The organism is Oleidesulfovibrio vietnamensis, assembly GCF_055388115.1.
In genome coordinates this window covers 2,890,409-3,005,751 of the sequence record NZ_AP042419.1, presented here as the reverse complement: position 1 = coordinate 3,005,751, position 115,343 = coordinate 2,890,409, and the positions used below count along the sequence as shown (strand labels likewise).

Sequence of the window (115,343 nt, the reverse complement as noted above, 5' to 3'; positions counted from 1 at the left end):
GAGTATGCCCGCGGCATCTGGCATGTGGAGCCTCTCGGCAAATAGCCTGCCGCCTTGTACGCTGAACCCGCACGGGATGCATGTTCCGTGCGGGTTTTCTGTGGCGGATATCTGCGGCAGCAGTTCATGTTTTTTCAGGCGTGCTGCGGCGGAAACGGTCCCTGCGCACGGCGTGCGGTTAAGGAAAGAGCGTCCTGCAGGGCCGGGAATGATTTATTTATGTCCGGCAGCGGGCTGTTCCGGGCTGTGCCCGTGCGGAGTTTCTGCGGGCATTACCGGAGATTTTTCTGCCACGCTGACTGTGTTGCGGCCTGCTGTTTTAGCCCTGTAAAGCGCGGCATCGGCCCTGCGCAGCAGCGTATCGGTATTTTCCCCTGCCTCGTGAACGGCTATGCCGATGCTGACTGTAAAACGCACGCATGCGTTGTTATACGTAATGTGTATCTGTTCAACATGGCGGCGGATGCGTTCTGCCGAGATTTGTGCGTCGCGACAGGCGGCATGGGGAAGAACGGCGACAAACTCTTCGCCGCCGGTTCTGCCGAAAAGGTCTGTTTTTCTGAGCTGCTGCCTGCATACTCTGCAGAATGCAATAAGCGCGTCGTCTCCGGCAGCGTGCCCGTAAGTGTCATTGATGGCCTTGAATCGGTCTATATCAAGGCTCAGTATGGACAGCGGTGTGCCGTAACGTTTGCTGCGGTCGATTTCCGCTGACAGAAATTCAATGACCTTGCGGCGGTTGCAGGCTCCGGTCAGCGGGTCGGTGCGGCTTAGTTCCTCAATGTCGCTGAAGGCTTTTTTCAGCTGTTCGTGTCTGATTGCCAGCTCGCGTTTGTTCCGCGAAAGCTCATTGTTTATTATCATGTAGTCTTCAAGCAGCTGCACGTTGTCGCTGCCCGTACTGCGGGCTTCCGCAGCCTTTTTTTGCGTTGCCCGCAGCAGCACCCCCTGTTCATTCAGCATCTGTATGAACTCGCTGAAAATGTTTGTAATATGCGGGGACGATTGCAGCGCGATCATATGAAAGCAGTCGCCTTTGCAGACACCAAAGACGGCAAACTGCCGAACACCTGTTCTGCCGCGCAGAACAAGAGAATCGCACAGGCCGAATCCATCTGCGGTCAGCGTGTCCAGAAAGGCGTGATAGCGTTTTTGTGCTGATGCCGTGGTCAGGTCGTTGATATGCAATGGCAGGTCTATGCCGGCAAACAGGCCTGCATTGTCCGAGACAACGTGCCTGATAACGCCGTTGCGGTCGCAGGTGAAGCGTACCGTATTGGTTTCTGAATGCTGCTTCATATGGTTATGATGTCAGTTGCGTTGCCAGTGCGACAGCCTGCGCGCCGTCGGTTCCCGTGCCGTCGGCCCCTACTGCTGCGGCAAGTCCCGGACTGAGTATGAAGGGCAGTCCCCCCACCAGTATTTTGGGACAGTCTGCGCCCAGCTTTGCGCGGAGAAGTTCTATGGTTTCGCGGGCCTCGGGCACGCCGCGCTGCATGGTTACCGATATGCAGAGCAGGTCGGGATGCTGATCAGACACAACAGTCAAAAAGCTTTTGCCGGGAGTTGCCGCACCCATGAAATAGGTGTCCCAGCCTTCACTTTCAAACAGGTCACAGAGCATATGCAGCCCCAGTTGGTGCAGTTCGCTTCCCAGACATCCCCCCACCATTTTTTTGCCGGTACGTTTTTTGGAAAGAGCATGGGGAAAGATATGGGCCATGGTCAGTTGCGTGGCCGCGGTAATGTAATGTTCCACAGCAATGTCAATGGCGTTGATCTGCCACAGACGGCCTGTTTCATACATCACGGGTTGCAGTACCTTCAGGTAAATGTCGGATAGTGACGCCCCGCGTGCGATGGCCTCCTGAATGCAGCGCAGCGCATCGTTTCTGCGCGCCTGCAGCATAAGCTCCAGATACGTTCCGGCCAGTTTTTCCGCTTCGCAAGGAAGAAATCTGTCAGTTGGCGCCGCCATGCTTTTCTCGCTGTATAGAAGACAAGCTTTCATAAAACGATGCTGTGCTGCCGCTTATGACCACAAAGTCGGCAATATGGCTGCAAAGCCATGTATAAAGAGGAGATATCCTGCTGTATTCGTCTTGCTGTAGGTGTTCTTTTGCGGTGTTCTGCGCTTCGGGCAGCATGGCGTGCCAGTAGCCCGCTGTGAACCCGCGGCTCATGTAGGTCCGCAGCGCCCACAGCACTGTTTCCACAAAGGATGCCGGATCGTACAGCGATACCAGTGTACTGATATACTCAAAGTGGTTTATATGATTAGTTGCCATAAGGCCGCGATTGCCCGGCCCGATGAGGGTTTCCAGATCAGGGCGCATTTCCATGCGCCTTGTCAGCGCTTCAGCCATGACTGCGCTTTTCTGTGCCAGCAGACTGCTGAGGGCCGGATCCGGCAGCGGAAGCTGTGCCGCTGATTCCAGAAGCATTGTCTTCATCATCCGCTCATCTCCTGAGGGTATGATACGCCGTGCGGGCGCGGCCGCATGAACGGGGTATCGCGGCTCGCGGTATGACAGAATGCGCTGCACGCGGCACTGCGGCAACGCGGCGGCACCACGGGTGCCGCCGCGGGCCGGTCCGGTATATGCAGCAAGGATTGCTTACGCGGTGGGGCCGCTTTGCACGGCAAAAAACGATGCAGCCCAGTCCATGGCTTCGGAGTACAGGCTTCTGACCACATCAGGCTCAAACCCGAGTCTGGGCACCATTTCGTGCAGCGTGTTCCAGTCTGCGTCTTCCAGCGCCTCCATAAGGTCAAAAAGCGGGCGGTGCTCATTGTTGGGGTCGCCTGTCAGGCTTTCCTTCAGGCTGGAGGTCAGCGGCAGCATGTCTGTCACTTCCTGCATGGGAATACCCAGAATGGCATCCAGCAGCGAGAACATGCCCAGCAGAAAAAGTGTTTCGGGGTTGAAGCCCCAGTAGTCGTAGTGGGCGGTAAGCTGCTGCAGAAAGCGCGCCCGCTGCATGGAGATGAGCGCAAGTTCCTGCGAACCTTCGGATTGACCTGCCATATCGGCCACCAGAACGGCCCGCAGCCACGAGCGGGTCTGATTCCACCCCAGCAGATTTACGGCATGGTCCACAGATTCGATTTTTTGCCGGAATCCGAATGCGGAGCTGTTGAGCAGCGAAATAAGGCGGAATGTGAGCGACACATCGGCCTTTACAGCCTCTGCGACGCCTTTCAGGTCGGGGTCCGGCGATTCAAGAATGGCCATCAGCTCTATCCGGGCCACTTTATGCGAAGACAGTCCCTGTCCTTCCGTTATTTCCGGTTCCTTGAAAAAAGGTCCCTGATACAGCCCCACGCCCATTCTGCGCGCGGCTTCGAACATGTCGTTGTCGCGGATGCCGCGGGCAAGCATGGTGCTGGAAGCATCGCCGCGGCTGCATGCGATGACGGCCGCCTTGACGGAAAAATCAACGCAGACCACATCGGCAAGCAGCATGCATTCCTTGTCGGGTCTGTTGGCGTGCGAGCAGTCTATGGCAATGGTGTATCCGTCTTTTTTAAGCGCACGCAGTTCTTCGGGCACGCCCTCTGTCTTGGTCGCTTCCTGCGAGACCCGCACAACACCCGCCTTGGCCGGCAGTGCGCGCGGTATGCCCAGAATGATGCTTTCGGCATCAAATGCGACCATGACGCGTTTGCCGCGGTCCATGTCTTCCTGCAGACGGAAGTAGGCGCTGGAACCAAGACTGGTTGCGGCTGCCTCGTGCTCCGGGAATACGGTGAAAATTCCCTGCTGGATTTCTCCGCCCAGCAGTTCGTATCCCCATATGCGGCGGTCCGAGTCCATTATCGGCTGCTTTGAAAAAAAAACAGGACGGTGTGATGCAGTTCGGCTGTTTTCGGACATGCGGGTATCTCCGTTGCTTCAGCAGTTGCAGAAGGCGGCAGGACAGTACATGGCATCCTGCCGCCGTATGCCCGGAACATACCACTTCCGCATGGCGGCGGTAATTATAACACTACCAGCGGATCATGCCTTTTTCATCCAGCGGCAGCGCAGGTACATAGGCAACTTCCCACGGGGTGCCGTCGGGGTCGGCGAAATAGCCGGAATAACCCCATGGTTTGTGCACCGCGGGCGAAAGAATGCGGGCACCTGCATGCTCCGCAGTGGACAGCAGGGCTTCCACCTCTGCCTCGCTGCGCACGTTCTGTGCCAGAGTCATGCCGCCGGGGGCAGGCGACGCGCCTTTCATGCCTATGTCTTCAAGCAGGTTGCCGGCAGGAAAAAGCGCCAGCCATGTTCCGCCCATATCGAAGAAAGCGATGTGCCCGGCGTCCGGTGATTCCACTTCTGTCCAGCCCAGTGCACGGTAAAACTGCCTGCTGCGGTCAAGGTCGGCCACGCCTATGGTGACCAGATTGAGTCGCTGTTCAAATTTGCGATGGGTCATGGGTACCCCGTAACGTTACGGACGCAGAAACGCCCGGTTGAGTGAAAGTTGCCGCACTATGACACACAACCGGAGAAAAAGTCTTGCGGCAATGCGGTGTCGCTGCGCGGGCAATGCCCGGCACATGGTATGGTCAGGCAGGGGCGGGCATGAAAAAAAGCGGGATGCCCATGGACATCCCGCCGGAATCAGCTTGTGACGCAATCAGCGTCCGTTTTTGGTACCCAGCATTTTTTCGTCCGCCTGCGGGCGCGTGCTGCGCTGCTGGACGATTTTTGATCCTTCGGGCACATCGTGTGTCAGCCACACGTTACCGCCGATGATGGACCCTTTGCCGATGGTCACGCGCCCGAGAATGGTGGCACCGGCATACACGGTGACATTGTCTTCCAGAATGGGATGGCGCGGATTACCTTTGATGAGTGTTCCGCTGGCGTCTTTGGGGAAAGAAAGCGCCCCCAGCGTGACCCCCTGATACAGGCGGCAGCCTTTGCCGATGATGCATGTTTCCCCTATGACAACGCCCGTGCCGTGGTCGATGAAGAAGTCTTCGCCGATGCGGGCGCCGGGGTGAATGTCTATGCCCGTTCTGGAGTGTGACATTTCGCTTATGATGCGCGGAATGAGCGGCACATCAAGGTCATACAGGGCATGGGCGATGCGGTGATGCAGCATGGCGGTTATGGACGGATAGCAGAAAACGGTCTCGCCGGGGGTTTTTGCGGCGGGGTCGCCCTCGAATGCTGCGGTGACATCACCCAGCAGCAGCCCGCGTATCTGAGGCAACTGTTCGATGAACCGTTTTGCAAGGTCGTGGGAATAGACATCGCAGCTGTGGCAGTCGTTGGCGAATTCGGCGCAGGTGAAGCAGCCGCCCCGTCGTATCTGGTCTGCCAGTTTGCGGTAGATGGAATCAAGATTGGCCGCCAGATGGTAGCGCATGGACTCCATCTCGATGGATGATTTGCCGAAATATCCCGGAAACAGGGCTGCCTTCAGCCTGTCCACTATTTCCGTCAGCTCTTCCAGCGAGGGCATGGGCGCGTTGTTCAGCGGTTTGCTGAACACTTTGCTGCACGATTCCGGGCTGCACATGGTCTCCACCACATCGTCAAGCCAGTCCATGCCGTCTGCGCATATGTTGTCCGGTTCTTTACTGCAGTTCCTCATATGTGTTCCGTTGCTCTGCTGGAGGGTTGGCAAAAAAGCGTGCTAGCTCTGGCCGGAAAAAAGCGGTGTGCTCAGGTAGCGTTCGCCGGTGTCGCAGACAATGAATACGATGCGCTTGCCTTTCATTTCGGGCCGTCTGGCCGCTTCCAGTGCGGCAAATGCATTTGCCCCCGAGGAAATGCCGCACAGAATACCTTCCTGACGCAGCAGGTCGCGTGCGGTGTTCATGGCATCGTCACCGGAAACCTTGAATACTTCGTCATAGATTCCGGTATCCAGCACTTCAGGGACAAAGCCTGCGCCTATGCCCTGAATGGGGTGGGGTGCGGGAGCACCGCCCGAAAGAACGGGGGATGCTTCAGGTTCCACGGCGATGATGCGCACCCCCGCATTAAGCTCGCGCAGGCGTCTGCCGGTGCCGGTGATGGTGCCGCCGGTGCCTACACCGGCCACAAACGCATCCACTCTGCCGTCTGTGTCGCGCCATATTTCTTCAGCCGTTGTGGCGTAATGTGCCGCGGGGTTGGCGGGATTGGCAAACTGCTGCAGCATGACGGCTCCCGGGGTTTCACGCACGATGCGCTCGGCTTCTGTAATGGCGCCGCGCATACCCTGTGCCGCGGGGGTGAGCACCAGCGTGGTGCCGAAACTGCGCAGCAGTTTTTTACGTTCGTCGCTCATGGATTCCGGCATGGTCAGGGTCAGCCGCAGCCCGTGAACCGCGCAGATGAACGCCAGCCCCACACCGGTATTGCCGCTGGTGGGTTCCACCAGCAACGAATCGGCGTTGATTTCTCCCGACTCCAGTGCCGATTCGATCATGCTGCGGGCGATTCTGTCTTTTACCGAGGCGCAGGGGTTGTAAAATTCCAGTTTGGCGACAACTTCGGCGTGACAACCCCGTGCCAGCCTGTTCAGGCGTACCAGCGGGGTGTTTCCGACCAGAGCGGCCATGTTTTCTGCGATGTTCACGGTGTTTCCTCCATTTGCTGTAAAAAAAGGCCGGAACCGGACGCGCAGTGCGTCCGTTTCCGGCCCCTCGGATGCATGTATGCCCGGGCCGTTTCAGCAGGTACACGCAGGCTTTGCCTGCGCGTCTTCACCGCTGCGGTAGGGCGATATTTCACGCAGACGGGCGATGATGCGCGGCAGTTCGTCCACCACGTAGTCCACATCCGCCTGTGTGTTGAACCGGCTCAGGCTGAACCGGATGGAGCCGTGGGCATAGGTGAACGGCACACCCATGGCACGCAGTACGTGCGAAGGCTCAAGGCTGCCTGAAGTGCATGCCGAACCGGAGCTGGCACATATGCCGTGTCCGTCCATCAGCAGCAGAATGGCTTCGCCTTCGACATATTTGAAGGCGATATTGGTTGTATTGGGCAGTCTGTTGTCCGTATCACCGTTGATGATGGCTTCGGGTATGGCATTGAGCAGGCCGTTCTCCAGCCTGTCGCGCAGCGCCTTGACGGTGGTGCGTTCGGTTTCCATATTCAGGGAAGCCAGCTCGCAGGCTTTGCCCAGCGCGATGATGCCGGCCACATTCTCCGTGCCGGCACGGCGGCCGCGTTCCTGATGTCCGCCCCGCAGAAAAGGCCGGTACGGAGTGCCGCGGCGCACGTACAGCGCTCCCACACCTTTGGGGGCGTGCAGCTTGTGGCCGGAAAGCGCAAGGAAATCCACAGGCACTTCCTGCACGTTTATATGCAGTTTGCCGACGGCCTGCACTGCGTCTGTGTGAAAAAGCGCGCCCTTTTCCTTGACGATGGCTGCAATTTCCTTGATGGGAAAAATGGTGCCGGTCTCATTGTTTGCGTACATCACGGAAACGATGGCCGTGTCTTTGCGCAGGGCACCGCGCAGCTCATCCAGATCAAGACGTCCTTTTTCATCCACACTCAGATACGTGGCTTCATACCCCTTTTTTTCCAGATGCTGTACCAGATTAAGCACAGCGGGGTGTTCCACGCGGGTGGTGATGATATGTTTTTTTTCAGGCTGGGCCTGCAGGGCGGACATGATGGCAGTGTTGTCGCTTTCGGTGCCGCACGAGGTGAAGAGAATTTCTTCGGGCTGGGCGCCCAGCGCACGCGCCACGCGTTCGCGGGCCTCGGCCACCTGACGGCCTACCTGCCCGCCGAAGGTGTGCATGCTGGAAGGGTTGCCGTACAGGTCTTTCAGGTACGGCAGCATTTCGTCCAGCACGGCGGGGTCAACGGCGGTGGTGGCGTTGTTGTCCATATATATGGTGCGCATTTATGAAACCTCCTTCACCGTGATGTCCGGTTCCACGTGTTCGCGCAGCGTACGTTGCACAAAATTGGTCAGCGTGAGCTGGCTGGAAGGGCAGTGGGTACACATGCCGCGCAGGGCGACTTTGACTTCCTTGCCGTCAATGTCCACAAGCTCTATGTCGCCGCCGTCCTTCTGCAGGCTGGGGCGTATATCTTCTTCCAGCGTTTTTACCACCAGCTGCATGCGCTGGACATTGCTGAGGGTACGCGGCTGCGGTTCGGGAACTTCGCAGGCGGCTGTTTTGCCCAGTTCTTCATCCAGCAGCTTCTGTATGTCGTTCAGGCAGTCGCCGCAGCCGCCGCCGGCCTTGGTGAAGTGGGTCACCTCTTCCACCGAGGTCAGTTTGTTTTCGCGTATGCTGCGGATAATCTGCTCGTCGGTCACGCCGAAGCACTTACAGACCAGCTGCCCTTCGTGGTGGTGCTGTTCCACTTCTTCGCCGCGGTAATTTTTAATGGCGGCTTCCAGCGCCTCCTGCCCCATGACGGAGCAGTGCATTTTCTGCTGGGGAAGCCCGCCCAGATAAGCGGTGATGTCCTTGTTGGTCACCTTCATGGCTTCATCCACCGTCATGCCTTTGATCATCTCCGTCAGGGCGGAGGAAGAGGCAATGGCGCTGGCACAGCCGAACGTCTGGAATTTCGCATCTACAATGCGTTCCTGATCGTCAATTTTGAGGTATAGTTTCAAAGCATCGCCGCAGGCAAGGCTTCCTACCTCTCCCACGGCGTTGGCGTCTTCTATGGCACCCGCGTTACGCGGGTTGAGAAAGTGGTCTCGAACCTTGTCGGTGTAATCCCACATGATGATCCTCCGGTCACTGCTGATGGGTGCGCAGAACAGTTGCGCCCTTCACATATAATAATAAACGGGCGCGGGGGAAGTGCACGGAGCGTTTTTTTTTGGACCGTTTCAGTCCGGATAACGCCTTACGGCTGATGTGGCGCGCTTTTCCGGTGTCGATAAAAAAAAGCCTGCTGCACAGGCCGCGGGCGCAATAATCCGGTTGTGCGGGGTGTGCACGCGTCAGATGACACTGGCTCCGCTGAGAATGACCACAAACCGTTTGAACACGTCCATATCTATCTGACTGTGCATTTCTTCGCGCATCAGGCGCAGAACGGCAAAAGGGTTGCGGGCTTCCGCATAGGGCCGGTGCGAAGTGAGAGCGTCGTAGATATCTGCTATGGTGATGGCCCGTACGGGCAGGGGAATCTGCGGGTCAGTCAGCCCGCAGGGATATCCCGAACCGTCCAGTTTTTCATGATGAAACAGGATGCAGTGCAGGGCGTCCTGCGAAAGCGGCATGCGGGTGCACAGTCCTACGCCGGTCAGCGGGTGCAGGTTCACGCTGCGCCGCTCAGCTTCGGTAAGGGGGCCCGGCTTGGTCAGTATGCAGTCCTGCACAGCGGTTTTGCCGATATCATGCAGCATGGCGCCCAGCCCGAACTGTATCAGACTTTCTTCATCAAATCCGTATGTCTGCAGAATGGCCTGCGAATACACAAAAACATGAATGGAGTGCGTGTAGGTGGAGTAGTCGTGCGCAATGAGCGAGGCAATGGTGCCCATGGAATTTTCAAGGGTCAGAAAGCCGATGCCCTCTGTGACAAACTGCAGAATGCGGTCAAAACTGTCGCGCGCCAGCGTGGGCGGAAGTCTGGTGGCAAAGACTTCCTGCACTATTTCGGTGGATGTTTCGTAAAATATGCGGGCCCGCGCGGGCAGGGGTATGCTTTCGTCTGCCAGCACGTCGCCCAGATAACGGGCCACATGCTCTTTATATTCCGGTTTGCGCCGGGTGCGTATGTAGACCTGCTCCACACCGTTGGCGCTCAGTATGCGCCTGTGTCGTTCGGTAAAGCGTTCGCCGGCCTTTGTGTACAGAACGTGGTTTCCGCCCTGCCGGATGTAGAGGCCGAACTGACCCAGCATGTCCGTGCGCAGCATGGCGCAGGGAACAGGCATGAATTCTTCGGCAGAGTGCAATGAGGCCGTCTGTGCCTGGGTCATATTTGTTTCATAGGCTTTAGCTACAGCAAAAGATGCCGATACTGAGTAAAAACACAATTATGACGGTCTTGTAGGGCTCAGGAAACCGATTCGCTCGGTGCTGGCCGTCCGGCAAGGGACGGGGCGGACGGTCCGTAAAAATGTTACTAGAAGAACTCTAGAAATTATAGTGGTGTTATGTCAATAGCATCAGCTGCAAAAAGACAGACAACATATTGCAGCGGCTCTTATGTTTTAGTCAGACCGGCATTGCTCAGCATGAGAACAAAGTTTTTGAAAACATCCATGTCCAGTTCATCAGCCATTTCTCCGCGCATCAGCTGCAGCACCGCAAATGGCGGACGGGCCGCGGCATAGGGTCTTTCAGATGCGAGCGCGTCGTATATGTCTGCAACGGTCACTGCGCGGACTGCAAGCGGAATGGCCGTACCGCCGATTCCTGAAGGATACCCCGAGCCGTCCAGTTTCTCATGATGCAAGAGGATGCAGTTGAGTGTTGTCTGCGGCAGTTCGGTCTGTGCCAGCCGCGCAACTCCCATAAGCGGATGCGTGTTGATGCATTGTCGTTCGGAAGCGGTGAGAGGGCCGGGCTTCAGCAGTATAGAAGAAGGTATCTCGGCTTTGCCGATGTCGTGCAGCATGGCGCCAAGACCTATATGCGCCATGCTTTCATCGGGCAGCCCGTAAGACTGCAGAATGCCCAGCGTGTAGAACGTGGTGTTCAGGCTGTGTGTCCACGAGTGATAATCATGGGCGATGAATCTGCCCAGCGCCGTTATACCGTTGGGCACTTTGAGAAAGGAGATGATATGCTCCACAAGTTGCCGGGCCCGCCGGGCGGTGTCCGCCGGCAATGCTCCGGCGCCGTGCTGTGCAAATACATCCTGCAGTGCGTCGGAGGCTATGCCGTACAGGGCACCGGCCCGTGCTTCTGCGGGCAGTGAATCGTCTGCAAGCACATTGCCGAGATGCTGTTCCACATGTGCCGTGTATGCATGGCGCTGGCTTTCTTTCAGCCATACTTCCGTAACACCGTTTTCGGCCAGCCGTTGTTTGTGCCGGTGTGTGAACATTTCACCGGCGTGTGTGTACAATACAAAGTTGTTGCCCTGTCGCAGATAAACACTGAACAGTGCGGCGTTGTCTGCAAGAAGCATAAGAGGAGAGACACTGAAGTATTGATCTTCGGTGACAACCGGGTGTGATTTTCCGGGCGCTTTTGTGTGGCTGGCTGTGGATTGCATGACGGAGTGTTTATACAGTAACCGGATTATGAAGAAAAGTTAAAATTGTGAGATGGCCGTATGTTGCAGTCGGCTATACAGACTGTGCGGATACAGGTTTCCGGAAAACCGGAAAACTGGCGTTGTGCGGGGTAAAGCGTTACAGATATCTGACGATATGGTTACAAAAGCGGGTGCACCTCTCATTTCGGGAAAAATCAGCGGCGTGCACCGGTGAAGGGAGGCCTGGTAATGTTTTCTAAGATTTCGGTTAAGGCGTTGGCTCTGCTGACCGCAGCTGCCGGACTGGCTGTGCCGCTGTGTGTTGCGGGGTGGCAGTATGCCTCTGCCCCGTCCGGCGATGTGCGCAGCCTGCTGCTGTGGGGGGCGGTGAGCACTGTTGCGGCGTACTGTCTTGTCGTGGTGCCGCTGGCTGTGGTGCTGGTGCGCAAGGTTACGCGTCCCGTGGCGGAAATACAGCAGCGTGTGGAAAAAATTCTGGACGGCGATTACAGCGTCTGCTTTGCCTGTGACGGAGGCGACGAGCTGGCTGAAATGCGTCTTGCACTTGATTCGCTGCTTTCACGGCTCAAGTACAATCTGGGATTTGCACAGGGCGTTCTCAAAGGTATCGATACTCCCTTTGTGGTGGTGGATAACGATGAGGTGCTGACCTACACAAACCCGTCGCTCATCAGTCTGCTGGAGCAGACCGGAAAGCCGGAAGACCACTACGGGCAGAACGTGGCGTTGTTTTTTTACGGCGATGCATCGCGCAGAACAGTGCTCCGCGACAGTCTGGAGCATCATACCGTGACCAGCCGCGAGGTGGATCTGACCACGCGCAAGGGCAACACGCGGCGCATTCAGATTCATGCCTCGCCGCTGTTTGACCTGTCGGGCGGGCTTATGGGCGCATTGTGCATCTATCAGGATCTGACAGACCTGCGTGCGCGCGAGGCGGAGATAGTCTCCAAGAATGAAAGTATCGCCGCCGCAGTGAAATCGTCTGAAACTGTTTCGCTTACCGTGAGTGAAATTGCCGGAAGCGTGGACCAGCTGATAATGCAGTCTGCCAGAGATGCAGAGACACAGACGGAACGGACGGTGGAAAGCGCGTCTGCCATGGAGCAGATGAACGTCGCGGTGCTGGATGTGGCGCGCAGTGCCTCAGCGGCTGCGGAACAGGCGGGCATAGCCTGCGACAAGGCCCGTCAGGGGGCCGGGGTGGTGGAAGAAGCCATGAACGCCATTGACGAGGTGGCGCGGCTGGCGGAAGGCCTGAAGGTGAGCATGGGCGATCTGGGGCGTCAGGCCGAAGGCATAGGACAGGTGATGACGGTCATCAGCGACATTGCCGACCAGACCAACCTGCTGGCGCTTAACGCAGCCATCGAGGCCGCCCGTGCCGGTGACGCCGGACGGGGCTTTGCCGTGGTGGCCGATGAAGTGCGCAAGCTGGCGGAAAAAACCATGCAGGCAACTTCAGAGGTGGGCGCGGCCATTACCTCGATACAGGCGGGCACCCGCAATAATGTGCAGAACGTTGAAGCATCGGTGCTGGCGGTGCAGCGTTCCCGCGAGCTTTCATCGGCTTCCGGTGATTCGCTGCGCGAAATTGTGGATCTGGTCATCCGCACCACCGATCAGGTGCAGGCCATCGCCACGGCAAGCGAAGAACAGTCTTCCACCAGCGAACATATAAGTCAGGCGGTGGACGAGGTGCGCATCATTTCTGAAAATTCGGCGCGTTCGCTGGCTGAAGCCGCGGGCATGGTGCACAAGCTTTCCGCAAAGGCCGGTGAACTGCAGCGCATCATTTCCACGGTGGCGTCTTCGTAACCTGCTGTGCGTTACTCCACGGCTTTTTCTGAACAGCCGGTATGCAAAGCCGTTCCGCATGCGGGGCGGCTTTTTGCATGACCGGAGCACAAACATGCCGCCGCGCTTGCCGTGAGCGGCTGTGTAGGCTACGGTCCGATGATACACTGGGAATGATAACCGCACGGAGGCGGGATGAAGTCGTACAGAAAGGAACTGTGGTTTGAAGTACCTGCGCGCAGAGCCTTTGTGAATATAACGGAAGAGGTGGAAGCCTGCCTGCATGAAAGCGGCATCCGTGAAGGTCTGTGCCTTGTCAACGCCATGCATATTACGGCCAGCGTGTTCATAAATGATGACGAAGCCGGGCTGCATAGCGATTATGACGAATGGCTGGAGCGTCTGGCACCCCATGCGCCTGTGTCGCAGTACAGACACAACGTGGGCGAAGACAACGCCGATGCACACATGAAACGGCAGATAATGGGACGCGAAGTAGTGGTGGCAGTGACACAGGGCAGACTCGACTTCGGCACGTGGGAGCGCATCTTTTACGGTGAGTTCGACGGCCGCCGTAAAAAACGCGCACTGGTTAAAATTATCGGGGAGTGATGCCGGTGCCGCAGTATGAATCCGATGCCGGCCGCCGTGCCGGAGGAGCGCGCCGTGGAATGTGACGGCAGCATGCCGCGCGATGCCGCTGCGACGGCCAGATGCAGGGTGCGGCTGCCGGTACGCATCTGGCGCGCGGTGACGGATGCACGGCGTCCGTGGGCGGTGGATATGATGCTGTATCTTGCCGTCATGACCGGGGTGGTGTGGTTTACGCTGCGCGGTACGGAACAGCTGGGCTACCACTGGCAGTGGCACCGTGCCCTGCGCTATCTTGCGGACACGCGCGGCGGATGGCATGCCGGTCCATTGCTGCAGGGGCTGCTGGTCACCTTCAAGGTATCGGCCGTCAGCCTGGTTCTGGCAGCCGTCATAGGGCTTGCCGCGGTGCTGCTGCGGCTTTCGCGTTCTGTGGTGGGGCGGGCTCTTGCTGTCTGTTATCTTGAGACTGTCCGCAATACGCCGCTGCTCATTCAGCTTTTTGTCATGTACTTTGTGGTGGCCCCGCTGACGGGCATGGACAGGTTTTTTTCCGCCGTGCTCGCGCTCAGCTTGTTTGAAGGCGCCTATATATCGGAAATAATCCGTGCGGGCATACAGGCTGTACCTGCCGGTCAGTGGGAGGCTGCACGCAGTCTGGGGCTGACCCGCGCGGCCACTTACCGCAAGGTTGTGCTGCCGCAGGCGCTGGGACATGTGCTGCCGCCGCTTACCGGGCAGATGGTCACACTGGTTAAAGATTCGGCGCTGGTAAGCACCATTGCCATTTACGACCTGACCATGCAGGCGCAGGCCATTATTGCAGAAACATTTCTGGTTTTTGAAATCTGGTTTATGGTGGCTGCCATGTATCTTGTCGTTACGCTCAGTCTTTCACTGCTGGCACAGCGCCTTGAGTGCCGGCTGAGAACCGGATCAAAGGCATGTCGCAAGGCTGCCGCATAAGGAGGATTTGTATGAAACGGATGCTGACTGCGGCGGTTGCCGCCGTGCTGCTGCTTGGTCTGGCCGCCGGAGCCTGGGCCGATGTGCGGCAGGAACTTACCCGGCAGAGCACCATCGCCCGTGCGGTGGACAGAGGCGTGCTGAAGGTGGGTTTTTCCACGTTTGTTCCGTGGGCCATGAAAGACAAGCAGGGTGAGTTCATCGGGTTCGAGGTGGATGTGGCCAGACGTCTGGCAGCTGATCTCGGGCTGGAAGTGCAGTTTGTGCCCACCAAATGGTCGGGCATCATACCCGCGCTGCTTACGGGCAAATTTGATGTGATTATCGGCGGCATGAGTGTGAAGCCGGACAGAAATATTTCCGTCAACTTCACTATTCCCTATGATTATGCCGGTATGGCCGTCATGGCGCACAAAGGGAAAGCCGCGGGCTTTTCGCGGCTGGAAGATTTTGACCGGGAGGACGTGGTTGTGGTGGCCCGCATAGGCACCACGGCAGCTTCCGTGGCCAAAAAATATTTTCCTGCAGCGCAGGTGCGTCTGTTTGATGACGAAGCGCAGGCGGTACAGGAACTGCTTAACGGACGTGCCCACGCCATGGTTTCCAGCGCCCCGCTGCCTGCCTTTACCGTGCTGGAACATCCCGACACGCTTTTTATGCCGGTGGAAGGAACCTTTACCCGTGAGCCTGTGGGATTTGCCGTGCGTAAAGGCGACATAGACACGCTGAATGTGTTCAACAACTGGATACGCATGGTCGAATCAGAAGGCTGGCTGAAAGAGCGCAAGCATTACTGGTTTGAAACAAAAGACTGGGAAAGCAGGATCAAATAACTCCGGAGCGCCGCGGCGGAAACTGTGCGGCTTCCGTCGCGGCAGCCGGTATTGTGCCGCGTTGCCGACCTTTTCATGAAAAAAAACACACACCGGTTCTGTCTGCTTGACTATCTGCTGCTGGCTGCCTGCTGCGTGCTGCCTGCTTTTTTTGCATGGCGCATCTGGACAGGGGCAGGATACGACTGGCAGTGGCATGTGATATGGCAGTATTTTTTCCGGCACGACGCGCAGGCGGGCTGGGTGCCTAACCTGCTTGTGCAGGGACTGTTGACCACCATACGGCTGAGCATCTGGGCCACTCTGCTGGCCGTGGTCTTCGGCACGCTGGCCGGTCTGGCCCGTGTGAGCCGCAGCCGCCTGCGGCGTATGCTGGCCCGCACCTATGTAGAGAGCGTGCGCAATCTGCCGCCGCTGGTGCTGGTATTCATTTTTTATTTTTTTGTCAGTTCGCAGGTGATGCCTGCCACCGGTCTGGAGGATGCTCTGTACCGCCTTTCGCCTTTGCAGCAGCGCATTGTGGAGTTTCTGCTGGGGCCGTTGCCCGCTGTGTCTGCATTTACGGCCGGCGTGCTTACTCTTGCCATTTACGAAGGCGCCTATATAGCTGAAATCGTGCGGGCCGGTGTGGAATCTGTTCCGCGCGGGCAGTGGGAGGCTTCCGCCTCGCTGGGGTTCGGGCGTTTTGACATGCTGCGGCTGGTTATTTTTCCTCAGGCGCTCAAGGTCATCATTCCCCCGCTGGCAGGACAGTTCATCTCCACGATCAAAGATTCGGCCATAGTATCCGTCATTTCTGTTCAGGAACTGACCTTTCAGGGGCTGGAGCTCATGGCGTCCACATTCAGAACGTTCGAGGTGTGGACAACCATTGCCCTGCTGTATCTGATGCTCACGCTGTTTTGCTCTCTGCTTGCGCGCAAGGTGGAAGCGCGGCTGCGCTGGCGGGCCTGATACGGCGCGGCGCGTTTTTCCGCGGGACTGCTGCGGCCGGCTGCCGGACAAAGCCCGTCCTGCGGGGTCAGGCCGGTCTTTCTTTTTCCTGCAGCAGCGAGATGATGCGCTGGGCCATGCTGGCAAGGTCGGGTTTGGAAATCTGATCGTCAGCGCCCACAGATTCGCCTTTATGCCGCAGTTCCGGTGTGATGAGCGACGAGTACAGGATGACGGGCACGTTTCTGGTCAGCGGGTCCTGCTTGATGGTCTTGGTCAGCGACAGGCCGTCCATCAGCGGCATTTCAATGTCGGATATGAGAATGTCGACAAAGTCGGACAGCGGGCGGTTTTCCTCTTCGGCTCTTGCCGCTTCGGCGCGCAGCATGGTCAGGGCTTCCTGCCCGTTGGTGGCTATCATGGGTTCTATGTTGGCGGCCTTCAGGTTGGCCACAAGCATGTTGCGGATGGAGGGAGAATCATCGCTGACTATGGCTTTGTAGCGTCTGGGGGCGGTCACCCCCGTGCCTACCTGCCCGCGGGTGGAGGCGTCCAGATCGGCGATGATGTGTTCAAGATCCACCAGCTGGATGAATTTATCATCCATTTTGACTATGCCCACCACAGAATCGGCCCCGATACCCGCGAGAAAACGTCCCGGAGGCTGCACCGACTGCCAGCCCACTCTGTGGATATCCGTCACGCCGGAAACCAGAAATCCGGTGGTGGTTCCGCTGAACTGGGTGACCATGATCACATCGTGTTTGTGCCGCACCACATCAAGCCCCAGCCATTTGCCCAGATCAAGAACCGGCACTGTAAGGCCGCGCAGGGGAATAATGCCCATGAAACACGGGTTGGTGGCTGATTCCGGCGAATCCAGAGCCGGAGCCTCGATAACCTGCATCACTTTGGCCACATTGACTCCCAGATAGCAGGCCTGCTGGCCGGTGTCTGTACGATGGTTCAGAAACAGCTCCAGCACTTCCAGCTCGTTTGTGCCTGCTTCCAGCAGAATATTGTGTTCGGAACTCATGCTACCCCCTGTTGCGGAGAGGTGACGTAACGGCGCCGGAAGATCCGTGCCGGTGTTATTCCGCTATCTGGCAGATGTGCTGCCGCCAGCGGTCTATCTGGTCTTCGTACAGTGCTGCTCCGGCTTCAAACCCGCACTCCGTGCAGGTCACCCGCAGGTTTGTTCAGCGTCCGTGCAGCAGGGCCGGTGCGCCGCATGCAATACAGATTAGCGCTATGTCTTCGCCATTGTCAGTTATACACTGTACTGTCTCATGCCCGCTTGTATTATTTTTCATGCCGCCGTCCTGCGCCCGCCGCAGACCTACCGGTCCTGCGCATGTTTGCGCAGCTCATCGGCCAAGGCCAGTATGGTGTTGGCATAGCGGGTGCTTTTATTATAATGCATGAGCACTTTCTGTTGTTTTTTCCGGCTGATGCCTTCTTTCCAGCCATGTTCGCTAAGATACCGCGACAGGCTGAATACCGCATCGGGCACGCTGAACAGGTTCACTTTGCCGTTGCCGTCGCCGTCCGCCCCGAAACGGGGAATGTTGGAAGGCATGAACTGACACAGACCCACGGCACCGTATACCGAACCGGGCATGGCAACGGGGTCCAGATTGTGCTGCTGCGACCAGCTGAGCAGCGCTTTAAGCTCTTCATAGGCCCAGTCGGATTTTTCGCGGGTGCGCTTGTCCGCCCAGGTTCTGCGGTCGGCTTTGCTCAGGTCTATACTGCCCAGACTGCCGGCCATTATGGCGGTGCTGTTGGTGGCCGCCAGCGAAGAAAGATTGTGCAGAGCCGCGGCGCTGCCCAGATACGCGCCCAGCCGTGTTTCCACAAAAAGCAGCCCCGTGGCGACCTCGGGCGGAATGCCGAACCGCTGCCGGGCCGCCTGCAGCGGCGCACTGTGTTGCCGCATGAAAGCGGCCGCTTTTTCTACATTGGCGCTGGTGACCACACCGGGGTATACGGGTGGCGGGGCGGGCGCTTTTTTTCCGGTGTCTTTGGATTTTGCGGGTGCAGGCGGCGGAAATTTGATGCGGTAGAGGGCCGAAATTTTGCGTGCCATGGGGGCGGGTGAATAGGATTCGCCCATGCGCGCGTACAGCATGATGATGTGCTCTGCGTCGAACCCGTCGCGTATCAGGCGGGTGGCCAGCGGCAGCCAGCCAGCCTGTTCCACTATGCTGTGCGGGTCGCACTGGGCGCGCAGGGTGTCCGCCGTGCGCAAGTGTTCCTGCCGGGGTGAAAGCTGTGCGCTGGCAAGCAGTGTTGCGTCATTTGTCTGCTGTTGCGCAGCTGTGCCTGCCCGTGCCTGCGGTGCGGCGCACAGCAGCAGCAAACATAAGCAGATTGCCCGGAGCATTGAAGTCATTGTATGATTCCTGTAAATTCTGATTTATAGAGTCGTGTACTGTCTATACTACGCCGCCCGCGCTTTTATCGCAACGGGTACCGCAAAGGGAAATACGGTGTGCAGCGTCATGAAACGTGATATGGGAACCGAACAGTTGCAGGAGCGTGCCGGAAGGCTGGTGCGTTTTGTCACGCGGGATATCTGGTTGCAGGATATGGAAAAAGCCCGGGGCAGGCGCAGGGGGATTCTGGGTGTGCTGCGCTGGCTGTATCTGGTGGTGCACGGATTTGTGGCCGACCAGTGCCTGCTGCGCGCTTCTGCGCTTACCTACACCACGGTGCTTTCCATCGTGCCCACGCTGGCGGTGGCGTTTTCCATTTCCAAGGGGCTGGGCATCCAGAATACCGAGTTCATCAGAGTGCTGCTGATGCGCATAGCCGCAGGCAGAGAAGACACCGTGACCCAGATTCTGGCCTATGTGGACAATACCAATGTGAAAACGCTGGGGGCCGTGGGGCTGCTTGCGCTGTTCGTCACGGTGGGGTCGCTCATGGGCACCATTGAAAAGGCGTTCAACTCCATCTGGGGTGTGGCCAGAGGCCGTACTCTGTGGCGCAAGTTCACGGACTTTTTTTCTGTGACTCTGGTCTGTCCCATTGTCATGGCGGCGGCTTTTTCGTTTTCTGTTTCGTTGCGGCACGAAACGCTGGTGCAGAAGCTGCTCAATGTAGGCATTGTCAGCTACGCTTATGTGGCGTTTCTCAAGATGGTGCCGTTTCTGATGATCGCCCTGATGCTGTTTTTTATCTATGTGTTCATTCCCAACACGCGGGTGCGCTTCGGCAGTGCGCTGCTGGGCGGGCTGGTGGCGGGGCTGCTGTGGACTCTGGCAGAAGGAGCCTATGTGGGCTACCAGATAGGCGCGGCCAGATACAATGCCATCTACGGCGGTTTTGCGCAGCTGCCGCTTTTTCTCATCTGGGTGTACGTGACATGGGTGATTGTGCTGCTGGGGGCGGAGGTCAGCTTTGCCGTGCAGAATGTCCGTACCTTTGAAAGTGAAATACGGGCCGATACGGCCAGCCGTGAAGAACGGGATAAACTTGCGGTGCTGGTCATGCTGGCGCTGACAAGGGCTTTTTACGCCACGGCCGGCCCTGTGCCGCTGGACAGGCTGTGCATGGTCGCGCGTGCTCCTGTGCGTCTGGTGCAGGATACGCTGGCTGCCATGGAGCGCGTTTCTCTGGTGGTGGGAACCGAAGGCGACGACCCGCGTTATGCGCTGACAGCCCCGCCCGAATCAATCCGTGTCATGGACATACTGCTGGCGTTGGCCAGTCACAAAGTTACGGGCGACAGGCCGCCGGTGACAGAAGATTTTCCTTTTGTGGATGCCGTGTTCCGCAGGTTTTACGAGGCTTCGGCAGCCAGCACGGGTAATCTTTCACTGAAAGAGTTTCACGACGGGCATCTGCCGGACAGCTTTGCCGCGGAACTTGTGCCTCCTGAACGCGGTTCTGTTGTGCAGGGGGGCTGACGGGGCCGGAAACGGCAGATCAGTGCGGTGTCTCTGGCTGCGGAGCAAACGGCGAACAGGGATCGGTGAAGCAGTCAAATGCGGTCCGGGCTTCGGGCGTTTTCCGGTATTCCAGCACATGCCGGTTGAAGGTTTCCAGAAATCCGGGGTGGGCCGCCAGAAATGTGTTTGAAAAATAGACCCCCAGCGGTTTGTTTTTGAGGGGGTACACCCGCAGCCTGTCAGACAGATTTTCCGCGGTGATTATTTTTTCAAGCACAAGATCATTGGCCACAATGGCGTCTATGCGCCGGGCCAGCAGCATTTCCACCAGCAGACGGGTATTCGGCGGCGTACCCAGCACTTTGTATTCGTTGCATTCCAGCCAGTACAGCATGTTGGAACCGTTGAAGGCACCCACGCAGGCCGTATCTTTAAATTCTTTCATATCCGGCGTCATGGTGCTTTCGCTCAGTATGCACCAGTCCCACTGTTGTTCCGCAATGGTGACAGAATGCGTGGCGTACACGTCGCGTGCCTCGTTCTGGGATGCGGCGAAAAAACCGTCGGAATAGCCGTTCCTGACCATCATCTGTGCACGTCCCCACGGTACGACCACAAGATCGAGTGCCACATTCATACGCGCAAGTGCATATCGGACAGCCCGTACAGCCATTCCGTCAAATGTGCCTTCTGCAGTATAAAAACTGTACGGGCACATGATATGTGTGGCCAGCGAGATGCTTTCCGGAGGTGCGCTGCGGGCCGCTGTCGCATGAATGCAGACAACCAGCGTGATCATAAGCGCAATATATACGCGGCGTATTGCTGTCATGGCAAAGAAGTACCATGAGCAGACCGGCTATGCAGTGACGTTATTTTTTTTGTGCAGTTAAAAAACAGGTGCGGTCCGGTACTCCGTGAACCGTGCGGGACAGGATACGGCCGCACCGCGGGAGCGCATAGGGCGTTCCCGCGGTGCGGTGACGGAGATTATCTGTAGGCTTTTTCGAAAATATCAAGGACAGCGGCTTCGTCCAGTTCCACCGGCGTCACATGAAAAAGTCCGCCCATGCTTTCGCGTGCATTACGGGCAAGCGCGGGCAGGTCGGAACGCTTCACACCGAAATCAGACATTTTCAGTTCTGCCAGCCCGCAGTCGGCTTTCAGCTTTGCCAGCGCGTGAACAAATGCCTCAGGCTGACGTTCTTCGGGCAGGCTGTCCACATCTACACCCATGAAATAGCCCAGATGCGTCATTCTTTCGGGAACAAATCTGGCCAGATGGCTGAAGTACGCTTCGGACAGCATGACCAGTCCGGCACCATGCGGAATGTCGGGATAAAATGCCGAAAGCGCATGCTCAAGCGAATGGTGCGATATGCACGACGACAGTGATTCGCAGATGCCGGCGGCTGTGGATGCCCACGCAAGCATGGTGCGTGTTTCGGGGTTGCTTCCGTCGTGCACGCACTGCGGCAGAAATGTCGAGATAAGATGGATGGCCTGCTGGGCCAGCAGGTCGCTGGAGGGCTGGTTGCAGGTGGCCAGATATGCTTCTGTGGCGTGGAAAAAGGCGTCCATGCCGGTATAGGCGGTGACACTGGGCGGTACGCTGAGCATCAGCATGGGGTCGATGATGGAAAAACGGGGAAACGTGGAGTCGTTGCCCCAGCCTATTTTTTCACGCGTGGCGGTGTTGGTGATGACTGTCCACGGGTCGGCCTCTGTGCCGGTACCCGCGGTGGTGGGAATGGCAATGACAGGCAGCGCCGGTTCCGGCGGTGTTTTGCCGCCGCCGGTGCCGCCCATGTAGTCCCAGTAGTCTCCGGGGTTTGCGGCCATGAGGGCGATGGATTTTGCGGAATCGATGCTGCTGCCGCCTCCCAGCCCGACGATGAAATCACAGCGGGCCGAGCGTGCCAGCGCGGCTCCTTCCATCACATGCTCTTTGACAGGGTTTGGCTGTATGCGATCATACACTTCGCTTTCGCAGCCGTTTTGCGCCAGCAGCGAGCGTACCTGTTCCAGATACCCGAGCTTTTTCATGGAACCACCGGCGCTGACCACAACCAGTGCTCTGGTGCCCGGCAGGGGTTCTCCGGCCAGCCGGCGCAGGGTGCCTTGTCCGAAAATAAGCCGTGTGGGCATGTGAAAATTAAAATGCATCATGATAACACTCCTTCCGGCGGATTTACTGTGCGGGGCAGACCGCGCGACGTGCGGCTGCCCTGTCATGTGTGGCAAGTTTACAGCAGGCTAGCAGGTATGGTTGTCCGGTGCCATGATAGCGGCATGGCCCTGCTGTCCGTATGCCTGACAGTTTCTGGTGTACCCCCTGACAGGGCAGGGACACAAGGAAAAGGCTGTTTTATACTGTACCGGCCGCATGATACGGCGGTTCGGGGGCGGGCAAAGCACCGTGCAGCGGTCCGGTGACGGGCACAGGGACGGGAACGGGCCTGCGGAGATGAAAAAAAAGCGGCAGCGGAAGATGCTCCGCTGCCGCCCTTGGTGTCAGCGCATCAGAAAAGCGCCGTAGGCTTTGACCGTGGCGTACAGGTCGGCCTTGCTTGCCAGCTCGAACGGGCTGTGCATGCCCAGAATGGCCGGACCGAAGTCTATGATGTCCATGCCGTAGGCCGCAAGATACATGGCCACGGTGCCGCCGCCGCCCAGATCAACGCGGCCCAGTTCCGCCATCTGCCACGGTATGCCCTGTTCATTCAGCACCCCGCGCAGCCAGCCCACATATTCCGGATGGGCGTCGTTGGCCTCGTACTTGCCGCGGTGTCCGGTGAATTTGCAGAAGCAGGGACCGTATCCGATGATGGCCGCATTGAGTTTTTCATGCAGGTCCTGCCAGTCGGGGTCCATGGCGCCGTGCACATCGGCGGAAATGGCACGGGTGTTCAGCATTACATCGGAAAAACGCGCCGCGGGCTGCCATGCCGCAATGAGGTCGGCTATGCAGTATTCAAAAAATCTCGATTTGGCGCCGGTGGATCCTTCGGAACCGATCTCCTCTTTGTCCCAGAACAGCACACAGCGGGTGTATTCCGGCGTGCCGTCCCGCAGCAGGGCTTCCAGAGCGGCAAACACGCATATGCGGTCGTCCTGCCCGTAGCCGCCGATAAGCGCGCTGTCCAGCCCCACATACCGTGCGGGACCGGCCGGTACGGCCTGCAGTTCGGCAGAATACAGGTCTTCCTCCACTATGCCGTATTTGGCGTGCAGTATTTCAAGAATACGTGCTTTAATTTTTTCCTTGGGGGGCTGCTGTGTGTCTGCGTCTTTGCTGTCTGCGGCATTTTCCACAGGGCGGTGGGCAAGGATGATATTCATTTTTTCCGCTTCAAACGCTTCGGAGAGCGTCTGGCCCGACTGTTTCTGCGCCAGATGGGGCAGCAGGTCGGATATGGCGAATACCGGGTCACCGGCGTCATCGCCCACGTTGACCCGCACGACGGTGCCGTCTTCCTTTACCACCACGCCGTGCAGGGCCAGCGGGCGCGAAAGCCACTGGTATTTGCGGATGCCGCCGTAGTAGTGGGTTTTTGCCTGACCGACGCCGCAGGCTTCGTACAGCGGGTGCTGTTTCAGGTCGATGCGCGGCGTGTCGGCGTGCGCCCCGATGAGCCGCAGCCCCTGCGAAATCGAGTTGCGGCCTTTGGCAGCGATGAAAATGGTTTTGTCTTTGAACACGCGGTAGACGCGGTCATGTGCGAAGTTCTGCGTGTATCCTGCGCTGCGCAGCCGTTCCACAACATATTCCATGGTTTCCCGCTCTGTTTTGCAGCGCGATATAAAGTCGATGTATCGTTCTGCCAGCTCGTCCATGGGCTGTGCGTGTTCTTCAGTACCGTATATTTCCCAGCAGCTTTTGGGGGTATGTTCCAGCTTTGCGTTCATGCGAATGTTTCTCCGGTGATTCAGTGGGTGCACAAAAAAGTCCGGTTTTGTGCTGTGATGCGGCTGCGGCATCGCGCAGCCGTCTGGTCAGCGTATATCTGCTCCCTCGGCTTTGCGCGCCGTGAGCAGGGCGTCAAAATAGCGGATGGTTTCTGCCAGTCCTTCATCTATATCCACGGCGGGTTCCCATTCCAGATGACGGCGGGCCATGCTTATGTCCGGTCTGCGGCGCTGCGGGTCGTCTGCGGGCAGCGGTTTGAATACAAGTTCGGAGCGCGAGCCGGTGAGGGTGATGATTTTGTCGGCAAGTTCAAGCACCGTACGTTCGGAGGGATTGCCCAGATTGACCGGCCCGCAGAAATCGGCCGGGCTGTGCATCAGCCGCAGCAGGCCCGACACCAGATCGTCCACATAGCAGAATGACCGCGTCTGCGAGCCGTCGCCGTAAATGGTAATGGGTTTGTGCTGCAGTGCCTGCAGGATGAAATTTGACACAACCCTGCCGTCATTCGGGTGCATGTTGGGGCCGTAGGTGTTGAAAATACGGGCGATTTTTATTTCCACACCGTGTTGCCGCCGGTAGTCCATAAAAAGCGTTTCGGCGCAGCGCTTGCCTTCGTCGTAGCACGACCGCGGCCCGATGGGGTTCACGCGCCCCCAGTAGTCTTCCTGCTGGGGGTGTATTTCCGGGTCGCCGTACACTTCGCTGGTGGATGCCTGCAGAATGCGTGCTTTGACCCGTTTGGCAAGACCCAGCATATTGATGCTGCCGTGTACGCATGTCTTTGTGGTCTGCACGGGGTCAAACTGGTAATGCACCGGTGATGCCGGACAGGCCAGATTGTATATTTCGTCCACCTCTATGTAGAGCGGAAAGGTGATGTCGTGACGCAGCAGCTCAAAGCGCGGGTTATCCAGCAGGTCGCGCACATGGTCGCGGCTGCCGGTGAAATAGTTGTCCACACACAGCACCTCTGCACCTCTGTCGAGCAGCACCCGGCACAGGTGCGAACCGATGAAGCCCGCCCCGCCGGTTACCAGAATGCGCTTGCGGGCAAGATTTTTGAATTCTCCCTGTTGCATGCAGTTCTCCGTTTGATGGCTGTCGGGGATATTCAGACGTTCAGGGCCTGTGCCAGCGCGCCCGCTGCCAGTTTGAATTCTTCGTCGGTCAGGGTTCTGGGGTCAAGGCAGAAAGCGTCTTCCAGCAGCATGCCGGCCAGCGGCGGGTCGGTGTCCAGCAGGCGGTTTTTCAGCTCGGTGGCGGAAACGGATGCCGGATGCACGCAGGCCAGTGTGGTGGGCAGGTCGCGTTCGGGAAAAGAGCCCCCGCCCACGCGTGAAGCGCCCTTGCGCAGGGTTACCGTGGCGCGGTCTTCCAGTGTTCTGCGCAGGCGGGCGGCAAGCCGTCGTGCGCGGCGGGCCAGTTCGTCCGGGGTGGCCAGAATCATGGCAAGCGTGGGAATTTCGCGTCTGGCGCGGTCCATGTCTGTATACAGCCGCAAAGTGGCTTCCAGCGCGGCGAGTGTCATTTTATCAATGCGCAGGGCGCGGTTCATGGGGTTTTTCTTGATGCGTTCTATTATTTCACGCCGCCCCACTATAATGCCTGCCTGCGGGCCGCCCAGCACTTTGTCTCCCGAAAAAGTGACCACGTCGGCACCGTCAGCCACCACCTGTTGCACTGTGGGTTCGTGCCCCATGCCCAGGCCGGAAAAATCATAAAACACACCGCTGCCCAGATCTTCAATGACCGGAAGCCGGTGCTGTCTGCCCAGACTGCACAGTTCTTCCAGCGGCACCTCTTTGTGGAATCCCGTGATGCGGTAATTGGAGGTATGCACCTTGAGCAGCGCCGCCGTGTTTTCGTTGATGGCCCCGGCATAGTCTTTGAGATGCGTGCGGTTGGTGGCGCCCACCTCGCGCAGTATGGCGCCGCTGCGGGTCATCACATCGGGAATGCGGAAACTGCCGCCTATTTCCACCAGCTGCCCGCGTGAGACGATGACCTCTCTGCCTTTGCACAGAGTGTCCAGCACCAGCAGTACGGCGGCGGCATTGTTGTTGACCACCAGACCGGCTTCTGCGCCTGTCACGCTTTTCAGTATTTCTTCCACATGGCTGTAGCGGCTGCCGCGTTCACCGGTGGCAAGGTCGAACTCAAGGTTGGAGTAGTGGGCGCATGCCTGACTGACGGCGCGTGTGGCTTCTGCCGCCAGCAGCGAACGGCCCAGATTGGTGTGCACCACCACGCCCGTGCCGTTGAGAACCCGCCGGAAACGCGGCCTGCTTTTGGCTGCGACATATGCGGTCAGGCGCGGCAGCAGCGCATCCAGCGAAAGCGCTTCGGGACTGGAGTGCACTCCGGCGCGGATTTCTTCGCGGCAGATATCCAGAAATGCGTTGATATGCTCGCGCAGCATGGCGCGCGGCATGCTGGCTGCGTCATTGCCGGTGGGTGGGGTATCTTTCCGGCTGCGGGAACCGGAAGCGGCTTCCTGCGGCCGGGCCGCCAGCGCGTGCAGCACGGCATCAACAGAGGGCAGAGAGCGGAAAAGCTGGTTCACAGGCGCTTCCTTGGCTGATTGGTGGCATGACGACGGTGGGCGATGCCTTGTGCTGCCGGAGTACGGCGCAGCATGGTCCGGGTTTAGCCGGTCGCCGCGTATGCACAGCAAGGGGCTTGCCGGCCGCAGACCGGCTAACCCGCCGGAACCTCATCCGTCTTACGGTCTCAGATATTCCGGATGGAGTGTAAAGAAGTCGGCCAGCAAATACAAGGAGCCGCAGATAAGCACAGGATTTTCCGCAGCGTATGCGGCGGCCTTGTCCAGCGCTTCACGCACGGATGCGCAGGGTATTGTTTCTGTCGGCCCATCCGGGGCGCCGCCCAGCCGCACGGCCAGCTCCTGCGGGGTTGCGGCGCGTGAGTTCTGCGTCAGGGCGGGCAGCAGCACCGGCCCGTCGGTCAGGGCCGACAGCAGGTCCGGTATTCCTTCAAGGTTCTTATCTTTCATGGCGCCGAAAATGATTGCAGCAGGGCGGATATTTTCCGCCGCGAGGGCTGCCTGCAGCGCACGGAGCCCGTGCAGATTGTGGCCGCCGTCCAGAATGAGCGCCGGGTGGTCCGGGGCAGGTGCGATGTGCTGCATGCGGCCCGCTATCCACGCATCGGCTATGCCCAGCGTTACCACATCGGACCAGGGGATGAGAGTGGGACGCGGAAGGGCTTTTTCATCCATGACGGTCTGCAGGGCCGCCACGGCCAGCGCCGCGTTGTGCAGCTGGTGGACACCGTTCAGCACCGGGCGGGCCTCTTCCGGCAGTGAATCGGGGCCGGCAGCCACTGTAAATGGGGCACCGGCGGTATTGCTGGCATTTTTCAGTATTTCAAGCACGGCATCAGTCTGGCGGGCCGATACGACAGGCACATTGCTGCGGATGGCACCGGCTTTGTCCGCGGCTATTTTTTCAACGGTGTCACCGAGAATCTGCTGATGATCCAGCGCCACGGGGGTGAATACCACGGTATCGGCCGCTATGGCTGTGGTGGCATCGTACGTGCCCCCCAGACCGGCTTCAAAAACAGCCAGATCAACTTCGTAGTCTGCAAAGGCCAGTGCAGCCAGCACGGTCAGAAATTCAAAATACGTCAGCACTTCACCGCCGGCGGCCATAATATCGTTGGCCAGTACCAGCCAGTCTTCTTCGGGCAGCATCTCGCCGTCCACCAGCACGCGTTCGCGCGGGGTAATAAAATGAGGAGAGATGAACAGGCCCGTGCTGAATCCGGCTCCGGTGGCAATGGAAGCCATGAAGGTGGCTGTGGAACCTTTACCGTTGGTGCCCACAACCTGCACCACAGGGTATTCCGGACGGGTAAGCTCCAGCTCTTCCAGCACGCGTTTGATGCGCGCCAGATCAAGCTCCATGTGAAACAGCCCCAGATTGTCCAGATGCGCCAGCACGTCGGCGTAGCTGGTAAAAGGCCCCTGAGGCATGGTGGTATCAAAATCCGCAGCGTTGTCGTTCATGTCTTGTCACTCCGTGGCGTGATGCGGGCGCATGCCCTGTGCAAAGCACCCGTATGGGATGCGGCCGCGTCCGTCAATATAAATACGTCATAAACACGCTGCGGACTCTTGACCGGCGGCCCTGCTTCGGATAAGAACATCATCCTCGCGCGCGCCTGTAGCTCAGTCGGATAGAGCAACTGCCTTCTAAGCAGTCGGCCAGGGGTTCGAATCCTCTCAGGCGCGCCAGTTATGAAAGTAAGGGCTTATCATGAAAATATGGTAAGCCCTTTTTTCGTCGGAAACGGTTTTCCAACCCTATTTCCAACCTTGAGGTGGAAAATTGGGGTGGCTTGGTGCAACGCAGGCTCTATACTGAGGAAAGGGGCAGGTACTATGGCGCGCATGAAGAGCTTGCGTAAGCTTCCCCTAAGAAGACACAGGCCAAAACTGGAGTTTTCTGGCATATCCCCGTCAGGAGACTTTCATGAAGAAATCACGATTCACTGAGACGCAGATATTCTCGATCCTCAAAGAGGGCGAAGCCGGTATCAAAGTCAAAGACATCTGCCGCGTCCACGGTATTTCCGACGCCACCTATTATAGCTGGAAATCCAAGTATGGAGGCATGCAGGCTTCCGATCTGAAACGGATGAAGGATATGGAGGCTGAGCTGGCGCAGTTGAAGCGGATGTATGCGGACATGGCCCTCGAAAACCGTGCTTTGAAGGATCTGATCGAAAAAAAGCTTTAAGGCCGACCGGGAAACGCGAGGCGGTCGCTTATCTGACTGTCGAGCACAATCTGTCCATACTACGCAGTTGCCGCTGTGTGGGCTTATCCAGGACGGCCTATTATCGGTTGCCTGCAAGTGGGAGCCGTGATCACGAAGTCGTCGAGGCGATCAACTCGTTACTCGACAAACACCCTCGCTGGGGATTCTGGAAGTGCTTCAAGGTACTGCGTCGCAAGCATTGCTGGAACCACAAGAGGGTATATCGCGTCTACTGCGAGCTGCGGCTGAACCTGAAGAGCCGGGCAAAAAAGCGATTGCCTCAACGCACTAAGCAGCCGCTGTCGATCCCGGCCCAGCCCAATCTGACGTGGTCTGCCGACTTCATGAGCGACTCGCTTTATGCGGGGAAACGATTTCGAACCTTCAACGTTATTGACGACTTCAACCGCGAACTGCTGCACGTCGAAATTGACACGTCCATTACCGGAAGGCGGCTAATCCGAGTGTTTGAACGGCTACGCCTGGAACGAGGCCTTCCCCAAGTGCTAAGGACGGACAACGGACCGGAATTCCTTTCCGGTGAGTTCGTAGCCTGGGCCGAGTCGGCAGGAATGAGCATCCAATATATTCAACCCGGAGAACCTAATCAGAACGCGTACATTGAACGGTTCAACCGGACATATCGCGCCGAAGTGCTTGATCTCTATCTCTTCAGGACTCTGAATGAGGTCCGGGAGATCACCCACTGGTGGAAGATTGAATACAACGAACAGCGGCCCCATGACTCTCTCGGGGACCTGACACCCTCCGAGTTTTTATCCAACAACGCTGGAAACTCTATTTTTCAACTGTCCTCTTGACGGGGAAGCTTACGACGGGGAAGCTTACGATCGCAGCATACGGTTGATTGGTCGTTGGGGCAGCTAAAAAACAACCTGAGCAACGCCAAGAACCCCGCATATTCAACACTGACGAAATGGACGTAAGCCACGGCTCGCAGTTTCTGCAGGATTTGGAAAACAATATTGTGGCGCAGTTCACAGGTACCGAGACGCCTGTACCCTCCCGCATCCTCAGGTAGTTAAGGCATAAAAAAAAGCCCCCGCATTGCAAGAATGGGGGGCATGGACCGGAGGCGTTGCAGGCTGCAAGCCTCCGGTCCTTAGTCCAAGGCTGCCACTATGAAGACACGTAAGTGTGTGCCGCCCGATGAGCCTTTAGCCTAGCTATTACAGTTCATGCTCAGTACGAGCGATCAGCTCATCCTGAATGTTTGCGGGCAGGTCAGTCCAGTAGGCGCTGTAGCCGGCAACACGAACCATGAGGTCTTTGTACTTTTCAGGCTCTTTCTTTGCTGCAATCAGATCGTCGCGGTTAAGCACGTTGAACTGAATGTGCTTGCCTTTGTAGTCGCTGAAGTAGGTCTTGATAAGGGAGGCCAGGTTTGCAGTCCCTTTCTCGCCCCTGATGTTGCTGGGAGAGAAGCGCATGTTGAAGAGCACGCCGTACAGGTCATGCTGGTCAATGCTGCCTGCGGATTTGATAACCGCAGAGGGGCCGTTCACGTCGGTACCCTGTACAGGGGAAACAGCGCCGTCGGAGAAGGACGTTCCGGCTTTACGGCCGCAGGGCAGCGCGCCGGTCTTGGCGCCCGTTCCACCGTGGAAGCCGATGGAGTGCGGGGATACTTCATACCTGCCGCCGTCCGTTGCAGGCTGTGCGTGCCAGATTTCCTTGATCCAGTTGTACACGTCGGTCAGCAGCTGATCCACTTCGGGGATGTCGTTACCGAACTTGGGCATAGCCATGCACTTGGCACGCAGTTCTTCGTGGCCTTCCCAGTTGGCGCGCATTGCATCCAGCATTTCCTGCGGGGTGCATATCGGGTTTTCGCCAAACACGCCGTGCTTAAGCACGTACAGTTCGTTGGCTACGTCCTGCACGGCTACGGGCACGATGTACATGCAGCTGTCAGCATGTTCTGCACCGCCGAGGCTGCAGACCTTGCCACGGCCGATGCAGTCATCGGTGAAGGCAGACATCATGATATCGGGGAAGGTGTCGCCGTGCTGGAGCTTTGCTGCACGTCCGCTCTTGGTGCTGACATTTGCCCAGTATTCAATCATGGCCTTGTAAGCTGCAACAAACTCTTCATAGGAGGTCATCTGGGTAAAGTCGCCGGTTTTCGGCCCCAGCTGCGAGTTGGAGATGAAATCCCAACCGTTGTACATGGTAAGCTCAAGGATTCGGCCATAGCTGGTAACCAGAGGCCAGATGGAGCTGGTTTTGCCGGGAACCGTGTGCAGGGTACAACCGCCCAGAGCGTAGTTGCGTGCTTCCTCCATCGTGTAACCACGGGCAAGCAGGTACTGGATGCTGGGTTCGTCGTTGAAGAAGGCAGGGAAGCCCATGCCCAGCTTAACGGTTTCCAGTGCACGCTTCATGAACTTGGGATCGATCTGGGTGTGCCAACGCACGGATATCGTCGGGTGAGTCGTTCTTACACGCTCTGCGGCTTCCAGGAATGCGAAGGACAGTTCGTTGGTGGCGTCTCTGCCGGTCTTGGGGTCTACGCCGCAGATAACGCAGTTATGGAAGTGGGATTCGCTGCTCAGGTTCGGAGTCATAACGTCGGGCCAGAACTGGCGCTTACCCATAATCTTGACTCGGAAGCATTCGAACAGCTGGACAACATATTCGTCGTCGATTTTGCCGCTGGCAATGTCAGACTTGTACTGGGGGTACATGATCTGATCGATACGGCCATAGCCCATGCCGAAGGTACGGGTATCGTAAAAGACCATGAGCAGACCGAATACGAGAGACTGGAGGGCTTCCTGGAAGGTTTCTGCCGGATGTTCCGGAACGCGGTTGCATACGCGGGCCATCTCTTCCAGTTCTGCCTTGCGAACCGGATCGGTTTCCTTGGCTGCCAGTTCGGTGGCAAGGTCACGATATCTGTGAGCGTAATCGATACCACCCAGCAGCATTTCCTTGAGTCCAAGCCAGAACTCATGGCGACGATAGTCTTCGTAGGTAATCATTACGAATTTTTCGAGCTGCTCGTCGATATCTGCGATCAAGCCGCGGACGCCTCTTTTCACCAGACGGTCAAGGTCGGGGCAGTTCCATGCTTTTTCAGCAAACATTTCAGAAACAGTGTTCACGATCCAGGAACCGGCTTCACCGATCTTGTGTTCCAAAGCGGCTTCTTCGTCACCAAGGAAGGCAAGCCACTTTTCCTTTCCGCCTGTTTCTCTGAAATATTCACCGATGGATCTGCCGATTTCCATCTGCTCTTCATCTTCCCACCTGAAGAAGCCCTTTCTGCCTTCCACACCATAGTTGTCGATGTAGTCTACAATCCAGGTTGCAGCCAGATCGGGGAAGAATTCGGGGCCCATCGGCTTGGCGCTGAAGTCACCGCAAAGCAGCTGATGGTCATCAATACGGATGGGCATTTCCTGAAGGATTTTGCGAATGGCCTTGCCGCGTCTGCGGAAGAAATGCAAGCTTTCCGTTTCCTTGTAGCTTTCCATAAGAAGCTGCGCGCGCGACATAGACATAGACTGGGAGTAACGCAGAGGGTTCAAAACATCCCACATCACGTTACCACGAGAGCGATCCTCATACTTGTTGTATTGGACTTTTTCAACGTTCTTCATGTCTTTAACTCCTTCTACCTTTGTTGTTACAGCTGGCTGCAAACATGCATGTTTCCATTATAAAAAGGCTACTGTACTGCACTGGATATACAGAACCGCAAAACCAACTTTCATTTCACAACACCACCGGCGGTTACTTTCTGCCGATCAGGCGGCGTTGGCAGGAACCAATTCAGGCTGTCGGCCTAGAACGACATGACAAGCTCTTCCAATTCATCAAGATACTTGTCTGACTGCCGCGCATGCCTTTGCGGCTCACTGAACCCCAGGCGCAAATACTTGTCTTCTCCAAGATTATTGTATGCAAGAAGCTCAAGGTGCTCAGATGGAGACAATCCAAGTTCGTTTTTAATAAAACTTGCAGTTGCCTCTATGTTCTCTTTGTCGTCGTTAAAACCGGGAATAAGAGGAGTTCTGAAGAGCATCTGCTTTTTAGCTTCAACAAGCTTTCTGGCATTCTCGAGAATGAGCCTGTTGGATACTCCGGTTCCCTCTTTGTGCTTTTCGTCATCCATGCACTTGAGGTCGTAGTAGACGTAGTCTGCGTCCTCGGTAATTTGCTGCACCCGTTCCCATGGGTAGGCACCGGTTATCTCTACGCAGGTATTGATCCCTTCTTCCTGGGCTTTCTTCAAAAGAGCTGCGGTAAATTCCGGCTGAACCGCACAGTCTCCGCCAGAGATTGTCAGACCACCACCAGAGTTCAGATACAGATTGTAGTCGCTGGAAACCTGCTTCATAACCTCTTCAACGGTCATGGGTTTGCCTTCAACTTTACGCGTCATGGACAGACAGACAGCCGGTGAAGTGCATGCGCCGCAAGCGGTACAACGTTCCCAGTCAATCACTAATTTGCCGTCAACGATGCTGTTGGCTTTGTTAGGACAGGCATCGATGCATCTGCCGCACGAAGTGCACTCATCTGCCCGAAACATAAGAACAGGGTGCAGGCTCTGGGACTCCGGGTTCTGACACCACTTACAACGTAGCGGACATCCTTTCAGGAACACCGTCGTCCGTATTCCGGGGCCGTCATGAGTAGAATAGCGTTGGATGTTGAATACTTGTCCAATCAGATTGTTTTCTTGAGCCACTTGTAACCACCTTGTAGCTTTGTACCGCCGACCGGCTGCGCAGGATTTACCGAAGCCGGACGTACAGATACGGAAGTTCTCTAATTGGCTGCGGCTTCAGCCTCGGGCGTATCATCCATAGAGGAAACCTTGCCCTCTGCTGTCATGGGCAGGCTGGCTGCAAGCAAAGCTGACACTACGAAGGACGCAAGGGCGAACATAATCGAATATGTGTAGCTTCCGGTGCTGTCCTTGAGGTAGCCGCCGATCAGCGGGCCGATGAAGGGGCCTACGCCCATAACGATCAGCGTTGCCAGACCCCATATCTTGCCGAGGGTGGCCCGACCGTAAATGGCGCCTGCGTAGCCAACAACGCCACCGGGAACAACAGCCCAGTAGATTGCGAAGATGACGCACGAGATAGCACCGAGGAAGAACGTTGTTTGCGTTTGCAGCAGAAGCATGGCGCAGGCGACAATGCCGGTGATAGGGCCAAAAATGAGCATTTTCTTACGGCCCTGCGCCTCACAGGAAGACCTGGCTACCGCCTTGTCTGCAACGATACCCATGAGAGGCATGGAGAAGATGCCTACGATGCCGATGATAATGTAAAGGTTGGTGGCTTCGCCCAGCTGCAGGCCAAGATCAGCTGTCCAGTAGCTGATAACCTGAGTCCATACGAGGAACTCTGCCAGCATACTGGTCAGGAACATGAAGATCGCACCCCAGATGGGATAAGTGGAGAAAGCTTCCCTGATAGCCCAGACCTTTTCAGGCTTACCGCTTTTCTGCGGCATTTCGCCAAAGGCCTGCATGTTGTAATCTTCGGGATTTCCCTTTGCCAGCAAACCTGCGACCACCAGGCAGGCCAGAGTCAGAACACCCAACACCTGCATTGCGGCACGCCAGGCGTCACCTTCAGCTCCGGCAAGAGCCTGCTTTACAAAAAGACTCATAATAACCTGAGACATGGGCGCACCCATAAAGGCTATGCCGAACATTTTTGCGTAGTTCTTGCCCACATACCACTTGCGGATAGAGATGGTAGATGAAACCCACAGCATGCCTGTGGCGACCCCGGCAAGGATGCCATAGGAGGCGTAGTAGGCATAAAGGCTCTGGGTCAGGCTGGTAACATAGAAGCCGGAAGCGCCGAGGATGGCTCCGATAAAGTAGACAGGCTTGGTTCCCCACTTATCGAGGATCATGCCACAGAAGAAGGCGGCAATGGCATAAAACATCATCATGAAGGAATAGCCCAGAGTAACCTCGGCCTGAGACCATCCCATATCAGCGCTCATAGGAACTTTGAGAATTGAGAAGGTAGCCCGATAGCCAAACAGACAGAACATGGCCAGCCAAGAGGCTGCAACCACTGACCAACCATAAAAATTTTTGCTTTTGCCCACGTCTTTCTCCTTGTAAATGCATGGCACGACGCCATTCCGCGTTTGTGTGATTCTTGCATTTACATATTGTATGCCAATCACATGAAATCTTACAAAAAGAGGAGTAAAAACGTATTGTTATGCTAATTAACTTTCAAAAGACACTTTGTGTGCTGTAAGATAAAGTGTAACAACGCGTGACAGGTAGACGAAGAAAAGAGCTGCCAAAGCAAGTGTGCAGAATGGTTTGAGGAGCGATTCAAAAAGGCTGTTTGCTGCTTGAATCAACGGTTTCTATCAATTGGCAGGGTGGTCCAAGCCTGGCGGGCGTAAGGCTCTGAAGCACCCTGTCACGCTTGTGACAGCTGTCACAAAAGGGAGCAGTTTTTAAACTCAGCTGGCGAGTCACACCTTTCAGACAGGAGGAATACCGCGATGCTTGAAGATATTTATGGTCACGATCTCAAGCAACTAGTGAATTTTCAGCGCAAAATTATAGACCTATGCGCGGACGCTCTGATGGTAGTCAACAAGGAGGGGCGGCTTATCTACATTAATGAAAGCTTTAAAGAGCTTCATGGCTTAGGCGAAGAAGTGCTGGGAGAGCCGGTAAGCAACATAATTGATAATACCCGGTTAAATATCGTCGCCCAGACAGGTATCGCAGAGCATGATTGTCTTCAGGAAATTGAGAACCACTCGTTTATAGTCTCGCGCATACCGTTTTACGAGGATGGAAACTGCATCGGTGCAGTCGGGATGATCCGTTTCCGGCATGTGGATGAAATTCAAAAGCTCACAGAGAATATTAAAGAGCTTAAAAACGAAATTGAAAGGTTACGCAAAAGCAAAAAAGCAAGCGATGAAGCCGAATACACTTTCAGCCACATTCCGGGAATTGCCCCCGCAGCCAGAGAGGCAAAAAACAAAGCCATGCTGGCCGCCCCGCGGAACGTGACGGTTTTGTTACGCGGAGAATCCGGTGTGGGTAAGGAAGTATATTCCCAGAGCATTCACAATTTCAGCCAACGTTGTGATGGTCCGTTTATACATCTCAACTGCAGTGCCATTGCCGAGCACCTGATCGAATCTGAACTGTTCGGCTACGAAGAAGGCGCCTTTACCGGAGCCCGCAAGGGCGGACGCAGAGGCATGTTTGAACAGGCCGACAAAGGCACAATTTTTCTGGATGAAATTGGTGATATGCCGCTTGCAGCGCAGGTTAAGCTGCTGCGTGTAATTCAAGAGGGCAAAGTCAGCCGCATAGGAAGTGAAAAGATCACAAAGGTTGATGTCCGGATTATTGCTGCAACAAACCGGAATCTTGAAGAAATGGTGAAAGAAAAGACCTTCAGGGAAGACCTGTTCTATCGCCTGAACGTTATCCCCATTAAACTGCCTGCCCTGCGCCACGCGGTTGAGGAAATTCCGATATTAGCCAAGCGCATCTGGAAGCGGATGTCCCGGAAAAACGGCATGTTCCATAAGTACCTTAACAGCAGCGCCCTGATCGCCCTGCAAGAATACCCGTGGCCGGGAAATGTCCGGGAATTACAGAACTTTTTGGAACGCTGCATGATAATGTCGCGCGAAAACGATATCACTGCTGAAATCGTTAACACTGTTCTTCAAAACGGTGTGGCATGTGATTTGATGCAACCGGAAGATACTCTTGAACTGTTACCTCTTGCAGAACTGGTTGAGAAGACCGAGCTTCAGGCCATATCCCGTGCTTTGAGCGCCGCCAACGGTAACCGTTCCGCCGCAGCGCGCAGACTCGGGATAACCCGCCCTCTGCTCTATAAAAAGATGATTAAATACGGGCTTAAATAACCCCTTGAAATAGGGATAGCCGGTTTGCCAGTCTGACAGGCATACCGGCGCGGGCGTTTCGCCCGCCTGCTGTCACAGAATGCGAACTGCGGCCTCTGTTTTACCGCGAGCTGCGGGTTTACAAGACCGTGCGCGTTTGACCGGGCGCGTTTGGGCTCAGGAGCCGGCTGTACGGACCATATGGCAGCTTAAGGGATCATATCAAAAAGCTCCCCGCGATACGGGCGGGCTTCGGTTGGCAAGATGTCTCGGTGTGTCGTGGTATTCTGATCCAGCTTGGTAAAAAATTCTTTTTGAAATCCGCACGGGGCGCCGGACATTTTCGGAATGATGCTATTGAGCAGGTCGTCGGGTTGTTGCAGGTGGTGGCTGCGCCGGGTGATCAGCCCTACCGGAGCAGCCCTCAATGAGACCGGTCTGATCCTGCTGCAGCGTTGCGGACACGAAGTTAAGCCACCGGCGTGACGAGCAGACAGGAGAAGCGGAGGAGCGGGGGGCGCAGGATATACGATGCGGAGTTCAAACGGAATGTCGTCCGGACGGTCAGGGAATCGGGACAGGCGGCGGACGGGGGGGTACCGCGCTTCGGATCGGGGGGATATCATCAATTGCAGGCGGCGTGAGATACGCGGCACTCCACCAACCTTGAGGTGGAAAATCCGGACGGCTTGGTGCAACACAGGCTACACACCGGAGAAAAGGCAGGTGTGCGCGGGGCCGTCCGGTGCAGCCATGGCGCCCTGATGGCGGGGCAGGCCGTTGGTGATGCCTGCCGCAACACGGGCAGGAGCGCGGCCGTGCGCAGATACAGGGCCGCAAGATTGCAGCAGCAGGCACGCAGGATGCTTTCCGGCAGCAGCAAGTTGACATGATGCAACAGCGATTTGCTGGTCATACGATATGGGTCTTCACAGCCGGACACGCTCTGTCGGACCTTTCCCGTTTTCAGACTCCCGGCATCCTTCCCCCTCTCTAAGGCGGAAGTTTTTTTGTTCTTCTGTTGATTTTGAGTTTCATATTCATTATTGATACCCTCAAATACGCGTGTAAGCGGTCATGGTGCCTTGCGGCAGCCGTGGCGGTGCTTCTTTGCACGGCAACACTCAGGGGGGAATCGAGTTTTGTCCGTCACCGGAAATTCAGTACTTTTTGCCAGAGAATATGAGCTGATAGCCGAAGCGGAAGCTGTATTGGCCCGTATGGCACCGGAGGCTCCGGCGCATGATGCGCTGGCAGGTCTGCTCGCGGGGTTCTGCAAAACGCTGCGGCAATGCGGCCGGCTTATGTCCATGGGGGACAGAATGCAGGCGCAGCTGAGTGAACTGAACCGCGATATCGCGGCCAAAGAAGCGCGCTACCGCTCCATTTTTCAGTGCGCGGCCGAAGGGGTTTTCCGTACCGGTGCAGACGGCAGCTTTGCGGAAGTCAATCCTGCCATGGCAAACATTTTCGGCTGGTCTTCGGTGGATGCGTTCATGCAGCACAACACCAGCCTTGCTTCTTTGTTTTCATCGCCGCAGGCGCACTGCGAATATCTGGACAGGCTGTGCAGCGCCGGAGCTGTTTCACGTTACGAAGCTGTTCTGCGACGCAGAGACGGCACGCCCGTATGGGTCGAGATCAGCACGCAGGCGCTGGAAACAGGTCCGGAGACGGCCTGCGGCGCCACGCATGTGGGCGTGGTGCTTGATGTGACCGCCCACAGGCGCATGCTTGAAGAGCTGTCACACATGGCCCGTACCGATCCGCTGACCGGTCTTAACAACCGCCGTTTTTTTATGGAGGCAGCCCGTGCCGAAGTGGAGCGCATGCAAAGCAGCGGCAGGCCGCTCTCTTTGCTGATGCTCGACATAGACCACTTTAAACGGGTCAACGACACGTGGGGGCACGATGCCGGTGACATGGTGCTCAAACAGCTTTCCTGCTGCCTTGCAGAGACCATGCGCGGACAGGATGTCTGCGCGCGGCTGGGCGGAGAAGAGTTTGCCGTGCTGCTGCCGGAAACAGGCCACGCCGAGGCCTGCCGTGCCGCGGAAACACTGCGTCAGGCTGTGGCCGGCATGGCGTTTGCCGGGCATGGTTTTTCCGTCACGTCGTCGCTGGGCCTTACCACACTGGATTCCGCGGGGCATGCCGTTTCGGGGCAGCGTCCTGTGCCGGGGGGCGGTGCGGTCTCTGCCTGCTGCGGGCAGGTGGTGGAAATCCTGCTGAAGCGGGCCGACATTGCCCTGTATGCGGCAAAAAAGAACGGCCGCAACCGTACGGAAGTATATCCTGCCCGTTGCACTGCCATATGCGCCGGGGCGTTATGCATCTGAAGACAGTATCTGGACAGATATGCTGACCGGCATGCTGGCCGGCATGCTTACCGGCACGCCTGCAGGCGCGGCACACAAAGCCGCAAGGCTTGCGGCATGGCCGCAACATACAGTGAAATATAATGAGCAAGACAACACGTTTTCTTGATGCGCTGGCAGAGGTGAGTGTCCAGACCAAGATGAAGATAATTCTGTTTCTGGGGCTGGTCATGTTTCCGCTGGTGGTGCTTGTTCTCAATGACAGTCTGGAGCGTCGCGGCCTGAATAACTTCATCGCGGTGTGGACGGCCGGCAGCCTGCTGCTGTTTCTGCCTCTGACAAGGGGGGCTCTGCATCTTCTTGTGCTGCGCAGCGTGCACTACCTGAACGGGCTGTGCGAACAGATGAAGGCGGGTAACCTGCGGCCTTTTGCCACGCTTCCGCCGGAACCCAAGGAAGGGGATGAGCTGCAGCGGCTGCGGCATAACATGTTCTGGATGGGGCATGTCATCCACAGCAGGCAGCATGAGCTGGCGGTAACCATGGAGCATCTTAAGGAGACACAGAACCAGCTGGTCAGCTCCATCGAATATGCAAGCCTTATCCAGCGTTCGTTTCTGCCCGCACGGTCCGAGCTTGCGCATCTGTTCGGCGACCATTTTCTGCTCTGGAGTCAGCGCGACACCGTGGGTGGTGATTCCTACTGGTACAAGCAGACTCCGCAGGGTTTTTTTGCCGCGGTTATAGACTGCACAGGGCACGGTGTTCCCGGCGCCTTCATGACGCTTATCGTGCATTCGCTTTTTGAGCGCCTTGATATAAGCGCCGTGGACGGAAATCCTGCCGCACTTGTAGGTGCCATGAACAACTCCATTAAGAACGCGCTGGAGCAGCATGACCGCAAGGCTGCGTCTGATGAAGGCATGGACTGCAGTGTCTGCTTTGTGCCCGCAAAAAGGGGTGTGGTGCGTTTTGCCGGTGCCGGCAGTTCGCTGTTTGTCACCCGTGCGGACGGTACAGTGCAGGAGGTGAAGGGAGACCGCAGCGGTGCCGGATATGTGCGCACGGCAAGAGACGCCGTGTTTACCAACCATGACATCCCGCTGGAGACCGGTATGCGCTGGTATATGGCCAGCGACGGATTTGCCGACCAGATAGGCGGTGAAAAGAACCTGCCTTTCGGCAAAAAGCGGTTCATGGCTCTGTTGTCGCGCACGGCGGTGCTGGACTGCGCCGCCCAGCAGCGGGCGCTGGAAGAGGCTTTTGCCGGATACAGGGGGCACCAGCCCCGGCGTGATGACGTGACTGTGCTGGGCTTTACCGTGCAGTCTGCGTAACTCCGTAACAATCAGGAGGCCCAGCAAACCATGGAAACAAGAATGTTCCGGTGTCACAGTGAAATGAGAGAGAAGGGCATCATGTTGTACTTCAGCGGTCCGGTATGCCAGAGCGTGGTCGAAGGGCTGGGTGAGATGATGCGCCGTAAAATGGCCTGCGAGGAGCGTGGCCTGGCACTGGCGCAGCGGGTGTTTGCCGTGCTGGTGGAACAGATGCAGAACATTATCAATTATTCGGATACGGTGCCGCCGGAAGTCCGTTGCCGCTCAGCAGAAGGCATGATGGGCGAGGGGCAGGTGGTGGTGGGACGCAACGAAAGCGGTTTCTTCATCACCTGCGGCAATCCCGTGCTGAAAGACAGCGAAGAGCGCATCCGGCAGAAAATCGATACCATCAACCGCATGAATAAAGATGAACTGAAACGCTATTACAAGGAGCAGCGGCGCAGAGAGCCGGACGACCTGTCACGCGGGGCGGGACTCGGTTTCATCGAAATGGCCCGGAAATCCGGCCACCCGCTGGCTTACAGTTTTGAGCCCATCAGCGACACCATGTCGTATTTTGCTGTCAATGTCCGCATTGCCGGAGAAGCGAATCAATGAACATTCTGACCATAGCACCCACAAAATCGTCACCGGATATTCTTTTCGACCCGCACGGCGCCGTCCTGCGGATTTCCGGCGAATCTTATCCGGAAAACTGCGGGCTTTTTTATCAGCCTGTATTCGCCTGGCTGCACAATTTTCTGCAGGCGCCGGCTACGCGGCAGGTCACGCTTGATATGGAGCTGGTCTATTTCAACAGTTCCAGTTCCAAGACGTTCATGGACCTGTTTGATCTGCTGGACGAGGCGGCCGGAGCAGGAAAGCAGATTACCGTCAACTGGCGCTATCATAAAGAAAATGAAACAGCGCTGGAATGCGGTGAAGAATTTCGGGAAGATGTGCGGCACATGCGCTTTAATCTGGTGGAACTGGACTGATGCATTGCCCCTGCACACAGCGTGCGGACTGCATACTGTGATACGGGCGGGGAGCAATATGATCCGGCGCATGCTGACGCCTGCCATGCCCGCATGGCAGGCGTCAGCGCGTGTTTTTTGCCCCGGCGGGCAGGATCACTGATTGCCGTGCGTCAGGCCACTTCCAGCCGGTAGATGATTTTGTCATCACCGGCGCGGTAAAAAGCCTTGAGCACGGCTTCGGCCGAAAAGCCCGCGCGTTCGTAAAAACGGCGGGTGGGAGCGTACTTCCGTATGCCCGAGGTTTCGGCAAACAGCAGTCTTCCGCCGGTCAGGCGGACATCATGCACCACTTCGGCCAGCAGGGCTCTGCCCAGCCCGCTGTGCTGCCGGTGCGGGGCCACGGCAATCCAGTAGAGATCGTAAGTTCCTTCTGTGGCCGGTGTGGGACCGTAGCAGGCGTAGCCCGCCATATCGTCGTCTTCCGTCGCAAAAACAAAATGGTAGCCGCATGCCGCGCCGTGCATCAGGTGTTCATCCACCAGTTCCTGCGCCACGTCGGCTTCCTCCGGCGTAAAAAATCCTGTGGATTCCACAACCCGCCGTACAAGCAGGGCATCCTGCGGCAGCACCTGCCGCCGGAAGGCGACAGCCCCTGCCGCGGGTGTTCCGGCGGGGGTGTCCGGCTTTAGGGTCTGCGGCATGGGGGGCGGTCCTCCTTCATGGCTGCCTGTACAATGCCTTCCACCAGTCCGGCATAGTCCATGCCGTCTTTTTCTGCGGCGGCAGCCAGACCGGCATCGGGGGCAATGCAGGGGTTGGAGTTCACATCAATGACACAGGGAATGTAGGGCGCCTGTGGGGAACCGTCTCCTTTGACGCGGAAGTCGATGCGCGCGTATCCGGCAAGGCCGAATGCACGCCAGCACCGGACAGTGACTGTGCGCAGCAGCTCAAGCAGGGCCGAGTCTTCCGCGCAGAAGTCAAACCGCCTGACCGTGTTGCTGCATTCAAACGAATCCTGATGCCATTTGGCGGCGTACCCCACTATGCGGGGACGTTCCGGCGCGTAGCCGCGGAATTCGATTTCCGCGCAGGGCAGCACATGCACCCCGCCGTTGCCGTCGGCAATGGCGGCGATGTTGAATTCTCTGCCCTCGACGTATTGTTCGGCAAACCATGTCCCGCCGTGCCGTGTCCGGCAGCGCATAAGCGCCGCCATGACATCGCCGGTCTGCACCGCGTCCACGATGCAGCTGTCGTCCAGCCCCAGCGAAGCATGTTCATGCACCGACTTGCACAGGTACCTGCCGGGTATGAACGCGTCCGCAGTGCGGGGCAGGTCACCCATGCCTCCGCAGACGCCGTCGGCCGTCACCCATGCCGGTGTGCATATGTCCGCACCGGTCAGTATCTGTTTGCACAGCAGCTTACTGCCCGAAAGCGTCATGGAGGCAGCGTCCGCGCCGGTGAAAGGTATGCCCGCATGGGCGAAAAGCGCCGGAGCAAGCGGCGCCATGGCGATATCGCCGTCAAGTTCTTCCACCAGATTGAACACCACGTCCGGATTCAGCGCCGCGATGCGCAGCGAGGCGGCATGCAGGTCCAGTGTCATGCTGAGCAGTTCCGCCGCGTGTCCGCGGCGTATCAGGGCGTCATGCACCGCACGCGCCTGAAGCAGGGTGTCTTCCTGATCGGGTCTGCCGTCGGGCTGCACAGCGTTGTATACAACGGCTACACGCATATTATTCCGCCACCGTCCCCGTATGTCCGGTGTATGCCGCCGCCGTTACGGCAGGCACAAAACGCTGGCCTGTGTCCGTTTTCAGACGTTCCACCGCCGACTCCATTATCTGTCCGATAAGCTGCTCGTAGCGCAGTCCGGCCTTGTAGCACATGATGGGCAGGTCAGAATTCACAGGATTCAGGCCCGCCAGAGGATTCACTTCAATGAAATTGGGCACGCCGCGGGCGTCAAAGCGCAGGTCAACGCGTCCGCCGTCGCGGCAGCCCAGCGCACGCCACGCTGCCAGTGCCACATGGCGGGCCTTCTGCGCATCGGCATCATCGGCCAGATGATACTGCACGCGCTCCAGATACTCGGCTTTGTTCACATATCCGTACACATCCGATTCGGCTGCCGGAGCAAATACCACCTCCAGAGCGCCCAGTGTTCTGGCTCCTGCTCCGGTACCGGTGATACCCACGGTCAGTTCACGGCCGCACAGAAACGTTTCCACCAGCACGGGCTGTCTGTGGCGGTCGATGAGCCGGGCGCAGGCGGCGGCCAGTTCCTGCGGGTTCTGCACCTTTGATGCAGCCCCCACCCCTATGCCGGTGCCTTCGGCCACGGGCTTGACAAACAGCGGATAGGGCAGACTCACTGCCGCGGCTTCGGCGGGATCGCTGATCACCACAAAATCTGCGGTGGGAATGCCGTTGTCGCGCACGATATGCTTGGTCATGCCTTTATGCAGGCAGATACCCAGCGTCATGGGGTCGGAAAACACATAGGGCACGCTGTAGTAGTCAAGCAGGGCAGGCACCTGACTTTCGCGCCCGAACCCGTGACAACCTTCGGCAATGTTGAAGACGATATCCCAGCGGCGTCCCTGCAGCAGGGCAGCGGCCAGCGCGGGAAGCGCCCCGATGCGCTGCGTCTCGTATCCCAGAGCCTGCAGTGCGGTTTCTATGCCCTCAATGGTGGCGGGGCTGTCGAACTCAGCTGCTTCTTCTTCCGAATAGCCCCGTGCGAGATACTCTTCTTTCAGGTCGTATGTAATGCCTACAAGCACGGCATGTCTCCGTCTGCGCAGCCTGCGGGGCCGGCGTTGTGCACGTTGTGTGCGGCAAGGGGCACCGCGGGGTCATACGAGCGGTACAGGCCGCCTTCATAGTTGCGCATGACAAGCTCTTCGCCGTCGTATCCCTGAACATAATCGGGCATCAGCGGAATTTTGCCGCCCCCGCCGGGAGCGTCCACCACATAGGTGGGCACGGCATAGCCGGTGGTAAAGCCGCGCATGCCGCGGATTATCTCCACGCCTTTGTATATGGGCGTGCGGAAATGCGCCGAACCCTGTACCGGATCGCAATGATACAGGTAGTACGGGCGCACGCGGTTTTTGAGCAGACCCTGCATAAGAGCTGTCATGGTGGGCACGTTATCGTTTATGCCCTTGAGCAGCACTGTCTGGCTGCCCAGCGGAATACCGCCATCGGCCAGCCGGTTGAGCGCCTGAGACGCTTCCGGCGTCAGTTCGTCGGGGTGCGTGCAGTGGATGCTCATGAACAGCGGGTGATACCGGCGCAGCATGCGGACAAGCGCAGGCGTGATGCGCTGCGGCATGACGATGGGCGCCTTGGTTCCTATGCGGATGAATTCCACATGCGGAATACGGCGCAACTGTGACAGCAGGTGGTTGAGTGCACTGTCCGTCATGGTCAGCGGGTCGCCGCCGGAGATGAGCACATCGCGCACTTCGGGGTGATTTTCTATGTATTCGATGGCTGCGGGCCAGCGTCTGCGCGAGGCGCTGCCGGCGCAGGGCTTGCCCACGCGGCGCGAGCGGGTGCAGTAACGGCAGTAGGCCGAGCAGGAATCCGTGGCAAGAAAGAGCACACGGTCAGGATATCTGTGCACAAGACCGGGCACCGGGCTGTGGCTGTCTTCACCCAGCGGGTCTGCGGACTCGCCGGGGTTCAGCGACCATTCCTCCACTGTGGGCACCATGGTGCGCCGCAGGGGATGTGCGGGATTGTGCGGGTCAAACTGGGCCGCATAATAAGGGGTGACTGCCAGCGGCAGCGCGGCAAGCCCCGTGCCGGCACCGGCTTCTTCTTCGGAAAGCCCAAGCATGGTGCCCAGCACGCCGAGCGAGGTGATGCGGTTGGCGTACTGCCAGTGCCAGTCAGACCATGTCTTCTGGCTGACTTCGGGGTAAAAACGCCTGCGGAAGGCATCGGAACGGGCGCTCAGCACAAAGCCGGACGCGGTGTTCTGGGTACGGGAAAAAGACGCGGCATCATGGGCCGAGGGAGCCTGTGCCGTGCCGCGGGAAAGTGCCGTCGTTAGAGAAGGAGGCTCTGCGGGTGCCTGTTCAAGTTCTGCAGTGCTGAGTGTCACCGTTTTCTCCATGATTCTGCTTGTAGTGGTTACCGCGCGCTGGCGTGTGCACAGCGTGCGCAATGAGCCGCGGATAGCAACTGCCATGCCATTATGGCATGTATTGCTTATCATGCTGATATCATGGAGTAAGGTTGCCTGTGGCTGTAGCAGGGGCGGAACATGTTGTTCCGGTTGCGCAGGCGCGCAATGCGAAAAACAGGCGGGCAGTTGCGTTCCGGCCTTGTGACAGGCCGGAATCACAGAACGGAACGTCCGGTTCCGTTTTTTATTTTTGGGTACCTGAAGTTCCGCTTTTGGACTGCTTGTACACGGATTTGTCGATGCCGTAGCGGGTGAGCAGTTTTCTCAGCTGGCGGGTGGTTATGCCCGCGCGTTCCGCTGTCAGGTTTATTCTGCCCCTGCATTCGGCTATCAGCTCTTCAATGTAGCGGCGCTGGGCCTGTTCTTTGGCCTGATTGCGCACAGCGGCAAGGGGCAGTGAAAGGTCCAGCGAGACGTTGGCCAGCGGGGCGCCGCCTGCAAACAGGTCCTGCGGAAAGTTATCGGGCGAGAGCATGTGGGAGGTTTCCAGAATATAGGCCCGTTCCATCAGGTTTTCCAGTTCGCGTATGTTACCGGGCCATGCGTAGTTCTGAAAAGCTGCCAGCACTTCGGGGTGGATGCCCTGAATTTTTTTCATCTGCCGCTGCCGCAGCCGTTGCAGAAAAGTCTCGGCCAGCAGGGGGATATCTTCGCGCCGCTCGCGCAGGGCGGGCACTCTGATGGGAAAAACGTTGAGCCGGAACAGCAGGTCGGCACGGAACTGTCCTTTTTTTACCAGTTCTTCCAGATCAACGTTGCTGGCGGCCACAATGCGGGCTTCCATGGGAATGTCGTTCACGCCGCCCACCCGCTGGAACACTTTGTCCTGCAGCACCTGCAGCAGCCGCACCTGTGTCGGCAGTGATATGGTGCCTATTTCGTCCAGAAATATGGTTCCCTTGGCGGCCACCTCAAAGCGCCCGGGCTTGCGCTTGCTGGCTCCGGTAAAGGCGCCTTTTTCATGGCCGAACAGTTCGCTTTCCACCAGCGTTTCGGGAATGGCACCGCAGTGCACGCCCATGAAGGGACCTTTGGACCGGTTGCTGCGGGCGTGGATGAGCTTTGCCAGCACCCCCTTGCCCGTGCCGGTTTCGCCCTGCAGCAGTATGGTTGTGTCTGTCGCGGCCACCCGCCGCACTTTGTCGAACACAGTCTGCATGACCGTACTGTGCACCTGTTCCAGCGGAATACGCGTTTTGCCGTCGGCCGACGAGCGCAGATACTCAAGCTCTGTCTGCATCATGCGGGATTCGCGCAGGCTCTCAAGCACATAGGCGGCTTCTTCTGCCGAAACGGGGTACGTCAGATAGTTGTCCGCACCGGCCCGGACCGATTTGACGGCTTCGCGTATGTTTTCCTGTCCGGCCAGCACGATGACTTCCAGATTGGGCGCTATGGCCCACAGTGCGCGCAGCGCGGTGCGTATGGTGTCCAGAGTGCGCTCCGGCGAACGGTCCAGCCATGAAACATCGGCGAAAAGAACATCGGGAATGCGTCTGCCCAGTGCGGCATGAAGTTCCTGAGGACTGTGCACCACAGTCAGTTCCGCCTGAGAGGAAAAACTGCGTGTGATGGCCTTGGCTGCAGGCTGATTGTCTGTGGCCACAAGATAGTGCTGCATAAAAAGCGGCGCCGGGGGCGGGGGTTGCAGGTGAAGCGGGCATGCCCGGAAAATTTTTCAACCAATGCGCTTTTTACAGGTGTTTTGCAAGGGGGGTGCCGCTGCGGCCGCAGTAAAAAAAAGCAACCCTCCCGTAAGGGGAAGGGGTTCAGTATTACGGCCTGTCCGGTTTATGTCAGGGGTGTTTGCGTGACGGTGCAGGCGGCATGCCGGCCGCTGTTTTTTCTGCCTTGAACACACCAGCAAAAGGAAGACAGGAATGAATGCAGTGACACACTCGTATCATGACGACACCGGACGGCGGCAGGCTGCCGGGCTGCCTCTTTCAGCACGGCTGCGACGGTTGAAAGCCGCTTATCTTGAAGCGAAGCCGAGCATCACCATAGGCCGCGCCATGGCCTACACCGAAATTGAAAAGGCGTATCCCGACCTGCCGCCGGTGCTGCGCCGCGCCATGGGATTCCGGCGTGCCTGCGAAACCGCCCCCGTGCTTATTCAGGACGACGAACTGATTGTGGGGCACCCCTGCGGAGCGCCGCGCGCGGGTGCTTTTTCACCGGATACGGCGTGGAAGTGGCTGCGGGACGAACTGGATACCATAGGCACACGCCCGCAGGACCCGTACATGATAAGCGAAGCCGACAAGAAAATCATGCGTGAGGAGCTGTTTCCTTTCTGGGAGGGGCGCTCGCTTGATGAAGTCTGCGAGGACGCCTTCCGCCGGGAAGGTCTGTGGGAGTTTTGCGCCGAGGCCGGAATCAGCGACCTCAGCTACCATCATACCAGCGGCGGCGGTGATACCAGCCCCGGATACGATATTATCCTTTTTACCAAAGGTATTAACGGACTGAAGGCCGAGGCCGAGGCGCATCTTGAAAGACTGGATGCGGAAAATGCCGGAGACAGCAGCGGGGCTGATTTCTACCGGGCGGCGGTTATCATCTGTGAAGGCGTTTTGCTGTATGCGGGCCGGGTGGCGGCGCATGCGCGTCAGCTGGCCGCTGCGGAACAAAATCCCGCCCGCAGGGAGGAACTGCTTGCCATTGCCGAGGTTAACACCAGAGTGCCGGCCAACCCGCCCGCAACCTTTCATGAAGCCCTGCAGGCAGTCTGGACAATCCAGTCGCTGTTTCTGCTGGAAGAAAACCAGTGCAGCACTTCACTGGGACGGTTCGACCAGTATGTATACCCCTGCTACGAGGCCGGCATCCGTAACGGGACACTGACCAGAGAGCAGGCTTTTGAACTGACAGGGTGTTTCATCATAAAATGCTCTGAGATGATCTGGTATACTCCCGGAGCCACCGCCAGATATTTTGCAGGATACATGCCTTTTATCAACATGTGTGTGGGCGGGCAGAAGCGTGAAGGCGGTGATGCCACCAACGATCTGACACTGCTGCTCATGGATGCGGTGCGCAGCGTCGGGGTGTACCAGCCCTCGCTTGCCTGCCGCATTCACAACCAGTCACCGCAGGAATACCTTGAAAAAATAGCGGATGTCGTGCGGGCGGGTACGGGTATGCCCGCATGCCATTTTGACGATGCCCATATCAGGATGATGCTCCGCAAGGGGTTCGACTTTGACGATGCGCGCGATTATTGCCTGATGGGCTGTGTGGAACCCCAGAAGTCGGGGCGCATACATCAGTGGACAGCGGGCGGTTTTACCCAGTGGCCGGTGGCAGTCGAACTGGTGTTCAACAGAGGCGTGCTGCGTTCGTACGGCAGACGCGTTGCGCCGGATACCGGCGACCCTGCAGGGTTTACAAGCTATACCCAGTTTGAGGCTGCCGTGAAAACACAGCTTGACTACATAATGGAAATGACGGCGCGCGGAACGGTTATCAACCAGAAACTGGTGCGTGACCTGATGCCCACGCCGTACATGTCGCTGTTTGTGGACGGATGCATGCAGACGGGCAAAGATGTCACCGCCGGCGGCGCGGTGCTGTACGAAGGACCGGGAACCATATTTGCCGGTCTGGGAACCTACGCGGACAGCATGGCCGCAGTGCGCAGGCTTGTCTTTGACGAGGCCAGATACACCATGGCTGAAATGAAGCAGGCTCTGGATGCTGACTGGGCCGGCTTTGAACAGATGCGCCGGGACTGCCGTAACGCGCCCAAATACGGCAACGATGATGAGTACGCCGACGGCATAGCCCGCGACATCATTGATTACACGGAAAAGACGATCAACGGGTTCAAGACACTGTACGCCCGTCTGATTCACGGCACCTTGTCGCAGTCGTTCAATACGCCGCTGGGCGAAATGGTGGGAGCAACCCCTGACGGACGCGCAGCCGGTGCACCGCTTTCCGACGGCATGAGTCCTTCGCAGGGGGCGGACCGCAAGGGGCCCACGGCCATCATAAAGTCCGTGGGCAGGCTGAATGTGGAGTCCATGAGTCTGGGCATGGCACATAATTTTAAACTGGTGCACGGATGTCTGGAAACACAGGAAGGACGCGCGGGACTTGTTTCTCTGCTGAAAACGGCCTCAGTGCTGGGCAACGGACAGATGCAGTTCAACTATGTTGATGACAACATGCTGCGCGATGCTCAGCGTCATCCGGAACAATACCGTGATCTTATGGTGCGTGTTGCCGGCTACAGCGCTTTTTTTGTGGAGCTGTGCAAAGAGGTGCAGGACGAGATAATCAGCCGGACGGCGCTTCACTGACGTGGCAGGCCGCATTGACCGGAAATCATTGATTTGTATGTATGTGAGGGCCGCCGCGCGACGGGCGGCCCTTTCCTTGTTTTTGTGCAGGCGCAGAGTATACCTTGTATACAGGTAGGGTATCGCGCCGCGGCATGCTATGGTGGCTCAGTATGTTTGCCCCGCTTTGTGTGACGGGGGTGCGGAGTCTGCATGATGAACAGTGTTTCGGAAGGGATGAAAGAGTATACAGGCTGCCCTGTGGCTGATGAACTGCTGCTGGCAGGTCTGGATGACCCGCTGCTGATAGTTGCCGCGGACAGCGGGCATATGCTGTGGACAAATCAGCAGGGGGCCGTGTGGTGCGGGCTTTATGCGGCAGAGACTGCTGCGGTGCAGGGAATACCGCCTGCGCTGGCGGCCGGATGGCAGCATCTTACGGGGCTTACGGTGTGCGGCAGGCTTTGTTGTGCCGACGCGCTGACAGTACAGTGGCGCGGACGGCGGGCAGTGCTGCTGCGGGGGCGCACGGACACCGGAAAAAAGGAGCCGTCTGCGGAAAATGCGCAGGCCGGTGTGGGGGCACCCTGTGCGCCGCGGCGTGAAGACGAAAGGTACCGCATTGTGTACGACACCATGGCGCAGGGAGTTGTCTTTCAGGACAGAACGGGAAGCATTGTATGCGCCAACGCTGCTGCCGAACGTCTGCTGGGGCTCGGAAGCGATGCCATGCGCGGCATGGACAGCCATTCCGGAAGCTGGCAGGCGGTGGATGTTGACGGAAGTCCGTTGCCGGGCAGCGCTCATCCTTCCATGGTTGCGCTGCGTACGGGACGTCCGGTGTCCGGCCGGGTAATGGGCATCCGCCACCAGACAACCGGAGCCCAGCGGTGGCTGGTGGTCAGTGCCACACCGCTTTTCACCGGCGGCGGCAGCGTTCCGGCGGAAGTCTTTTCCACGTTTGAGGATATTACCGAACTGGCAGCGGCCCGCCGGGAGCTTGCCCTGTACAGTGAACGCCTTCAGCAGGTAATCGACAGGTCGCCTCTGGGGGTGTTCCTGTGGCAGTATCAGGACGGCCGTTTTACTTTTCTGCATGGTAATCCCGCATCGGAAGCCATGCTGGGCATAACGGTGGCGGAGTATGCCGGGCAGGAACTGCTGGAAATGCTGCCTGAACTCGACCCCGCCGTGGTGCCTGCGGAATACGCGAATGTCATGCGTACCGGTATTCCGTGGCATTCCGAACAGCTGGATTACGCCGACGATGTCATTTCCGGAGCTTTTGAGGTGCATGCTTTCCGTGCCGGAAGCGAAGTGCTGTGCGTGATGTTTCAGGATATTACGCAGCGCAAGCGCACAGAGGCGGAACTGGCCACGGTGACGTCTCTGCTGCAGGAACTCATTGATGTTATGCCGTCGGTGCTTGTGGCTGTGGACACCGCAGGCAGGGTGACCCGATGGAATCATGCCGCGGAATCGCTGACGGGCATCAGCGCTGCGCAGGCGGCGGGCAGGGAACTGGACGGGTTGTTTGCCTGGCCTGCCTTTGTGCGCAATCTGCTGGGCAGCGTGCAGGACGGGCCGGAGTGTGCGCATCTGGAAGATGCAGCCTGGGAGCATGACGGCGTTGTCCGCCACTGGGACGTGACCATGTATCCGTTGAAGGAAGGCGGAGGCGGCGGATATGCGCTGCGTCTGGACGATGTGACATCGCGGGTACGGCTGCGGGAAATGATGATCCAGTCTGAAAAGATGCTGTCCGTTGCCGGTCTGGCGGCGGGTATGGCGCATGAAATCAACAATCCGCTGGGAGCCATTGCGCAGGCGGCACAGAACTGCCTGCGGCGTATGGGTACCGGTCTGCCGGCCAATCTGCATACCGCCGGTGAACTGGGGCTGGATTTGTACGCCATGCAGACATATCTGGACCGGCGGGGCATATACGCCTTTATGGAAGATATCCGGCACAGTTGTTCGCGGGCGGCGCGGATAGTCAGCAATATGCTGGCTTTTTCCCGCACGGAAAAATCTCCGCGCAGCTGCGCCGATATCCACGATGTAATCCGGCAGGCCGTGGTGCTGGCAGAAACGGATTACGACATGAAGCGTAAATATGACATAAAACGGGTGCGCGTGCGGTATGATTTTGCGGAGAATGTGCCGCAGGTGTGGTGCAGCGTGCAGGACCTGCAGCAGGTTTTTCTGAACCTTGTGCGCAACAGCAGTCAGGCCCTGAGTGAACAGGCCGGACATGCGGCACCCGAACTGCTGCTGCGTACCAGCCTGCAGCCTGAAGGGCGGGTGGAGATACGCGTGTGCGATAACGGTCCGGGAATGAGCGAAGAGGCGGCGCGGCGTTGCTTTGAGCCTTTTTACACCACAAAACCGGTGGGCGAAGGCACGGGGCTGGGGCTGTATGTAAGCTATCTCATCATCAAACAGCATCAGGGCACGATACATCTGAACAGCGGCCCGCAGCGCGGCGCGGAATTCGTCATCAGCCTGCCCGCATTGTGCTGAACGGCGCATCGGCTCTTGCCTGTGCGGCAGGGGCAGTGTCGTAGCTGCCCTGCGGCCGGTTGCAAAATTATGCGAAAGTTTGCCGGAGGGCAAAAAACAGCTTGACGGGGAACGCCCTGTCCGCTAAATGTCCTTTCCCACGCGGGAGAAAACTCCCGACAATGCGGAGCGGTAGTTAAGTCGGTTATAACGCCGGCCTGTCACGCCGGAGGCCGCGGGTTCGAGTCCCGTCCGCTCCGCCACTGCAAGTAAAGCCCTGATGTAATCACATCAGGGCTTTTTTTTGTTGCGCGGACTTCTCTTTCCCCGTGCGGGACTTGTTTTTCTTATGCAGGGCATTATGTTGCGGGCACGGTCGTGTGTCGTCACGTGCAGTCCCTGCGGCCGCATGATATCCGTCTGCCTTGCCGGGCACGCTGTCTGGGCAGGCGGCACAAAGGAGAACACGCGTGGATATTGCCATTCTTGTTGCCCTGATACTTCTTAACGGCGTTTTTGCCATGTCCGAGATAGCCCTTGTCACCGCCCGCAGAAGCCGTCTGCAAAAAATGGCGGAAGAAGGTGACCGTTCCGCAGCCGTGGCCATCCGGCTGGGTGAAGAGCCTACCCAGTTTCTTTCCACTGTGCAGATAGGCATAACGGCCATAGGCATACTGAACGGCATAGTGGGAGAAGCCGCACTGGCCGGGCCTCTTGCCCTGATGCTGCAGAATGCCGGTCTGGAAAGCGGGACAAGCTCGGCCGTGGCAACCACAGTTGTGGTGGCGGGCATCACCTATTTTTCCATTGTGGCGGGCGAACTGGTGCCCAAACGCATAGCGCAGTTCAATGCCGAAGGCATAGCGCGCAGCATGGCCAGACCCATAGCCCTGCTGGCCTGTCTGTCGCGTCCGTTTGTGTATCTGCTTTCTGTTTCCACTGATGCCCTGCTGCGGCTGGTGGGCAAAACTGAACTGAGCAGCGCCAACCTGACCGAGGAGGACATCCACGCCATACTGACGGAAGGTTCACAGGCGGGTGTCATCGAAAAACACGAGCATGATATGGTGCGTAATGTCTTTCGTCTTGACGACAGGCAGATTCCTTCGCTGATGACTCCGCGCAGCGATATTGTGTTTCTGGATATCACGCAGCCGCTTGACGGGTTTCTGGACACAGTGGTGGCCTCTGATCATTCCCGCTTTCCGGTATGCCGCGGCGGTCTGCACGAGGTGCTGGGCGTCATCAGTGCCAAGCGTCTGCTCAAGCAGCGGCTGAAAAACGAACCGGCAGAAAAACTGACCGGATATCTGCTGCCGGCTGTGTATGTGCCGGAGTCGCTGACGGGCATGAAGCTGCTTGAACAGTTCCGGGAATCCGGTGTGCAGATGGTTTTTGTGGTTGATGAATACGGTGATATTTCCGGTCTGATCACGTTGCAGGACCTGCTGGAAGCGCTCACAGGGAAGTTCCGCCCGCGCGATCCGGACGAAATGTGGGCTGTGCAGCGTGACGACGGTTCGTGGCTGCTGGACGGGCTTATCCCTGTGCCGGAACTGAAGGACAGGCTTGACCTCAAAACCGTGCCCGACGAGGCAAAAGTCCGCTATCATACCTTGAGCGGCATGATGATGTGGCTTTTCGGCCGGTTGCCGCGTACAGGTGATGTGGCGGAGTGGCAGGGCTGGCAGCTGGAAGTTGTGGATCTTGACGGCAAGCGCATCGACAAGGTGCTGGCCAGCAGGATTTCCGGTTACGAGGCTTCGCAGCCGTCTGCGGCTGGTCCGGACGGGCGCTGATGCGCCGCACTGCGGTTTACGGCTTCAACTGTTGATCACGGAGGTGCAATGCAGCAACCGGACATGCTGCCGCAGTTCACACAGGTGACCTGCAGGTACAGGGAACACGTTCTGCGGCTTACGGTTCCCGCCGGAGAATCCTTTCTGGCGGGCGATATCTTTCTGCGCAACGAATATCCGCTGACAGGTCTCAAAGGCGTTTTCCGAAAGCCGGTCATTGTGGATGTGGGGGCCAATGTCGGGCTTTTTGCCCTGTACATGCACCTGAATATCAAGGGCGCTGTGATTCATTGCTTTGAACCTTCTGCCGCGTTGTGCGGCGCCCTGCGGCGCAATCTGGCCGGATGCCCGGAAGTGCGGCTGCATGCTGTGGCCCTGTCTGACCACGACGGCAGGGAATTGTTCAATCTTAATACCCGCAAAGCAGGACAGAGCTCGCTGCACAGCGTCACCGGACCTCAGGGTGAAGGCTGGGTGCGCGAACATGTGGATGTGCGTCATGCCGGACGCGCCTTTGATGAACTGGGCATAGATCATGCCGATATTCTGAAAATAGATACCGAGGGGAGCGAGCCTGAAATTCTGGAAAGTCTGGGGCCGAGGCTTGATGGCGTGAAGCATCTGTATATCGAGTATCACAGCCTGCGTGACCTGGCCCGCATACGGGCGCTTTTGTCCGGATTTGAAGAAACGTCCTGTGTCGCGCGGGGTGACGCAGTGGGTGTGCTGCGGTTTATGCACCGCTCATTACGTTAGCAGACGGCGCACGCAGAACGGCCCGCGCACAAGGCACGGGCCGTTTGCCATATATCTGCTGCGGGCAGTTTCAGCACCCGCTGCCGCAGTTGGTCAGGCAGGCGTGTTTGGCCAGCCCTGCCAGTGAAGTTTCTCTGTAACCGCACTTCAGGTCTCTGCCGGTTTCGCCCATGGTCTGCACCACCTGATCAAAACTGATACGGTGGTTTCCGTCGGTGAACAGCGTGTATTCCGCTGCGTTGATGGCTCTGATGGCCGAAACCGCGTTGCGTTCTATACAGGGCACCTGTACATACCCGCCCACGGGGTCACAGGTCATGCCCAGATGGTGTTCCAGCGCCATTTCCGCGGCGTAGTCTATCTGCATATGGGTACCGCCGAACAGATAGGCGGTCATGGCCGCGGCCATGGCGCACGCTGTACCCACTTCGCCCTGACAGCCCACTTCGGCACCCGATATGGAGGCGTTTTCCTTTACAAGGTTGCCGACCAGTCCGCCCACGGCAAGAGCTTTCAGTATTTCTGTGTCGGCAAGGCTGTAATCTTCTTTAAGCGAACGCAGCACGGCGGGCACCAGACCTGCCGAGCCGCAGGTGGGCGCGGTAACCACCAGCCCGCCGGAGGCGTTTTCTTCCGATACTGCCAGTGCATAGGCGAATGTCATACCGGTGGAACGCAGTCTGCCGGACTGGATGCGGGCTTTTTTGTAAAACGCGTTGGCTTTGCGCGGGTAGCGCAGGTCGCCCGGCAGCAGGCCGGTTTTGCCCAGTCCGCGTTCTATGGAGTCCTGCATGGCCTGCCAGATGTCCTGCAGAAAAGGCCACAGGCCCGGGCCTTCCTGAGATTCGACATACTCCCACAGCTCTATGTTGTCCGCACGGCAGTGACCCATGATGGCCGTAAGAGTGGTCAGCGAGTAAAAATTGCCGGCACCGCGTGTCAGCGAATCCGGTTCGGCTATGGTGCCGCCGCCCACGCTGTACACTTCCCAGGTGGAGGCGGGGTCTTCCGGCACGTTCCCCTGTGCGTCCAGCGCTTCGAAAACCATGCCGTTGGTGTGGAAGGGACGTACCTCTTCTGGTTTCCAGACAATGGTCGTGCGTTCTTCACCCAGTGTTTTTTTGATGATCCAGTCTGTCAGGTGGCCTTTGCCCGTGGCGGCAAGGCTGCCGAGCAGCGTGACACGGTAATGCGCAGCCTGCGGGGTGCGCCGCAGAAACTCTGTGGCTGCCTTTTGCGGACCCATGGTGTGGCTGCTGGAAGGGCCGTTGCCCACCTTGTAGAGTTCCTTGAGAGAGTCCATATGTACTCCGTTGTGTGCAGTATATAAAAAAAGGCTGTCCGGCGGCGCCGTGCCGCGCGGGCCGCGGCGGCGTGCACTGTCTGCGGCGCTCAGCGCCGCGGGGCGTCGTGCAGCCGGACAGCCCCTGAGTGTGACTGTGCAGGTTACGGCTGTGCCGACAGCACCTCGTCCAGCAACTCCGCAAACAGCGAAGCTCCCAGAAGAATGATCTTGTCGTTGAAGTCGTACTTGCTGTTATGTATCAGCGCGGAATCCGTGCCGTTGCCTATCCATACAAAACACCCTTTGGTTTTCTGCATGTAAAAGGCGTAGTCTTCGCTGCCCATGGCGGGCAGTTCTTCAGTGAGCACGTTTTCCTGTCCCACCACACGCGCCGCGGCGGCTATGGCCATATCCGGCGTGGAGTTGATGACCGGCGGGTGCTTGCGGTGGTAGGTGAAGGCGGCTTTTACGCCGTAGGTCACCTCGAGTCCCTGCGCCAGCTGTGCCAGCGATTCCTCGATGAGGGCCTGCACGCGCGGGTCGGTGGTGCGCACGTTGCCGCGTATGGTCACTTCGTCGGGAATGATGTTGCAGGCGCTGCCGCCGTGTACCTGTGTGATGCTTATGACGCCTTTGTCATGTGCCGAAATGCGCCGGGCAACAATGCTCTGCGCGTTTTTTATGAAGTCGGCCACTGCGGCGAAAGGTTCGTTGCAGGCGTGCGGAACGGAGGCGTGTCCGCTTTTGCCGCGTATGACCAGATCGAAGCGGTCTTCGGAGGCCATGGCGGTGCCTTTGTGCACGATCATCTGGTTTTCGCCGTAAGGCGGCCAGTTGTGCATGCCGAACATGTAGTCGATGCTGTATTTTTCAAACAGACCGTCTTTGATGACTTCCAGCGCTCCGCCGTAGCCTTCTTCTCCGGACTGGAACAACAGCAGCACGGTTCCTTTGAAATCGCGGTGCTGCGCCAGATACCCGGCAAAAGCCAGCAGCGTGGCGGTGTGGCCGTCGTGGCCGCACGCATGCATGCGGCCACAGGTCTGCGAAGCATACGGCAGGCCGGTTTCTTCGCAGGTTTCCAGTCCGTCCATATCGGCCCGGAAGGCCACTGTCACGCCGGGAGCAGTGCCTTCCACTTTGGCCAGCAGCGAGTTGACGCCGATGTCTTCATATCCGATGCCCAGTCCGTCCAGCTGTTTTTTTACAAACGCTGCGGTATTCACTGTTTCCAGACCCACTTCGGGACAGGAGTGCAGGTACTGGCGTATGCTTTTCAGCTCTTCGAAACGGGCCTCGATTTCCGGCTTCACAGGCATTTATATCTCTCCAAGATATTTCAGCACAACGTGGGCGATGGCTGCGGAACCCACATAGGTTCCTGCCATTACAAACAGGCTGACCACAACGATACGCCATCCTGTTTCTTTCAGGGCGGGCAGGTCTTTGCCTATGCCTACGCCTGCGTACGCAAGGATGGGGGTGGTAAGCGCAAGGAAGTTGACCTTGGACACCCACGCGGCCACAGTTGCACTGCCGGGAAATCCGGGCAGTGTTACAATCATGCCGATGGTGATGACGTACAGTACGGTGGGCAGCTTGTAGATGAACCGGTTGGCCAGAATACCCAGTACACAGATGACGAACAGGGTGGCCATGCCGGGCAGCGCCTCTGCCAGACCGAATCCGTAGCCTATCCAGTTGCCCACAAGGGTTATAACGCCGACGAGCGCAAGCACGATGGCAGCTTCTGTAATCTTGCTCATTGGTTACGCCTCCTCGGGTTTACCGTATTTAATGCGGTAGAGTACTTTGTAGAGCTTGTTGGACATGGGCAGGGCTATCAGCATGGACATGTATACGCCGTCCAGACCGGAGAGCGTGTTACTGGCCACGCCAAAGGCCTGAATCTGTTCGGCCATGTCGGGGTAGATGGCTGAAAGACTGCCCACGGTGGCGGTCATCATGCTGGCGGAACCCACACCCGAAGCCATGGCGAGGGCATAGGGGTGGAATACGTTGAAAATGCTGAGGAACGATGCGGTAAGCCCGAAGAATATTGTGCCGAACACGGTACCGCAGATATATACGCCCATAACGCCGCGGCCTTCGGGCGAGTTCAGTCCGTAAATGTCGCCTATGAGCGCCACGTTGGGTTCGCGGGCGATGGAGTGCGCGGCGCCGATGGATTCCCTTTTAAGTCCGAGGAACATGGCAATGGGAATACCGATGAGCAGCGTGCCGATGTTGCCGAACTCCTGCAGTATGAGCGCGGGGCCGGCTTTGAGTATTTCAAAGAATTTGGGGCCCACAAGCGTGCCGTAGCGGGCCATCAGCAGCATCAGCGTAAGGCTGACGAGCGAGCTGGCATGGTCCATGTCCTTGTCGTTGACAACTTTGAGGAATTTAGGACCGAGAAATGTGCCGATAAACACGGCATACAGCATGGGTATGAGCACCAGCATACCCGGGCCGACTTCGAACTTGAGAATGCCGATCAGCTCGGAAACGGCAACCAGCGCCAGAACGAGCAGATGGATCTTTACGTTCTTGATAGCATCTAACATGTTGGTAATCCTGCGTTTGCGAAATGTTGTAGCCTTGCGGCACCGGCTGCTGGTCATGTGGCGCGGCCGGTGCTCCTCCTCCGTCGATACTGCGTTTTTCCCCTCGGGTGTGTACTCCCTTTTGCTGTTACTGGTTCGGGACATTATGGCCATGTCATAAACGTGTCCGAAATTGTCCGCGAAAAGCCATTACTCAGATGGCTATTTTCACGAGATTTTTCGGGCGGCCGACCTGATGTGCGTTCTCCTTGCCCACCAGTGTGGCGTAGCCGCTGTCCACAAATTTTTTCAGCACCCTGCGCGCACTGCGTTCGCCTATGCCCAGACAGGCAGCCAGATCGCCGGAATCGAACGTGCTTTTGCCTGTTTTGTCTATGACGGCCCGTATGCGGTCCACATAGCTGGGGCTGATGCCGATTTTTTCAGCCATGCGCAGCAGGGTGGTGTCTTCGATGCGGGTGCGGTAGCGCAGCTCGCCCTGTTGCCCCAGCGGACCGCGGATGTGGTTGCCGTGCACCAGAAAAACGCCTCCGCGGGGTTGCTTGCGGCCGTGCGCCAGCGCCAGACGGGCTGTTTTTTCGGCTTCGAACGCGGTGGAGCCTATGCCTATGCCGGAAGATATGAGCATGTTGTTGCCCCGTGCCCAGTCCATGAGCCGGGTGAACATATCCAGATGCACATGGCTTTCAATGACGCCCCGCGTGGCAAAAATCACATATTCGCGCTTGCCGAAGTTGAACAGACTGCCCTGAATGGCACGGACATATTCAAGCAGTTCCAGAAAAAAACGGCCTTCATCTTTCATATGTTCGTATTCGTTGACGGACTGTTCGTCGTTGCGGTGCAGGCGTACTATCTGTATGGCGATGCCCGCCGAGCGCAGGTCGCGTGTGGCAATGTCGGAAAGCAGGCGCTCGGTGGTTTCGCGTATCTGCAGCGAACTGGGCAGCATGCGGAAAACGGGATACCCCTCTTCCTTGAGTCGGCGGTACACAGAGCCGAAGCCGGACATGGCTGCCTGCGCCTTGCCGGAATCGAGCAGCTGTCTGTGGCGTTCGTAGTATTCTTCTTCGCGGAATCTGACCGCAAAGGGCATTGAGTATACTTTGCTGAAGGGCAGGGAATATTCGCGGATGACTTCGTTGAGCACGGTATCGGTAATGACATCGACACTGACGCGCGCATGGGGAATACCGCTGCTGCGGATGCCGGAGTAGGCGCGCAGCAGGCTGTAGGCACCGCGCTCGATATGGGCGTGGGGTTTGGTTACTACACCGCGCGCCTTGGCGGCTTCCTGCACGCCGATACCGGCAAACAGCAGCCCGTCGCATTCGCTCTGGCTTTGTTCGAGCACCTGATGCGACTCTTCCGTAAGTTCCCGAACATATGTTTTGAAGGTCAGGTCGGGAAAAAACCGCGTCACGGAATCGTACATGACGGTTACAGAGTCGGACGGACCGATAAGGGCTATGGTTTCACTCATTGATGCGGCGCCTTATATGCGGTGCAGCGGCGTCTGAGCGGTGTGCGTCGTTGTGCGCAGGGCCGCGGACGGACTGCGGTGTATTTCGGTCATGACCAAAATATGACCGTAAGCAAGGCAACTCTGCACGGGAAGCACAAGGGTGTCAACCCCGCGCAGCGGGAAAAAATGCTCATGCTCCTGTGCGGTGCAGCGCGCGAACCTTGTAACGCCGCGGGGCGCTCTGTGCAACTGCCGTAAGGCATTGTTGCGCGATGCCGGAGCATGACGGGCGCGGGAGATGGGGCACACAGGTGCCGGACACAAGACAGGCAGGTTGCTGGCGGATGAAGTAGCGCCGCGCAGGGGGCGCAGGCAAAGAGCGCCTCCGGCGGGTTGCCGGAGGCGCTGCGTTTGTGTGTCAGGGGCAGACATTGGGGCAGACCTAGGGGCAGGCATTGAGCCGACCTAGGGGCAGACGTCCAGCCCCAGATGCTCCATGAGCCGCTGCAGTGTGGTGTCCACAAGCTGCTGTTCCGGCAGGCCGAGCACATCTGCGGTGTGCAGCTGCCGCTCGATGAGTCCGGCGAGCGGCGGCAGCGCGGCACGCAGGGGGGGCAGACCCGGCAGGTCGGGCAGTCCGGAAACGTCGTGCAGGTCTGCCCCGCTGTATCTGTTAAGCAGCAGCGCCTGTCTGCGCAGACCCAGCTGGTCCGCCATGCGGCCCACCTGCGCCGCCGTGTGCAGGCTGCGCAGGCTCGGTTCGCTGACCACCACAAGAGCGTCCACATGTGCCACCGTACCTCTGCCCAGATGTTCCACTCCGGCTTCCAGGTCCACAAGTACACAGGTGTTTTCTTTCATCACAAGGTGCGCCAGCATGGCCTTCAGCAGAGCGTTGGCGTCGCAGGCACACCCCCCGCCCGCATTGGTCACCGCTCCCATGACCAGCAGCCGCTTTCTGCCGGCAGCCGGTGCATACAGCGGTCCGCCGGAAACAGGCACGTCCACTGCCAGCTGGTGCGGCAGGTCGCTTACGTCGGGGTTGAGGTCAAGAAAGCCCCCCGCGTGGATGAGCCGGTTTATCAGGTCTTTTCTGGCTGTCAGCGGTTCGGGCAGACTGTCTGCAGCCACACCGCAGGCCTGTCCCAGCGAAAGCGCGGTGTCCGCGTCAACCATCCAGACATCGCGGCCGTTGCGGGCCAGCCAGTCGGCTGTCCACGCGGTGACCGATGTTTTGCCCACGCCGCCTTTTCCGGCAAATGCCAGTTTCATATGCCGTCTCCTGCGTGCCGGTTATTCGCCAAGGCCCAGCGCTTTGCGTTTTGCGCGTATGCGCAGGTCAAATGCCAGTGCAGCCTTTACGGGGTCCGGCTCGATGAAGAACGAAGCCCCCACAAGGTCTTCAAGACCGGAGACCGCAAGGTCGGTGACTGTCTGCGAACCGAGAATATGCGGCGGGTGGCCCAGATGCGTGTAGATGCCGCTGGCCACGGCGTACAGGCCGATGGCGGCGGCTTTTTCCGAATACCATTCCGGAGACGAAGCCCCGACGGGCAGGTCGCTTATGTCTACGCCAAGTGCATTTGCCAGTGCCGCGCACAGCTGCAGAATGCGGGAATTATCAACGCATGAGCCGTAATGCAGCACAGGGGGTATGCCCAGTGCGCCGCAGATTTTGCGCAGTCCCGGTCCGGCCTGTTCCGCGGCCTCAGGCAGCAGCAGCCCGGCTTTGCCCGCCGCGGTGGTCACGCAGCCGGTAACCAGCACCAGAATGTCTTTTTTGATAAGCTCTTTTGCAAGCCCCACGTTCATGGAGTCCTGCTGGAACTTCGGGTTGTTGCAGCCTACAATACCCACGGCGCCGCGTATGTCGCCCGCGGCTATGGCCTGCACCAGCGGGTCCAGTGACCCGCCCAGCGCCGCTATGACGGCCTCGTTGGAAAAGCCTGTCATGATGTTTACAGGCTCGCCGGGTATCTGCACGCGCGATGCATCACGGCGGGCATATGCCTGCACCGCCATGCGCACTATTTCGCGGGCCTGCTCCAAAGCGTTGTGGGGGTGGATGTCAAAATGAACCGCTCCGGTAAAGCGCGCTTTCTGCGCAGTGTCGATGAACAGCGTGTGATAACACCCTGCAATCTGCACAAGGCTGGGCATTATGCACTGGTAATCAACCACCACCGCTTCCACCGCTCCGGTGACGATGGCCAGTTCCGTCATCAGGTGGTTGCCCGCCATGGGAATGCCCTGCCGCATGAGCAGTTCGTTGCCGGTGCAGCACAGACCGGCCACATTGATGCCCTGCGCCCCCATAGCTTCAGCTTCGGCTATCAGTGCGGGTTCGCGGGCTGCGGCCAGAATCATTTCCGAAACCACGGGATTGTGGCCGTGGACCAGTATGTTCACTTTATCTTTTTTTATGGCGGCCAGATTGGCATGCGACATGGACGGCTGCGGTGTGCCGAAGATGACGTCGGAAAGCTCGGTGCCGATCATGGAACCGGCCCAGCCGTCGGCCAGAGCGGTGCGGGCCGCATGGATAAGCGTGTTGGGTGCGTCGTTGTCGCAGCCCATGTGGGTGCGGTGCATCATTTCCGCTATTTCGCGGTCCACGCCCCGGGGGGTCATGCCCAGTCTGTCCCACAGCTCCCTGCGTTTGGCGGGCACCCTGCACAAAAAGGCCACTTCCTTTTTACGGCTTCCGAAATCGGCGTAGAAAATATCGATAAGCTCCGCAGCGATGTCCATGGTGCTGCGGTCTTCCACGGTCACTCCCAGTTCGGCGGCTATGCGCCGCAGTTTTGCTTCGTCGGTGATGCGGTAGTCGGATGTACTGCCTTCGACAATGGATTCAAGCACCTCAACCAGATCGCGCCCGTGGTCGGAATGACCGGCAGAGCCGCCGGCCACAAAGCGGCCGAAGTTGCGGGCCACAATGACGTCGGCATCGGCTCCGCAGACGCCGCGCGGCGCTTTGGGGGTAATCTTGCACGGCCCCATGGTACAGTTGCGGCAGCTTACTCCCAGTTCGCAGAATTTACAGTGGGGTGTCTGCTGCTGCAGGCGCTCATGTGCCGTTTCAATGCCCTCGGCCCGTGCTTTGGTCAGCATGGCTCTGGCATCTTCCCAGATGGAGAGTTCTTCTACGGGACGCGGTTCTTTTGCCATACCTGTATCCTCCGGAAATAGCAGACGGCATGCGGCTGTCTGCGTTGTGTGTGTCTGAGGCCGGTGCTTATGATGGCATACGGGCGGAAAAAAGTTTGTCGGCTGGCTGACACCCCGTGCAGAAAAGAAACAAAGAACTGTTACTGCTGTGTCTGCCGGTGCAGGGCTTCCATATCGGGAATAACCCAGACGGAACGCCCTTTTTTGACCATGATGCCTTCGCGCACCAGATTGTTGAGCAGGGTGGATACTGTCTGGCGGGTGGCCCCCATATGCAGAGAAAGTTGTTCCGTGGTCAGGGCAAGGCGCAGTTCTGTGCCTTCGGAACACGGGGTGCCGGTGCGCAGGGCTTCTTTGTGCAGAAACGACGTGAGGCGGGTATAGATGTCCTTGAAGGCAAGGCTGCCGATGATTGAAAATGAATTGTTCAGTATCTGGCCGAGCACGCGCACCATGGTGCGTGTGAACAGAGGGATTTCGCTCATGCAGCGTTTGACGGACTGCACATCGGTCACCATCAGGGTCGAATCTTCCAGCGCCTGCGCGTAACATCCGGCGTGCGTTGAATACAGGTCGCCCGGTTCGAGCACCCCCAGTGTGAATTCTTTTTCTTCGTACCCCAGATAAATGCGCACTCTGCCGCTGGCGATAACGAAAACAAGATTTTCATCTGTTTCGGGGTGGAAGGCAACCGCACCTTTGGTGACGCTCCGCCGGGTGAATATTCCGCGCAGCTCAGTCAGTTCCGGCCGCTGCAGTTCATCAAGCAGATTGATTTCTGAAAATTTCATGGTTCCCCCCCGCAGTTTCGTTATAACAACATAACGGGGTAGCATGCGTTGCGAACCGCGCGCAAGCGTGGCTGCTGTGCGTCCGACGCTGTCCTTTGTCCTTGATGGGCAAAAAAAAGCCCCGGCATGAGCCGGGGCGTGTGCGCTTTGCGGGCGGCGCCGCAGTTTACTTGCGGGCCGCGGTGGTACAGTCTTTCAGCGCCAGCATGAGGCCGGAAAGAAAACAGGTCTCTGCCGTAAGTTTAAGAATCTCTTCAGCCATGTCTATGCCGTGCGCAATCTGTGTGGCGTTTTCGGTGATGTGCAGCACATTGATGACAAAGTCCGGTCTGCCGGCCATGTCCAGCCCGCTGTGAATGACCATGACCACAAAGCCTGCTGCCAGCACCGTTATGGTTTTTTTGAAGCGCAGAATTTCGCGGCGGTACCAGTACAGTGAAAACATGCCGATAAAGGCATAGCCCAGTACAATGAAGTCATCTATCCGCTCGGTGAACGCTGAATGCTGCATGCCGGAGCCGCGGTAGATCATTCTGTCCACGCCCTCATGGATGAGCGTTTTTTCGTCCACGGTCAGAAAGGCAAACCCCACGGCCATAAGCAGCCAGATAAGCTTGTCCGACGTAATGCTGAACCGTTCTCCCGCCATGCGCCGTCTGTAGATTTTTGCTGCGGTTATGCCGCATGCCGCCAGCAGCATGATGGAAGTGGCTGTCAGCGGGCCTCGTTCATCAAAGGGAACACGCTTGTAGAGATTGAATGTCACTTCCAGCGCCGCCACCGCAAGCATGGAGCCGATGACCACGGCAAACAGCCGGGCAACGCTTGTGGCGGGACGCCGCCACGCATACCCTATGGTCAGGGCAATAAGGGCCTGCGGCAGCAGGTGCAGCATGTAGCCGGAAAGGTACATGCTGAAATGTTCGGCTGTCAGAACCGCCATGATGGCCGGAAGCACAAGAAAATCGACTGCGGAGCGCTTGTTTGTATCTGATTGGGTATGTTGCATAGCTTTTTTGATGCCACATGTATTGGCTGGCGCACTTGTGTGTCAATGGGGTTACAAAAATAAAAAAAGATATACCGCTGACTGACCGCCCGCGGGGCAATTGCGGTGTCCTTGTTGCCTGTACGCTCAGCCTTGCGTATGCTTGCCGCATGCTGACTGTGAAATGTGCGGCCTGCCGCCGTAAATTGTGGAAGTATCTGAAACTCGGCCCCGGTGAAGTGTTGCGCTGTCACAAGGACAGGATCACCAGAGAATTTGATTTTGAAGTACGCGACGGTAAAATCCGGTGCCTGTGCGGAAAGCCTGTCGGCATTGATAAAGGCAGTTATTATAGCATGGTAAAGGGTAGCTTTACCTATGCCGGCACCAAGGACCCCAAGCGCTGACGGCTTTTGAAGAAAAAAATGAAAAAGTTGATTGACAGCGGGGTGGGGTCCGTGTAGAAGCTCTTTCTCGCGGACGGTTAGCTCAGCTGGTAGAGCACTGCCTTCACACGGCAGGGGCCACAGGTTCAAGTCCTGTACCGTCCACCACATGCGGAGCGGTAGTTAAGTCGGTTATAACGCCGGCCTGTCACGCCGGAGGCCGCGGGTTCGAGTCCCGTCCGCTCCGCCACTGCAAGCAAAGCCCTGATACATATGTGTCAGGGCTTTTTTGTTTTCCGGTTGTCTGCTACGCGTTACAGGGACCGGCCACCAATCACGCTGGAGTTGTAATGAACATAGTTGCCGCCGCACAGGAAGATTATCCGGAAATACTCGCGGTCTGGGAGGCCTCGGTACGGGCTACCCATGACTTTTTGACCGAAGACAATATTCAGTTTTTCAAACCGCTGATTTTGAAGGAGTATCTGCCTGCTGTGGATTTATACTGCGCAAAGGATGAGACCGGCAGGATTCATGGCTTTCTGGGCGTGGCGGAACAGAATATCGAGATGCTTTTTCTTGCTCCTGAAAGCCGCGGCAGGGGGCTGGGAAAGCTGCTGGTGAATTTTGCCGTTGCAGAGCTCGGTTCCGTCAGGGTCGATGTCAACGAACAAAATCCTTCAGCTGCGGGGTTTTACGAATATATGGGCTTTACGGTTGTGCGGCGTTCTTCTGTGGACGGGCAGGGGCAGCCTTTTCCCCTTCTGCATATGGAGCTGCGGAAATGACCTGACCGCACCGCTAGTGTTTGCCGCCGCATATGGTTTTTTGCGCGCAATACAGCCGCCCCTGCTTTTTGCGACAGCAGGGGCGGCTGTATTGCTTTTTTGTTTTCAGCCGGGCGCATGGCCTTCCTGCACGCTCCGGCGGCCATGCGGCCGCGGGCCGTGCCGTCGGGACCGGCAGTGCTGCGGCAGGCGGATATCTGTTCCGTGTGTTGCCTCGGGTGTCCGGGGTGGCTGTTCCGGTGTGATGGGTGTACACAGAGCACAAAGGAGATAACATCGATGAAGGTTAGAAGTGTTAAGGCTGTCTTTTTTTCTCCCACCGGAACCACGCGGCGCATTGCCGAATGCATCGGCAGGGCGGCGGCTGCCGGCGAGCTGCAACTGACTGATCTGACCTTGCCGCAGACCCGCGGGCAAAAAGTGTTCTGTGCCGGTGACGAGTTGCTGATACTGGCAGTGCCGGTATATCGCGGCAGAGTGCCCGGCCTGCTGCGTGACTGGCTGGATACAATGCTGCTGGACGGGACACCTGCGGTCTGTGTGGCGGTATACGGCAACAGAGCCTATGACGATGCCCTGCTGGAACTGAAAGATCTGGTCAGCGCACGGGGCGGTGTGGTTGTGGCTTGTGCGGCGTTCGTAGGTGAGCATTCGTATTCCGCGGCGGATACCCCTGTGGCGGCGGGACGTCCGGATGCAGAGGACTGCAGGCGCGCGGAAGAATTCGGAGAACAGGTGGGCCGGTTGCTTTCGGACTGCGGTTCTGCAGCGGGAGCCGGCGGGGTGGCGGTGCCGGGTAACCGTCCCTACATTGAAATGCCGGGGCGCAGTGTGCCGGAGTTTATAGGTGTGGATGAAACCTGCACGGAATGCGGTGTATGTGCTGCCGCCTGTCCTGTGGAGGCCATTGAGATGGCCGGTGGCCCCGTGATGGATATGAACCTGTGTATTTTCTGCTGTGCCTGCATCAGGTGCTGCCCTGAGCAGGCCAGGTATATGAAGGAGGGGGTTATGAAGGATCTGGCCCGTCGCCTTGCAGACACATGCAGTGCGCGCAAGGAGCCGGAGTTCTTTTTTGCCCGCGGATGAACGGGGCCGTAAGCCGCAGGCGCCCGTCGCGGGCTCTGCCGGCAGCTTGCTGCCGCGCGCAGGTCAGCAGTTGCGGGCTATGACATCCCGCAGGGCCGCCTGCGGCATAGGCTTGCCCAGCAGATAGCCCTGAACCTGATCACAGCCCATATCCTGCAGTTGCGCCAGCTGTTCAGGTGTTTCCACGCCTTCGGCCAGAGCCACCATACCCAGACCGTGTGCCAGATGGATGATGGCCCGCACCACACGCACGGAGTTTTCATCGGTGGTTATGTTGTCCACAAAACTTTTATCAATTTTCAGGCAGTAGCAGGGAAAACGTGTCAGATAAGCCAGCGAAGAATATCCTGTGCCGAAATCGTCCAGCGCCACATGCAGGCCGATGCTGCGCAGATATTGCATTTTGCGGGCGGCGGTTTCCGGATTGCTCATCAGGGCGGATTCAGTTAGTTCCAGAATGATGGATTCGTGCGGCATCTCAAAGGCCGCCAGTGTTTTTTCCAGCTTGCGGATAAAGGTCGGGCGGTCCATGTGCGAGGCGCTCAGGTTGACGGAAAAATGCAGCGCGCGGCACGCGGGAAGACTGGCGCGCATTTCTCCCCATATGCGGCAGGCTTCGCGCAGCACATAGCGGTCAAGGTGCAGAATAAGCCCGGTGGTTTCCGCCATGGGCACAAATTCGGCAGGACTCACTATTCCCCTTTCGGGGTGGTTCCAGCGGACAAGCGTTTCAAAGCCTATCAGTTCCGGCTGAGGGGTAAGGGCGTACTGCGGCTGAAAGACAAGAAAGAAGTCTCCGTTGCGCAGACTGCGGCGGAACTGGTTTTCAAAATGGATGGTGAGCTGGGCTTTGTCCTGCATGGAGCGGCTGAATACGGCAATGCGGTTTCTGCCGCGTTGCTTGGCACGCATCATGGCCGTGTTGGCTTTGGCAATCACATGCTCGGGTCTGGTATCCTGCGCGGTTCCCATATACAGGCCGAAACCGCAATCCAGCGAAAACTGGATATCGCCGGAAAAATACGGTTGTTTCAGCGCCGCCTTGACTGCCTGTGTGCGCTGAACAGCTTCGCGCGGGCTGCCTGTGCGCAGCAGGATGGCAAAGTCGTCACCGCCGAGACGGGCTGCCACATCGCCGGGTTTCATGGACGCCTGAAGTCGCTGCCCGACCTGCTCCAGAATCTGATCGCCCACATAATGAGCAAAGCTGATGTTAACCCGTTTAAAGTTCATGATATCCACAAACACCAGTGCATATCCGGCAGGAGAGGTCTGCATGGCTTCGCCGAGCAGTTCCATGATGAGCCGGCGGTTGGGCAGCCCCGTCAGGTAGTCGTGCACGGCCTGATGCTGCAGCGAGGCATTGGCGGAAAGGGCGGTATGCAGCCCTGTGGAAGTCACCTGTGCCGTAATGAATACAAAGACGGCTCCGAGAAAAAGTATGGTTCCGGATATGGCGGAGATGTCCTGCGGAATATGCGGGCCGCTGTTTGTAAGCATCAGCAGATACAGCACCATGAACATGGCGATGAAGCCCACCAGCGTGATAAACTGTGTGGTTCCGCAGCGGTGCAGTGACACCGGATGCCGCCGGACTTCCCTGAGCAGTTTGAGGTACCGCAGTGCGCTGAATGTGAGCAGCAGCAGGCCGCAGCCTACAGATGCCGAGAACGGGGTAAGAAGAAAGTGTTGTAATGAGTTCATGAGCGGGGTGGCAGCTATCCTGTTTTGCCGCACTATACAGAGTTCACCGGCTGTTGTCACATGGATGTCACGGGCTCCGGAACAGTGGCGCAGACATAAAAAAAGGAGAGGCAGTCCTCTCCCTGTTGTATGCGTGGATGACACAATTCAGCGCCACGTGACGGAAGCCGCGGCTCTGGGCGGAATACGCCGCAGCCTGTGAGCGGGCGTGCCCAGCATAAGGGCGCCGTATACATGGTGGCCTTCCGGCAGCTTCAGGTATTCATTAATGGGCTGATAGAATTTTGCCGCGCGCATGAAAAACCCTGCCCAGCATGCGCCAAGTCCCATGGGCTGGCAGGCAACTTCCACCGATGCCAGAGCAATGGCGCAGTCGACCTGCGGAGAAAGCGACGCTTCATGCGCATGGGCAATGAGCAGACACGGGGCGTTGCGGTGTATCATGTCGCGGCCGTTTTCAAATGCTTCCACAATTTCGGGCAGTGTACCGTTGCGGCGCATCCACTCAATGACCAGTTCCGCCAGCCGGTTTACATGCGGCTGTTCCGCCACCATCCAGTGCACAGGCTGCAGATTGCGCGCAGTGGGTGCCCAGCGGGTCATGTCGATAAGCGTTTCTATGTCCGCGTGCGAAACAGGGTCTTTTCTGAAGACCCGTACAGATCTGCGTCCGCGGAAAAGCTGCATGGCCTGCGGGATGGTCACGGCCAGTCCGGCATCCGTACGGGGAAAGTCAGCACTGTCGGCACCGCCTACGCTTATGGCGCCGGCCGGACAGACAGCCATGCAGTGCCCGCAGTTCACACACATGTTTTCCGCGCCTTTTACCAGCTGGGGCACGCCGTCTTCACGCGGGGTAAGCAGCAGAAAGGGACATTCGGCCATACACAGGCCGTCTGCGCTGCATTTTTCCTGATCAATCGTTATTGTCGGCATTGTTCCTCCGCCGCCGGTGACAGGGGGTTAAAAAAGAAAGTGACCGGTCGGTTACGATCCGGATATGGGCCCGAATGGAACCGGAACGGAGTTTTCCGCTTTCATCCGGTGCCGTGGCCGGCGGCAACGGCACTGTAGCACTACAGTGTATCCGGGCAAGGCAGGCACCTGCAGGTGTCTATCTTTATTTCATTAAAGCAATATGTTGCGCTGCTGTGGCAACTGTAGAAAAAAAGACGGACCGGCATGCCGGTCCGTCCGTTTTTTTGCGTGCAGAGTCTGTACGGCGGTTATGCGGATTTCAGCTTTTCGATCAGGCCCTGCAGTTCGTCTGCCAGCCGGGCCAGATCATTCACTGCCGTGTTGGAATCGTTCATGATTTCGGCAACATCACCGGCAATGCGGTTAACCTCTTCAGTGCTGCGCGTGATTTCTTCCGAAGCCGCGGACTGTTCTTCGCTGGCAGTGGCGATATTACGCACCTGATCCGCCGTGTGGTCCACTATATCCACAATGCTGGCCAGCGACTTGCCGGCTTCGGACGCCTGATCGGTACACCTGCCCACCAGCTGGGTCACATTGCCCATGCCCTCGATGTTGACTTTGGTGGCCTGCTGGATGGCAGTGACGGCGCTGCCCACTTCTTTGGTGGCATGCATGGTTTTTTCTGCCAGTTTACGCACCTCGTCGGCCACAACGGCAAAGCCGCGTCCGGCGTCACCGGCCCGCGCCGCTTCAATGGCAGCGTTCAGTGCCAGCAGGTTGGTCTGGTCGGCAATATCGGTGATTACGTTCATTATCTGTCCGATGTCCTGTGCCTGTTTGCCCAGACTGTCCAGCGTTGTCTGCAGGTCGCGGGTGACGCCGTCCACCTGATTGATGCTGGAAACAACGTCGTGCACTATGCGTCCGCCGTTGTCGGCCTGCTGTTTGGCTGTTTCGGCGCTTTCGGCAGCGCGCGATGCGTTGCTGGCCACTTCAAGCACCGTGGCGTTGATCTGCTCCATGGCTGTGGCTGCCTCTGCCGTGCGTTCGCGCTGCAGCCCCGCGTTGTCGCTGGCCTGCGCTATCTGGCCCGAAAGCTCCTGAGAGGCATTGTTAATCTGCAGCACGATGGATTCCAGCTGTCCGGCCGCTGCAAGCATACCCTGACGCGTGGCCTGATCGGCCTGTTCGCGGGCATGTCTTGCCTCTTCAAGGGCTTTTTCCGCTTTCAGAGTCTGCTCTTCAGCTTCCACGGTTTTGCTGCGGGCTTCCTTGATGGTTTTTGCCAGTTCTGTGACCATGGTGGTCATGCTCTGGTGCAGTGTTGCCAGTTCGCCGCTGAAGTGACGGGCATCCGGCATTTTATCGTATTCGCCGCGGGCCACAACCTGCGCGGAATCGGCCAGCAGACCTATGGGACGCGCGATGGAACGTCCCAGCAGCCATGCCACCGCCAGCAGCAGGACGGCCAGCCCCAGACTGAGCAGTATCACGTTGGTCAGCGTGTCCCGCGTGGCCTGAAACACTTCCGCTTCATCCTGAATAAGTACCAGCTTCCAGCCCAGACTGTCGGCGCGGTGCACCGTTGCCAGTTTGCGCACTCCGTCCAGCATTATGTCCACTGTGCCGTTTTCCAGTTTGACCAGTGTGTCCAGCGCGGCATTGTTCAGTTCCGAAATGTTTTTAAACGACCGGGCAGGCTGTGCCGGATCGGACAGAATGACTCCGCCGTCTTCTATCAGCATGACATACCCTGTCTTGCCGGTGGTGATGGATGAGGTGACGTTGGTCAGGGTGGACAGGTTGATGTCTATGCCCACAACCCCGCTGACACGTCCGTTGGTGCGTATTTTGGCGGTGATGGAACCTACGGGTTTGCCCGTTGTGGAAAGATATGCCTTGCTCAGCGAGGTGTCTGCATCGGATGCGAGCATTTCACGGTACCATGGTCGTTTGGTGGGGTCGTAGCCCGCGGGCATGGTATCTTCGGGAAACTGCACAAAGCCGGAGTCGCTTGAGCCCATGAAGGCGAAGTCGTAGTTGGGGTTGGCGGTTATGACGCCGCCGAACAGGTCGAAAATTGCACGTTCGGTTTCAGTTGCCAGAATGTCACGCGTGATTTTGGACGGCTGTGTTCTGCCGGCAAAAACGGTCAGTTTGCCCTGTGCATTCAGCATTTCGGGCCGCGAAGCCAGAAACGCGGCCGTGTATTTGGCATCGTTGACAAAGGTGCTCATAAAGTCGTCGATGCGGTTGAGCTGACTGGCTGATGACTCTCTGAACGCTTGCTGCGAAAGGGAGTTCACGTTGAAGTAGACAATGGTGGAAACGCCGCTGATGGCCACGGCAATGGAAAACAGCAGGCCCAGTACCACTCTGGCTTTGATTGAAGCAAACATGGCTCCCCCTTTGTTGTATTGATGGCACAGTGTGTAGCAGTGCTATTAAACGCTACCATAATACAAGCGGCGAAGCGGTGGAAGAGGCCTGAGGTTATTCTTTTTCTAAGGCTCCGGCACGTTGCGGTTTCTGCACCTGCATGATGCCGTGGCGGGGGGGCGCAGGTGCCCGCTGGCACAGGTACAGCCCGCCCAGCACCAGCAGGGCTCCGCCTGCCTGATACGGGCTGAAGGTTTCGCCCAGCACAAGGTGCCCGAGTACTATGGAAACAACCGGCACCAGATTGATCCACGCCGAGGCCTTGCTGGCGGAGAGCGCGCTTACACCGAAGTTGTACAGGGCAAAGGCCCCCAGAGTGACAAACAGCCCCAGATAGCCCACGGCGAACAGCGAGATGGCGGCATCGCTGCCGGGGGTGGTCAGTGCCTGTGCCGCCATGGAGGTGAACCCTGCGGGCAGCATGAACGCGCCCGGCAGAAAAAACAGAAAACCCGCCAGAATCTGAACACCGGTGATAATGACGGGAGAAAATGTACTGCCCAGCTTGCGGCAGGCAATGGTATACCCCACACCGCACGCCATGGCGGCCAGTTCCAGCATGTTGCCCAGCATGGGCGAGGGCGCGGATTCTTCGGGCGCACTGGCCAGCGTAAGCCAGACAACGCCTGTCACAGACAGGGCAAAGCCGCCCCACATGCGGCGTGTGACCTGTTCTCCCAGCATGGCGCCGGCCACCACGGCCACCATGAGCGGCATCATGGCGGAAACAACACCGGCCTGCGACGCCGTGGTAAGCTGCAGCGCGTAGCTTTCGCACACAAAATAGAGGCAGGGCTGAAAAAAAGCTAAAAGCAGCAGAAGGCCCGTATCGCTGCGGCGCACTGTGGCCGCATGGCGGTGGCGCAGCCATGCGGGCAGCCAGAAGGGCAGTATGGCAAGTGTGGCCACAAGCTGGCGCAGCCAGACAATGGACAGCGGTTCCAGTTGTCGTAAGCCGATTTTGGTGGCGACAAACGAACTGCCCCACAGGGTGACGGCAATGAAGAGGGCGAACGGGGCGGCGGCTGCGGAACGGGACTGAGGCACGGCGGGCTCCTGTGTGGGAAATGTGGACCGGCGACTATATGGCGGGTCCCGTCCGAAGGCAAGCAGCCCGCGCACGGCGGCGGATCAGATGTGCAGACACCGGAGGACGTGTGCTGCACGGCGGATGCTCTCAGGTGTCCGTGTCTACAATTTTACCTACATTGGTCAGAACGTAGTCCAGCAGCAGTTCTTCCACGGAGCGTTTATCATCGGTCGCTTCCCGCGTGGCTGCAGCTGTCTGCAGAATTTCAGCCTGCGAAGCAAGCGCTTCCGACTGTGCCGTCAGTCCTTCGCCGCGTTTTTCCAGCATGGTTTCAATGCCCTGCACATCCGAAACATGACCGCTGATGGCGGTGGCCGCGGTGGTTGCCGCTGCGGCATCCTGAATGTCCGCCGTGTCGAACACACCTTTGAGATAGGAAAGGTCGTGCAGCACAAGCCCGAAACCGCCCGTGCCTGCCTGAATGTGAATGGTGCCTGTGGTGCCCGCCGTGCCTGCCGCACCGTTGAGGGTTATTCTTTCATCCGCCCCCCAGCCGCCGGCGCTGAGCAGGTTGAATCCGTTGTAGGATGCGCTGTCCACCGTGCCTTCGATGGTGTCGATAAGTGACTGATACTCAGCCTGCGCGGCGGAAACGCCCAGAGAGCCGTCCGCCACGCCTTCGGCCAGTTCCTGCATGCGTTCAAGACTGCTGCGGATGGTGCCCGCGGCGCTTTGCGCCATGGCGGTGACGGAAGCGGCTTCTGAAACATTGGCGGAAGCCTGCCGGAGCATGCCGGAATCGCTGCGCAGCTTGCCGGAAAGAGCCTGTGCCGCAGGATCGGTTAGTCTGAGCGAACCGGATTCGGCCAGCACCAGATCACGCAGCGATTTACCTACGCTGCCGCCCATGAACAGCCTGCTGGTCAGCATATCCTGCTGCAGCAGGTTCATGGACAGGTCAAAGATAAGCCTGCGCGAGTCTGTGGTGTAGGTCATGAAAATTGCTCCTTTGTGCCGGAACATACCGGCAGGCAATACTTTCTGATGCTGCGGGCCGGGCGCGGGGGACTGACGGAATTCGCCCCGGTCGGGCACAAACGCATGCGCGTCTGACCTCGTGTCCTGCGGGCCGGCGGCGTGCACTATGCGCAAAAGTCATATCGGCCGCCGGAGCGCTGTCTTTAGACGCTTTGCGGCATGTCGCGGTTGTAAAGACGTGCTGAAACCCGCCGGAGCTTCTTGCCCGGTCATCAGGGTTCTGCTAAGTACTGTCGAGTCAGCACGGTACTTCGTGGGGCGCATCGGCGTCCTTTCAGGCAAACCGGTGTAATTCCGGTACGGTCCGGCCGCTGTGTCCCTGCAGGGGCTACAGTCAGCGCGCCTGAACGAAGCTGCTCGGTTATAGTCCTGCCTGTTCCGCGGGCGGACGCAAATTGCACCTTACGTGTCACGCGGCGGGCGTTTCCGACGCTCACCGGCCGCAGTCCGGCACGGCAGAATCAAACAACCAGCGACGTACAACGCGTATCCGGTCGTTCCGCGCACCGGATGATGCGCTGTGCTGCGCGCGGAGAGTCATTGCTCATGCCCAATCACATTCTGAAACGCGACGGCAGACTGGAAACCTGGTCCACAGACCGCATCGCAGGCGCCATCTTTAAATCTCTCAAAGCCAGCGGCATCAAAGATCCCCTGCTTTCCAAGCGCCTTGCCCGCAAGGTTGAGGAAAAACTGAACGACGAAGACACGCCCGAACAGGAACGCGTGCAGGACATGGTACAGCAGGTGCTGATGGAAGCACGCCTGTACAATGTTGCAGAGCGTTACATTATCTACCGCGAAAAACGCCGCGAGATGCGTTCGCAGGGGCAGGCGTATCTTGATATTTCGCAGATGATCGAAAGCTATCTTGACCGCAGCGACTGGCGCGTGAATGAAAACTCCAACATGGGGCATTCGTTTCAGGGACTGATTCTGCACATGGCAGGTTCGGTACAGGCCCGCTATGTGCTGGAAAAATACCCCGAAGAAATCCGGCAGGCGCATCAGCACGGTTATTTCCATATCCATGACCTGTCGTTCGGTCTTGCCGGGTATTGCGCCGGCTGGAGCCTGCGCGACCTGCTGCTTGAAGGATTCAATCTGGCTGGGCGCTGCTCTTCCGCACCTGCCCAGCATTTTGATGCGGCATGCGGACAGATTGTCAACTTTCTGGGCACGCTGCAGAACGAGTGGGCCGGTGCTCAGGCGTTCAACAATGTGGATACCTACCTTGCCCCGTTTGTGCGCAAGGACGGCCTGACCTACAAGCAGGTCAAGCAGCGCATGCAGAACCTTGTGTACAACCTGAACACCACCTCGCGCTGGGGCGGACAAAGCCCGTTCACCAACTTCACGTTTGACGTGGTGCCCCCGTCGCATATCGCCAACGAACCTGTGATCATCGGCGGCGCTTTCCAGGATTCCACCTACGGCGAATACGCCGAGGAAATGGACATGATCAACCGCGCCTTCATCGAGGTTATGCTGGAAGGCGATGCGGACGGACGGATATTCTCCTTCCCCATTCCCACGTACAACGTGACCAAGGATTTCCCGTGGGAATCCGAAACCGGTCAGCTGCTTTTGCAGCTCACCGCCAAATACGGCGTGCCGTATTTCCAGAACTTCATCAATTCGGACCTCAACCCCGAAGATGTGCGCTCCATGTGCTGCCGACTGCAGATGGACCTGCGCGAAATACGCAAAAAAACCGGCGGTCTGTTCGGTTCCGGCGACCTTACCGGCTCCATCGGCGTGGTTACGCTGAACCTGCCCAAGCTGGCGTATCTTGCTCACAATGAAGATGATTTCCTTGATCTGGTGACAGAATATGCCGAAATGGCCCGCGACTCGCTGGAATACAAGCGTAAAATGTGCCAGCAGAACCTTGATAACGGCATGTTCCCGTTTTCGCGCCGGTATCTGAAAAACGGCTATGCCGGGCATTTTTCAACCATCGGCCTCATCGGCGGACACGAAGCATGCCTGAACCTGCTGGGCAAAGGCATTGAAAGTGAAGGCGGGCTGCGTCTGATGACCCGCGTGCTTGACCGCCTGCGCGAACTGGTGCTGCGTTTTCAGGAAGAGACAGGCCATCTGTACAATCTTGAAGCCACTCCGGGTGAAGGTACCTGCTACCGTCTGGCAAAAATCGACAAGGAACTGTACGAAGATATCCGTACTTCCGGTGAAAGCGTACCGTACTACACCAACTCCACGCTGCTGCCCGTGGGTATTTCCACCGACGTTTTCTACGCGCTGGACCACCAGAACGAGTTGCAGACCCTGTACAACGGCGGTACGGTATTCCACACCTTCCTCGGCGAGGCCGTGACCGAGCCGGAGTCGGTGAAAAACTTCCTTGTAAAGGCCATGACCAACACCAAACTTCCGTACATCTCGCTCACTCCGACGTTTTCGGTGTGCAAGGACCACGGCTACCTGAACGGTGAACACTTCAACTGCCCCACCTGCGGGCAGGATGCAGAAGTGTACACCCGTGTTGTGGGCTACTACCGCCCCGTCAGCCGCTGGAACAAGGGCAAGCAGGAAGAATACAGAGAACGTGCCGAATACATGATGCCGTGCTGCGGCAACTAGTGCGGTCCGCTTTCCGGAACTCAGGTTATGATTCTGAATGCCAGTCAGCTTGAAGCCATACGGCAGCGCAATGACGAAGAACTGCGGAGCGGAACCAGAACCTCGCACGGGTATCCGGCCGCTACCATTCGTGACCTGCTGCAGACCGTGGATGCGCTGAAAAAAGAAAAACGCAAGTGGAAAAAGCTTGCGCAGGACAGAGGGCAGGTGCTGGCAGCCATTCAGGATATGGCAGGGCGTACCGTGCACGCCAACGCAGACCAGAACGGCTCCCGCGGGCTGGTCGCGGACGAACGCTCCGGTGCTCTGGGGCCCGCCGCGGACGATTAAAGCCTGCATCCGGTGTGTCATGGCTGCAGCCCTGACAGGCTGCGCTGCGAAAAAAACGACGGAACGCGTCCGGAAAATTTCCGGACGCGTTCTTTTTTTATGTGTCCGGGGGGGCGGCCGGTACCGGTGCTGTTTTTTGTCCGGCAACGTCATAGGGTGAACAGGGCCTGCCGGTGCCGCTGCGCCTGCAGGCCGCGCGGATGAAAGCAGAACGGCGCCTGCGGTCTGGCCGCAGGCGCCGTTACTTACGGAGCCGAAATAGGTGCTGATGCGGCATGGGCCGCGGCGCGGCTGACTATGTACCGCTGACTGGAACCGTATCACGGAACACGGTCTTGCCGTTTGAATCAATGCTGATGATCAGTGCGTAAACTTCATTGAGCGCCATGGAATCAGGTACCGTCAGATTGGCGCGGACTTTTTTGTACCTGCTGATGGAATAGCTGAGATCTTCGGGATTGGCGGCACGCACGGGGCGTGTCTGCCCCTGTCTGCCCAGCAGGGTCACGCTGACTTCACCGCTCAGGGTTCTGTCCGTGGCCAGATTGTTCAGGTCAAACTGCAGGCGCACACTGCGGCCGTTGCCGGCCCGTGCGGAAATATTGTCCACTTTCACCACCTGCATATCCACCTTGTGCAGCAGGGCGGAAAGATCAATGGGCGGCTTGGCGGGCTGTGCCGGTTCAATGGTAACATTGCCCAGCAGTGCCTGCAGTTCTTCGGGGTCGTTTGAGTTGAGTATTTTTTCAACATTCTGCAGCCGCTCCAGCTTCATGTTCAGTTCTCTGATTTCGCGCTGAAGCGAGGCTGTTTCCGCTTGCAATCCGGAATTCTGCTGCCAGAAAGTGTACCCCGCGTATCCACCCCCCGCCGCCGCAGCGGCCAGCAGAATGAGAGAATAAACGGCAAGGCGCAGCCACAGAGGGCTTAGGCGGAAACGCCGCACCCGCGCATCGTCTCTCATCAGGAGCACACTGTATTTGTCGCTCATCTAGTCCTGTCTCCAGTCTTCTCGAACAATCCGCCACGATTCCCCTTCGGGGCGGAGGACGAGCGTTTTCACTCCCTCATCGCTATAGCCAGACGAGTCGGCATAGCGCTGTGTCATGGTCAGTTTCAGTCCGTCATGGTGCAGACTTACATTGATGTCGTCAAGAATAACCAGCCGGGGTTTTTTCTGCGACCACAGTGCGGCTTTCTGGCTGCGTATGTCGGCAATGCCGGAGCGGCCGCCCTGTACGGCGTCACGGGCATAACATTCCATATACTTTTCCATGTCGGCGTTCAGCCACGCCGTGCGCCAGCGGCTGACAAATTTTTCGCCCTCGCCGCGGACAAAGTCCATATATTCCTGCTTCATGCCCACGGCACCGGGGCGCCACTCCATGCCGGCCACACGCCAGGCACCCTGCGGGTCCTGCAGCCAGTACAGTCTGCGGATTCCTTCTGTGGTCAGGTTGGGTGCGCGGTAATATTGTCTGAACCATGTAACCCAGTATCCGGGGCCTTCCAGAGCCTGAACGTCACGCACTATGGTCTGTATCCAGTCCAGATGGCGGAACAGGCGTTCTTTCTGCTGCCGGAAGGCATTGAAGCGCCCTGAACCGGAAAGAGTGTATTGTTCCGGTGCGTAAAAATCAAAAAAGTCATCCGAGCGTGCTTGCCATGCGGCGGCCCACTGCTGCGAACGTTGCGCCAGCAGGCGTGCTGTGGCGGCGTCCCGTTCTGCTTCGGGCTGTGCGCCGGTGGCGTTTACTCCCTGTGCCACAATGACGGGCAGCCCGCGCTCCAGACCGGGGCCGAGCACTTCGATGTCGGCCATGTTCAGGGCGATGCAGCCCTGCGTCTCACGCGGGGTAATCTCGTGACCGCGCCCGTGTATCCATATGCCGAAGCCTGTTTTGCGGCGCAGTGCGTCCACCGGGTTGGGGTAGTTGAGAGTATAGGCTATGCCGCCGTACAGGTCCCAGTCCAGTCCTTTGTCAATGCGGTGCTCGACAAAGTAGACCCCTTCGGGCGTGCGCAGGTCGCCTTCCACCTGTTTGTCTCCGGTTGCCTGTCCGGTGGTGCAGGTGTATGTGGCCGAAACTTCCAGCGGGCTGCTGTGCCTGTACAGAAACAGGGTCTGCCTGCTTTTGTCCACGGCGACAAAACGCGGAGGAAGGTGCGGCAGTTCGCCTATGGCGGCATTCCAGCCCCCGGCGTGCGCATGCGCTGCGGGCAGTATGCAGAAGGTCAGAAAAATAAGAAGGCTTGCAAGGGGTCTGCGTGTTCCGGTCATATAAGTATGTGTGGCTGAATGGTACGCGGAGAGCCGCAAAGGGCTCTCCGCACGGTTGCAACGTTATGAGCGTGCAGCTTCCACAAGCTGCTTGCGGGTAAAAATGGAATGCAGGGCATAGCCCTTTTCTTCCAGTGCCTGGCGGCCGCCTTCTTCTCTGTCCAGCACGCAGCACACTGCGGCTACTTTCAGCCCTGCGGCTTCAATGCGTTCAATGGCTGTAAGCACCGAACCGCCGGTGGTGACCACGTCTTCAAGCATGATGACGGTGTCGCCCTGACTGAAGTTGGCCAGTCCTTCCACGTACTGTCCTGTGCCGTGCCCTTTGGCTTGTTTACGTACAATAAGGCCCGGCAGGGGGCGGCCTTTTTCGTGCGATATCACCGTGACGGCAGTGACCAGCGGGTCTGCGCCCAGCGTCATGCCGCCCACACCGGCACCGTCCATGTTCTGTATCATTTCAAAGAACAGGTTGCCGATAAGCCACGAACCTTCCGCATGCAGGGCGGTCTGACGGCAGTCGAAATAATAATCGCTTTTCTTGCCGGAGGCGAGTGTAAAGTCGCCTTCTTTATATGATTTTTCTGCAAGTATTTTTGCAAGACGGCGTTTGAGATCGTTCATGTATTGCTCTCCTGAGCGGTTAGCCCGCAAAAACGCGGTCAAAGATCATGTCTTCGTGACGCAGGTAGTACCCTGCGTCGAACAGCGCATCAAGCACCTCAGGCTGCAGATGTGCGGTTATGTCTGCATCGGCCCGGACATTTTCGGGAAAACTGGTGCCGGTATCCCAGCTTTTCATGGCTGCTTTCTGCACCATGACATAGGCTTCCTGCCGTGCCATGCCCGACTCCACCAGAGCGGTGAGCACCCGCTGTGAAAAGAACAGACCGTATGAGCTCATAAGGTTGCGGTCCATGTTTTCGGGAATAACACGCAGGTTTTCAAGCAGATTGCACAGGCGGTGCAGCACATAATCCATAAGTATGGTCGAATCGGGCATGATGACGCGTTCCACGGAAGAGTGGGATATATCGCGTTCGTGCCACAGTGCCTGATTTTCCATGGCGGCAACGGAGTTGGTGCGGATAAGCCGTGCAAGACCGGTCATGTTTTCCGCCGATATGGGGTTCTTTTTGTGCGGCATGGCCGAAGAACCTTTCTGCCCCTTGCGGAAACCTTCTTCGGCTTCCAGCACTTCAGTGCGCTGCAGGTGGCGCAGTTCAACGCACAGACGTTCTATGCCGCCGGCGCAGACCGCCAGAGCGGTAAAGAAATGCGCGTGTCTGTCACGCTGGATGATCTGGGTGGAGATGGGGTCTGCGTGCAGTCCCAGAATCTGGCAGGTGATGCGCTCCACTTCGGGGTTGAGCATGGCGTAGGTGCCCACGGCACCGGAAATCTTGCCCACGCGTACGCTTTCCACGCCGGCCTTCACCCGTTCCAGATGCCGGCGGAATTCGGCGTAGTAGCCTGCCATTTTCAGTCCGAAGCTGGTGGGTTCGGCGTGAATTCCGTGGGTTCTGCCCATGCACAGGCGTCCCTTGTTGGCACGGGCCAGTTTTTCCAGCGTGACCAGCAGACGCTCTATACCCTGCACCACCATGTCGCCCGCACGGCTCAGCATCACGCCGTTGGCGGTATCCACGATGTCAGATGAAGTGCAGCCCAGATGGATGAACCGGGCGGCAGGGCCTACCTTTTCTTCCACGGCGGTCAGAAAGGCGATGACGTCATGGCGGGTCTGTTCTTCGATTTCAAGGATGCGCTCCACATCGAAGTCTGCTTTTTCCCGTATGGTGGTCATTGTTTCGTCGTCTATCACGCCCAGGCGGTTCCAGGCTTCGCAGACGGCGATTTCCACTTCAAGCCAGACGCGGAATCTGTTTTCCAGCGTCCAGAGCTGCCCCATTTCGGGACGGGTGTACCGTTCGATCATCGGTCTGGTCTCTATAGTCGCTACGCGGTTGTGGGCTAAGCGCCCTGTGGGTATGAAAAAGGCAGCCGGAGGCTGCCAAAAAATCAGGATGCCTGGCCTGCGGTGGTGCCGGAGGCTGATGCATCGGAAGGCGAGGAAGACGAAGCGGAAGGCTCGGGTGCAGAGGCACCTGTGCCGCCGCTGTCTGAAGCGGCGCTGCGGTTGCCGTATTCTGTGGCGTACCAGCCGCCGCCTTTAAGCATGAATGAGGTGTTGGACATAATGCGCTTGGCGTTGCCGCCGCATACGGGGCAGGTTTTTGCCTGAGCCTCGAAGTTGCGCTGCCATTCCTCGAAGATTTGCTGACAGTCGTCGCATTTGTATTCGTAGATAGGCATTGCACGCTCCTGATGTGAAATACAGACGATAGACAAAAGTAAACAGCGGCTTGCGCGTTGTCAAACACCAAACCGCTGCTGAAATATGCGGGTTACACAGCGAACACCGCACTCCGGCGATGCTTCTACGTCGGCAGAGCCCCCGGTTCTCGACGAACTAGGCCTTAGCGGCTGCCTTCGCTTCTTTGATGCGCTGCTTAATGCGCTTTTCGCGACGGTGGCGCTTACGGTCCAGTTCTTTTTTTCTTTCAATTTTTTTATGAGCCATGGTTAGTCTCCTTCGAAATGAATGGGCAGACAGAGTGCATACCCCATGTGCGGGGGGCTTGTCCAGCCTTTGACACACCGGAGTGGCTTTTGGCCTGTGCGCGCTTCAGCAGCGGCGCGGGACAAGCCCGGCAGCCCTGTCATAATGACCCGAAAGCTGTTGCCCGGCGGATATGGTGCACTCTGTAAATCCTTGTTCTTCCAGCACGGTGCGCACGGTCTTCATCTGCGCCCCGAAACGTTTGTGCTCCGCACTGCTGATGTGCAGCTGCGGGGGGCCATCGGCACTGGTGATGCGCAGCCGGAATTCACGCAGCCCCAGTGCGGCAAGAGCATCTTCGGCCGCGCCGAGTCTGCGCAGCATGTGGCGGCGGGGGCGCACGCCGTAGGCAAAGCGGGTCAGCAGGCACGGACGCGCAGGCTGGTCGGCACGGGCAAGCCCCGTATACTGTGCCAGTGCGCGGATATCGTTTTTGCCGATGCCCAGCTCCATGTACGGGCTGCGTATACCGCACTCCTGCAGGGCCTTTTGCCCCGGGCGGTATTCGCGCGTGTCCGATGCGTTGGTGCCGTCGCACAGCGGACGACCGGAACAGGCGTCCAGCAGTGCGCCGTAAATGTATTTTTTACAGTGGTAGCAACGGTCATGACCATTGCGCGCTATCTGTTCCACCTGCAGGGGGTCCACGGTGACAATGACGGCGTTCACATGCGGCGCTGTCAGTTCTGCAGTGACGGCTCTTGTTTCCGCCGGAGTAAGATGCGGGCCGGAGGCGTGCACCAGCAGCGGATGCAGCCCCGCGCGCCCGGCGATGTGGGCCAGCAGTCTGCTGTCCAGCCCGCCGGAGTATGCCACGGCGGGTGATGAAAAGCCCCGGAGCAGCTGCTCCAGGGCTTTGAGTGTCGTCCGGGTGCGGGCCATGGGCATCAGTTGGACTGAATGGATTCCACAGGTTCGCTCAGCTCGAATTCGCCTTTGCTGATAAGTGCTTTCAGCTCGTTGGCGATTTCAAGAGACAGCGGGTAGCTGGTCAGGGGAACTGTGTCCACATGTTTACCCTGAATTTCCACCGAGCCGGATTTGAGCTGTTCATAGTTTACATGCTGCAGAACCCGCGGCAGGCAGTTGGGGTAGTCATGACCGTAATCTTTTACCGGCATTTCAATATCGCAGTCATCCACGCCGGTGTACCACGCCACTTCTTCATTCAGTACCGGAATGGGAATGCCCACCCCCACGCTGAGCGAGCAGCCGTATCCGATAATGCTGACACCGCGCAGGTATCTGGGGTTCATGCCCTTCATGTGGCCTTTAAGCTGCAGCGTGCCGGAAGGCGAAAGCGGGATGCCCCTGTGGTTGCGTTTGGGGTTGGGGTTGTGCTGTGTGCCCGCGCCCACCACATACCCTGTGGCGCCCGCCAGAAACACGCGTGTTCCCAGACCTATGGTCATGAAAAACGGATCGTTGAACAGCGGCGACAACCTGCCGGCAGTGGCAAAGTTGAGGTTGCGCATGTTCGGTTTAAGCGGCCCCATGTAGGTGTAGATGATGCGGCTGGTCAGGTTTACCGCCGCATTATAGTTCTGGTAGCAGTTGCGCGGGTTGTACAGTTCGGCGTGGGGCAGATCGGCCAGCGAGACCATCCTGTCCATTTCGCGTCTGGGGTAGCAGTCCGTGCCGTAGGCCTGCGCCTTGAAATGCACGGACTTTCCGCGCACCAGATCTTCTATCACATGGCCGCCGCCATAACTGAACTGGCCGGGATAGACCTTGTTCAGCGGGTCGTCCTCGCGGGGTTCGGTGGCTCCCAGATAACCGTCAACGGCCGCCAGCCCCGCATAGCACGGCACGCCGTTCAGCGTGATGCGCGAGGTTTTGATGGTGGGGGCTTCCGGCTGTCCGGTGTTGAAAAGCATGCCGGAGGAACACATGGGCGAAAAGGTGCCGGTGGTGACCACATCCACTTCACGGGCGGCTTTTTCTTTGCCCATGGTACGCACTGCCTCGGTCATTTCCTCGGCATTGAGCACCACGGCGTTGCCCTTGCGGATGCGCTCGTTGATCTGGGCGATGGTTTTGTTCACTTTGTAACGGGACATGAGCCCTCCCTGTGTGTTCTGCGGCATGGAATCGTCGTCGGGCTGAAAGACGGAACGCTGAAGGTGGAGCGTGCCGTCGTCTGCGTATCGCATAAGCAGTGAGGCACTATACGGAAAAGTCCCGCGGGAGACAATGCCGGTCAGCTTTCCAGATTTTCCAGCGCCTTCTGGGCTTTTTCGAACGAAGGGTCGAGCCGGAGGGCGTTTTCGAACAATACCCTGGCATCCGCGGGTTGTCTGCCCCGCGAGAAAATTATGCCCATATTGTACGAAAGCGTTTTGTCCATGGAACCGAATGACGGTGTAATCTGGCGGATGCGCATCACGATGCTGCAGGCTTTGTCAAATTGCCGCCCCTCGGCATAGGCCATGGACATGTTGTACATGAGGTTGGGGTCATCCGGCGTGATGTGCAGGGCCTTTTCGTATTCTTCGATGGCCTGCTGCCATTTGCCCTGACGGCGCAGGGCAATGCCTAGCCTGTTGAAGGTGGCTATGTCGGTGTGGTCAAGATGACTGCCCTTGGCATCCAGAGCCTGCCGGTAGTATTTTTCGGCTTTGTGGGGGTCTCGTGAGCTGTAAACAGCCGCTATTTTTTCAGAAATTTCACCAATGTAGTTCAGGGCGTCTTTGGTGGCCTGTTGTACGGCGGTTTCAAACAGCTCTTCGGCGCGTTCTTCGTTGCCAAGTTCCACATGGATTTCACCCATGTCCACCTTGCGTTCGACATTAAGTGGCGAAAGCTGATCAAGCCGTTCCAGATAGCGCAGCCGTTCGTTCATGTCGCCGGTCAGTTTGTGCAGTTCGGCCAGTTTTTTCAGCGGTTCCATATACAGGTTGGCGTGTTCGCTGGCCTGTTCAAAACTTTCACGGGCTTTATCCAGCTTTCCCAGCCCCTGCCATGCGTCACCCATCACCAGATAGCCGGCGGCGCTGTTGGGCTTCACTTCCAGAATTTTACGCGCGGCTTTCAGTGCCGTTTCAAAATTGCCCTGAGCCACCAGCGCCTTGGCGGCATCTATCAGCTGGCCCAGCTTGCCCTGCGGCTTGATGGTGAAGGCTATCTTTTCGATGAGGGTGTTGATGGATATGGGCTTGCTGATGAAGTTGTCCGCACCTATCTCGTGCAGCAGCACAAGGCGCTGCCGTTCGGTTTCTCCGGTAAGAATGATGATTTTGACGTTGGCGAAGGTGTTCTTCATCTGCCGCACCAGCATGCTGGTGTCCTTGCCCTGCATCATGCGCTCTATGAAAACAACCAGATGCTTACGACGCAGTGAAGTGTCGCGGATGACTTTCAGGATGTAGTCGGGGTCGGTGACGGATGTCAGCGGGTCGCCGCTGATGGCAAGCTGCTTGAGCAGCGTCGTGCGCAGAATGCCCACAAAGGTCTGATCGTCGCTGGCTACGATGAAATGACCCCCCTGTGCGCCAAGGTATTCTATAACTGTCTGCTCATATTGTTTGAGCTTCATTTTCATATCAAGCTGAGACATGCGGATGCCCTCCGGTGTGTGAAGTGAGGTAGGGCATTCCCTCCCCCGGGTATGCCGCCCGGTACAGTATGGGGGCTGTTTTCAGTATGTCAACCATTCAGACACCCAATGCCGACAATATAAACCATACAATGATGCCGATGCCCACGGCACCGTACATGACCAGTCAGGAAGAACACCGGTCGCGCGCTGCCCTGCGGATGACAAAGGCGGCCACGGCGGCAGCGGTTATGGCCAGAGCCATGCGTATTTCCATTTGTTGCTCCTGCGCCCGGCACAGGCCGGTTTACAGTGCCGTGCCGCAGTACTTGCAGTGGACTGCGTCCACGTCGTGGCCGTCTCGTCCGCATGCGGGGCAGGCCTGCGTGCTTACCGGACGCGGTCTGACCAGCGCGGAGGTGACAATGCCGGTGGGAACGGCAATGATACCGTAGCCCAGTAGCATTATGAATGAAGCTATGCCCTGTCCCAGCGGGGTTCCGGGCGAAATGTCGCCGTACCCCACCGTGGTCAGCGTGACCACGGCCCAGTACATGCTGCGTGGAATGGAGGTGAAGCCGTATTTTTCACCTTCGATGACATACATGAGCGTGCCGAATATGGTGACCAGCGACAGTACCGCAAGCAGAAAAACCAGAATTTTGCGCCTGCTGTCCCGTAATGCGCGGATGAGATGCCGTGCCTCGGAAACATACTGGGCCAGTTTGAGTACCCTGAATATGCGCAGTACGCGCAACAGCCGCACCACGGCAAGGTAATGCGTGCCGGGCAGCAGCAGGGTGGCCCATGTGGGCAGTATGGCCAGCAGGTCCACCACCCCGAAAAAGCTTCTGGCGTACGCGGCAGGGCGCAGCACACACAGCAGCCGCAGTATATATTCCACCGTGAACAGCAGGGTGAACAGCCATTCCAGCGTGAACAGCAGACCGGCGTACCGCATGCGGACAGTGGTCACGCTGTCCAGCAAGACTACCAGCACGCTGAAGAGAATGGCGATGATAAGTATAATATCAAAAAGGCGGCCCGCAGGGGTGTCCGCCTCAAAGATGATTTCATGCAGCGTGCGCCGCCACCCGTGTACGGGTTTTACCGGATTCTGCGTCACGGGCGTTCCGTTGTTCCCGCCTTTGCCTGTTCGGCAACGGCTCTGGCTTTTGCCTCGGCGGCTTCGGCATCACCCAGATACGCGCGCCGCAGCGGTGTAAGATTACTGTCCAGTTCGTACACCAGCGGCAGCCCGGTGGGAATGTTCAGCCCCGTGACTTCGTCTGGCGACATGCCGTCAAGGTGCATGACGAGCGCCCGCAGACTGTTGCCGTGTGCGGCCACCAGCAGGCGGCGGCCGGCCTGTATGGCCGGAGCAAGGGTTTCGTGCCAGTATGGCAGCACTCTGGCCACGGTGTCTTTAAGGCTTTCGCACAGCGGCATCTGACGGGCTGTCAGCGAGGCGTACCGCCGGTCATGTGCGGGGTGGCGCGGGTCGTCGGCGGTAAGGGCAGGGGGCGGTGTGTCAAAGCTGCGCCGCCAGATGAATACCTGTTCCTCGCCGTATTTTTCCGACATTTCTTTTTTATTCAGTCCCTGCAGCGCGCCGTAGTGGCGCTCGTTGAGCCGCCAGTGGCGGTGCACAGGCAGCCACAGCAGGTCCAGCTCTTCCTGTATGATGTTCAGGGTGCGTATGGCCCGCTTGAGCACCGAGGTATGGCATTCGTCAAAGGTAAGGCCCGCTGCGGCTATCAGACGTGCGCCTTCGCGGGCTTCGGTTTCGCCCAGCGGGGTCAGATCCACATCGGTCCAGCCGGTGAACCGGTTTTCCAGATTCCATGTGCTTTGTCCGTGGCGGACAAGTACCAGCTTGTACATGCTGCCTCCTGCTTCCGGCGGGCGGTGCACCCGCGTGCACTACTCCGGAGTCTGAATGTTGTATGATTTCAGTTTGCGGTACAGGTAGCTGCGTTCAAGGCCGATGGCTTCGGCCAGGCGGGTTATGTTGCCGCCGAACTCCTGCAGTTTCGCCTCCAGAAAGCGGGCCTCGAAGGCAGTGCGCGCCGCCTTGAAATCCATGACACCTTCGGGGATCATACCATCCGATGGGCCTGCGGTACAGGGCTGAGGCATTATGCCCGCACCGGCGCAGCGGTATTCGGGCGGCAGCATGGCGGCGGTCACCGTCTGGCCGGAGTGCATGATGAGCATGCGTTCCACAAAATTTTTCAGTTCACGCACGTTGCCCGGCCAGTGGTAGCACAGCAGGGCGGAACACGCATCCGGTGCAAACGTGACAGGGCGGAAACCGTGTTCCGCGGTCATTCTGTTCATGAATTCACCGATGAGCAGCATAACGTCATCGCCGCGCTGGCGCAGCGGCGGCACCACAAGGGGGATGACCCGCAGGCGGTAATACAGGTCTTCGCGGAACCGGCCTGCGGCTATTTCATCCTCCAGACTTTTATTGGTTGCCGCGATAACGCGCACATCGACCTTTACCGTTTTATGGCCGCCCACCCGCTCAAAGCTCTGCTCCTGCAGAATCCGCAGAATCTTTGCCTGCGTTTTCAGGCTCATGTCTGCAATTTCGTCCAGAAACAGCGTGCCCTGATGAGCCATTTCAAATTTGCCGGTTTTGGCAGTTTCGGCACCGGTGAAGGCGCCTTTTTCGTGTCCGAAGAGTTCGCTTTCGATAAGCTCTTCGGGTATGGCGGCGCAGTTGACCGCCACCAGCGGTTTATCTTTTCTGCGCGAGCTTGCGTGAATGGAGCGTGCCGCTATTTCCTTGCCCGTGCCGTTTTCTCCCGTGATGAGCACCCATGCGTCCGTGGGGGCCACCCGGCCTATCTGGCCGCGCAGTTCCACAATGGAAGCGGAGTTTCCGGTCATTTCCACGGTGGTCGACTGGGTGAGCCGCGAGCGCAGGGCCTGATTCTCTCTGCGCAGGCGGTAATACTCCAGCGCCTTGTTGGCCGAAATGACGACTTTTTCCAGCGAGAGGGGTTTTTCGATGAAGTCGTAGGCCCCTTTTTTTATGGCGTTGACCGCGGTTTCGATGTTGCCGTGACCGGAAATCATGATCACCGGCAAAGAGGCATCGGCCGTACGCAGATTGTCCAGCACTTCCAGTCCGTCCATGCCCGGCAGCCATATATCCAGAAATATAAGGTCGGGGGGCGTGTCCGTGGCCAGTTTCAGGCCTTCTTCACCGGTTTCCGCCTCCGCTACCTCATAGCCTTCATCTTCCAGAATACCCCGCAGGGAAAAGCGGATGCCGTCTTCGTCATCCACAATAAGAACGCGCGCGTTCATGGTGTCAGGTCTCCGTCATTGTCCGCGGGATGCTCCGCGGGAGTGTCAAAGGCAAAGCCCTCGTCAAAAAGTTCCAGGCAGGCACGCACGGCGTCAGCACAGTACAGGGTACCGGCTCCGGTGCGTATTTCGTCCAGCGCGTGTGTCAGCCCCAGCGACGGGCGGTACGGCCGGTGTGAGAACATGGCCTCCACCACGTCGGCCACGGCCAGAACCCGTGATTCGGGCAGTATGTCATCTTTGCAGAGCCCCAGCGGATAGCCGCTGCCGTCCAGCCGTTCATGGTGCTGCAATACTGTCTGTGCCACCGGCCACGGAAAATCAACGCCCTTGAGGATGTCGAAGCCCACCCGCGGATGGGTGCGCATGATGTTCTGTTCAATGGCGGAAAGTGTGGCGGGCTTTGTCAGAATTTCCGAGGGAACATAAATTTTGCCGATGTCGTGCAGCAGGCCGGCCATGCGTATGCCCTGACAGCGGTGTACATCCATGCCGGTGCGGGCCGCAATGGCGCAGGCCAGACGTGCCACGCGCTGCTGGTGTCCTGCGGTGTAAGGGTCTCTTTTTTCCGAGGTCACGGCAAGGGCCATGACCGTCTGTTCAAATACCCGCTGCAGTTCGTCCAGAGCCTTTGTCAGCGATGCTTTGTCGCGGCGGCGGGTTGTCATGTCGCGCAGCACCAGCACGGTGCCCGCCCTGTCCGGGCTGTCGCCGGTGACCGTGGCCGAAATTTCCACAGGGCAGTGTCCCGATGCGTGCTGCAGTATTGCGTTGAGCGACCTGCGGCCTGTACCTGCATGGCGCAGCACCAGCCGGCGGGGGTCTGAGGCGGTTGCGTCTCCTTCCACCATCAGGCTGGCGACGGAGGCAAACATCCGTTGTTCCAGCTGTGTTGCCGAAAGGTGCAGCAGCTCCTGCGCAGCGGGGTTGCAGAACGTTATCACCCCCTGCCTGTCAATGATCATGACCGCTTCGCGTATGGAACGCAGCGTGGCGGCAAAAAGCTGCTCGCGCTCGGTGCGTTCCCGTTCCGCTGCGTGTTTGTACAGCGCCATCTCAATGCAGATGTGCAGTTCCCTGTCGTCAAACGGCTTGATAACATACCCGAACGGGCCGGTTATTTTGGCGCGCTCCAGCAGTGACGGTTCCATGAGGCCCGTAAGGTAGATGACAGGCACGTCGAACCGGTCATGCAGCAGCGCGGCCGTTTCTATGCCGTCCATCTCTCCTTCCAGCATGATGTCCATAAGGACGATATCGGGCCGCATGGCAGCGGCGGCACGCAGCGCTTCTTCGCCGGAAGGGACCGTGGACGGCGCGGGATAACCCAGCAGCTGCAGCCGGTGCGCCACGTCAAAGGCCACGACTGGTTCGTCTTCCACCAGCAGGATGGAACGAGGTGTCATGTGTTCTCCGTTCAGCTGCGCGGCAGAAACAGGTCGTCGAACGCCTGCCCCAGCGTGGGAAACCGGAATGTGAACCCTGAGGCGAGAAGCCGTGCGGGCAGAATGCGTCTGCCGCCGGTAATGAGTTCCGCTGCCATTTCGCCCAGCAGCGTTTCAAGCAGCCATGCGGGTGTGCGCAGCCACGAGGGGCGGTTGAGCGCTGTGCCGAGCTGACGGCAGAACGATTCCATGGTCACGGGGTCCGGTGCGGTAAGGTTGAAGGCGCCGTGCAGTGAACTGTCATTGATGAGGTGTCTGATGGCGCGTACCTCGTCTGCAATATGTATCCAGGATATCTCCTGCCTGCCGCTGCCCAGCGGGCCGCCGGCAAACAACCGGAAAGGCGTGACAAAACGCGGCAGAGCACCGCCATGCGTGCCCAGCACCATACCGGTGCGCAGCACCACGCGGCGCACTCCCATGGATTCGGCATCCAGCGTCGATGCCTCCCAGCGGACGGTGGTGTCTGCCAGAAATCCGCTGCCGGGAGGGGCGTCTTCCGCCGCCAGCAGCGGGTCGGTGGGCGGCTGTGCCGAGCCGTAGTACCCTGTGGCCGAAGCCTGAACCAGAACTGCAGGGCGGGTATGAAGACGGCTGAGCGCGTCTGTGACAGCTTCACCGGCTGTTACTCTGCTGGCGACGATGCGTTCTTTCAGTTGCTGCGTCCAGCGGCCCGAAGCTATGTTTTCTCCCAGCAGGTTTACCAGCACATCACATTGCGCCTGTTCCATTATGGCGGCCAGCGCCTTGCCGCCGGCACCGTCCCACGGCACCAGCGTCACCTTGGCCGCCATGTCGGCGGGCAGGCGCTTTCTGCTTTTTTCAGGATCGCGGGTGGGTATTACCGTGGCACCGCCTTCCGCCATCATGCTTCGGGCCAGTGCCGTACCTATAAATCCTGTTCCGCCCAGTATCACTGCGTTCATGTGTGGCTCCCGGTTATGATGGATGATGACGGAACCGCATTATGTCACAGGCAGCTCCATTGTGACAATGGTTCCGCCGTCGGGGGCGGCATTTGCACGCACATAGCCTCTGTGGTCCTGTACTATGGATTTGACGATGGTCAGCCCCAGTCCGGTACCACCGCGCTTGCGGGAAAAGTAGGGTTCAAACAGGCGCGAGCGTTCTTCCGCGCTCAGACCGGGACCGTTGTCGGCCACGTCCACCCGCACAAGGCCCAGCGCCTTGTCATGCCGCACGGTTACGGTGACTGCGGGCGACTCGCGGCCCTCCAGCACTTCGGCCGCGTTGGTCATGATGTTAAGCAGCGCCCGGTGCATGGCTTTTTTATCCAGATTCATGCGCGGCAGCGATTGCGGGGCGTGCATTTCCCACGTTATGCCGCTGTGGCTGGTGCGGAACATGGTCACCAGCTCGCTGAGCAGCGGCATGATGTCGCCGGGCAGAGGTTTGACCTCGGGCAGTTTGGCAAAGGCCGAAAATTCCTGCACCATCTGCTGCAACTGCTCCACCTGCCGCACGATGAGTTCTGTGCACTGCGGAAAAATAGGGTCTTCAATGTCCGGTCCGAACTTGCGCTGCAGCCGCTGAGCCGAAAGCTTGATGGGGGTGAGCGGATTTTTGATCTCGTGGGCTATGCGCCGCGCCACTTCGCGCCATGCCGCCATGCGCTGCATTTTTTCCAGTTCGGTGATGTCTTCAAACACGGCCACCAGCCCGTTGTAGTCGCCCTGCGGCGTGGGCAGCCCCACAGCGTTCACCAGCAGCTTCCATTCATAGTCGCCTGCGCGCAGCGTCATCTGGCGCTGCCACTGCGATTCGGGAGAAGCCTTGAACTGCCGCACCATTTCGCGGAACATGCGGGAGTGTTCTCCGGAAAGCAGGTCCCCCGGGCGCGAGCCGAGAAGCGGGCGCGGATCGATGGAAAACATGGCTCCCGCCGCTTTGTTCATGGTGCTGATGCGGCCTTCGGCGTCCAGCGAAACCACGCCGGCGGCGATGTTGTCCAGTACGGCCTCGATGTACCGTGTGCGCTGTTCTTTTTCTTCGTTCTGCGCCGCCAGCATCAGGTTGGCATCCGTCAGGCGGCTGCGGCTCATTTCCAGGTCTTCCGTCATGCGGTTGAACGACTGCACCAGCACACCCAGTTCATCTGTCGAGCTGTCTTCCAGCCGTACAGTCAGGTCGCCGCGGGCAATGCGCTCCGTGCCTTCCGCCAGCGCCATGATGGGGGCCGTCAGTTCCTTTGACAGCCTGAACCCGAACCACATGGCCCCGAGAATGATCAGCAGGGTAAGCACCCCGAGAATGAAATACAGTGTGACTTTGAGCGGATGTTTCAGCGTCTTGAGTTTTTTGTATTCGTCAAAACCGCGCACCACTCTGTCGAGCTTGTACATGAGGCCCTGACCGATGTTTTCGACCAGCACCAGATACCCTGTTCTGCCGTCGTCCACCGGCAGCACTCCCACGGCATAGTCCGCCTCCTGCCCGGGCCACAGCAGTGACCAGTAACGGGGCTGCGCTTCCAGACTGTCCCAGTCTATGCGGGCTTTGGTTTCGGCCCACAGTGCGGCTGCGCTGGCATCGCCGTGCCAGTTCTGCTCGCTTCTGTCGGTGCGCAGCACACCCACCAGCAGCAGATTGTACTCCTGCTGTTTTTTCTGGAGATAGGCATCCATGCTTTTTCCGCCCCAGGCAAACCGGCGTTCGATGATTTCCTTTACGATGAAATCGCCGCGCTGGTTCAGCCTGTCACGGGTTGTGCTGTATAGTGTCTGCCCCACGTCCAGCGCCATTTCCATGGACGTTTCCACCTGACTTTTGAACCAGTAGTCCACGGACGTCTGCACAAAGCGCGCACTGACCACAAACATGAGCACGGTGGGAAAAAGAGAAAGCGACATGAAGGCCAGCACCAGCCGTGTGCGCAGCCGCGACCCCAGCACTCTGCGGCGGCGTTCCAGTATCAGCTTGACGCCGTTGCGCACCACTATGAACAGCACCAGCAGCAGCAGAATGAAGTTGAGATTGAAAAGCGCGAGGAAAAAGTAGGAATCAACGCCGAGGTACGTCAGTTCAACCCAGGTGAGGATAATGACGGCAAGAAAAGCCACGGCGGCAAGAAGGAGTTCACGCTGGCGGCGTTTGCGTTCACGCGTGTCCGCCACGCTTACCCGTATGGTGCTCTGTTCGTCTGTCATGGCGGGCGTGGTCTAGAAGGTGAAAGTCATCGAATAGCTGATGGGCGGGGCGACATCCCACGACCAGAAAAAAAGCGTTTTGGAAAGCCAGGGCGGTACATCGGCATGGCGCAGGGTCACATCCAGCGCGACAACGTACTCGCGGTCGTGTTCCAGCGTGTTGAGCCTGCACAGCGGCAGCACCATACGGCTCCATGTGGAGTCAAGCAGCGCCTTGAGTGATTTATTCCTGTTGGGGGCTTTTCTGTCCGGTTCCGTCAGGATGAATTCCCGGGTGAGCGGGTCCATCTGCAGGGTGGACAGACCTTCTATGGAAACCAGCGAGCCACGGGGGATAAAGGAACTGCGCCTGCTCAGGCTCACAGTGCTGGTCAGGTTGATGGCCGAACCTTCGCGCAGGTCGCGTTTGAGCATTTCCAGATCACTGACGCTGACCCCGAACCGCAGCACCAGTTTGTCATCCACCGTATCCAGCACAAAGCTGTCCAGTTCGAGCTGCTGGGCGGCGGAAGGACGTGTGTCTTCTGCCGCCGCCTGCGCGCCGGTGCACAGGCCGATGGCGGCCGTCAAGGTCAGAATCAGACAAAGGAATATGGAGCGGATGTGCAGTCGCATGAGCCGTCTGTGCGTTGGGGTTACTGAGGCATGGGGAAGCCTGCCCGGATATTGTTCTTCGCACACGGGTGCCATGTTTGGCAAGCCGGGGCTGTACCTGTTGTATCACAGGTGTGCGGGCATCAGTCGTTCCGGCACGGCGCAGCCGCTGCGGCAGAAAAAAACGTGACTGTCCGGCTGAAACTGAAAGCATACCGCCGGCTTGCGGCTGCACAAAAAAAGCCCCCGCCGGAGCGGGGGCTTTGGTATCTGCAGGGTGGAAAAGACGGTTAGTCTTCCACAACGGGCTGGGGTGCACCCACCAGCTCTTCAAGGAATCTGTCGGGGCGTTCTTTCTGTTCGGGAACCGAGATGTCGGAGTGTACATACTCGCGGTATCCGGTGCCGGCGGGAATGAGACGGCCCACGATGACGTTTTCCTTCAGGCCGCGCAGGTGGTCGTTCTTTCCGCGCAGCGAAGCTTCTGTAAGCACCTTGGTGGTTTCCTGGAAGGAAGCCGCCGAGATGAACGAAGACGTGGTCAGCGATGCCTGCGTGATACCGAGAACCAGCGGCTCGGCGGTGGCCGGAGTGCGGCCTTCCTCGATGGCTTTCTGGTTTTCGATGCGGAACTCGGCCTTGTCGACCTGTTCTCCCACAAGGAAGCTGGTCTGACCGGGGTCGAGCACGGTCACTTTTTTCAGCATCTGGCGCACGATGACTTCGATGTGCTTGTCGTCAATGCCGACGCCCTGGAAGCGGTACACATCCTGAATTTCTTCGACAAGGTAGTTGGCAAGGTATTTTTCGCCCTTGACGCCCAGAATGTCGTGGAGTTCGGGATGACCTTCGGTCAGCATTTCGCCTGCTTCCACAAAGTCGCCGTCGGTGACGGTGATGTGCTTGCCCTTGGGTACGAGATATTCTTTCTCGTCACCGGTTTCAGGGGTGACAACAAGCTTGCGTTTACCCTTGGTTTCACCGGCAAAGGTGACAATGCCGTCGATCTGCGAAACCACGGCCATATCTTTGGGCTTGCGCACTTCAAAGAGTTCGGCAACGCGGGGCAGACCACCGACGATGTCCTTGGTTTTGGAGCTTTCACGCGGCTTACGGGCGATGATGTCGCCTGCGGTGATCTCCTGACCGTCGCGCACCATCAGAATGGCGCCCACCGGCAGCGAATAGCTGGCCGGAATGTTCGATTCGGGACGCGTTTTCACCACGCCGTCGGCATCGCACAGGGCGACGGCCGGCCGGAAGTTGGTGGTACGGTATTCGATAATGGTCTGGGTGGTCATCTGGGTTGCTTCGTCGGCTTTTTCCTGAACGGTCTTGCCTTCGATGATGTCCGTGAACTTGACCAGACCGTCCACTTCCGAAACGAACGGTTCGTTGAAGGGGTCCCACTCGGCGAGCAGCTGGCCCTTCTTCACTTCCTGTCCTTCTTCCACGTGCAGTTTTGCACCGGAAGGCAGTACGTATTTTTCGCGCTCGCGGCCCTGTTCGTCCACAATGCCTACCTGACCGGATTTGCCCATGACCATGTGCTGGCCGTCTTTGTTGCGGACGGATTTGACACGGTACAGAACGGCACGGCCGGTGTACTGCGCCTGAATGTTCGAACGTTCGATTTCGCGCGATGCCGTACCGCCGATGTGGAAGGTACGCATGGTAAGCTGCGTGCCCGGCTCGCCGATGGACTGTGCGGCGATGATGCCCACGGTCTCACCGATGTTGACCACATGCCCGCGGGCAAGGTCGCGGCCGTAGCACATGGCGCACACGCCCCTGTCGGAGCGGCAGGTAAGTGCCGAACGGATATGCAGAGAGTTGATGCCTGCCTCGTCCAGCTTTTTGGCCACGTTTTCATCAATAAGCGTGTTGGCCGGGAAGAGCACCTCGGTGGTTTCCGGGTCGGTCACCGGATACAGCGTGACGCGGCCCAGCACACGTTCTGCAAGGCGCATCTTGATGTCGCCGCCCTTGATAAGGTGGCCCACTTCCAGCCCGTCGACGGTGCCGCAGTCGTGTTCGCTGATGATGACATCCTGAACGACGTCAACCAGACGACGGGTAAGGTAACCGGAGTTCGCGGTTTTAAGCGCGGTATCCGCCAGACCCTTACGTGCGCCGTGCGTGGAGGTGAAGTACTGCAGCACGGACAGACCTTCACGGAAGCACGAGGTGATCGGGGTTTCGATAATTTCACCGGAAGGCTTGGCCATAAGACCACGCATGCCGGCCAGCTGACGCATCTGGTCCTGGTTGCCTCGCGCACCGGAGTTGGACATCATGAAGATGGGGTTGAAGCTCTGGTTCAGCTCTTCTTTGCCCGTCTTTTCGTCGCGCATGACATCGTAGGAGATCTCTTTGATCATTTCCTGCGAGATGTCCTGCGTGGCTTTGGTCCACACGTCCACAACCTTGTTGTACTTTTCCGTGCGGGTGATGATACCGTCGCGGTACTGGCGTTCGATGTTGTCCACTTCCGCCTGCGAGTCGGCCAGAATGCCCTTCTTGCTTTGGGGAATGGTCATGTCCTTGACGCCGATGGTCACACCGGCGCGGGTGGCGAATTCGTAGCCGATATCCTTCAGGCGGTCGCACAGCAGTACGGTGGCCTTGGTGCCGGCGTCGCGGTAAGCATTGCCCACCAGCCGCGCGATGTTCTTTTTGGTCAGAACGGTGTTCACCAGATCAAAGTGCACGCCTTCGGGCAGTACTTCGCCCACCATGATACGGCCGGGAGTGGTGTTCAGCAGACGGCCGTCGGGCATGCGCACCTTGATGCGCGCGTGCAGAGAAATGCTGCCGGCATCGTATGCGGCCACCACTTCCCACGGTGCGCAGAAAGCCATGCCTTCGCCTTTTTCAAACGAACGCTCAACCGTCATGTAGTACAGCCCGAGGACGATGTCCTGCGAGGGCACGATGACGGGAGTGCCGTTTGCCGGCGAAAGAATGTTGTTGGTGGACATCATGAGCACGCGGCATTCAATCTGTGCTTCCACAGAAAGCGGCACGTGGACGGCCATCTGGTCACCGTCAAAGTCGGCGTTGTAGGCGGCGCAGACCAGCGGATGCAGCTGGATTGCCTTGCCTTCCACCAGCAGCGGTTCAAATGCCTGAATGCCCAGACGGTGCAGCGTGGGCGCACGGTTGAGCAGAATGGGGTACTCGCGCACCACTTCTTCAAGAATGTCCCACACGACCAGTTCTTCGCGTTCCACCATTTTCTTTGCAGATTTGATGGTGGAGGCCAGTCCCCTTTCTTCCAGTTTGGAGTAGATGAAGGGCTTGAAGAGTTCGAGGGCCATCTTTTTGGGCAGACCGCACTGGTGCAGTTTAAGCTTGGGACCGACCACAATGACCGAACGGCCGGAGTAGTCGACACGCTTGCCCAGCAGGTTCTGACGGAAACGGCCCTGTTTACCCTTGATCATGTCGGAAAGGGACTTGAGGGGACGGCCGTTGGTGCCGGTGATGGCGCGGCCGCGGCGGCCGTTGTCGAACAGGGCGTCAACCGATTCCTGCAGCATGCGCTTTTCGTTGCGGATGATGATATCGGGCGCACCCAGTTCCATCAGACGCTTGAGGCGGTTGTTGCGGTTGATGACGCGGCGGTACAGGTCGTTCAGGTCGGACGTGGCAAAACGTCCGCCGTCCAGCGGTACAAGAGGACGCAGCTCGGGCGGAATGACGGGAACAACTTCCATCACCATCCACTCGGGCTTGTTGTCGGACTCAAGGAACGCTTCGACGATTTTCAGGCGCTTGGTCAGCTTTTTCTTTTTGGTCTGCGAACGGGTGCTCTGCGATTCTTCGCGCAGTTCGGCCCGCAGTGCCTCAAGATTCAGTTCTTCCAGCAGCGAGCGGATGGCTTCTGCACCCATGCCCACCACCAGAGCGTCCTCGCCGTAATGGTCGATGATCTGAAGATACTGGTCTTCGGAAATGACCTGCAGCTTGGCAAGACTGGTGGAACCGGGGTCAAGCACGATGTAGGAATCGAAGTAGAGCACCTTTTCCAGATCGGCCATGGTCATGTCGAGCAGGGTGCCGATTTTGGAAGGCAGAGTCTTGAGGAACCAGATATGCGCCACAGGCGCGGCCAGTTCTATGTGACCCATGCGCTCGCGGCGCACCTTTGAGGCGATAACTTCAACGCCGCATTTTTCACACACGATACCGCGGTGCTTCATGCGCTTGTATTTACCGCAGTTACACTCGTAGTCCTTTACGGGGCCGAAAATCTTTGCGCAGAAAAGACCGTCACGTTCCGGCTTGAACGTACGGTAGTTGATGGTCTCGGGCTTTTTCACTTCGCCGTAGGACCATTCGCGAATGCTTTCCGGCGAGGCAATGGAAATCTGCATTGCCTTCAGATTGCGGATGTTTGTCTGGCCGGCAGCGGTTCCGCGCATGGAGAACAGATCGTCTAAGGTCATGTTACTACCCCACCAAAGTTGAATTGCAGCGGGTTTCTCGTCGCGCTTGGCGCGATAAAATCCTGTATTCAGACAGGGCGGCCCTGTGCGGGCCGCCCCGTTGCCGTATTTGCTAGTAGCTGGTGCCGTCGCCGAAGGTCATTCCCGCACGCTTGGTGCGTTTTTTGCCTTCTTCCTGATGCAGGGTGACGTCAAGGCCCAGAGACATGAGTTCCTTCACCAGAACGTTGAAGGACTCGGGCAGACCTGCTTCAAGGAAGTTGTCACCCTTCACGACCTTTTCGTACATCTTCACTCGGCCGGTCACGTCGTCGGACTTGACCGTGAGGAATTCCTGCAACAGATATGCGGCACCGTATGCTTCCAGTGCCCACACTTCCATTTCACCCAGACGCTGGCCGCCGAACTGAGCCTTACCGCCCAGCGGCTGCTGGGTGACAAGCGAGTAGGGGCCGGTGGAACGGGCGTGGATTTTTTCGTCAACAAGGTGGTGCAGCTTAAGGATGTACATGACACCCGTGGTGACACGGTTGTGGAACCGGACACCGGTGCGGCCGTCGTACAGCTCGGTTTTGCCGTCGTTGGCAAGCCCTGCCTGCTCCATCCAGCTCCAGATTTGCTCTTCGGTGGCACCGTCGAACACGGGAGTCTTGGTCACAATGCCGTCGCGCAGTCTGCGCACGGACCGGACAAAGGTCTCGTCGTCCATGTTGTCCACCTCGGAGGAAATGGCATCGGACGCGAACACTGTTTTCACCTGTTCGCGCACGGACGCAAGATCCTGACCGTGTTCCAGCATCAGCGCCAGTTTGCGGCCCATTTCCTTTGCGGCCCAGCCCAGGTGCGTTTCCATAATCTGCCCGATGTTCATACGGGAGGGAACGCCCAGCGGGTTGAGCACGATGTCCACGGGGCGGCCGTCGGCGAAGAAGGGCATGTCTTCCTGCGGCAGTATGCAGGATACGACACCCTTGTTACCGTGGCGGCCTGCCATTTTGTCACCCACGTTCAGCTTACGCTTAACGGCGATGTGCACTTTGGCCATCTTGATGACGCCGGGGGGCAGGTCGTCGCCTTCGGTCACTTTTTCACGCTTGGATTCGTACATGGCGTTGATGAACTCGATCTGACGATCGTATGATTCCAGCGCCTGCTGTACGGCCTCGTTGGTGTCTTTGCTCTTGAAGAGGCCGGAGAGCTTCTTCACCGGCAGACCTTCAAGCATTTCCGCGGTCAGGGTCTGGCCTGCCTCGGCGATGACTTCGCCTTTTTTCTGCCCGGCCAGTCCGTAAGCAAGCTGCTTGCCCACCACAACGGGTGCCAGCTTTTCACGGGTGGTTTCGGTCAGTGCGCGGATGTGATCTTTCTCTTTCTGATCCAGCCGTGCCAGCTCGTAATCTTCGATGTTGCGCGTGCGCTCGTCCTTTTCGCCGGAACGGCGGTTGAACAGCTTGACGTCGATGACAGTACCCTCGATTCCCGGCGGAACCTTCAGCGACGTGTTTTTCACGTCGCGGGCCTTTTCACCGAAGATGGCGCGCAGCAGTTTTTCTTCCGGCGTAAGCTGTGTTTCACCCTTGGGAGTGATTTTGCCCACCAGAATGTCATCGGGCTTTACATTGGCGCCGATGCGGATAATGCCGCTGCCGTCAAGGTTGCGCAGCATGTCTTCGCCCACGTTGGGAATATCGCGGGTGATTTCTTCGGGGCCCAGCTTGGTGTCACGGGCGACAACTTCAAATTCCTCGATGTGCACGGAGGTGAAGACATCTTCCTTCACGCAGCGTTCGGAGATGAGGATGGAGTCTTCGAAGTTGTAACCGCACCAGGGCATGAATGCCACCACAAGGTTTTTACCCAGCGCCAGTTCGCCGTCTTCGATACCGGGACCGTCAGCCAGCACGTCACCTTTGCGGATAACCTGACCGCGGCTTACGAGGGGCTTTTGTCCGAAGCACGAGCTCTGGTTGGACTTGTGATATTTCTGCAGGTCGTACGAACGCACGCCCCCCGTCCTGGGGTACAGGTCGCCTTCGTAGGAAACCACGATGCGGTCTGCGTCGGCGTAGCGCACGACACCGTCTGCCTCTGCGATGATACATGCACCGGAGTCGCGGGCCACGTCCGCTTCCATACCGGTACCCACGATGGGCTTGGTGCTGCGTAGCAGCGGAACTGCCTGACGCTGCATGTTGGAGCCCATGAGTGCGCGGTTGGCGTCGTCATGCTCAAGGAACGGAATCAGCGCAGCGGAGATGGAAACCATCTGGCTGGGCGAAATGTCCATGAGGGTGACTTCTTCGCGCGGGGACATGATAACGTCGCCACGCACACGGGTGGTTACGAATTCGTCCACGAACCGGTGATCGCCATCAAGACGCGCGTTGGCCTGTGCCACCACTTCGCCGTGTTCGCTGGATGCGTCGAGGTATTTGACCTCGTCGGTCACCTGTCCGTCGCGCACAACGCGGTACGGGGTTTCGATGAAACCGAAATCGTTCACCTTGGCATAGGTGGTCAGCGAAACGATAAGGCCGATGTTCGGACCTTCAGGAGTTTCAATGGGGCAGATGCGGCCGTAGTGCGACGTATGCACGTCACGCACTTCAAAGCCTGCGCGTTCGCGGGTAAGACCGCCGGGGCCCAGAGCGGAAAGACGCCGCTTGTGCGTCACTTCGGAAAGGGCGTTGGTCTGGTCCATAAACTGCGACAGCTGCGAGGTGCCGAAGAATTCCTTCAGCACTGCCTGCACAGGCTTGGGGTTGATGAGATCGTGCGGCATCAGCGTGGAGACTTCCTGCAGGCTCATGCGTTCCTTGATGGCACGTTCCATGCGCACAAGGCCGATGCGGTACTGGTTTTCCACCAGCTCACCCACAGGACGCACGCGGCGGTTACCCAGATGGTCGATATCGTCCGCAGGGCCGTGTGTGTCCTTCAGGTGGTTGAGCACACGGATGGCGGTAAGGATGTCTTCATCGGTCAGCACGCGTTCCTGCGTGGTGGTCAGACCCAGACGCTGGTTGAGCTTGTACCGTCCCACGGGCGACAGGTCGTAATAATCGGGATTGCGGAACAGGTTCTCGAAGAACGTGCTGGCAATCTCGGGTGTGGGGGGCGAGCTGGGACGCAGTCTGCGGTAAATTTCCACACGGGCCTGTTCCTGATCGGCAGTTTTGTCGAGCAGCAGGGTGTCGCGGATGGAGGAAGACGTGTCGCTGCCTTTGGTGTGCAGCACGGGCACGCGCTTGATGCTGCATTCACGCAGACGGTCGATGAGGTCAAGAGTGATCTCGTCGGCGGCTTCTGCCAGCACTTCGCCGGTTGCTTCGTCCACGATGTCTTCGGCCAGGAACATGCCTGCGATGTAGTCGGGGGCGACTTCAACCGCGGGAATGCCTGCTTCGAGCATCAGACGCCACGAACGCTTGGTGTAGGGTTTGCCGGCCTTGGCGATGACCTTGCCTTCGCCGTCGGCCACATCGGCATAGGCCACGTCCTTGCGGTACAGGTCTTTGTCCAGTTCCCACATCAGACGGCCGTCGTCTTCAAGCGTGTAGTATTCTTTTTTGTAGAAGTACTCCAGAATGTCAGAGCGGCTCATGCCCATGGCCTTGAAAAGGATGGTGGCGGGCATTTTGCGGCGGCGGTCGATGCGGACGTAGAGTATATCTTTATGGTCGTAGTCGAAATCAAGCCAGGAACCGCGCATGGGGATAACGCGGCAGCTGTACAGCACCTTGCGGCTGGAATGGGTCTTGCCGGCGTCATGCTCAAAGATGATGCCGGGAGAACGCTGCAGCTGGTTGACGATGACACGCTCGGTACCATTTATGATAAAGGTGCCTTTTTCCGTCATCAGCGGCAGAGTGCCGAAATAGATATCCTGTTCCTTGATGTCCCTGATGGTGCGGTTTTCAGAGTCTTCGTCCACATCGTACACGACCAAACGCACCTTGATACGGATAGGAGCCTCATAGGTCAGACCCTTGGAGATGCATTCGGCCTGATCATATTTGGGCTCGCCTATTTCGTAGCTGACATACTCAAGGCTAGCGGTTCTGTTGAAATCCTCGATGGGGAACACAGATCTGAACACACCCTCAAGCCCCTCGTCAGGAGCAAGAGCGGCCGCGCCTTCCTGCAGGAACTTCTTGTACGAGTCGACCTGAAGATTGAGCAGGTGCGGAATCGGAAGAGTGACTTCGATCTTGCCGAATTTTTTTGTGAGCTGGCCCATTTTTTCACCTCAGAAAGAGACGTTTTTCCGGAAGCGGCAATCCGCGATACGAGCAAGCGGGACGCCCGGCAGGCCCGGAATGTTCGGTGACGCGGGCAGGCTGCTGCCCGTGGCACGCTATGTCGTCGGTCGTAAGACTTGATGCGACGCAATGACAGGTGTTACTACCTGTTGGCACAGAACAAAAAGCAAAACGACCGTGAAAATCGTTGAGCACGAAAGAACGGGTGACGGCGGCTACTGCGTTGCCATCACCTGATGTAATATGAATTCGGGTAGTTGGGTGTGCTTTTTGGGGAAGCAATGTACCGCCCGATACAGAAGTGCTTACACAGAGTGGAGATTGGTTAACCAAATTTATATGATAGTCTAAATCTTTTCTGAGTGCAAGTCGTTTTGTACGTAATTTGACGTGCCCGAAAGCAGAAGAGGCGCGGGCACATGTGACAAGTGCCCGCGCCTTTAATTCGCCGTAACGGCGACAAAGCCGAATTTACTTCACTTCGACTTCGGCACCGGCTTCTTTCAGCTGCTTTGCAGCTTCTTCAGCGTCGTCCTTGGACACGGCTTCCTTCAGGGTGGAGGGAGTGCCGTCAACTTTTTCTTTGGCTTCCTTCAGACCCAGGCCGGTCAGAGCGCGCACAACCTTGATGACAGCGATCTTGTTGGCGCCGGGGCTCTTCAGGATCACGTCAAATTCGGTCTTTTCTTCTTCTGCGGGAGCAGCGGCTTCAGCAGGAGCAGCAGCCATGGCAGCCACAGGAGCGGCAGCGGAAACGCCGAACTTTTCTTCCAGTTCCTTGATGAACTCGGACAGTTCGAGAACGGTCATGCCGGCGATGAATTCAACAACTTGTTCTTTGGTGATATCGGACATCTGTAATCTCCTGATAGTAATAAAATGTGTCTTGAGCGGTTAAGCTGCTTCTTTCTGTTCCTGAATGGCCTTGAGAGCGTACAGGAAGTTGCGCAGAAGGTTTGCGAAGAGGCAGACAAAGTTCGTGGGAACAGCGTTCATTGTGCCCAGTGCCTTGGCGAGCAGTTCCTGCTTGCCGGGCAGCTTGGCAAGAGCATCAAGCTGTTTGTCGTCGAGGAACTGGCCCTCGAGGCTGCCAAAACGGATGGCAAACAGCTTGCTTCCCTTACGGAATTCAACGAGCGCCTTAGCCACGGCCACGGGATCTTCCGACCCAAAGGCCACGCCGCAGTTCTCAGAGAAGTTATCCTTGAGAACGTCGTGCGTGCCGCCGGTAAGGGCGATCCGCGCCAGAGTGTTTTTGACTACGGTGTAGTCGCCGCCGCTTTCGCGCAGCTTAACTCTGAGACGGGTCAGCTCTTCCACCGGCATACCCTTGAAATCGGTCACAACTGCAATGGGAGCAGCGTCGGCTTTTGCCTTCAGCTGTTCGATAATTGCAGCTTTTTCAGACCTTTTCATGGATTCTCCTTAAAGCTAAGGGTGCCTAGTGGAAATGCCGAGCGAAGGAGATGTCTCGGCAGGGTATTACGGCCGTAGGCCTACCTGCTTTCTTCGACTCGAATTTCCTGTCCAATTGTCAACAAAGCTTGGGCAACCGCAGTTGCCCAAGCCTGATATGGCGACTTCCGGAAGGACTAGCCTTCGAGGAAGCGTCTGATGTCGTTGGGGTCCACCTTGAAGCCGGGGCCCATGGTGGTGGAAACCGACATGGTCTTCATGTAGGTGCCCTTGGCGGAAGAAGGCTTCAGGCGCTGAACGGTATCGAGCAGGGCCTTGAGGTTCTCCGCAATTTTCTGGGGGCCGAAGGAGACCTTGCCGAGCGGTGCGTGCAGCACGCCGGCTTTGTCTACTTTGAACTCCACACGGCCGGCTTTCACTTCGGAAACAGCCTTGGCCACGTCAAAGGTGACGGTACCGGTCTTGGCGTTGGGCATCAGACCACGGGGGCCGAGCACCCGGCCGATCTGGCCCACAAGAGCCATGACGTCAGGAGTGGCGATGGCGCTGTCAAAATCCAGCATGCCGCCTTTCACCTGTTCGACCAGGTCTTCTGCACCAACGATGTCGGCGCCTGCTTCACGGGCTTCAGCCTGCTTTTCGCCTTTGCAGAAAACAGCAACGCGAACAGTCTTACCAAGGCCGTTGGGCAGGGTTACAGCACCGCGGACCATCTGGTCGGAGTACTTGGGGTCGACACCGAGACAGATTGCTACGTCAACGGTTTCGTCAAATTTGGCAAACGAGGCTTCGAGGGACTTTGCAACCGCGTCCTCTACCGAGAAACGGACTGCGAGGTCGGTTCCGTCGGTTGCCTTGCGGTATTTTTTTCCGTGCTTGGGCATGATTACCCACCCCTTCTTATAATCTCCTGCCGCTTGATCACTGGAATAAAATGCCGGAGTATCCGGCAAGCGGCAGTAATGTTGATTAAGGAATGCTACTTGACGTCAATGCCCATGCTGCGTGCGGTACCTGCGATCGTTTTCACGGCACCGGGCAGATCTTTGGCAGAAAGGTCAGGCATCTTCAACTTGGCGATTTCTTCCACCTGTTCCATGGTCACGGAACCGACCTTGGTCTTGTTGGGTTCTCCGGAACCCTTGGCGACCTTGGCGGCCTTGGCCAGCAGAACCGAGGCGGGGGGAGTTTTGGTGATGAACGTGAAGGAACGGTCGGCATATGCGGTGATCACTACGGGAATCACCATGCCTTTCTGATCCTGAGTCCGGGCGTTGAACGCCTTGCAGAACTCCATGATGTTCAGGCCGTGCTGACCCAGTGCGGGGCCAACAGGCGGAGAGGGATTCGCTGCGCCTGCCTGAATCTGAAGTTTGATCTTTGCTATTTCTTTCTTAGCCATTGCTGTAACCTCTATGGGTATCACCGTTCGGGTGAACGGTGAATCGCATCGGTGTCACTAACCCTTGTTGACCTGAACGAAATCCAGCTCAACAGGTGTTTGGCGGCCGAAGATGGATACGGACACCCTCAGCTTGCCCTTGTCGTAATTAACGTCTTCCACTACGCCGTTGAAGCCGCCGAACGGGCCGTCTATGACCCTGACATCGTCACCGCGTTCAAAGTTGAACTTGGGTCTCGGCTGTTCCTGGCGGGACTCCATCATGGCCAGAATGCGCTCGGCTTCACTGTCTCGCATGGGGGTGGGGCGGTTTTTGCCGCCGACAAACCCGGTAACGCGATTGATGTTCTGCACAAGGTGCCAGGAGAAGTCGGTCATGATCATTTTGACCATGATGTAACCGGGGTAGAACTTGCGCGTCGAGGTGCGTTTTTCGCCCTTGACCAGTTCGATAACCTTTTCGGTGGGAACAACGACTTCTTCGATGAGGTCTTGCGCTTCGCCGGTGCGGATCATCTGCCTGATCGTCTGCTCGACGCGCTGCTCAAAGCCGGAATAGGTGTGGACGATGTACCAGCGGGCTTTGGTTTGGGGAGTGGTCGGCTCGGTCATTGGAACCCCCGCTAGGAAAGAATGAATTCCACGATCCGAGTGAGGCCAAGATCCACGATTCCAAGAAAAAGGGACATGACAAAGACCAGGACCAGAACAGCGATGCTGGTGGCCGTAGTCTCTTTTCGTGAAGGCCAGGTGACCTTGCGAATCTCGACTTTGGATTCTTCGAGGAATTCTTTGAACTGAGTGAGCTTGGAACCCACACCGGTGTTAGCGGCGTCGGCGCTAGCTTTTTCAGCCTTGTGATGTTTTTTCGCCATGATCGCCTCTAACTCAAGAAGAAATGGCAGGGCAGGAGGGATTCGAACCCCCAACATGCGGTTTTGGAGACCGCCGCTCTAGCCGTTGGAGCTACTGCCCTGCGTTATGAAGACTACCTACTTGGTCTCGCGGTGAAGAGTATGCTTCTTATCCCAAGGGCAATACTTTTTCACTTCCAGACGGCCGGTAGTGTTCTTCTTGTTCTTATTAGTCGCGTAATTGCGCCGCTTGCACTCGGTGCAGGCCAGCTGAATATTCACGCGCATGATATTACTCCAGAATCTCGGAAACAACACCTGCGCCTACGGTACGGCCACCTTCGCGGATAGCGAAGCGCAGGCCCTGTTCCATGGCGACGGGGTGAATGAGTTCCACGATGAAGGTGGCGTTGTCACCGGGCATAACCATTTCCACGCCTTCTTCCAGACCGATGATACCGGTGATATCAGTGGTACGGAAGTAGAACTGGGGACGGTAGCCGGAGAAGAACGGAGTATGACGGCCGCCTTCTTCCTTGGAGAGCACGTACACTTCTGCCTTGAACTTCTTGTGAGGAGTGATGCTTTTGGGAGCAGCCAGAACCTGACCACGCTCAACATCATCACGCTTCACACCGCGCAGCAGCACGCCCACGTTGTCGCCGGCCTGACCCTGGTCAAGCAGCTTGCGGAACATTTCAACACCGGTGCAGGTGGTGGTCATGGTATCTTTGATACCAACGATTTCGATCTGCTCGCCGACCTTGATAATGCCACGCTCAACACGGCCGGTAACAACGGTACCGCGGCCGGAGATCGAGAACACGTCTTCGATGGGCATCAGGAAGGGCTTGTCGGTGTCGCGCTCGGGCTCGGGGATGTAGCTGTCGCATGCATCCAGCAGCTCAAGGATGGGCTTTGCAGCGTCATCGTCTGCGCTGTCGCATTCCAGAGCCTTCAGGGCGGAACCACGGATAACCGGGGTGTCGTCGCCGGGGAAGTCGTAGCTGGACAGCAGTTCGCGAACTTCAAGCTCAACCAGTTCGAGCAGTTCTTCGTCGTCAACCATGTCGCACTTGTTCAGGAACACGACGATGCTGGGCACGCCGACCTGACGGGCAAGCAGGATGTGCTCACGGGTCTGGGGCATGGGACCGTCGGTGGCGGCAACAACGATGATTGCGCCGTCCATCTGAGCAGCACCGGTGATCATGTTCTTGATGTAGTCAGCGTGACCGGGGCAGTCCACGTGGGCATAGTGACGCAGAGTGGTCTCGTATTCCACGTGAGCGGTAGCAATGGTGATACCGCGTTCCTTTTCTTCAGGAGCCTTGTCGATTTCGTCGTAGGCAACTGCTTTGGAACCCATCTTGAGGCTGGCAATCTTGGTGATTGCTGCGGTCAGAGTGGTTTTGCCGTGGTCGATGTGACCGATGGTGCCGATGTTAACATGCGGCTTAGTACGTTCAAATTTTTCCTTACCCATGAGTAATTCTCCCTGGCGTTTTTTTTCAGTTAGGAACTAAAAAAAATATGGAGCCCACGAGCAGAATTGAACTGCTGACCTCGTCCTTACCAAGGACGCGCTCTACCTACTGAGCTACGTGGGCCAATCGTAAATAGCTATAGGGAGAACTCTGGCTGGATGGAGCGGGAAACGAGACTCGAACTCGCAACCCTCAGCTTGGAAGGCTGATGCTCTAGCCAATTGAGCTATTCCCGCTATTGTGCCGTAGTTCTCCGACTTACGTCTCCTACAGCTCTTGAGCTTAGGGTGGTGGAGGGGGGAGGATTTGAACCTCCGAAGTCTTCCGACGACAGATTTACAGTCTGTTCCCTTTGGCCACTCGGGAACCCCTCCACTTATGGAGCTGGCGATGGGACTCGAACCCGCAACCGGCTGATTACAAATCAGCTGCTCTGCCAGTTGAGCTACGCCAGCAACGAGGTTGAGTATCTATACGTGCCCCGAAGAAAACGCAAGCGAAAAATGCAGGAAATTGCGTTTTTTTTGTTTTTTGATGTATTGAGGCTGTTTTTGTTCACTTTTTTATGGTGGCCGGTTCCGGATATTGAAAAAGCCGTCCGGCGACGGACGGCTTTTTTCTGTGCATTGTACCGGAGTACGGCTAAGCAGCTACAGGCGTTCCTGCGGGTGCGGCCTCAACGGCGTGCTCGCGCTGTGCCGTTTCCGAGAGTTCCACTCTTTTCAGGTAGAGTTCTTCGTGCTCGCTTATGGTGCGCAAAAAGCCGTTATTAAGGGCATGGCCGGAGCAATGAACCTGAAAATGCCCCTGCAGCGGGGCGCCCAGCAGTGCCATGTCTCCGATGAAGTCGAGAATTTTATGGCGCACGAACTCGTCATCGAACCGGAGGCCGTCTTCGTTGAGCACATTGTATTCATCCAGAACTATGGCGTTGTCCAGAGAGCCGCCCAGCGCCAGACCGTTGCTGTGCAGGTACTCCACTTCGCGCAGAAAGCCGAATGTGCGTGCTTTGGCGATGATGCCCGCGAATGCTTCGGGGGTGACTTCGATGTCCATGGACTGTCTGCCGATGGCCGGGTGGTCGAATTCTATGGTGTATTCGATGCGCAGTCCGTCATGCGGTGCGGCTTTTATCCACTTGCCGTCACGTTCGTAGGTCACCGGCTTTTTGATGCGGTAGACCTGTCGCGGCTTGTTCTGCCGCGCGATGCCTGCATCCTTCAGCAGAAAAACGAAAGATGCGGCGCTGCCGTCCATGATGGGGATTTCGTTGCCTTCGATGTCTATCTGGATGTTGTCAATCTGCATGCCGCGTATGGCGGCCAGCAGATGTTCCACCGTGGCTACGGACGAGCCGTTGAGGCCCAGTGTGGTGGCAAGACCGGTGGCGATGACATCGTCAGGTCTGGGGGTAAGGCGGTGTACGCCGTCTTCTGTGCGGATATGAAATACGATGCCGGTGTCTTCGGGGGCGGGGCGCAGTGTCAGTCTGACCACTTTGCCGCTGTGCAGTCCGATGCCCGAGCATCCGATGGTTTTTTTGATGGTGGTCTGGTTCATAAACCCTCCGGTGCCATCGATAAAGCAATAATCGTGCCGTTGCGGTGTTGGTTATAGGCTGCTGATTTTATAGGATGTTTTTTCAGGCAGGCTGTGCCGCAACTGTGTGTTTTTTACACCATGTGGTTTTTTTACATCAATCACAGCGACGTGCGTACAAGGCTCTGTCTCTGCCCGCAAGGTCCTGCAGGATGACCGCAACGGTCCACTGTCCATGTTGCGCTTTGACCATGGCCATGATGTCGGGGCCTTGTTTCCAGCCGAATTCCATAAGGAAGAGTCCTCCCGGTTTCAGCCAGCCGAAAGCCAGCGGCAGCAGGGCCGCCGCGTGTTCCAGCCCGGTGGAAGCCGGCGTGTCAGGTACCAGCGCCCTTTGCGGTTCGTGGCAGCGCACTTCGGGGCTGAGCGTCTCGTATTCCGTGGCGCTGACATAGGGCGGATTGGAAAGCACCACGTCGAATGATGCGGGTCGGAAAAGAGGTGAGGTGAAGTCTGCCTGCACAAAGGCTACCCTGTCGGCAACGCGGTGCCGTGCCGCGTTTTCCCTGGCGGTGTGCAGCGCTCCGGAGCTGATATCCACCGCAGTGCCGTGCGCCGAGGGCATCTCGGCTGCAACGCTGACGGCAATGCATCCGCTGCCGGTGCCCAGATCGGCAAACCGCAGTGCGGCGTGCGGCGGGTATTCCTTTTTCAGCGTGTCTATCAGCAGCTCTGTGTCCGGACGGGGGATGAGCGTGTCCGTCGAGACAGCAAATTCCCTGCCGTAGAATTCGCGGCTGCCCGTCAGGTAGGCCACAGGTTCTCCCGCCGCTCTGCGCAGGATGAGTTTTTCCGCCTGTGCGTATTCTTTTTCTGTCAGCATGTGCCCGCGCCGGACAAGCAGCTGCAGCCTGTCGGTGCGCAGCACGTGCGCAAGCAGCAGCTCGGCGGAAAGCCGCGGAGAATCAACCGCCTTCCCGGCCAGCAGGGCCGAGAAGGCGGTAAGAGTGTCGCGGATGGTGCGGGAAGCGGGGGTAACGCTGGTGCACATGGTTAATGCACGTTGGCCTGCGCCTTGAGAGCTTCGGTCTGAGCGTGGGTGATCAGGGCATCGAGCATGTCGCCTATCTGACCTTCCATGAACGCGTCCAGCTTGTACAGGGTGAGGTTGATACGGTGGTCAGTTATGCGCCCCTGCGGGAAATTGTAGGTGCGTATGCGGCCCGATCTGTCTCCCGTGCCCACAAGGCTGCGGCGCTGTTCTGCCAGTTCTTCGTGCCGTTTGTCTTCCTGAGCCTGCAGCAGGCGGGAGGCAAGAATCTTAAGCCCTTTCGCCTTGTTTTTGTGCTGCGATTTTTCATCCTGACACGCCACGGTGATGCCCGTGGGGATATGCGTCACGCGCACGGCGGAGTCGGTGGTGTTCACAGACTGGCCGCCGGGGCCGGAAGAACGGTAGACGTCAAAACGCAGATCTTCGGGCTTCATGTCCAGTTCCACTTCGTCGGCTTCGGGCATAACGGCAACCGTGGCTGCGGACGTATGGATACGCCCCTGCGTTTCGGTGGCGGGCACGCGCTGCACTCTGTGGGTTCCGGATTCAAATTTCATGCGGCTGTAAACTTTATCGCCGGAAATAAGCCCGATAATTTCCTTGAAGCCGCCGGAGTCGGTTTCCGAGCTGCTCAGCACTTCCACGCGCCAGCCCATGTCTTCGGCATAGCGCAGGTACATGCGGAAAAGGTCGGCAGCGAACAGGGCTGCTTCTTCACCGCCGGTGCCGGCCCGTATTTCCAGAACCACGTTCTTTTCATCCAGCGGGTCCTTGGGCAGCAGCAGCAGCTTCAGCTCATGTTCCATTTCGGGCAGACGCTTTTCAATGGCGTCTATTTCCTCTCTGGCCATGGCCTGAATTTCGGGGTCGCTGTCACGCAGCATTTCCTTGTTACCTGCCAGTTCTTCATTCAGCTGGCGGTAGACGCGGAAAACCTCCACAATCTCTTTGAGATCGGAGTGTGCTTTTGTCAGTTTGCGGTAGCGTTCCTGATCGCCGAAAACTTCCGGCGAACTGAGCTGCTGCTCCAGATCTTCAAACTGACGTTCCAGGTGCTCAAGCTTGGCAAACATCGAAATTACTCCGAATAGGTGTATTCTGGCGTCGTGATTTCTTCACCGGCGTCCGGGCCCAGTGCTTCGCGCAGCGCCACTATGGCCACTTCTATCTGGCGTTCGTCCGGTTCGTGCGTGGTCAGCATCTGCAGCAGCATGCCGGGGGCGCTCAGTATTCTGCCGGTAATGGTGCCCTCAAGCCGTGCTGCCACTTTGATTATTTCGTACGCCATGGCGCTGATGGGCAGCATCAGCAGCAGCTTGACTGCAATGATGAATGCATGCTTGGGCACGGTGCCTGCGGGTGTCCAGACCATGAGAATAAGCGGTACGAGAACCGTATGCAGTATGATGGATATGGACAGCACAAAAAGCAGAAACGTGGTGCCGCATCGCGGGTGCAGCCGGCTGCGCAGAATGGCGGAAGAGGGGGTGACCGGCCCGCCCTGTTCGTAGGCCCATATGACCTTGTGCTCCGCACCGTGATACTGAAACACTCTGCGGATATCTGGCACAAAGGATATGGCCAGTATATAGCCTATAAATATCAAAAACTTGAAAAGGCCGTCCCATATGTGGAACGAAACGCCTTCCACCTCGCCGGCCAGCCCCAGCCATGTCATGCACATGGTGAAAAGGTGCGGCAGCACAACGAAAAGCCCCAGTGCCATGGCAATGGAAACAGCCAGTGTGGCAACAAGATGCCACGGCTTGAGCTCTTCTTCCTCTTCGCCGCCTTCAGCTGCCTGCATGGCGGAAAAGTTGAGAGCTTTTATACCGTTGACCATGGTTTCCACCAGAATAGGAAAACCGCGGACCCACGGACGGGCGAGCCATGACGTGCGGGTAAGGCTGAACCACGGACGGCGTTCCACTACAATGGTGCCGTCGGGGCGACGTACAGCAATGGCAAGACGCTCTTTGCTGCGCATCATCACTCCTTCCATGACGGCCTGACCGCCGACGGTGGTGCAGGCGGAACGGGAAAGGAGCAGACGGCCGAGAGCGCCGGAAAAACGGCGGGTATTCTGTATCACGTTTTCCCCCGCGTGAAGCAGGCTAGGAATGCTTCTCCCCGGGAACACGCGTGCGCGTATGCCCGGGGAGGAAGAATCACCGACCGGCGAGGCCGGCAACCTCTTTGTCGGCTGGGAAAACGTGCTACTTGCTGAACTTGGCGTATTTTTTGCGGAAACGGTCAATACGGCCGGCGGTGTCCACAAAGCGCTGCTTGCCGGTGTAGAACGGGTGGCAGCTGGAGCAGATTTCCACGTTTACCACTTCACCCTTGGTGGAGGTGGTGTCGATTTCGTTGCCGCAGGCGCATACGAGTTTGGCCTTGTACACGGTGGGATGGATATTGTCTTTCATGAAAATTCTCCTTAACACGGGAAGTGCTGAACCGTTGCCAATACGCTTCTGCGGCGATGTTGGCAAGCTTTTTTCTTGAGCCCCCCACCGTGCTGGTGTAGTAGTCAGCGGCGTTCTGCACTGTTACCCTGTGCCGCGCACAGAGGTGGCGTGCAGATTTTTTCACGCAGCTGCGCCTGCAGCACCTAAGCCCGAAAACGATGATTGTCAAGGAAAGAGTATGCCCCGTAAGGAACGCGCAGATCAACTGGTTTATGAACAGGGACTGGCAGAAAGCCGCGAACAGGCCAAACGGCTTATCATGGCGGGCAAGGTGTATGTGCTGCGCCCCGGGGCAGAGCCTGAACCGGTGGGCAAGCCGGGCACGCGCTATGACGCCTGCTGGCATATGGAGCTGAAAGGTGTGGAGCGGTTTGTCAGCCGCGGCGCGTACAAGCTGCTTACCGCCATAGAGACATTCGGACTGGATGTGCAGGGTATGGTGGCGCTGGATGCGGGTGCTTCCACCGGCGGCTTCACCGACTGTCTGCTGCAGCACGGGGCGGCGCGGGTGTATGCAGTTGATGTGGGTAAAAACCAGCTGCACGAGCGCATGCGCTCCGACAGCCGCGTGGTAAGCATGGAAGGGGTCAACCTGCGGACGGCGCCGGACGATCTGCTGCCGGAACAGGTAGATATTATCGTGGCGGATGTTTCGTTCATTTCGCTTACGCTCATTCTGCCCGCCTGCCTGCGTTTTCTGCGCAAGGGAGGAGTGGTGGCTGCGCTTGTCAAGCCGCAGTTCGAGGTGGGAGCCGGTCAGACCGTCAAAGGCGTTGTGCGCGATGAGGCACTGCGCAGGCAGGCGGTGGACAAAGTGCTCGACTTTGCCCGCGACCAGCTGGGGCTGACCGTGCAGGGTGTGGTGCCTTCGGCCATCAAAGGGCCGAAGGGCAATCAGGAATACATCGCCTGCCTGCGGCTGCCATGATAACATTGCGGGGCCAGCTGCCTCGTCTTTGAGCCTCACGCCGGTTTTGCCGTATGATTCCTGCCATATTCTTTGATTGTCAGGCAGGAGGCGGCAATGCGTATCCGCAGTATAGCGACAGAGCTTTCACTGGTGGCCATTCTGCTGGTATCAGCGGCTCTGGCCGGTCTTTCCCTGTATGTTACCGGTTCCACCCACGACATTTCCTTTTCCATGCAGATGGACGGCATGATTCCAGACGGAAGCGGAAAGCCTGAAAGAGGCCATGGAGACGCCGGGCAGACAGGCGGGCGGAATCCGCTGCCGCCGTGAATGATCTTCCGGCATGGCCGCATGCCTGCGCAAACTGATTGCCCAGATGCAGCAGGAATAGTATGAGTTTTTTGTCTCCTGCTGCAATACCGCCACGTTGCATCATGCTGCGTCATGCGCAGGAGGCCGGAGAACAGGTCGTTTTCTGTTTTTCGCGGCGGCCACCCTCCGGCGGCATCCGGGGTGGCGCGGACAGCATTTCCGACACACACAATACAGCATGAATGAAGGAGAGAGGCATGATTTTCAAATCGCGGAAAACCCTGCTGGCTGCCCTTGGGCTGGTGGCTTTGTTTCTTATTTTCGGTGCGTTTTCGTGCAGCAGTGACAGCACGGTGGAACGTACGCCCGAAGCTGCGCTGAAAGCCCTCAGACAGGGCAACGAACGTTTTGCAGCCGGCGAAGCTGTGCACCCCCGGACTGATGCCGTGCGTCTGGCGCAGGCCGGCACGGAAAGTCAGGGCGATCATGCATACGCCACAGTACTGGCTTGTTCTGACTCACGCGTGCCCGTGGAACGCCTGTTTGATGCCGGAGTCATGGATATTTTTGTAGTGCGTGTGGCCGGCAACGTAGTGCAGGGCGACGAAGCCGGTTCCATTGAATATGGTCTGGCCCATGTGAAAACCCCTGTGCTGGTGGTGCTGGGACATACCCAGTGTGGTGCCGTGACCGC

Annotated in this window: 96 protein-coding genes and 9 tRNA genes (2 of these 105 running past the window's edge); 29 read left to right on the top strand and 76 right to left on the bottom strand. The window is 57.9% G+C overall.

Annotated features, from left to right (window positions below):
- Positions 1 to 45, top strand: the final stretch of a protein-coding gene (locus ACZ5D1_RS13495) for a glycogen/starch/alpha-glucan phosphorylase (protein WP_011368843.1). 2,427 nt of this gene lie to the left of the window's left edge; only the last 45 of its 2,472 coding nucleotides appear in the window; its start codon lies beyond the left edge, outside the window; its stop codon occupies positions 43 to 45.
- Positions 46 to 213: 168 nt separating this feature from the next.
- Here the strand turns inward: ACZ5D1_RS13495 and ACZ5D1_RS13490 are convergent, their stop codons facing one another.
- From ACZ5D1_RS13490 to ACZ5D1_RS13440, 11 genes are all read right to left on the bottom strand, one after another.
- The gene (locus ACZ5D1_RS13490; protein ID WP_464555150.1) at positions 214 to 1,299 is read right to left on the bottom strand and encodes a GGDEF domain-containing protein; all 1,086 of its coding nucleotides are present in this window, start codon (positions 1,297 to 1,299) and stop codon (positions 214 to 216) included.
- Positions 1,300 to 1,303: 4 nt separating this feature from the next.
- Positions 1,304 to 1,978, bottom strand: a complete 675-nt coding sequence (locus ACZ5D1_RS13485) for a cobalamin B12-binding domain-containing protein (protein ID WP_464555148.1) — start codon at positions 1,976 to 1,978, stop codon at positions 1,304 to 1,306.
- On the bottom strand, positions 1,962 to 2,456 hold the full coding sequence (locus ACZ5D1_RS13480) for a hypothetical protein (protein ID WP_027182392.1): 495 nt from the start codon (positions 2,454 to 2,456) through the stop codon (positions 1,962 to 1,964). The genes ACZ5D1_RS13485 and ACZ5D1_RS13480 overlap by 17 nt, the downstream gene beginning before the upstream one ends.
- A gap of 162 nt (positions 2,457 to 2,618) precedes the next feature.
- A complete protein-coding gene (locus ACZ5D1_RS13475) occupies positions 2,619 to 3,818 on the bottom strand; it encodes an EAL and HDOD domain-containing protein (RefSeq protein ID WP_158303376.1) in 1,200 nt (399 codons plus the stop codon).
- A gap of 172 nt (positions 3,819 to 3,990) precedes the next feature.
- A complete protein-coding gene (locus ACZ5D1_RS13470; RefSeq protein WP_464555146.1) occupies positions 3,991 to 4,425 on the bottom strand; it encodes a VOC family protein in 435 nt (144 codons plus the stop codon).
- A gap of 204 nt (positions 4,426 to 4,629) precedes the next feature.
- Positions 4,630 to 5,595 carry a serine O-acetyltransferase EpsC gene (gene epsC, locus ACZ5D1_RS13465; protein ID WP_011368837.1) on the bottom strand — a complete coding sequence of 322 codons (966 nt, stop codon included), beginning with the start codon at positions 5,593 to 5,595 and terminating at the stop codon, positions 4,630 to 4,632.
- Positions 5,596 to 5,637: 42 nt separating this feature from the next.
- The gene (gene cysK, locus ACZ5D1_RS13460) at positions 5,638 to 6,567 is read right to left on the bottom strand and encodes a cysteine synthase A (RefSeq protein ID WP_464555145.1); all 930 of its coding nucleotides are present in this window, start codon (positions 6,565 to 6,567) and stop codon (positions 5,638 to 5,640) included.
- A gap of 93 nt (positions 6,568 to 6,660) precedes the next feature.
- A complete protein-coding gene (gene nifS / locus ACZ5D1_RS13455; protein ID WP_011368835.1) occupies positions 6,661 to 7,851 on the bottom strand; it encodes a cysteine desulfurase NifS in 1,191 nt (396 codons plus the stop codon).
- A complete protein-coding gene (nifU, locus tag ACZ5D1_RS13450) occupies positions 7,852 to 8,694 on the bottom strand; it encodes a Fe-S cluster assembly protein NifU (RefSeq protein ID WP_011368834.1) in 843 nt (280 codons plus the stop codon).
- A 222-nt stretch (positions 8,695 to 8,916) separates the two neighbouring features.
- Complete coding sequence (locus ACZ5D1_RS13445) at positions 8,917 to 9,903, bottom strand: HD-GYP domain-containing protein (protein WP_011368833.1); 987 nt, start codon at positions 9,901 to 9,903, stop codon at positions 8,917 to 8,919.
- A gap of 227 nt (positions 9,904 to 10,130) precedes the next feature.
- On the bottom strand, positions 10,131 to 11,060 hold the full coding sequence (locus ACZ5D1_RS13440) for an HD-GYP domain-containing protein (protein ID WP_464555143.1): 930 nt from the start codon (positions 11,058 to 11,060) through the stop codon (positions 10,131 to 10,133).
- 318 nt (positions 11,061 to 11,378) lie between these two features.
- Between ACZ5D1_RS13440 and ACZ5D1_RS13435 the strand changes: the two genes are divergently transcribed.
- The 5 genes from ACZ5D1_RS13435 to ACZ5D1_RS13415 all read left to right on the top strand — a co-directional run bounded on the left by ACZ5D1_RS13435 (position 11,379) and on the right by ACZ5D1_RS13415 (position 16,291).
- On the top strand, positions 11,379 to 12,968 hold the full coding sequence (locus tag ACZ5D1_RS13435; RefSeq protein ID WP_011368831.1) for a methyl-accepting chemotaxis protein: 1,590 nt from the start codon (positions 11,379 to 11,381) through the stop codon (positions 12,966 to 12,968).
- A gap of 174 nt (positions 12,969 to 13,142) precedes the next feature.
- A complete protein-coding gene (locus ACZ5D1_RS13430) occupies positions 13,143 to 13,559 on the top strand; it encodes a secondary thiamine-phosphate synthase enzyme YjbQ (RefSeq protein WP_011368830.1) in 417 nt (138 codons plus the stop codon).
- 15 nt (positions 13,560 to 13,574) lie between these two features.
- On the top strand, positions 13,575 to 14,504 hold the full coding sequence (locus ACZ5D1_RS13425; protein WP_273193386.1) for an amino acid ABC transporter permease: 930 nt from the start codon (positions 13,575 to 13,577) through the stop codon (positions 14,502 to 14,504).
- Positions 14,505 to 14,515: 11 nt separating this feature from the next.
- Positions 14,516 to 15,337 carry a transporter substrate-binding domain-containing protein gene (locus ACZ5D1_RS13420; RefSeq protein ID WP_011368828.1) on the top strand — a complete coding sequence of 274 codons (822 nt, stop codon included), beginning with the start codon at positions 14,516 to 14,518 and terminating at the stop codon, positions 15,335 to 15,337.
- A gap of 75 nt (positions 15,338 to 15,412) precedes the next feature.
- Positions 15,413 to 16,291 carry an amino acid ABC transporter permease gene (locus ACZ5D1_RS13415; protein WP_464555139.1) on the top strand — a complete coding sequence of 293 codons (879 nt, stop codon included), beginning with the start codon at positions 15,413 to 15,415 and terminating at the stop codon, positions 16,289 to 16,291.
- Positions 16,292 to 16,358: 67 nt separating this feature from the next.
- Here the strand turns inward: ACZ5D1_RS13415 and ACZ5D1_RS13410 are convergent, their stop codons facing one another.
- The gene (locus ACZ5D1_RS13410) at positions 16,359 to 17,306 is read right to left on the bottom strand and encodes a chemotaxis protein (protein WP_011368826.1); all 948 of its coding nucleotides are present in this window, start codon (positions 17,304 to 17,306) and stop codon (positions 16,359 to 16,361) included.
- A 303-nt stretch (positions 17,307 to 17,609) separates the two neighbouring features.
- Positions 17,610 to 18,665: a lytic murein transglycosylase gene (locus ACZ5D1_RS13405; protein ID WP_464555137.1), complete on the bottom strand. Its 1,056-nt coding sequence runs from the start codon at positions 18,663 to 18,665 to the stop codon at positions 17,610 to 17,612.
- Positions 18,666 to 18,774: 109 nt separating this feature from the next.
- Here ACZ5D1_RS13405 and ACZ5D1_RS13400 point away from each other — a divergent pair, with 109 nt between their 5' ends.
- Positions 18,775 to 20,184 carry a YihY/virulence factor BrkB family protein gene (locus ACZ5D1_RS13400; protein ID WP_464555135.1) on the top strand — a complete coding sequence of 470 codons (1,410 nt, stop codon included), beginning with the start codon at positions 18,775 to 18,777 and terminating at the stop codon, positions 20,182 to 20,184.
- Positions 20,185 to 20,203: 19 nt separating this feature from the next.
- Here ACZ5D1_RS13400 and ACZ5D1_RS13395 read toward each other — a convergent pair whose 3' ends face one another.
- From ACZ5D1_RS13395 to ACZ5D1_RS13370, 6 genes are all read right to left on the bottom strand, one after another.
- Entirely contained in the window at positions 20,204 to 20,998 is a 795-nt protein-coding gene (locus ACZ5D1_RS13395; protein WP_011368823.1) for a substrate-binding periplasmic protein, read from the bottom strand.
- A gap of 158 nt (positions 20,999 to 21,156) precedes the next feature.
- Positions 21,157 to 22,335: an iron-containing alcohol dehydrogenase gene (locus ACZ5D1_RS13390; protein ID WP_011368822.1), complete on the bottom strand. Its 1,179-nt coding sequence runs from the start codon at positions 22,333 to 22,335 to the stop codon at positions 21,157 to 21,159.
- 345 nt (positions 22,336 to 22,680) lie between these two features.
- Entirely contained in the window at positions 22,681 to 24,075 is a 1,395-nt protein-coding gene (locus tag ACZ5D1_RS13385; protein ID WP_464555133.1) for an aminopeptidase, read from the bottom strand.
- 87 nt (positions 24,076 to 24,162) lie between these two features.
- A complete protein-coding gene (locus ACZ5D1_RS13380; RefSeq protein WP_027182399.1) occupies positions 24,163 to 25,158 on the bottom strand; it encodes a UDP-glucuronic acid decarboxylase family protein in 996 nt (331 codons plus the stop codon).
- Positions 25,159 to 25,190: 32 nt separating this feature from the next.
- Entirely contained in the window at positions 25,191 to 26,642 is a 1,452-nt protein-coding gene (gene selA / locus ACZ5D1_RS13375) for an L-seryl-tRNA(Sec) selenium transferase (protein WP_011368819.1), read from the bottom strand.
- A 159-nt stretch (positions 26,643 to 26,801) separates the two neighbouring features.
- The gene (locus ACZ5D1_RS13370; RefSeq protein ID WP_011368818.1) at positions 26,802 to 28,109 is read right to left on the bottom strand and encodes a bifunctional folylpolyglutamate synthase/dihydrofolate synthase; all 1,308 of its coding nucleotides are present in this window, start codon (positions 28,107 to 28,109) and stop codon (positions 26,802 to 26,804) included.
- 151 nt (positions 28,110 to 28,260) lie between these two features.
- Here ACZ5D1_RS13370 and ACZ5D1_RS13365 point away from each other — a divergent pair.
- Positions 28,261 to 28,337, top strand: a tRNA-Arg gene (locus tag ACZ5D1_RS13365).
- A 238-nt stretch (positions 28,338 to 28,575) separates the two neighbouring features.
- Positions 28,576 to 29,684, top strand: a protein-coding gene (locus ACZ5D1_RS13360; RefSeq protein ID WP_464555131.1) for an IS3 family transposase whose coding sequence is annotated in 2 segments (ribosomal slippage) — positions 28,576 to 28,837 and positions 28,837 to 29,684 — 1,110 coding nt in all. Because the reading frame shifts where the segments join, the coding sequence is not laid out codon by codon here.
- Positions 29,685 to 30,053: 369 nt separating this feature from the next.
- Here ACZ5D1_RS13360 and ACZ5D1_RS13355 read toward each other — a convergent pair.
- From ACZ5D1_RS13355 to ACZ5D1_RS13345, 3 genes are all read right to left on the bottom strand, one after another.
- Positions 30,054 to 32,489: a pyruvate formate lyase family protein gene (locus tag ACZ5D1_RS13355; RefSeq protein WP_464555130.1), complete on the bottom strand. Its 2,436-nt coding sequence runs from the start codon at positions 32,487 to 32,489 to the stop codon at positions 30,054 to 30,056.
- Between the two features lie 185 nt (positions 32,490 to 32,674).
- Positions 32,675 to 33,583 carry a glycyl-radical enzyme activating protein gene (locus ACZ5D1_RS13350; RefSeq protein WP_034619324.1) on the bottom strand — a complete coding sequence of 303 codons (909 nt, stop codon included), beginning with the start codon at positions 33,581 to 33,583 and terminating at the stop codon, positions 32,675 to 32,677.
- Between the two features lie 80 nt (positions 33,584 to 33,663).
- On the bottom strand, positions 33,664 to 34,971 hold the full coding sequence (locus tag ACZ5D1_RS13345; protein WP_011368815.1) for an MFS transporter: 1,308 nt from the start codon (positions 34,969 to 34,971) through the stop codon (positions 33,664 to 33,666).
- A 414-nt stretch (positions 34,972 to 35,385) separates the two neighbouring features.
- Here ACZ5D1_RS13345 and ACZ5D1_RS13340 point away from each other — a divergent pair, with 414 nt between their 5' ends.
- From ACZ5D1_RS13340 to ACZ5D1_RS13320, 5 genes are all read left to right on the top strand, one after another.
- Positions 35,386 to 36,783, top strand: coding sequence for a sigma-54 interaction domain-containing protein (locus ACZ5D1_RS13340; RefSeq protein WP_464555127.1), 1,398 nt, complete (start codon positions 35,386 to 35,388; stop codon positions 36,781 to 36,783).
- A 1,121-nt stretch (positions 36,784 to 37,904) separates the two neighbouring features.
- Positions 37,905 to 39,101, top strand: a complete 1,197-nt coding sequence (locus ACZ5D1_RS13335; RefSeq protein WP_464555126.1) for a sensor domain-containing diguanylate cyclase — start codon at positions 37,905 to 37,907, stop codon at positions 39,099 to 39,101.
- Positions 39,102 to 39,223: 122 nt separating this feature from the next.
- Complete coding sequence (locus ACZ5D1_RS13330) at positions 39,224 to 40,417, top strand: PP2C family protein-serine/threonine phosphatase (protein ID WP_464555124.1); 1,194 nt, start codon at positions 39,224 to 39,226, stop codon at positions 40,415 to 40,417.
- A 30-nt stretch (positions 40,418 to 40,447) separates the two neighbouring features.
- The gene (locus ACZ5D1_RS13325) at positions 40,448 to 41,020 is read left to right on the top strand and encodes a SiaB family protein kinase (RefSeq protein ID WP_011368811.1); all 573 of its coding nucleotides are present in this window, start codon (positions 40,448 to 40,450) and stop codon (positions 41,018 to 41,020) included.
- Positions 41,017 to 41,400, top strand: a complete 384-nt coding sequence (locus ACZ5D1_RS13320; RefSeq protein ID WP_464555122.1) for a DUF1987 domain-containing protein — start codon at positions 41,017 to 41,019, stop codon at positions 41,398 to 41,400. The genes ACZ5D1_RS13325 and ACZ5D1_RS13320 overlap by 4 nt, the downstream gene beginning before the upstream one ends.
- A 152-nt stretch (positions 41,401 to 41,552) precedes the next feature.
- Here the strand turns inward: ACZ5D1_RS13320 and ACZ5D1_RS13315 are convergent, their stop codons facing one another.
- The 5 genes from ACZ5D1_RS13315 to ACZ5D1_RS13295 all read right to left on the bottom strand — a co-directional run bounded on the left by ACZ5D1_RS13315 (position 41,553) and on the right by ACZ5D1_RS13295 (position 47,210).
- Complete coding sequence (locus ACZ5D1_RS13315; RefSeq protein WP_011368809.1) at positions 41,553 to 42,083, bottom strand: GNAT family N-acetyltransferase; 531 nt, start codon at positions 42,081 to 42,083, stop codon at positions 41,553 to 41,555.
- Positions 42,068 to 43,123, bottom strand: a complete 1,056-nt coding sequence (locus ACZ5D1_RS13310; RefSeq protein ID WP_464555121.1) for a D-alanine--D-alanine ligase family protein — start codon at positions 43,121 to 43,123, stop codon at positions 42,068 to 42,070. Before ACZ5D1_RS13310 ends, ACZ5D1_RS13315 begins: the two co-directional genes overlap by 16 nt.
- A 1-nt stretch (position 43,124) precedes the next feature.
- On the bottom strand, positions 43,125 to 44,174 hold the full coding sequence (locus ACZ5D1_RS13305) for a D-alanine--D-alanine ligase family protein (protein ID WP_011368807.1): 1,050 nt from the start codon (positions 44,172 to 44,174) through the stop codon (positions 43,125 to 43,127).
- Positions 44,165 to 45,505, bottom strand: a complete 1,341-nt coding sequence (locus tag ACZ5D1_RS13300) for a KamA family radical SAM protein (RefSeq protein ID WP_011368806.1) — start codon at positions 45,503 to 45,505, stop codon at positions 44,165 to 44,167. The genes ACZ5D1_RS13305 and ACZ5D1_RS13300 overlap by 10 nt, the downstream gene beginning before the upstream one ends.
- A 268-nt stretch (positions 45,506 to 45,773) precedes the next feature.
- The gene (locus tag ACZ5D1_RS13295; RefSeq protein ID WP_455696044.1) at positions 45,774 to 47,210 is read right to left on the bottom strand and encodes a sigma-54 dependent transcriptional regulator; all 1,437 of its coding nucleotides are present in this window, start codon (positions 47,208 to 47,210) and stop codon (positions 45,774 to 45,776) included.
- Between the two features lie 259 nt (positions 47,211 to 47,469).
- Here ACZ5D1_RS13295 and cutC point away from each other — a divergent pair, with 259 nt between their 5' ends.
- The 5 genes from cutC to ACZ5D1_RS13270 all read left to right on the top strand — a co-directional run bounded on the left by cutC (position 47,470) and on the right by ACZ5D1_RS13270 (position 54,932).
- A complete protein-coding gene (cutC, locus tag ACZ5D1_RS13290; protein ID WP_464555119.1) occupies positions 47,470 to 49,896 on the top strand; it encodes a choline trimethylamine-lyase in 2,427 nt (808 codons plus the stop codon).
- Between the two features lie 192 nt (positions 49,897 to 50,088).
- A complete protein-coding gene (locus ACZ5D1_RS13285; protein WP_464555117.1) occupies positions 50,089 to 52,398 on the top strand; it encodes a PAS domain-containing sensor histidine kinase in 2,310 nt (769 codons plus the stop codon).
- A gap of 165 nt (positions 52,399 to 52,563) precedes the next feature.
- Positions 52,564 to 52,640 (top strand) — tRNA-Asp (locus ACZ5D1_RS13280).
- A 207-nt stretch (positions 52,641 to 52,847) separates the two neighbouring features.
- A complete protein-coding gene (locus ACZ5D1_RS13275; protein ID WP_011368802.1) occupies positions 52,848 to 54,176 on the top strand; it encodes a hemolysin family protein in 1,329 nt (442 codons plus the stop codon).
- Between the two features lie 48 nt (positions 54,177 to 54,224).
- Positions 54,225 to 54,932 (top strand): FkbM family methyltransferase, encoded by a 708-nt coding sequence (locus ACZ5D1_RS13270; RefSeq protein WP_027182412.1) that lies wholly within the window; start codon positions 54,225 to 54,227, stop codon positions 54,930 to 54,932.
- A gap of 70 nt (positions 54,933 to 55,002) precedes the next feature.
- Here the strand turns inward: ACZ5D1_RS13270 and ACZ5D1_RS13265 are convergent, their stop codons facing one another.
- The 9 genes from ACZ5D1_RS13265 to ACZ5D1_RS13225 form a co-directional block, all read right to left on the bottom strand.
- A complete protein-coding gene (locus tag ACZ5D1_RS13265; RefSeq protein ID WP_011368800.1) occupies positions 55,003 to 56,235 on the bottom strand; it encodes an L-serine ammonia-lyase, iron-sulfur-dependent, subunit alpha in 1,233 nt (410 codons plus the stop codon).
- A gap of 143 nt (positions 56,236 to 56,378) precedes the next feature.
- Positions 56,379 to 57,536: a M20 metallopeptidase family protein gene (locus ACZ5D1_RS13260; RefSeq protein WP_464555115.1), complete on the bottom strand. Its 1,158-nt coding sequence runs from the start codon at positions 57,534 to 57,536 to the stop codon at positions 56,379 to 56,381.
- Positions 57,537 to 57,983, bottom strand: coding sequence for a hypothetical protein (locus ACZ5D1_RS13255; protein ID WP_011368798.1), 447 nt, complete (start codon positions 57,981 to 57,983; stop codon positions 57,537 to 57,539). It abuts the gene before it with no gap.
- 3 nt (positions 57,984 to 57,986) lie between these two features.
- Positions 57,987 to 58,784: a DUF3100 domain-containing protein gene (locus ACZ5D1_RS13250; RefSeq protein ID WP_011368797.1), complete on the bottom strand. Its 798-nt coding sequence runs from the start codon at positions 58,782 to 58,784 to the stop codon at positions 57,987 to 57,989.
- Between the two features lie 193 nt (positions 58,785 to 58,977).
- The gene (locus ACZ5D1_RS13245) at positions 58,978 to 60,267 is read right to left on the bottom strand and encodes an ATP-binding protein (protein ID WP_011368796.1); all 1,290 of its coding nucleotides are present in this window, start codon (positions 60,265 to 60,267) and stop codon (positions 58,978 to 58,980) included.
- A 447-nt stretch (positions 60,268 to 60,714) separates the two neighbouring features.
- Positions 60,715 to 61,521 (bottom strand): ATP-binding protein, encoded by an 807-nt coding sequence (locus tag ACZ5D1_RS13240; protein ID WP_273193194.1) that lies wholly within the window; start codon positions 61,519 to 61,521, stop codon positions 60,715 to 60,717.
- A gap of 21 nt (positions 61,522 to 61,542) precedes the next feature.
- Entirely contained in the window at positions 61,543 to 63,420 is a 1,878-nt protein-coding gene (gene cooS, locus ACZ5D1_RS13235) for an anaerobic carbon-monoxide dehydrogenase catalytic subunit (protein WP_273238251.1), read from the bottom strand.
- A gap of 140 nt (positions 63,421 to 63,560) precedes the next feature.
- Positions 63,561 to 64,211 (bottom strand): Crp/Fnr family transcriptional regulator, encoded by a 651-nt coding sequence (locus tag ACZ5D1_RS13230; RefSeq protein WP_273193201.1) that lies wholly within the window; start codon positions 64,209 to 64,211, stop codon positions 63,561 to 63,563.
- A gap of 166 nt (positions 64,212 to 64,377) precedes the next feature.
- A complete protein-coding gene (locus tag ACZ5D1_RS13225) occupies positions 64,378 to 65,220 on the bottom strand; it encodes a hypothetical protein (RefSeq protein ID WP_011368792.1) in 843 nt (280 codons plus the stop codon).
- A 149-nt stretch (positions 65,221 to 65,369) separates the two neighbouring features.
- Between ACZ5D1_RS13225 and ACZ5D1_RS13220 the strand changes: the two genes are divergently transcribed.
- The 5 genes from ACZ5D1_RS13220 (at position 65,370) to ACZ5D1_RS13200 (ending at position 67,462) form a co-directional block, all read left to right on the top strand.
- Positions 65,370 to 65,606 carry a hypothetical protein gene (locus ACZ5D1_RS13220; RefSeq protein WP_027182416.1) on the top strand — a complete coding sequence of 79 codons (237 nt, stop codon included), beginning with the start codon at positions 65,370 to 65,372 and terminating at the stop codon, positions 65,604 to 65,606.
- 71 nt (positions 65,607 to 65,677) lie between these two features.
- Positions 65,678 to 65,753 (top strand) — tRNA-Val (locus ACZ5D1_RS13215).
- Between the two features lie 5 nt (positions 65,754 to 65,758).
- Positions 65,759 to 65,835 (top strand) — tRNA-Asp (locus ACZ5D1_RS13210).
- A 100-nt stretch (positions 65,836 to 65,935) separates the two neighbouring features.
- The gene (locus ACZ5D1_RS13205) at positions 65,936 to 66,373 is read left to right on the top strand and encodes a GNAT family N-acetyltransferase (protein WP_464555111.1); all 438 of its coding nucleotides are present in this window, start codon (positions 65,936 to 65,938) and stop codon (positions 66,371 to 66,373) included.
- 279 nt (positions 66,374 to 66,652) lie between these two features.
- The gene (locus tag ACZ5D1_RS13200; protein ID WP_464555110.1) at positions 66,653 to 67,462 is read left to right on the top strand and encodes an EFR1 family ferrodoxin; all 810 of its coding nucleotides are present in this window, start codon (positions 66,653 to 66,655) and stop codon (positions 67,460 to 67,462) included.
- Between the two features lie 63 nt (positions 67,463 to 67,525).
- Here ACZ5D1_RS13200 and ACZ5D1_RS13195 read toward each other — a convergent pair whose 3' ends face one another.
- From ACZ5D1_RS13195 to ACZ5D1_RS13175, 5 genes are all read right to left on the bottom strand, one after another.
- Positions 67,526 to 69,166 (bottom strand): putative bifunctional diguanylate cyclase/phosphodiesterase, encoded by a 1,641-nt coding sequence (locus tag ACZ5D1_RS13195; protein ID WP_464555108.1) that lies wholly within the window; start codon positions 69,164 to 69,166, stop codon positions 67,526 to 67,528.
- Between the two features lie 147 nt (positions 69,167 to 69,313).
- Positions 69,314 to 70,102 (bottom strand): nitroreductase family protein, encoded by a 789-nt coding sequence (locus ACZ5D1_RS13190; RefSeq protein WP_464555106.1) that lies wholly within the window; start codon positions 70,100 to 70,102, stop codon positions 69,314 to 69,316.
- A 290-nt stretch (positions 70,103 to 70,392) separates the two neighbouring features.
- The gene (locus ACZ5D1_RS13185) at positions 70,393 to 72,486 is read right to left on the bottom strand and encodes a methyl-accepting chemotaxis protein (RefSeq protein ID WP_464555105.1); all 2,094 of its coding nucleotides are present in this window, start codon (positions 72,484 to 72,486) and stop codon (positions 70,393 to 70,395) included.
- Between the two features lie 94 nt (positions 72,487 to 72,580).
- Positions 72,581 to 73,573 carry a DMT family transporter gene (locus ACZ5D1_RS13180; protein ID WP_464555103.1) on the bottom strand — a complete coding sequence of 331 codons (993 nt, stop codon included), beginning with the start codon at positions 73,571 to 73,573 and terminating at the stop codon, positions 72,581 to 72,583.
- Between the two features lie 130 nt (positions 73,574 to 73,703).
- Positions 73,704 to 74,552: a flagellin N-terminal helical domain-containing protein gene (locus ACZ5D1_RS13175; protein ID WP_011368784.1), complete on the bottom strand. Its 849-nt coding sequence runs from the start codon at positions 74,550 to 74,552 to the stop codon at positions 73,704 to 73,706.
- A gap of 588 nt (positions 74,553 to 75,140) precedes the next feature.
- On the opposite strand from ACZ5D1_RS13175, the gene ACZ5D1_RS13170 reads away from it, so the two are divergent.
- Together ACZ5D1_RS13170 and ACZ5D1_RS13165 are read left to right on the top strand one after the other, a co-directional pair.
- Entirely contained in the window at positions 75,141 to 77,198 is a 2,058-nt protein-coding gene (locus ACZ5D1_RS13170) for a ribonucleoside triphosphate reductase (RefSeq protein WP_011368783.1), read from the top strand.
- Positions 77,199 to 77,225: 27 nt separating this feature from the next.
- A complete protein-coding gene (locus ACZ5D1_RS13165) occupies positions 77,226 to 77,528 on the top strand; it encodes a hypothetical protein (RefSeq protein WP_011368782.1) in 303 nt (100 codons plus the stop codon).
- A 295-nt stretch (positions 77,529 to 77,823) separates the two neighbouring features.
- On the opposite strand, the gene ACZ5D1_RS13160 is transcribed toward ACZ5D1_RS13165, so the two are convergent.
- The 35 genes from ACZ5D1_RS13160 to rpmE form a co-directional block, all read right to left on the bottom strand.
- Positions 77,824 to 78,519 (bottom strand): hypothetical protein, encoded by a 696-nt coding sequence (locus ACZ5D1_RS13160; protein ID WP_011368781.1) that lies wholly within the window; start codon positions 78,517 to 78,519, stop codon positions 77,824 to 77,826.
- Positions 78,520 to 79,809: a L,D-transpeptidase family protein gene (locus tag ACZ5D1_RS13155; RefSeq protein WP_464555101.1), complete on the bottom strand. Its 1,290-nt coding sequence runs from the start codon at positions 79,807 to 79,809 to the stop codon at positions 78,520 to 78,522.
- Positions 79,810 to 79,872: 63 nt separating this feature from the next.
- Positions 79,873 to 80,433, bottom strand: coding sequence for an orotate phosphoribosyltransferase (pyrE, locus tag ACZ5D1_RS13150; RefSeq protein WP_011368779.1), 561 nt, complete (start codon positions 80,431 to 80,433; stop codon positions 79,873 to 79,875).
- 19 nt (positions 80,434 to 80,452) lie between these two features.
- Entirely contained in the window at positions 80,453 to 81,748 is a 1,296-nt protein-coding gene (gene purB, locus ACZ5D1_RS13145) for an adenylosuccinate lyase (RefSeq protein ID WP_011368778.1), read from the bottom strand.
- A gap of 83 nt (positions 81,749 to 81,831) precedes the next feature.
- Positions 81,832 to 82,125, bottom strand: a complete 294-nt coding sequence (locus ACZ5D1_RS13140; RefSeq protein WP_011368777.1) for an FmdB family zinc ribbon protein — start codon at positions 82,123 to 82,125, stop codon at positions 81,832 to 81,834.
- A gap of 373 nt (positions 82,126 to 82,498) precedes the next feature.
- Positions 82,499 to 83,314, bottom strand: coding sequence for an ATP-dependent sacrificial sulfur transferase LarE (gene larE / locus ACZ5D1_RS13135; protein WP_464555099.1), 816 nt, complete (start codon positions 83,312 to 83,314; stop codon positions 82,499 to 82,501).
- A 5-nt stretch (positions 83,315 to 83,319) separates the two neighbouring features.
- Positions 83,320 to 84,492: a homocysteine biosynthesis protein gene (locus ACZ5D1_RS13130; protein ID WP_455696911.1), complete on the bottom strand. Its 1,173-nt coding sequence runs from the start codon at positions 84,490 to 84,492 to the stop codon at positions 83,320 to 83,322.
- 140 nt (positions 84,493 to 84,632) lie between these two features.
- A complete protein-coding gene (locus ACZ5D1_RS13125) occupies positions 84,633 to 85,988 on the bottom strand; it encodes a response regulator (RefSeq protein ID WP_011368773.1) in 1,356 nt (451 codons plus the stop codon).
- 286 nt (positions 85,989 to 86,274) lie between these two features.
- Entirely contained in the window at positions 86,275 to 87,093 is an 819-nt protein-coding gene (locus ACZ5D1_RS13120; RefSeq protein ID WP_011368772.1) for an ion transporter, read from the bottom strand.
- On the bottom strand, positions 87,090 to 87,851 hold the full coding sequence (gene gpmA / locus ACZ5D1_RS13115; protein ID WP_011368771.1) for a 2,3-diphosphoglycerate-dependent phosphoglycerate mutase: 762 nt from the start codon (positions 87,849 to 87,851) through the stop codon (positions 87,090 to 87,092). The genes ACZ5D1_RS13120 and gpmA overlap by 4 nt, the downstream gene beginning before the upstream one ends.
- Positions 87,852 to 87,890: 39 nt before the next feature.
- Complete coding sequence (locus tag ACZ5D1_RS13110; protein ID WP_464555097.1) at positions 87,891 to 89,288, bottom strand: sigma-54-dependent transcriptional regulator; 1,398 nt, start codon at positions 89,286 to 89,288, stop codon at positions 87,891 to 87,893.
- Positions 89,285 to 90,694, bottom strand: a complete 1,410-nt coding sequence (locus ACZ5D1_RS13105) for an HD domain-containing phosphohydrolase (RefSeq protein WP_464555096.1) — start codon at positions 90,692 to 90,694, stop codon at positions 89,285 to 89,287. The genes ACZ5D1_RS13110 and ACZ5D1_RS13105 overlap by 4 nt, the downstream gene beginning before the upstream one ends.
- 11 nt (positions 90,695 to 90,705) lie before the next feature.
- Positions 90,706 to 91,659 (bottom strand): TIGR01777 family oxidoreductase, encoded by a 954-nt coding sequence (locus ACZ5D1_RS13100; RefSeq protein ID WP_464555094.1) that lies wholly within the window; start codon positions 91,657 to 91,659, stop codon positions 90,706 to 90,708.
- Between the two features lie 39 nt (positions 91,660 to 91,698).
- Positions 91,699 to 93,900 carry a sensor histidine kinase gene (locus tag ACZ5D1_RS13095; RefSeq protein ID WP_011368767.1) on the bottom strand — a complete coding sequence of 734 codons (2,202 nt, stop codon included), beginning with the start codon at positions 93,898 to 93,900 and terminating at the stop codon, positions 91,699 to 91,701.
- Between the two features lie 12 nt (positions 93,901 to 93,912).
- Positions 93,913 to 94,515, bottom strand: a complete 603-nt coding sequence (locus ACZ5D1_RS13090) for a DUF4390 domain-containing protein (RefSeq protein WP_011368766.1) — start codon at positions 94,513 to 94,515, stop codon at positions 93,913 to 93,915.
- A gap of 269 nt (positions 94,516 to 94,784) precedes the next feature.
- Positions 94,785 to 98,945, bottom strand: a complete 4,161-nt coding sequence (gene rpoC / locus ACZ5D1_RS13085; RefSeq protein WP_011368765.1) for a DNA-directed RNA polymerase subunit beta' — start codon at positions 98,943 to 98,945, stop codon at positions 94,785 to 94,787.
- A gap of 112 nt (positions 98,946 to 99,057) precedes the next feature.
- Positions 99,058 to 103,185 carry a DNA-directed RNA polymerase subunit beta gene (rpoB, locus tag ACZ5D1_RS13080; RefSeq protein WP_011368764.1) on the bottom strand — a complete coding sequence of 1,376 codons (4,128 nt, stop codon included), beginning with the start codon at positions 103,183 to 103,185 and terminating at the stop codon, positions 99,058 to 99,060.
- 493 nt (positions 103,186 to 103,678) lie between these two features.
- A complete protein-coding gene (rplL, locus tag ACZ5D1_RS13075; RefSeq protein ID WP_011368763.1) occupies positions 103,679 to 104,062 on the bottom strand; it encodes a 50S ribosomal protein L7/L12 in 384 nt (127 codons plus the stop codon).
- 39 nt (positions 104,063 to 104,101) lie between these two features.
- Entirely contained in the window at positions 104,102 to 104,623 is a 522-nt protein-coding gene (rplJ, locus tag ACZ5D1_RS13070; protein WP_011368762.1) for a 50S ribosomal protein L10, read from the bottom strand.
- A 176-nt stretch (positions 104,624 to 104,799) separates the two neighbouring features.
- Positions 104,800 to 105,507, bottom strand: coding sequence for a 50S ribosomal protein L1 (gene rplA / locus ACZ5D1_RS13065; RefSeq protein WP_011368761.1), 708 nt, complete (start codon positions 105,505 to 105,507; stop codon positions 104,800 to 104,802).
- Between the two features lie 95 nt (positions 105,508 to 105,602).
- A complete protein-coding gene (gene rplK, locus ACZ5D1_RS13060) occupies positions 105,603 to 106,025 on the bottom strand; it encodes a 50S ribosomal protein L11 (RefSeq protein ID WP_011368760.1) in 423 nt (140 codons plus the stop codon).
- Between the two features lie 57 nt (positions 106,026 to 106,082).
- On the bottom strand, positions 106,083 to 106,637 hold the full coding sequence (gene nusG / locus ACZ5D1_RS13055) for a transcription termination/antitermination protein NusG (RefSeq protein ID WP_011368759.1): 555 nt from the start codon (positions 106,635 to 106,637) through the stop codon (positions 106,083 to 106,085).
- A gap of 11 nt (positions 106,638 to 106,648) precedes the next feature.
- Positions 106,649 to 106,900 carry a preprotein translocase subunit SecE gene (gene secE, locus ACZ5D1_RS13050; RefSeq protein WP_011368758.1) on the bottom strand — a complete coding sequence of 84 codons (252 nt, stop codon included), beginning with the start codon at positions 106,898 to 106,900 and terminating at the stop codon, positions 106,649 to 106,651.
- Between the two features lie 24 nt (positions 106,901 to 106,924).
- Positions 106,925 to 107,001: transfer RNA gene (locus ACZ5D1_RS13045), tRNA-Trp, on the bottom strand.
- 16 nt (positions 107,002 to 107,017) lie between these two features.
- Positions 107,018 to 107,167, bottom strand: coding sequence for a 50S ribosomal protein L33 (rpmG, locus tag ACZ5D1_RS13040; protein WP_011368757.1), 150 nt, complete (start codon positions 107,165 to 107,167; stop codon positions 107,018 to 107,020).
- Between the two features lie 4 nt (positions 107,168 to 107,171).
- A complete protein-coding gene (gene tuf, locus ACZ5D1_RS13035) occupies positions 107,172 to 108,365 on the bottom strand; it encodes an elongation factor Tu (RefSeq protein ID WP_011368756.1) in 1,194 nt (397 codons plus the stop codon).
- A gap of 48 nt (positions 108,366 to 108,413) precedes the next feature.
- A tRNA-Thr gene (locus ACZ5D1_RS13030) sits at positions 108,414 to 108,489 on the bottom strand.
- Positions 108,490 to 108,525: 36 nt separating this feature from the next.
- Positions 108,526 to 108,602: transfer RNA gene (locus tag ACZ5D1_RS13025), tRNA-Gly, on the bottom strand.
- 52 nt (positions 108,603 to 108,654) lie between these two features.
- A tRNA-Tyr gene (locus tag ACZ5D1_RS13020) sits at positions 108,655 to 108,740 on the bottom strand.
- A 5-nt stretch (positions 108,741 to 108,745) separates the two neighbouring features.
- Positions 108,746 to 108,821 (bottom strand) — tRNA-Thr (locus tag ACZ5D1_RS13015).
- A 187-nt stretch (positions 108,822 to 109,008) separates the two neighbouring features.
- Positions 109,009 to 109,926 (bottom strand): UDP-3-O-acyl-N-acetylglucosamine deacetylase, encoded by a 918-nt coding sequence (gene lpxC, locus ACZ5D1_RS13010; protein ID WP_011368755.1) that lies wholly within the window; start codon positions 109,924 to 109,926, stop codon positions 109,009 to 109,011.
- Between the two features lie 136 nt (positions 109,927 to 110,062).
- Complete coding sequence (gene prmC / locus ACZ5D1_RS13005; RefSeq protein WP_464555091.1) at positions 110,063 to 110,956, bottom strand: peptide chain release factor N(5)-glutamine methyltransferase; 894 nt, start codon at positions 110,954 to 110,956, stop codon at positions 110,063 to 110,065.
- Positions 110,957 to 110,958: 2 nt separating this feature from the next.
- On the bottom strand, positions 110,959 to 112,032 hold the full coding sequence (gene prfA / locus ACZ5D1_RS13000) for a peptide chain release factor 1 (RefSeq protein ID WP_011368753.1): 1,074 nt from the start codon (positions 112,030 to 112,032) through the stop codon (positions 110,959 to 110,961).
- Positions 112,033 to 112,037: 5 nt separating this feature from the next.
- On the bottom strand, positions 112,038 to 112,961 hold the full coding sequence (locus ACZ5D1_RS12995; protein ID WP_148204249.1) for a DUF1385 domain-containing protein: 924 nt from the start codon (positions 112,959 to 112,961) through the stop codon (positions 112,038 to 112,040).
- A gap of 214 nt (positions 112,962 to 113,175) precedes the next feature.
- Entirely contained in the window at positions 113,176 to 113,385 is a 210-nt protein-coding gene (gene rpmE / locus ACZ5D1_RS12990) for a 50S ribosomal protein L31 (RefSeq protein WP_011368751.1), read from the bottom strand.
- A gap of 220 nt (positions 113,386 to 113,605) precedes the next feature.
- On the opposite strand from rpmE, the gene ACZ5D1_RS12985 reads away from it, so the two are divergent.
- The 3 genes from ACZ5D1_RS12985 to ACZ5D1_RS12975 all read left to right on the top strand — a co-directional run.
- Positions 113,606 to 114,355 (top strand): TlyA family RNA methyltransferase, encoded by a 750-nt coding sequence (locus ACZ5D1_RS12985; protein WP_011368750.1) that lies wholly within the window; start codon positions 113,606 to 113,608, stop codon positions 114,353 to 114,355.
- A gap of 96 nt (positions 114,356 to 114,451) precedes the next feature.
- Positions 114,452 to 114,667: a hypothetical protein gene (locus tag ACZ5D1_RS12980; protein WP_464555089.1), complete on the top strand. Its 216-nt coding sequence runs from the start codon at positions 114,452 to 114,454 to the stop codon at positions 114,665 to 114,667.
- A 239-nt stretch (positions 114,668 to 114,906) separates the two neighbouring features.
- Positions 114,907 to 115,343: the beginning of a carbonic anhydrase gene (locus ACZ5D1_RS12975; protein WP_464555087.1), read on the top strand. Its footprint extends 763 nt past the window's final position; 437 of the gene's 1,200 nt are visible here — the first part of the coding sequence; the start codon lies at positions 114,907 to 114,909; the stop codon falls past the right edge of the window.

Coding starts and splice junctions, on each gene's coding strand:
- ACZ5D1_RS13490 (WP_464555150.1), bottom strand. CDS start 1,299: ATGAAGCAGCATTCAGAAACCAATACGGTACGCTTCACCTGCGACCGC.
- ACZ5D1_RS13485 (WP_464555148.1), bottom strand. CDS start 1,978: ATGGCGGCGCCAACTGACAGATTTCTTCCTTGCGAAGCGGAAAAACTG.
- ACZ5D1_RS13480 (WP_027182392.1), bottom strand. CDS start 2,456: ATGATGAAGACAATGCTTCTGGAATCAGCGGCACAGCTTCCGCTGCCG.
- ACZ5D1_RS13475 (WP_158303376.1), bottom strand. CDS start 3,818: ATGGACTCGGACCGCCGCATATGGGGATACGAACTGCTGGGCGGAGAA.
- ACZ5D1_RS13470 (WP_464555146.1), bottom strand. CDS start 4,425: ATGACCCATCGCAAATTTGAACAGCGACTCAATCTGGTCACCATAGGC.
- epsC (WP_011368837.1), bottom strand. CDS start 5,595: ATGAGGAACTGCAGTAAAGAACCGGACAACATATGCGCAGACGGCATG.
- nifS (WP_011368835.1), bottom strand. CDS start 7,851: ATGCGCACCATATATATGGACAACAACGCCACCACCGCCGTTGACCCC.
- nifU (WP_011368834.1), bottom strand. CDS start 8,694: ATGTGGGATTACACCGACAAGGTTCGAGACCACTTTCTCAACCCGCGT.
- ACZ5D1_RS13445 (WP_011368833.1), bottom strand. CDS start 9,903: ATGACCCAGGCACAGACGGCCTCATTGCACTCTGCCGAAGAATTCATG.
- ACZ5D1_RS13440 (WP_464555143.1), bottom strand. CDS start 11,060: ATGCTTCTTGCAGACAACGCCGCACTGTTCAGTGTTTATCTGCGACAG.
- ACZ5D1_RS13435 (WP_011368831.1), top strand. CDS start 11,379: ATGTTTTCTAAGATTTCGGTTAAGGCGTTGGCTCTGCTGACCGCAGCT.
- ACZ5D1_RS13430 (WP_011368830.1), top strand. CDS start 13,143: ATGAAGTCGTACAGAAAGGAACTGTGGTTTGAAGTACCTGCGCGCAGA.
- ACZ5D1_RS13425 (WP_273193386.1), top strand. CDS start 13,575: ATGAATCCGATGCCGGCCGCCGTGCCGGAGGAGCGCGCCGTGGAATGT.
- ACZ5D1_RS13420 (WP_011368828.1), top strand. CDS start 14,516: ATGAAACGGATGCTGACTGCGGCGGTTGCCGCCGTGCTGCTGCTTGGT.
- ACZ5D1_RS13415 (WP_464555139.1), top strand. CDS start 15,413: ATGAAAAAAAACACACACCGGTTCTGTCTGCTTGACTATCTGCTGCTG.
- ACZ5D1_RS13410 (WP_011368826.1), bottom strand. CDS start 17,306: ATGAGTTCCGAACACAATATTCTGCTGGAAGCAGGCACAAACGAGCTG.
- ACZ5D1_RS13405 (WP_464555137.1), bottom strand. CDS start 18,665: ATGACTTCAATGCTCCGGGCAATCTGCTTATGTTTGCTGCTGCTGTGC.
- ACZ5D1_RS13400 (WP_464555135.1), top strand. CDS start 18,775: ATGAAACGTGATATGGGAACCGAACAGTTGCAGGAGCGTGCCGGAAGG.
- ACZ5D1_RS13395 (WP_011368823.1), bottom strand. CDS start 20,998: ATGACAGCAATACGCCGCGTATATATTGCGCTTATGATCACGCTGGTT.
- ACZ5D1_RS13390 (WP_011368822.1), bottom strand. CDS start 22,335: ATGATGCATTTTAATTTTCACATGCCCACACGGCTTATTTTCGGACAA.
- ACZ5D1_RS13385 (WP_464555133.1), bottom strand. CDS start 24,075: ATGAACGCAAAGCTGGAACATACCCCCAAAAGCTGCTGGGAAATATAC.
- ACZ5D1_RS13380 (WP_027182399.1), bottom strand. CDS start 25,158: ATGCAACAGGGAGAATTCAAAAATCTTGCCCGCAAGCGCATTCTGGTA.
- ACZ5D1_RS13370 (WP_011368818.1), bottom strand. CDS start 28,109: ATGAACGACAACGCTGCGGATTTTGATACCACCATGCCTCAGGGGCCT.
- ACZ5D1_RS13355 (WP_464555130.1), bottom strand. CDS start 32,489: ATGAAGAACGTTGAAAAAGTCCAATACAACAAGTATGAGGATCGCTCT.
- ACZ5D1_RS13340 (WP_464555127.1), top strand. CDS start 35,386: ATGCTTGAAGATATTTATGGTCACGATCTCAAGCAACTAGTGAATTTT.
- ACZ5D1_RS13330 (WP_464555124.1), top strand. CDS start 39,224: ATGAGCAAGACAACACGTTTTCTTGATGCGCTGGCAGAGGTGAGTGTC.
- ACZ5D1_RS13325 (WP_011368811.1), top strand. CDS start 40,448: ATGGAAACAAGAATGTTCCGGTGTCACAGTGAAATGAGAGAGAAGGGC.
- ACZ5D1_RS13320 (WP_464555122.1), top strand. CDS start 41,017: ATGAACATTCTGACCATAGCACCCACAAAATCGTCACCGGATATTCTT.
- ACZ5D1_RS13315 (WP_011368809.1), bottom strand. CDS start 42,083: ATGCCGCAGACCCTAAAGCCGGACACCCCCGCCGGAACACCCGCGGCA.
- ACZ5D1_RS13310 (WP_464555121.1), bottom strand. CDS start 43,123: ATGCGTGTAGCCGTTGTATACAACGCTGTGCAGCCCGACGGCAGACCC.
- ACZ5D1_RS13295 (WP_455696044.1), bottom strand. CDS start 47,210: ATGCAGCACTATCTTGTGGCCACAGACAATCAGCCTGCAGCCAAGGCC.
- cutC (WP_464555119.1), top strand. CDS start 47,470: ATGAATGCAGTGACACACTCGTATCATGACGACACCGGACGGCGGCAG.
- ACZ5D1_RS13285 (WP_464555117.1), top strand. CDS start 50,089: ATGATGAACAGTGTTTCGGAAGGGATGAAAGAGTATACAGGCTGCCCT.
- ACZ5D1_RS13270 (WP_027182412.1), top strand. CDS start 54,225: ATGCAGCAACCGGACATGCTGCCGCAGTTCACACAGGTGACCTGCAGG.
- ACZ5D1_RS13265 (WP_011368800.1), bottom strand. CDS start 56,235: ATGGACTCTCTCAAGGAACTCTACAAGGTGGGCAACGGCCCTTCCAGC.
- ACZ5D1_RS13260 (WP_464555115.1), bottom strand. CDS start 57,536: ATGCCTGTGAAGCCGGAAATCGAGGCCCGTTTCGAAGAGCTGAAAAGC.
- ACZ5D1_RS13255 (WP_011368798.1), bottom strand. CDS start 57,983: ATGAGCAAGATTACAGAAGCTGCCATCGTGCTTGCGCTCGTCGGCGTT.
- ACZ5D1_RS13250 (WP_011368797.1), bottom strand. CDS start 58,784: ATGTTAGATGCTATCAAGAACGTAAAGATCCATCTGCTCGTTCTGGCG.
- ACZ5D1_RS13245 (WP_011368796.1), bottom strand. CDS start 60,267: ATGAGTGAAACCATAGCCCTTATCGGTCCGTCCGACTCTGTAACCGTC.
- ACZ5D1_RS13240 (WP_273193194.1), bottom strand. CDS start 61,521: ATGAAACTGGCATTTGCCGGAAAAGGCGGCGTGGGCAAAACATCGGTC.
- cooS (WP_273238251.1), bottom strand. CDS start 63,420: ATGGCAAAAGAACCGCGTCCCGTAGAAGAACTCTCCATCTGGGAAGAT.
- ACZ5D1_RS13230 (WP_273193201.1), bottom strand. CDS start 64,211: ATGAAATTTTCAGAAATCAATCTGCTTGATGAACTGCAGCGGCCGGAA.
- ACZ5D1_RS13225 (WP_011368792.1), bottom strand. CDS start 65,220: ATGCAACATACCCAATCAGATACAAACAAGCGCTCCGCAGTCGATTTT.
- ACZ5D1_RS13220 (WP_027182416.1), top strand. CDS start 65,370: ATGCTGACTGTGAAATGTGCGGCCTGCCGCCGTAAATTGTGGAAGTAT.
- ACZ5D1_RS13205 (WP_464555111.1), top strand. CDS start 65,936: ATGAACATAGTTGCCGCCGCACAGGAAGATTATCCGGAAATACTCGCG.
- ACZ5D1_RS13200 (WP_464555110.1), top strand. CDS start 66,653: ATGAAGGTTAGAAGTGTTAAGGCTGTCTTTTTTTCTCCCACCGGAACC.
- ACZ5D1_RS13195 (WP_464555108.1), bottom strand. CDS start 69,166: ATGAACTCATTACAACACTTTCTTCTTACCCCGTTCTCGGCATCTGTA.
- ACZ5D1_RS13190 (WP_464555106.1), bottom strand. CDS start 70,102: ATGCCGACAATAACGATTGATCAGGAAAAATGCAGCGCAGACGGCCTG.
- ACZ5D1_RS13185 (WP_464555105.1), bottom strand. CDS start 72,486: ATGTTTGCTTCAATCAAAGCCAGAGTGGTACTGGGCCTGCTGTTTTCC.
- ACZ5D1_RS13175 (WP_011368784.1), bottom strand. CDS start 74,552: ATGACCTACACCACAGACTCGCGCAGGCTTATCTTTGACCTGTCCATG.
- ACZ5D1_RS13170 (WP_011368783.1), top strand. CDS start 75,141: ATGCCCAATCACATTCTGAAACGCGACGGCAGACTGGAAACCTGGTCC.
- ACZ5D1_RS13165 (WP_011368782.1), top strand. CDS start 77,226: ATGATTCTGAATGCCAGTCAGCTTGAAGCCATACGGCAGCGCAATGAC.
- ACZ5D1_RS13160 (WP_011368781.1), bottom strand. CDS start 78,519: ATGAGCGACAAATACAGTGTGCTCCTGATGAGAGACGATGCGCGGGTG.
- ACZ5D1_RS13155 (WP_464555101.1), bottom strand. CDS start 79,809: ATGACCGGAACACGCAGACCCCTTGCAAGCCTTCTTATTTTTCTGACC.
- pyrE (WP_011368779.1), bottom strand. CDS start 80,433: ATGAACGATCTCAAACGCCGTCTTGCAAAAATACTTGCAGAAAAATCA.
- purB (WP_011368778.1), bottom strand. CDS start 81,748: ATGATCGAACGGTACACCCGTCCCGAAATGGGGCAGCTCTGGACGCTG.
- ACZ5D1_RS13140 (WP_011368777.1), bottom strand. CDS start 82,125: ATGCCTATCTACGAATACAAATGCGACGACTGTCAGCAAATCTTCGAG.
- larE (WP_464555099.1), bottom strand. CDS start 83,314: ATGGCCCGCACCCGGACGACACTCAAAGCCCTGGAGCAGCTGCTCCGG.
- ACZ5D1_RS13130 (WP_455696911.1), bottom strand. CDS start 84,492: ATGTCCCGTTACAAAGTGAACAAAACCATCGCCCAGATCAACGAGCGC.
- ACZ5D1_RS13125 (WP_011368773.1), bottom strand. CDS start 85,988: ATGTCTCAGCTTGATATGAAAATGAAGCTCAAACAATATGAGCAGACA.
- gpmA (WP_011368771.1), bottom strand. CDS start 87,851: ATGTACAAGCTGGTACTTGTCCGCCACGGACAAAGCACATGGAATCTG.
- ACZ5D1_RS13110 (WP_464555097.1), bottom strand. CDS start 89,288: ATGAACGCGCGCGTTCTTATTGTGGATGACGAAGACGGCATCCGCTTT.
- ACZ5D1_RS13105 (WP_464555096.1), bottom strand. CDS start 90,694: ATGACACCTCGTTCCATCCTGCTGGTGGAAGACGAACCAGTCGTGGCC.
- ACZ5D1_RS13100 (WP_464555094.1), bottom strand. CDS start 91,659: ATGAACGCAGTGATACTGGGCGGAACAGGATTTATAGGTACGGCACTG.
- ACZ5D1_RS13095 (WP_011368767.1), bottom strand. CDS start 93,900: ATGACAGACGAACAGAGCACCATACGGGTAAGCGTGGCGGACACGCGT.
- ACZ5D1_RS13090 (WP_011368766.1), bottom strand. CDS start 94,515: ATGCGACTGCACATCCGCTCCATATTCCTTTGTCTGATTCTGACCTTG.
- rpoC (WP_011368765.1), bottom strand. CDS start 98,945: ATGACCTTAGACGATCTGTTCTCCATGCGCGGAACCGCTGCCGGCCAG.
- rpoB (WP_011368764.1), bottom strand. CDS start 103,185: ATGGGCCAGCTCACAAAAAAATTCGGCAAGATCGAAGTCACTCTTCCG.
- rplL (WP_011368763.1), bottom strand. CDS start 104,062: ATGTCCGATATCACCAAAGAACAAGTTGTTGAATTCATCGCCGGCATG.
- rplJ (WP_011368762.1), bottom strand. CDS start 104,623: ATGAAAAGGTCTGAAAAAGCTGCAATTATCGAACAGCTGAAGGCAAAA.
- rplA (WP_011368761.1), bottom strand. CDS start 105,507: ATGCCCAAGCACGGAAAAAAATACCGCAAGGCAACCGACGGAACCGAC.
- rplK (WP_011368760.1), bottom strand. CDS start 106,025: ATGGCTAAGAAAGAAATAGCAAAGATCAAACTTCAGATTCAGGCAGGC.
- nusG (WP_011368759.1), bottom strand. CDS start 106,637: ATGACCGAGCCGACCACTCCCCAAACCAAAGCCCGCTGGTACATCGTC.
- secE (WP_011368758.1), bottom strand. CDS start 106,900: ATGGCGAAAAAACATCACAAGGCTGAAAAAGCTAGCGCCGACGCCGCT.
- rpmG (WP_011368757.1), bottom strand. CDS start 107,167: ATGCGCGTGAATATTCAGCTGGCCTGCACCGAGTGCAAGCGGCGCAAT.
- tuf (WP_011368756.1), bottom strand. CDS start 108,365: ATGGGTAAGGAAAAATTTGAACGTACTAAGCCGCATGTTAACATCGGC.
- lpxC (WP_011368755.1), bottom strand. CDS start 109,926: ATGAACCAGACCACCATCAAAAAAACCATCGGATGCTCGGGCATCGGA.
- prmC (WP_464555091.1), bottom strand. CDS start 110,956: ATGTGCACCAGCGTTACCCCCGCTTCCCGCACCATCCGCGACACTCTT.
- prfA (WP_011368753.1), bottom strand. CDS start 112,032: ATGTTTGCCAAGCTTGAGCACCTGGAACGTCAGTTTGAAGATCTGGAG.
- ACZ5D1_RS12995 (WP_148204249.1), bottom strand. CDS start 112,961: ATGGAAGGAGTGATGATGCGCAGCAAAGAGCGTCTTGCCATTGCTGTA.
- rpmE (WP_011368751.1), bottom strand. CDS start 113,385: ATGAAAGACAATATCCATCCCACCGTGTACAAGGCCAAACTCGTATGC.
- ACZ5D1_RS12985 (WP_011368750.1), top strand. CDS start 113,606: ATGCCCCGTAAGGAACGCGCAGATCAACTGGTTTATGAACAGGGACTG.
- ACZ5D1_RS12980 (WP_464555089.1), top strand. CDS start 114,452: ATGCGTATCCGCAGTATAGCGACAGAGCTTTCACTGGTGGCCATTCTG.